At 56.0% G+C, this 115,343-nt stretch carries 100 protein-coding genes and 1 pseudogene (2 of these 101 cut by a window edge); 32 read left to right on the top strand and 69 right to left on the bottom strand.

Features of this window, described 5'->3' with window-relative positions:
- Together KJI95_RS06555 and KJI95_RS06550 are read right to left on the bottom strand one after the other, a co-directional pair.
- Positions 1 to 607, bottom strand: the 5' end (the start) of a protein-coding gene (locus KJI95_RS06555) for a response regulator (RefSeq protein ID WP_214506386.1). It extends 3,113 nt beyond the left edge of the window; the window shows 607 of its 3,720 coding nt (coding positions 1-607); its start codon is at positions 605 to 607; its stop codon lies off the left edge, out of view.
- A 214-nt stretch (positions 608 to 821) separates the two neighbouring features.
- A complete protein-coding gene (locus KJI95_RS06550) occupies positions 822 to 2,210 on the bottom strand; it encodes a PhoH family protein (RefSeq protein WP_214506385.1) in 1,389 nt (462 codons plus the stop codon).
- Positions 2,211 to 2,521: 311 nt separating this feature from the next.
- Between KJI95_RS06550 and rapA the strand changes: the two genes are divergently transcribed.
- Both rapA and KJI95_RS06540 read left to right on the top strand, forming a co-directional pair.
- The gene (gene rapA / locus KJI95_RS06545) at positions 2,522 to 5,425 is read left to right on the top strand and encodes an RNA polymerase-associated protein RapA (protein ID WP_214506384.1); all 2,904 of its coding nucleotides are present in this window, start codon (positions 2,522 to 2,524) and stop codon (positions 5,423 to 5,425) included.
- A 317-nt stretch (positions 5,426 to 5,742) separates the two neighbouring features.
- On the top strand, positions 5,743 to 6,990 hold the full coding sequence (locus tag KJI95_RS06540; RefSeq protein WP_214506383.1) for a DUF3530 family protein: 1,248 nt from the start codon (positions 5,743 to 5,745) through the stop codon (positions 6,988 to 6,990).
- Between the two features lie 21 nt (positions 6,991 to 7,011).
- On the opposite strand, the gene KJI95_RS06535 is transcribed toward KJI95_RS06540, so the two are convergent.
- Positions 7,012 to 7,863: a crotonase/enoyl-CoA hydratase family protein gene (locus KJI95_RS06535; protein WP_214506382.1), complete on the bottom strand. Its 852-nt coding sequence runs from the start codon at positions 7,861 to 7,863 to the stop codon at positions 7,012 to 7,014.
- Between the two features lie 202 nt (positions 7,864 to 8,065).
- Positions 8,066 to 8,230, bottom strand: coding sequence for a hypothetical protein (locus KJI95_RS06530; protein WP_214506381.1), 165 nt, complete (start codon positions 8,228 to 8,230; stop codon positions 8,066 to 8,068).
- Between KJI95_RS06530 and KJI95_RS06525 the strand changes: the two genes are divergently transcribed.
- Together KJI95_RS06525 and KJI95_RS06520 are read left to right on the top strand one after the other, a co-directional pair.
- Complete coding sequence (locus KJI95_RS06525) at positions 8,229 to 9,233, top strand: response regulator (protein WP_214506380.1); 1,005 nt, start codon at positions 8,229 to 8,231, stop codon at positions 9,231 to 9,233. The two genes, KJI95_RS06530 and KJI95_RS06525, sit on opposite strands and share 2 nt — an antisense overlap.
- Positions 9,234 to 9,246: 13 nt before the next feature.
- Positions 9,247 to 10,209: a GGDEF domain-containing protein gene (locus KJI95_RS06520; protein ID WP_214506379.1), complete on the top strand. Its 963-nt coding sequence runs from the start codon at positions 9,247 to 9,249 to the stop codon at positions 10,207 to 10,209.
- Positions 10,210 to 10,334: 125 nt separating this feature from the next.
- Here KJI95_RS06520 and rraB read toward each other — a convergent pair whose 3' ends face one another.
- The 6 genes from rraB to KJI95_RS19480 form a co-directional block, all read right to left on the bottom strand.
- Positions 10,335 to 10,763 (bottom strand): ribonuclease E inhibitor RraB, encoded by a 429-nt coding sequence (rraB, locus tag KJI95_RS06515; protein WP_214506378.1) that lies wholly within the window; start codon positions 10,761 to 10,763, stop codon positions 10,335 to 10,337.
- A gap of 83 nt (positions 10,764 to 10,846) precedes the next feature.
- Positions 10,847 to 11,584, bottom strand: a complete 738-nt coding sequence (locus KJI95_RS06510) for a 1-acylglycerol-3-phosphate O-acyltransferase (RefSeq protein ID WP_214506377.1) — start codon at positions 11,582 to 11,584, stop codon at positions 10,847 to 10,849.
- Between the two features lie 162 nt (positions 11,585 to 11,746).
- A complete protein-coding gene (locus KJI95_RS06505) occupies positions 11,747 to 12,520 on the bottom strand; it encodes a metal ABC transporter permease (protein WP_214506376.1) in 774 nt (257 codons plus the stop codon).
- A gap of 3 nt (positions 12,521 to 12,523) precedes the next feature.
- Entirely contained in the window at positions 12,524 to 13,429 is a 906-nt protein-coding gene (locus KJI95_RS06500) for a metal ABC transporter solute-binding protein, Zn/Mn family (protein ID WP_214506375.1), read from the bottom strand.
- Positions 13,413 to 14,609 carry a hypothetical protein gene (locus KJI95_RS06495; protein ID WP_214506374.1) on the bottom strand — a complete coding sequence of 399 codons (1,197 nt, stop codon included), beginning with the start codon at positions 14,607 to 14,609 and terminating at the stop codon, positions 13,413 to 13,415. The genes KJI95_RS06500 and KJI95_RS06495 overlap by 17 nt, the downstream gene beginning before the upstream one ends.
- 72 nt (positions 14,610 to 14,681) lie before the next feature.
- A complete protein-coding gene (locus KJI95_RS19480; RefSeq protein ID WP_250885687.1) occupies positions 14,682 to 14,963 on the bottom strand; it encodes an ABC-type zinc uptake system zinc chaperone in 282 nt (93 codons plus the stop codon).
- Positions 14,964 to 15,318: 355 nt separating this feature from the next.
- Here KJI95_RS19480 and KJI95_RS19575 point away from each other — a divergent pair, with 355 nt between their 5' ends.
- Positions 15,319 to 15,441, top strand: coding sequence for a hypothetical protein (locus tag KJI95_RS19575; protein WP_284730686.1), 123 nt, complete (start codon positions 15,319 to 15,321; stop codon positions 15,439 to 15,441).
- A 57-nt stretch (positions 15,442 to 15,498) separates the two neighbouring features.
- Here the strand turns inward: KJI95_RS19575 and KJI95_RS06485 are convergent, their stop codons facing one another.
- Entirely contained in the window at positions 15,499 to 15,828 is a 330-nt protein-coding gene (locus KJI95_RS06485) for a hypothetical protein (protein WP_214506373.1), read from the bottom strand.
- Positions 15,829 to 15,978: 150 nt separating this feature from the next.
- Here KJI95_RS06485 and KJI95_RS06480 point away from each other — a divergent pair, with 150 nt between their 5' ends.
- Positions 15,979 to 17,583, top strand: coding sequence for a mechanosensitive ion channel family protein (locus KJI95_RS06480; RefSeq protein ID WP_214506372.1), 1,605 nt, complete (start codon positions 15,979 to 15,981; stop codon positions 17,581 to 17,583).
- Between the two features lie 94 nt (positions 17,584 to 17,677).
- On the opposite strand, the gene KJI95_RS06475 is transcribed toward KJI95_RS06480, so the two are convergent.
- Positions 17,678 to 19,408 (bottom strand): formate--tetrahydrofolate ligase, encoded by a 1,731-nt coding sequence (locus KJI95_RS06475; RefSeq protein WP_214506371.1) that lies wholly within the window; start codon positions 19,406 to 19,408, stop codon positions 17,678 to 17,680.
- A 169-nt stretch (positions 19,409 to 19,577) separates the two neighbouring features.
- Between KJI95_RS06475 and KJI95_RS06470 the strand changes: the two genes are divergently transcribed.
- On the top strand, positions 19,578 to 20,465 hold the full coding sequence (locus KJI95_RS06470; RefSeq protein WP_214506370.1) for an aldo/keto reductase: 888 nt from the start codon (positions 19,578 to 19,580) through the stop codon (positions 20,463 to 20,465).
- A gap of 92 nt (positions 20,466 to 20,557) precedes the next feature.
- Here KJI95_RS06470 and KJI95_RS06465 read toward each other — a convergent pair whose 3' ends face one another.
- Positions 20,558 to 21,394 carry a MaoC family dehydratase gene (locus KJI95_RS06465; protein WP_214506808.1) on the bottom strand — a complete coding sequence of 279 codons (837 nt, stop codon included), beginning with the start codon at positions 21,392 to 21,394 and terminating at the stop codon, positions 20,558 to 20,560.
- Positions 21,395 to 21,756: 362 nt separating this feature from the next.
- Between KJI95_RS06465 and KJI95_RS06460 the strand changes: the two genes are divergently transcribed.
- A complete protein-coding gene (locus tag KJI95_RS06460) occupies positions 21,757 to 22,524 on the top strand; it encodes a methyltransferase domain-containing protein (RefSeq protein ID WP_214506369.1) in 768 nt (255 codons plus the stop codon).
- On the opposite strand, the gene KJI95_RS06455 is transcribed toward KJI95_RS06460, so the two are convergent.
- The gene (locus tag KJI95_RS06455) at positions 22,521 to 23,159 is read right to left on the bottom strand and encodes a chemoreceptor glutamine deamidase CheD (protein WP_214506368.1); all 639 of its coding nucleotides are present in this window, start codon (positions 23,157 to 23,159) and stop codon (positions 22,521 to 22,523) included. The genes KJI95_RS06460 and KJI95_RS06455 overlap by 4 nt on opposite strands.
- Positions 23,160 to 23,261: 102 nt before the next feature.
- Complete coding sequence (locus KJI95_RS06450; RefSeq protein ID WP_214506367.1) at positions 23,262 to 24,164, bottom strand: TraB/GumN family protein; 903 nt, start codon at positions 24,162 to 24,164, stop codon at positions 23,262 to 23,264.
- A gap of 44 nt (positions 24,165 to 24,208) precedes the next feature.
- Here KJI95_RS06450 and KJI95_RS06445 point away from each other — a divergent pair, with 44 nt between their 5' ends.
- Complete coding sequence (locus KJI95_RS06445) at positions 24,209 to 24,517, top strand: prephenate dehydrogenase (RefSeq protein ID WP_214506366.1); 309 nt, start codon at positions 24,209 to 24,211, stop codon at positions 24,515 to 24,517.
- A gap of 444 nt (positions 24,518 to 24,961) precedes the next feature.
- Here KJI95_RS06445 and KJI95_RS06440 read toward each other — a convergent pair whose 3' ends face one another.
- Positions 24,962 to 25,486: a DUF3016 domain-containing protein gene (locus KJI95_RS06440; protein WP_214506365.1), complete on the bottom strand. Its 525-nt coding sequence runs from the start codon at positions 25,484 to 25,486 to the stop codon at positions 24,962 to 24,964.
- Positions 25,487 to 25,711: 225 nt separating this feature from the next.
- Positions 25,712 to 26,221, bottom strand: coding sequence for a DUF4240 domain-containing protein (locus KJI95_RS06435; RefSeq protein ID WP_214506364.1), 510 nt, complete (start codon positions 26,219 to 26,221; stop codon positions 25,712 to 25,714).
- A gap of 95 nt (positions 26,222 to 26,316) precedes the next feature.
- On the opposite strand from KJI95_RS06435, the gene KJI95_RS06430 reads away from it, so the two are divergent.
- From KJI95_RS06430 to KJI95_RS06415, 4 genes are all read left to right on the top strand, one after another.
- A complete protein-coding gene (locus KJI95_RS06430; RefSeq protein WP_214506363.1) occupies positions 26,317 to 26,706 on the top strand; it encodes a hypothetical protein in 390 nt (129 codons plus the stop codon).
- A 39-nt stretch (positions 26,707 to 26,745) separates the two neighbouring features.
- Complete coding sequence (locus KJI95_RS06425) at positions 26,746 to 27,546, top strand: response regulator (RefSeq protein WP_214506362.1); 801 nt, start codon at positions 26,746 to 26,748, stop codon at positions 27,544 to 27,546.
- Positions 27,547 to 27,677: 131 nt separating this feature from the next.
- On the top strand, positions 27,678 to 27,950 hold the full coding sequence (locus KJI95_RS06420; RefSeq protein WP_214506361.1) for an HU family DNA-binding protein: 273 nt from the start codon (positions 27,678 to 27,680) through the stop codon (positions 27,948 to 27,950).
- A 227-nt stretch (positions 27,951 to 28,177) separates the two neighbouring features.
- The gene (locus KJI95_RS06415; protein WP_432653784.1) at positions 28,178 to 28,861 is read left to right on the top strand and encodes a TorF family putative porin; all 684 of its coding nucleotides are present in this window, start codon (positions 28,178 to 28,180) and stop codon (positions 28,859 to 28,861) included.
- 199 nt (positions 28,862 to 29,060) lie between these two features.
- On the opposite strand, the gene rimK is transcribed toward KJI95_RS06415, so the two are convergent.
- From rimK to KJI95_RS06395, 4 genes are all read right to left on the bottom strand, one after another.
- Positions 29,061 to 29,966 (bottom strand): 30S ribosomal protein S6--L-glutamate ligase, encoded by a 906-nt coding sequence (gene rimK, locus KJI95_RS06410; protein WP_214506359.1) that lies wholly within the window; start codon positions 29,964 to 29,966, stop codon positions 29,061 to 29,063.
- 77 nt (positions 29,967 to 30,043) lie between these two features.
- A complete protein-coding gene (locus KJI95_RS06405; protein ID WP_214506358.1) occupies positions 30,044 to 31,774 on the bottom strand; it encodes a putative bifunctional diguanylate cyclase/phosphodiesterase in 1,731 nt (576 codons plus the stop codon).
- Positions 31,775 to 31,783: 9 nt separating this feature from the next.
- Positions 31,784 to 32,212 (bottom strand): response regulator, encoded by a 429-nt coding sequence (locus KJI95_RS06400; RefSeq protein WP_214506357.1) that lies wholly within the window; start codon positions 32,210 to 32,212, stop codon positions 31,784 to 31,786.
- Positions 32,209 to 34,320, bottom strand: coding sequence for a CHASE domain-containing protein (locus tag KJI95_RS06395; protein WP_250885686.1), 2,112 nt, complete (start codon positions 34,318 to 34,320; stop codon positions 32,209 to 32,211). Before KJI95_RS06395 ends, KJI95_RS06400 begins: the two co-directional genes overlap by 4 nt.
- A 274-nt stretch (positions 34,321 to 34,594) precedes the next feature.
- On the opposite strand from KJI95_RS06395, the gene KJI95_RS06390 reads away from it, so the two are divergent.
- Positions 34,595 to 34,777, top strand: a complete 183-nt coding sequence (locus KJI95_RS06390) for a PA3496 family putative envelope integrity protein (protein ID WP_214506356.1) — start codon at positions 34,595 to 34,597, stop codon at positions 34,775 to 34,777.
- A gap of 126 nt (positions 34,778 to 34,903) precedes the next feature.
- On the top strand, positions 34,904 to 36,259 hold the full coding sequence (locus KJI95_RS06385; RefSeq protein WP_214506355.1) for a flavohemoglobin expression-modulating QEGLA motif protein: 1,356 nt from the start codon (positions 34,904 to 34,906) through the stop codon (positions 36,257 to 36,259).
- 84 nt (positions 36,260 to 36,343) lie between these two features.
- Here KJI95_RS06385 and rcsF read toward each other — a convergent pair whose 3' ends face one another.
- The 7 genes from rcsF to metB all read right to left on the bottom strand — a co-directional run bounded on the left by rcsF (position 36,344) and on the right by metB (position 42,648).
- Positions 36,344 to 36,715, bottom strand: a complete 372-nt coding sequence (rcsF, locus tag KJI95_RS06380; RefSeq protein ID WP_214506354.1) for an Rcs stress response system protein RcsF — start codon at positions 36,713 to 36,715, stop codon at positions 36,344 to 36,346.
- Between the two features lie 132 nt (positions 36,716 to 36,847).
- The gene (locus KJI95_RS06375; RefSeq protein ID WP_214506353.1) at positions 36,848 to 37,381 is read right to left on the bottom strand and encodes an SRPBCC family protein; all 534 of its coding nucleotides are present in this window, start codon (positions 37,379 to 37,381) and stop codon (positions 36,848 to 36,850) included.
- A 36-nt stretch (positions 37,382 to 37,417) separates the two neighbouring features.
- Positions 37,418 to 37,618 carry a cysteine-rich CWC family protein gene (locus KJI95_RS19670; protein WP_214506352.1) on the bottom strand — a complete coding sequence of 67 codons (201 nt, stop codon included), beginning with the start codon at positions 37,616 to 37,618 and terminating at the stop codon, positions 37,418 to 37,420.
- The gene (locus KJI95_RS06365; protein WP_214506351.1) at positions 37,619 to 37,927 is read right to left on the bottom strand and encodes a hypothetical protein; all 309 of its coding nucleotides are present in this window, start codon (positions 37,925 to 37,927) and stop codon (positions 37,619 to 37,621) included. It lies immediately after the preceding gene.
- Between the two features lie 94 nt (positions 37,928 to 38,021).
- Positions 38,022 to 38,906, bottom strand: a complete 885-nt coding sequence (gene metF / locus KJI95_RS06360) for a methylenetetrahydrofolate reductase (protein WP_214506350.1) — start codon at positions 38,904 to 38,906, stop codon at positions 38,022 to 38,024.
- 174 nt (positions 38,907 to 39,080) lie between these two features.
- Positions 39,081 to 41,474 (bottom strand): bifunctional aspartate kinase/homoserine dehydrogenase II, encoded by a 2,394-nt coding sequence (locus KJI95_RS06355; protein ID WP_214506349.1) that lies wholly within the window; start codon positions 41,472 to 41,474, stop codon positions 39,081 to 39,083.
- A 13-nt stretch (positions 41,475 to 41,487) separates the two neighbouring features.
- Entirely contained in the window at positions 41,488 to 42,648 is a 1,161-nt protein-coding gene (gene metB / locus KJI95_RS06350) for a cystathionine gamma-synthase (protein ID WP_214506348.1), read from the bottom strand.
- A 216-nt stretch (positions 42,649 to 42,864) separates the two neighbouring features.
- On the opposite strand from metB, the gene metJ reads away from it, so the two are divergent.
- Positions 42,865 to 43,179 carry a met regulon transcriptional regulator MetJ gene (metJ, locus tag KJI95_RS06345; protein WP_214506347.1) on the top strand — a complete coding sequence of 105 codons (315 nt, stop codon included), beginning with the start codon at positions 42,865 to 42,867 and terminating at the stop codon, positions 43,177 to 43,179.
- Positions 43,180 to 43,420: 241 nt separating this feature from the next.
- On the top strand, positions 43,421 to 44,185 hold the full coding sequence (locus KJI95_RS06340) for a sulfite exporter TauE/SafE family protein (protein WP_432653783.1): 765 nt from the start codon (positions 43,421 to 43,423) through the stop codon (positions 44,183 to 44,185).
- 145 nt (positions 44,186 to 44,330) lie between these two features.
- On the opposite strand, the gene KJI95_RS06335 is transcribed toward KJI95_RS06340, so the two are convergent.
- Entirely contained in the window at positions 44,331 to 45,524 is a 1,194-nt protein-coding gene (locus tag KJI95_RS06335; RefSeq protein WP_214506346.1) for a conjugal transfer protein TraF, read from the bottom strand.
- Between the two features lie 381 nt (positions 45,525 to 45,905).
- Positions 45,906 to 46,751, bottom strand: a complete 846-nt coding sequence (locus tag KJI95_RS06330) for a LysR family transcriptional regulator (RefSeq protein ID WP_214506345.1) — start codon at positions 46,749 to 46,751, stop codon at positions 45,906 to 45,908.
- 161 nt (positions 46,752 to 46,912) lie between these two features.
- Between KJI95_RS06330 and KJI95_RS06325 the strand changes: the two genes are divergently transcribed.
- The 4 genes from KJI95_RS06325 (at position 46,913) to KJI95_RS06310 (ending at position 51,655) form a co-directional block, all read left to right on the top strand.
- A complete protein-coding gene (locus KJI95_RS06325) occupies positions 46,913 to 47,653 on the top strand; it encodes an SDR family oxidoreductase (protein WP_214506344.1) in 741 nt (246 codons plus the stop codon).
- Between the two features lie 331 nt (positions 47,654 to 47,984).
- Positions 47,985 to 48,314, top strand: a complete 330-nt coding sequence (locus KJI95_RS06320) for a c-type cytochrome (protein ID WP_214506343.1) — start codon at positions 47,985 to 47,987, stop codon at positions 48,312 to 48,314.
- 145 nt (positions 48,315 to 48,459) lie between these two features.
- The gene (locus KJI95_RS06315) at positions 48,460 to 50,199 is read left to right on the top strand and encodes a DUF3373 domain-containing protein (RefSeq protein ID WP_214506342.1); all 1,740 of its coding nucleotides are present in this window, start codon (positions 48,460 to 48,462) and stop codon (positions 50,197 to 50,199) included.
- An 88-nt stretch (positions 50,200 to 50,287) separates the two neighbouring features.
- Positions 50,288 to 51,655, top strand: coding sequence for a tetrathionate reductase family octaheme c-type cytochrome (locus tag KJI95_RS06310; protein WP_214506805.1), 1,368 nt, complete (start codon positions 50,288 to 50,290; stop codon positions 51,653 to 51,655).
- Positions 51,656 to 51,839: 184 nt separating this feature from the next.
- Here the strand turns inward: KJI95_RS06310 and KJI95_RS06305 are convergent, their stop codons facing one another.
- Positions 51,840 to 53,345 (bottom strand): EAL domain-containing protein, encoded by a 1,506-nt coding sequence (locus tag KJI95_RS06305; RefSeq protein ID WP_214506341.1) that lies wholly within the window; start codon positions 53,343 to 53,345, stop codon positions 51,840 to 51,842.
- Positions 53,346 to 53,605: 260 nt separating this feature from the next.
- Between KJI95_RS06305 and KJI95_RS06300 the strand changes: the two genes are divergently transcribed.
- Both KJI95_RS06300 and KJI95_RS06295 read left to right on the top strand, forming a co-directional pair.
- Positions 53,606 to 54,715, top strand: a complete 1,110-nt coding sequence (locus KJI95_RS06300; RefSeq protein WP_214506340.1) for a putative sulfate/molybdate transporter — start codon at positions 53,606 to 53,608, stop codon at positions 54,713 to 54,715.
- 595 nt (positions 54,716 to 55,310) lie between these two features.
- Positions 55,311 to 55,817 carry a cupin domain-containing protein gene (locus tag KJI95_RS06295; protein WP_214506339.1) on the top strand — a complete coding sequence of 169 codons (507 nt, stop codon included), beginning with the start codon at positions 55,311 to 55,313 and terminating at the stop codon, positions 55,815 to 55,817.
- 132 nt (positions 55,818 to 55,949) lie between these two features.
- Here the strand turns inward: KJI95_RS06295 and KJI95_RS06290 are convergent, their stop codons facing one another.
- Together KJI95_RS06290 and KJI95_RS06285 are read right to left on the bottom strand one after the other, a co-directional pair.
- Positions 55,950 to 56,720, bottom strand: coding sequence for an isocitrate lyase/PEP mutase family protein (locus KJI95_RS06290; RefSeq protein WP_214506338.1), 771 nt, complete (start codon positions 56,718 to 56,720; stop codon positions 55,950 to 55,952).
- A 239-nt stretch (positions 56,721 to 56,959) separates the two neighbouring features.
- A complete protein-coding gene (locus KJI95_RS06285) occupies positions 56,960 to 58,042 on the bottom strand; it encodes a methyl-accepting chemotaxis protein (protein ID WP_214506337.1) in 1,083 nt (360 codons plus the stop codon).
- Between the two features lie 335 nt (positions 58,043 to 58,377).
- Here KJI95_RS06285 and KJI95_RS06280 point away from each other — a divergent pair, with 335 nt between their 5' ends.
- Positions 58,378 to 60,399 (top strand): TonB-dependent receptor plug domain-containing protein, encoded by a 2,022-nt coding sequence (locus KJI95_RS06280; RefSeq protein ID WP_214506336.1) that lies wholly within the window; start codon positions 58,378 to 58,380, stop codon positions 60,397 to 60,399.
- 268 nt (positions 60,400 to 60,667) lie between these two features.
- Here KJI95_RS06280 and KJI95_RS06275 read toward each other — a convergent pair whose 3' ends face one another.
- The gene (locus tag KJI95_RS06275) at positions 60,668 to 61,228 is read right to left on the bottom strand and encodes a response regulator transcription factor (RefSeq protein ID WP_250885711.1); all 561 of its coding nucleotides are present in this window, start codon (positions 61,226 to 61,228) and stop codon (positions 60,668 to 60,670) included.
- Between the two features lie 71 nt (positions 61,229 to 61,299).
- Positions 61,300 to 62,694 (bottom strand): sensor histidine kinase, encoded by a 1,395-nt coding sequence (locus KJI95_RS06270; RefSeq protein WP_214506334.1) that lies wholly within the window; start codon positions 62,692 to 62,694, stop codon positions 61,300 to 61,302.
- Positions 62,695 to 63,111: 417 nt separating this feature from the next.
- Between KJI95_RS06270 and KJI95_RS06265 the strand changes: the two genes are divergently transcribed.
- Entirely contained in the window at positions 63,112 to 63,858 is a 747-nt protein-coding gene (locus KJI95_RS06265; protein ID WP_349356711.1) for a polysaccharide deacetylase family protein, read from the top strand.
- A 201-nt stretch (positions 63,859 to 64,059) separates the two neighbouring features.
- On the opposite strand, the gene KJI95_RS06260 is transcribed toward KJI95_RS06265, so the two are convergent.
- The 3 genes from KJI95_RS06260 to KJI95_RS06250 all read right to left on the bottom strand — a co-directional run bounded on the left by KJI95_RS06260 (position 64,060) and on the right by KJI95_RS06250 (position 65,390).
- Positions 64,060 to 64,347, bottom strand: a complete 288-nt coding sequence (locus tag KJI95_RS06260) for a hypothetical protein (RefSeq protein WP_214506332.1) — start codon at positions 64,345 to 64,347, stop codon at positions 64,060 to 64,062.
- Between the two features lie 468 nt (positions 64,348 to 64,815).
- A complete protein-coding gene (locus KJI95_RS06255) occupies positions 64,816 to 65,073 on the bottom strand; it encodes a hypothetical protein (protein ID WP_214506331.1) in 258 nt (85 codons plus the stop codon).
- 116 nt (positions 65,074 to 65,189) lie between these two features.
- On the bottom strand, positions 65,190 to 65,390 hold the full coding sequence (locus KJI95_RS06250; protein WP_214506330.1) for a hypothetical protein: 201 nt from the start codon (positions 65,388 to 65,390) through the stop codon (positions 65,190 to 65,192).
- Between the two features lie 256 nt (positions 65,391 to 65,646).
- On the opposite strand from KJI95_RS06250, the gene KJI95_RS06245 reads away from it, so the two are divergent.
- Together KJI95_RS06245 and KJI95_RS06240 are read left to right on the top strand one after the other, a co-directional pair.
- Positions 65,647 to 66,306 (top strand): exopolysaccharide biosynthesis protein, encoded by a 660-nt coding sequence (locus tag KJI95_RS06245; protein WP_214506329.1) that lies wholly within the window; start codon positions 65,647 to 65,649, stop codon positions 66,304 to 66,306.
- Positions 66,307 to 66,564: 258 nt separating this feature from the next.
- Positions 66,565 to 68,658 (top strand): TonB-dependent siderophore receptor, encoded by a 2,094-nt coding sequence (locus KJI95_RS06240; RefSeq protein ID WP_214506328.1) that lies wholly within the window; start codon positions 66,565 to 66,567, stop codon positions 68,656 to 68,658.
- 1,131 nt (positions 68,659 to 69,789) lie between these two features.
- Here the strand turns inward: KJI95_RS06240 and tldD are convergent.
- The 29 genes and pseudogenes from tldD to KJI95_RS19570 all read right to left on the bottom strand — a co-directional run bounded on the left by tldD (position 69,790) and on the right by KJI95_RS19570 (position 104,302).
- Positions 69,790 to 71,238 carry a metalloprotease TldD gene (gene tldD / locus KJI95_RS06235; protein ID WP_214506327.1) on the bottom strand — a complete coding sequence of 483 codons (1,449 nt, stop codon included), beginning with the start codon at positions 71,236 to 71,238 and terminating at the stop codon, positions 69,790 to 69,792.
- A 23-nt stretch (positions 71,239 to 71,261) separates the two neighbouring features.
- Positions 71,262 to 72,104: a carbon-nitrogen hydrolase family protein gene (locus KJI95_RS06230; RefSeq protein WP_214506326.1), complete on the bottom strand. Its 843-nt coding sequence runs from the start codon at positions 72,102 to 72,104 to the stop codon at positions 71,262 to 71,264.
- Positions 72,028 to 76,869: a YhdP family phospholipid transporter gene (locus tag KJI95_RS19475; RefSeq protein ID WP_349356710.1), complete on the bottom strand. Its 4,842-nt coding sequence runs from the start codon at positions 76,867 to 76,869 to the stop codon at positions 72,028 to 72,030. Before KJI95_RS19475 ends, KJI95_RS06230 begins: the two co-directional genes overlap by 77 nt.
- Position 76,870: 1 nt before the next feature.
- The gene (gene rng, locus KJI95_RS06220; protein ID WP_214506803.1) at positions 76,871 to 78,367 is read right to left on the bottom strand and encodes a ribonuclease G; all 1,497 of its coding nucleotides are present in this window, start codon (positions 78,365 to 78,367) and stop codon (positions 76,871 to 76,873) included.
- Between the two features lie 49 nt (positions 78,368 to 78,416).
- On the bottom strand, positions 78,417 to 79,001 hold the full coding sequence (locus KJI95_RS06215; RefSeq protein WP_214506325.1) for a Maf family protein: 585 nt from the start codon (positions 78,999 to 79,001) through the stop codon (positions 78,417 to 78,419).
- 19 nt (positions 79,002 to 79,020) lie between these two features.
- On the bottom strand, positions 79,021 to 79,509 hold the full coding sequence (gene mreD / locus KJI95_RS06210) for a rod shape-determining protein MreD (protein ID WP_214506324.1): 489 nt from the start codon (positions 79,507 to 79,509) through the stop codon (positions 79,021 to 79,023).
- Positions 79,506 to 80,678, bottom strand: a complete 1,173-nt coding sequence (mreC, locus tag KJI95_RS06205; protein ID WP_214506323.1) for a rod shape-determining protein MreC — start codon at positions 80,676 to 80,678, stop codon at positions 79,506 to 79,508. Before mreC ends, mreD begins: the two co-directional genes overlap by 4 nt.
- A 44-nt stretch (positions 80,679 to 80,722) precedes the next feature.
- Positions 80,723 to 81,772: a rod shape-determining protein gene (locus tag KJI95_RS06200; protein ID WP_214506322.1), complete on the bottom strand. Its 1,050-nt coding sequence runs from the start codon at positions 81,770 to 81,772 to the stop codon at positions 80,723 to 80,725.
- Between the two features lie 210 nt (positions 81,773 to 81,982).
- Entirely contained in the window at positions 81,983 to 84,583 is a 2,601-nt protein-coding gene (locus tag KJI95_RS06195; protein ID WP_214506321.1) for a DUF8470 domain-containing protein, read from the bottom strand.
- A 79-nt stretch (positions 84,584 to 84,662) separates the two neighbouring features.
- On the bottom strand, positions 84,663 to 85,121 hold the full coding sequence (locus tag KJI95_RS06190; protein ID WP_250885684.1) for an MSHA biogenesis protein MshP: 459 nt from the start codon (positions 85,119 to 85,121) through the stop codon (positions 84,663 to 84,665).
- Positions 85,111 to 85,953: a PilW family protein gene (locus KJI95_RS06185; protein ID WP_214506320.1), complete on the bottom strand. Its 843-nt coding sequence runs from the start codon at positions 85,951 to 85,953 to the stop codon at positions 85,111 to 85,113. Before KJI95_RS06185 ends, KJI95_RS06190 begins: the two co-directional genes overlap by 11 nt.
- Positions 85,954 to 85,975: 22 nt before the next feature.
- The gene (locus KJI95_RS06180; RefSeq protein ID WP_214506319.1) at positions 85,976 to 86,536 is read right to left on the bottom strand and encodes a type II secretion system protein; all 561 of its coding nucleotides are present in this window, start codon (positions 86,534 to 86,536) and stop codon (positions 85,976 to 85,978) included.
- On the bottom strand, positions 86,526 to 87,029 hold the full coding sequence (locus KJI95_RS06175) for a type II secretion system protein (RefSeq protein WP_214506318.1): 504 nt from the start codon (positions 87,027 to 87,029) through the stop codon (positions 86,526 to 86,528). Before KJI95_RS06175 ends, KJI95_RS06180 begins: the two co-directional genes overlap by 11 nt.
- Positions 87,030 to 87,160: 131 nt before the next feature.
- Positions 87,161 to 87,679 (bottom strand): prepilin-type N-terminal cleavage/methylation domain-containing protein, encoded by a 519-nt coding sequence (locus KJI95_RS06170; protein WP_214506317.1) that lies wholly within the window; start codon positions 87,677 to 87,679, stop codon positions 87,161 to 87,163.
- 37 nt (positions 87,680 to 87,716) lie between these two features.
- Positions 87,717 to 88,322 (bottom strand): pilin, encoded by a 606-nt coding sequence (locus tag KJI95_RS06165; protein WP_214506316.1) that lies wholly within the window; start codon positions 88,320 to 88,322, stop codon positions 87,717 to 87,719.
- A gap of 70 nt (positions 88,323 to 88,392) precedes the next feature.
- A complete protein-coding gene (locus KJI95_RS06160) occupies positions 88,393 to 88,878 on the bottom strand; it encodes an MSHA biogenesis protein MshF (protein WP_214506315.1) in 486 nt (161 codons plus the stop codon).
- A gap of 5 nt (positions 88,879 to 88,883) precedes the next feature.
- Entirely contained in the window at positions 88,884 to 90,104 is a 1,221-nt protein-coding gene (locus tag KJI95_RS06155; protein WP_214506314.1) for a type II secretion system F family protein, read from the bottom strand.
- Positions 90,105 to 90,106: 2 nt separating this feature from the next.
- Complete coding sequence (locus tag KJI95_RS06150) at positions 90,107 to 91,870, bottom strand: GspE/PulE family protein (RefSeq protein ID WP_214506313.1); 1,764 nt, start codon at positions 91,868 to 91,870, stop codon at positions 90,107 to 90,109.
- Complete coding sequence (locus KJI95_RS06145) at positions 91,867 to 93,147, bottom strand: tetratricopeptide repeat protein (protein WP_214506312.1); 1,281 nt, start codon at positions 93,145 to 93,147, stop codon at positions 91,867 to 91,869. Before KJI95_RS06145 ends, KJI95_RS06150 begins: the two co-directional genes overlap by 4 nt.
- Positions 93,144 to 94,061, bottom strand: a complete 918-nt coding sequence (locus tag KJI95_RS06140; RefSeq protein ID WP_214506311.1) for an ExeA family protein — start codon at positions 94,059 to 94,061, stop codon at positions 93,144 to 93,146. Before KJI95_RS06140 ends, KJI95_RS06145 begins: the two co-directional genes overlap by 4 nt.
- Positions 94,062 to 94,063: 2 nt before the next feature.
- Complete coding sequence (gene mshL, locus KJI95_RS06135; protein ID WP_214506801.1) at positions 94,064 to 95,731, bottom strand: pilus (MSHA type) biogenesis protein MshL; 1,668 nt, start codon at positions 95,729 to 95,731, stop codon at positions 94,064 to 94,066.
- A gap of 11 nt (positions 95,732 to 95,742) precedes the next feature.
- Complete coding sequence (locus tag KJI95_RS06130) at positions 95,743 to 96,045, bottom strand: MSHA biogenesis protein MshK (RefSeq protein ID WP_214506310.1); 303 nt, start codon at positions 96,043 to 96,045, stop codon at positions 95,743 to 95,745.
- Positions 96,029 to 96,676, bottom strand: a complete 648-nt coding sequence (locus tag KJI95_RS06125) for an MSHA biogenesis protein MshJ (protein ID WP_214506309.1) — start codon at positions 96,674 to 96,676, stop codon at positions 96,029 to 96,031. Before KJI95_RS06125 ends, KJI95_RS06130 begins: the two co-directional genes overlap by 17 nt.
- Positions 96,673 to 97,275 carry a PilN domain-containing protein gene (locus KJI95_RS06120; protein WP_214506308.1) on the bottom strand — a complete coding sequence of 201 codons (603 nt, stop codon included), beginning with the start codon at positions 97,273 to 97,275 and terminating at the stop codon, positions 96,673 to 96,675. Before KJI95_RS06120 ends, KJI95_RS06125 begins: the two co-directional genes overlap by 4 nt.
- Positions 97,272 to 98,129, bottom strand: coding sequence for a type IV pilus biogenesis protein PilM (locus KJI95_RS06115; RefSeq protein WP_250885682.1), 858 nt, complete (start codon positions 98,127 to 98,129; stop codon positions 97,272 to 97,274). The genes KJI95_RS06120 and KJI95_RS06115 overlap by 4 nt, the downstream gene beginning before the upstream one ends.
- Positions 98,130 to 98,314: 185 nt before the next feature.
- Entirely contained in the window at positions 98,315 to 100,222 is a 1,908-nt protein-coding gene (csrD, locus tag KJI95_RS06110; protein WP_214506306.1) for an RNase E specificity factor CsrD, read from the bottom strand.
- A 153-nt stretch (positions 100,223 to 100,375) separates the two neighbouring features.
- Positions 100,376 to 101,635, bottom strand: a pseudogene (locus KJI95_RS06105) (malic enzyme-like NAD(P)-binding protein); the annotation flags it as partial.
- Positions 101,636 to 102,453: 818 nt separating this feature from the next.
- Positions 102,454 to 102,666 carry a 50S ribosomal protein L31 gene (gene rpmE, locus KJI95_RS06100; RefSeq protein WP_214506304.1) on the bottom strand — a complete coding sequence of 71 codons (213 nt, stop codon included), beginning with the start codon at positions 102,664 to 102,666 and terminating at the stop codon, positions 102,454 to 102,456.
- A 148-nt stretch (positions 102,667 to 102,814) separates the two neighbouring features.
- A complete protein-coding gene (locus KJI95_RS19570) occupies positions 102,815 to 104,302 on the bottom strand; it encodes a FimV/HubP family polar landmark protein (protein ID WP_214506303.1) in 1,488 nt (495 codons plus the stop codon).
- Between the two features lie 94 nt (positions 104,303 to 104,396).
- On the opposite strand from KJI95_RS19570, the gene priA reads away from it, so the two are divergent.
- Together priA and KJI95_RS06085 are read left to right on the top strand one after the other, a co-directional pair.
- Positions 104,397 to 106,592 (top strand): primosomal protein N', encoded by a 2,196-nt coding sequence (gene priA, locus KJI95_RS06090; protein ID WP_214506800.1) that lies wholly within the window; start codon positions 104,397 to 104,399, stop codon positions 106,590 to 106,592.
- A gap of 140 nt (positions 106,593 to 106,732) precedes the next feature.
- Positions 106,733 to 108,583, top strand: a complete 1,851-nt coding sequence (locus tag KJI95_RS06085; protein ID WP_214506302.1) for a hypothetical protein — start codon at positions 106,733 to 106,735, stop codon at positions 108,581 to 108,583.
- A 117-nt stretch (positions 108,584 to 108,700) separates the two neighbouring features.
- Here the strand turns inward: KJI95_RS06085 and KJI95_RS06080 are convergent, their stop codons facing one another.
- Positions 108,701 to 110,041 carry a DUF1501 domain-containing protein gene (locus KJI95_RS06080; RefSeq protein ID WP_214506301.1) on the bottom strand — a complete coding sequence of 447 codons (1,341 nt, stop codon included), beginning with the start codon at positions 110,039 to 110,041 and terminating at the stop codon, positions 108,701 to 108,703.
- A 9-nt stretch (positions 110,042 to 110,050) separates the two neighbouring features.
- Positions 110,051 to 111,949, bottom strand: coding sequence for a DUF1800 domain-containing protein (locus KJI95_RS06075; protein ID WP_214506300.1), 1,899 nt, complete (start codon positions 111,947 to 111,949; stop codon positions 110,051 to 110,053).
- 546 nt (positions 111,950 to 112,495) lie between these two features.
- On the opposite strand from KJI95_RS06075, the gene argS reads away from it, so the two are divergent.
- The 3 genes from argS to hslV form a co-directional block, all read left to right on the top strand.
- Positions 112,496 to 114,241, top strand: coding sequence for an arginine--tRNA ligase (gene argS, locus KJI95_RS06070; protein ID WP_214506299.1), 1,746 nt, complete (start codon positions 112,496 to 112,498; stop codon positions 114,239 to 114,241).
- A gap of 3 nt (positions 114,242 to 114,244) precedes the next feature.
- A complete protein-coding gene (locus KJI95_RS06065; protein WP_214506298.1) occupies positions 114,245 to 114,805 on the top strand; it encodes an SPOR domain-containing protein in 561 nt (186 codons plus the stop codon).
- 340 nt (positions 114,806 to 115,145) lie between these two features.
- Positions 115,146 to 115,343, top strand: the start of a protein-coding gene (gene hslV, locus KJI95_RS06060) for an ATP-dependent protease subunit HslV (protein ID WP_214506297.1). It continues 327 nt past the right edge of the window; only the first 198 of its 525 coding nucleotides appear in the window; it begins with the start codon at positions 115,146 to 115,148; its stop codon lies off the right edge, out of view.

Below are 115,343 nucleotides of genomic sequence, written 5' to 3'. Positions count from 1 at the left end.
TGGCCAGCAGGAATTGTTTCTTGTTCAGCAGCTCGTCGCGAAAGCGCTGCTCATCCACAGGCCAGGGATAGTAAGACATCATCCGCCGCTTGGAGATGTAGTAGATGGCCGACGCCTTGGGCGCCGCCTCTTTGGCCACCGGGAACGACAGCGACAGCTCGAACAGCATTTCGAGCTCCTGATAAAAACGATCGGGCCTGTCTTTGAGGCTGCCCACGCCTGTGATGCGGCCCATGTTGGTAAAGGGCTTGCTGCTCTCGGCGTAGTGGGGTTCGAGGGTAAAGTACTGGCCGTCCTGATTGAATTTTTCGTACTGGGGCAGGCGCTCTTTACGCACCAGCTCGCCAAGGCGCAGGTGGTCCACGGCCACATCGCGCAAACTTTTCACCGCGCGGATGCTGGACTCAAGCAAGAGGTCTATCTGCAATACGTGCCGGTCGATTTGCTCTTCGCGCTGCGTCAGCAACTGCGACTTTTCCCGGTCGAAGAAAAACCAGGCGGTGAGACAGGCCATCACTATTACACCTATGTAGGTGTAAAACACGGCCCGGTTGTAGTCGCGCTGGATGGGCGATTTGAGCTGCAAATCCCGCTCAGTCGATTTCATCAAAAACCCTTTGGCATCCCCAATCGCGGGGCCAACTCCCCGCAAAACCTGACTGGCTATAGTAACAGGAAGCCTGAGTCAGTCACATAAATTAGCGGCCATAACGCCAAAATAATTGTGGACGATTTTGTTTCAAATCATTGGCTTTTTTAGTGTTTGAGCTAAAAAAACGGACCCTTGCGGGTCCGATTGTCTGTGATGCGGCGCAAAGGCGTTACAAGTGCTCCTCGGCAAACTCCGCCAGACGGGAGCGCACCACACCGTTAAGGTACACGTTGGCGCTGCCTTCAAAGTCTTTGAAACGCTCGACTATGTAGGTCAGACCCGAGGTCACGGCGGTGAGGTAGTTCGAGTCAATCTGCGCCAGGTTGCCTGAGCAAATCAGCTTGGTGCCCTCGCCCATGCGGGTGATCATGGTTTTGATTTGCGATGCGGTCAGGTTTTGACATTCATCCAGCAGCACTATGGCGTTCTGGATGGAGCGGCCACGCATAAAGTTAATGGATTTGAACTGGATATTCGCCTTATCCATGATGTAGCTCATCGAGCCGTGGGGATTTACATCGTTCTTGTGCAGCACTTCGAGGGTGTCGGTGATGGCGGCAAGCCAGGGCGCCATCTTCTCTTCTTCGGTGCCGGGCAAAAAGCCGATGGACTCGGCAATCTCGGGGGTATTGCGGGTCACTATCACCTTGTCGTACTGATTGCGCTCCACCACCAGCTCCAGCGCTGCCGCCATCGCCAGCAGGGTTTTACCGCAGCCGGCAGGACCGGTGAGGATAACCATGTCGATATCGGGGTCGAGGAGCGCCTGCAGCGCCATGCCCTGATACACGTTTTTGGGCTTAATGCCCCAGGCCTGCAGATTCAGCAGGCGGCTGCGGCCAAGGTCAAGGATATGCAGATGGGTGTCGTCTTTGCTGAGCACCCGGCCGCAAAAATCGGATTCTTCGTCAATCAGATATTGGTTGATGTACAGGTGGTCGTCTTCGAGATCCTTAAGCGGCACCTCGTGGATGGTCTGGCGGCCATGACGGGTGGTGGACACCTTCTCAAGGTGCTCCCAGAAGTTACCGTCAAACTGATGAAAGCCTTTGGTTAAAAAGCGGATATCGTCAATCAGCTGGTCGGTGCGGTAGTCTTCGACCAACTTGATGCCGGCGCCCTTGGCCTTCAGGCGCATATTGATATCTTTGGTGACCAGCACCACGGGGCGCGGGTCGTGCATCTTCTGCAGGTGCAGCGCGGTGTTGATGATGCGGTTGTCGTTATGGTCGCCCGGCAGGCCGGAGCTCATTTCGAGTTGATGGTCGGGGAAGATGGCCAGGGTGCCTGATGCGTCGTGGCCTTCACGGGCTGGCAGAGGTACACCGGCAAGAATTTGTTCGGGGGTGGTTTCGCCGCCGAGGGTATCCTCCAGCGCGCGAATGGCGACACGGGCATCGCGGCTGACATCCCGCTTGCGGTCCTTGATGGAATCGAGCTCTTCCAGCACTGTCATGGGGACGACCACATCGTGCTCTTTGAAAGAATAAATCGCTAAAGGTTCGTGCAATAAAACATTGGTATCCAGTACAAACAACTTTCTGTCGTCTTGTTCCATGGCGCCTCCGGTTTTAGTGACAATGGGCGATAATGTTTCAACATCAGGCTGTGTAACTGCGGCGGCTTCCTCCCTGTTAGGCTGACGAAGGGACAATTTCCTGCTCCGTCATTAACTTAATACTGGCACCCTTCCCTCAAAAGCTCAACCACCCAAAACGCTGAGTTTCATTCAACTGCAGCTCTGTTACAACGGCATGACAAATAGCGGGGTTGCCAGTGTGATTTTGCGGTTCTAGGCTGATTCAAATATTCGGGCCGTTGGTATAACATACGCGCCCTTTGAGTTTCCCCTAGAGTTGAGAGTGTAAGATGTCGTTCGCGATCGGGCAGCGCTGGATAAGTGATACAGAGTCGGAGTTAGGTTTGGGCACAGTGGTGCAGGTTGAAGGGCGCATGGTGACTGTGCTGTTTCCTGCCACGGGTGAAAACCGCATGTTTGCCATGGCCGAAGCGCCGCTGACCCGCGTTATCTACAACCCCGGCGACACCATTGATGCCGCCGAAGGCTGGAGCATGACGGTCGACAAGCTCGAAGAAATGAACGGCCTGGTGTTTTACTTTGGTAAGCGCACCGACACAGGCGAAGAAACCATGCTGCGCGAGACCCTGCTCGAGCACAATATTCGCTTCAACAAGCCGCAGGATCGCCTGTACGCCGGTCAAATCGATCGCATCGAGCGCTTTGGCGTGCGCTATAAATCGCAGCTTCTGCGCCACAAGCAGGCAAGCTCACCGCTGCTGGGTCTGCAGGGGCCACGGGTTGGCCTTATTCCGCACCAGCTGTGGATTGCCCATGAAGTGGGCCGCCGTCACGCCCCCCGCGTACTGCTCGCCGACGAAGTGGGTCTGGGCAAGACCATCGAAGCGGGTCTGATTATTCATCAGCAGCTCATTACCGGCCGCGCCGAACGGGTACTGGTGATAGTGCCCGACACCCTGCGCCACCAGTGGCTGGTTGAGATGCTGCGCCGCTTCAACCTGCGCTTTTCGGTATTCGATGAAGACCGCTGCGTCGAGGCCTTTGCCGATCACGACAACCCCTTCTACACCGAGCAGCTGGTGATATGTTCGCTGGAACTGCTGCGTAAAAAACGCCGTCTGGATCAGGCGCTGGAAGCCGACTGGGATCTGATGGTGGTGGACGAAGCCCATCACCTCGAGTGGAGCGAAGACGAGCCAAGCCGCGCCTATCAGGTAGTGGAAGCCCTGGCCGCCGTGGTACCGGGCGTGCTGCTGCTGACCGCAACCCCGGATCAGCTCGGCCACCAGAGCCACTTTGCCCGTTTGCGCCTGTTGGATCCGGATCGCTTTTACGACTATCAGGCCTTCCTTGAAGAAGAGAAAGGCTATCAGGCCGTGGCCGAAGCCGCCGAAGCATTGTCGAGCGGTGTGAAACTCAGTGACGAAGCCATCAACGGCCTGACCGAGCTTTTGTCTGAAAAAGACATAGCCCCGGCCATCCGCCAAATTCAGGCCGAGCACCTCGATGACGAGCTGCGCCAGGCCGCCCGCGAAGAGCTGCTGCAGGAGCTGCTCGATCGCCACGGCACCGGCCGCGTGCTGTTCCGTAACAGCCGCGCCTCGGTCAAGGGTTTCCCCAAGCGCGAATTCCACGGCCACGGCTTTGAGATGCCGGAGCAATACGTTACCGCCATGCGGGTAAACGCCATGATGGGCGGCGCCCGCACACTCGAAGGCAAGGTAGCCCAGGCGTTGAACCCTGAGCGCATCTATCAGGAATTCGACGACAACAACGCCAGTTGGTGGAAGTTCGACCCCCGGGTCGACTGGCTTATCGACTTCTTGAAAGCCCACCGCTCCAAAAAGGTGCTGGTGATCGCAAGCCGCGCCGAAACCGCGCTGGCACTGGAAGAAGCGCTGCGCACCCGCGAAGGTATTCAGGCCACCGTATTCCACGAAGGCATGTCGATTATCGATCGCGACAAGGCCGGTGCTTACTTTGCCCAGGAAGAAGGCGGCGCTCAGGCGCTGATTTGCTCCGAAATCGGCTCTGAAGGCCGTAACTTCCAGTTTGCAAGCCATCTGGTGCTGTTCGATTTGCCGCTGAATCCGGATCTGCTGGAGCAGCGCATCGGCCGTCTGGACCGTATCGGCCAGCGTCACGACGTGCAAATCCACCTGCCCTTTATCAAGGACACAGCACAGGAAACCCTGATGCAGTGGTATCACAGCGGCCTGTGCGCCTTTGAAACCACCTGCCCTGCGGGCCATGTGCTGTTCAGCGAGTTTAAAGAGCGCCTGCTGCCGGTGCTGACCGGCGAGAGCGACGAGCTTGAGGATTTGATGCACGACACCCAGAGCCGCTACCGCGAGCTTAAGTCTGCCATGGAGCAGGGCCGCGACCGTTTGCTGGAGCTGTCAAGCCACGGCGGCAACCGCGCCGAGGCGCTGGCCGCCAAACTCGCCGATGCCGACGAAGATACAGACCTGATTGCCTCTGTAATCCGCCTGTGGGACGTGATTGGCATAGATCAGGACGATCGCGGCGAAAACAGCATAGTGCTGCGCACCACAGATCATATGATGTTCCCGACCTACCCCGGCATCACCGAGGATGGTCTGACGGTGACCTTCGACAGAAACACCGCGCTGTCGCGGGACGATATTGCCCTTATCACTCTCGAGCATCCGCTTATTCAGACCGGTCTTGACCTCATCACAGGCTCAGACACGGGCACCACCTGTGTGGCGCTGCTGAAAAACAAGGCACTGCCGGCGGGCACTATTTTCCTCGAGCTGATTTATCTGGCCGAGACTACGGCGCCTAAATCGAGCCAACTGTACCGTTACCTGCCGCCAACACCGGTGCGGGTGCTGCTGGATAAAAACGGCAACAACCTGTCGGACAAGGTGGATTACGATAACTTCGACAAGCAGCTGTCTGGCGTTAACCGCCATATCGCCAGCAAGTTAGTTAACGCCTCCCAGACCATGCTGCATCCGCTGTTTGCCAAGGGCGATGAGTTTGCTGCCGAGTCGCTCGCCAAACTCACCGATGAAGCCAAGAGCCGGATGGAAAGCCAGCTTGGCGCCGAGCTGTCACGGCTTGAGTCACTTAAAGCGGTGAACCCGAACATTCGTGACGAAGAGCTGGATCACCTGAAAAACCTGATGACCGAGCTCTCGGGTTACCTTGGCAACACCCAGCTTAAGCTCGACGCTATCCGTCTGGTGCTGGTCAGCCACGCCTAAAGCAGGGCCGAAGCAACTGCCGACCACTCAAAAGACCCGCTCCGGCGGGTCTTTTTGTTTTCGCCTGCCCGATTCGCGACGCCGAATCACAGAGCCAGTCCAGAGACAGTCGAGAGACAGTCCAGAAGCTGCGCCGATCCAGTACAGCGACAGCGTCGTTCCAGTCCAAAGGCGCCGCCGAGCCAACACAGCACCATTACTGAGCCCAAGCCGCGCGAGGCAAGATGAACAGCAACAGGCCACGACAATCCGCTGCCACGATGAGGAAGGATGGGTTATCATTTTGATGGTATTGGGATTTGATTGAAGGAATGTCCATGGGAGCCACAAAGGCGCTGCTCACCTCCCTGCTACTCGCCGTGCTGGCCGCATCGGCGGGCACCAAGGCCTATGGCGCCGACGATCCGGTCTTCGATTACCTTAAAAGCCGTCAGCAGCGCTCAATCAGCATTGAAGGCAAGACCCTGCCGGTGCTGGTTCGCCCCTGGGAGGGCAAGCAGCAATACGGTGCCGTGATTATTTTTGCCGACACAGGTTTTGGCCCGGATGCACCGGGTTTGGTGGCGTACCTTCGCGACGGCTTAAGCCCGATTGGCTGGGCCAGTATCAGCATGACGCCGCCGCAAAACCCGCCCCATCCGAGTTTTACCACAGCGCCGGAGCAGGTCACCCAGGCCGGAGACAAGCAGCTTGCCAGCCATCAGGGCGAAGCCATGGCAACCCACAGCAAGGAAGAGTGGCAAAAGCATGTGGACACTCAGCTTAAGTTTGTCGAACAAAGCCTTGGCGAGCTGGCCCAGATAGGCGCCGCCTACCCCGGCAAACGCATTTTGGTGGCGATGGATCGCAGCGCCGGCCTGGTGATTAAACTTCTGGCCGATGGCCGTATTGCTCAGCCGGATCTGCTGGTCACCATCAATCCCTACAGTGAGTCCCCCGAATTCGATGCACTGCTGCCCGGGCTTATCGCCACGCTGGAAGTGCCTGTGCTCGACATTCAGGCACCCGACGCCAACCGCGCCAGCCTTGCCAGCGCTGCGCTGCGCCTGGCAAGCTCATCGATGAAAGATGCCCTCAGTTATCGCCAGCTTTTGCTTGCACTCAATATCAGCGAGCCAGACGCCTGGGCCGACTCCCTCAGCGCCATCCGCGGCTTTGCGGCCACCATCAAGCGCGCCGGAGCAAACCCAGCGATGCAGCGTGGCAATGACGACGCCTCCGGCGGCAATGGGAATAGCGAAGGCGGAAATGCAAATACTAACGCTGCAGATGCAGGCCAAGGCGCCGAGGCTGACTCAGAGCCAGCCTCTTTCATGCCGCCGGGGATGACGGCGCCGGATCTTGAGGCTGCTCAGGCTCAGGACAATCAAACTCAGGACAGTCAGGCTCAGGAAAGTCCGACTTCGCAAGGCGACAGTGGCCAAGCTCAGGAGGCGCAAAATCCAGAGCAACCAGCAACGGATCCACAGCAAAGCGATCCGCAGTCAAAATCAGATCCGCAGCCAGCAAACCCGGCGCAGACTGAGCCTACCCCGGCCGATCCAAACAGTAAGAAGACGCCTTAAACCGCACCGGGCCAGCATCTGTTACCAAAACCGCTGCCGGGGCCGGTAAGCCTTGTCGGTTTTACCACGCTCGCGGCTTGCGGCAATCCGGAAATTGCTGCCAAAGAGCAGGCGGATTTGATACCAGGACTCCCGCGCAAGCAAGGCGCGCAGACTCGCACTCCAGCTCTTGTGGGTTGAATGCTTGATAGCGGCAAGGGCATCCGGTGAGCGGTTTTTAAGCTCATTGGCAAGCAGGCAGGCTTCTTCAAATGGCGCGTCTGCAAGGCGGGTCACCAGCCCAAGGTTCAGCGCCTCTGCGCCATCCAGCACCCGCGCTGTCATCGTCAGCTCCAGCGCCTTATCCTTGGGCATAATCGCGCGCAGGCTTGCAAGCCCCGCCATATCCGGCACCAAACCCCACTTGGCTTCCATCACCGACAGCTTGGCGTTGGCACTGGCAATGCGCACATCGGCGCCAAGGGCTATCTGCATACCGCCGCCATAGCAATAACCTTCAATCACGGCGATAACCGGCAGCGGCAACCGGGTCCAGCCGATGGAAACCCGCTGCGCCAGATTGGCGTTGCCGGGCAACCACTTGGCAAGCAGACCAAGTACCTGGCTGGGCTTGGCAGTGACACTGGCGATATCAAGCCCGGCGCTGAAATTACCGCCCGCGCCCTGCAAAATCACCACCCGCAAGCTACGGTCGGCGGCAATGGTGCGCTGCACGGCGCACAATTGCCTGAACATAGCGTAATTGAGGGCGTTGAATTTGTCCGGCCGGTTAAGGGTGACAAGCGCAATGCCGTCGCGCCGCTCAAGGGTAACCAGGGCTCTGGTGGCATCGCTTTTCTGTGATGGTAAATCGGCGCTTTGCTGCGTTGTCATGATGCTCCTGATACGGCATTGGTTATTTTTGGGACGGCAGGATAGCGGCCTGCGCGACCTTTTTCACTGGTCAGTCCAGATTGAATGGTAACATATTTGGCATAAATGGCCATTGCACGTAACATGTGCCGCTAAAGGTCAGATATTTGACATTCATCGGTTTTTTGACATTAAGCAGGCCTGCCCGGTTGCGACTCGCCACTTAAGCGCTATCATCGCCAACGCGGGTGATCCACACCCGGCCAGCGCAGAACTGACCGGCAACAAGAATCACCAAAGCATCGGAAGCTGACGCAGCAAACAGGCTGGCTGGGTCATTTGGTGTTATCTTGAATAAGAAGAACAAACGAGGATCCTCCCCCAACATGGCACTTCCAGTACTGATTTGTGACGACTCCGCCATGGCCCGCAAGCAGATGGCGCGCACCCTGCCCAAAGACTGGGATGTCGAGATCACCTATGCCACCAACGGCGCCGAAGGGCTTGAGGCCATTCGGGCCGGTAAAGGTGAAGTGGTGTTTCTTGACCTCAATATGCCGGTGATGGACGGCTATGAGGTGCTGCAAACCATCCAGCAGCAGGATCTGCCGGCGCTGGTGATTGTGGTTTCCGGCGACATTCAGATTAAGGCCCACGAGCGGGTTAAGGCGCTGGGCGCACTCGATTTTATTCAAAAACCTGTCAGCGCCGAGGCCATTGTCGGCATTTTGCAGGAATACGGCATCTGGGTGACCGCCGAGCCGGAGGGCGAGGACGAGCAGGATAATCCGCTTATCAAGGTTGACCTGCGCGACGCCTGTCAGGAGATCGCCAACGTGGCCATGGGCCGCGCGGCCGATCTGCTGGCGAAGCTTCTGGATGTGTTTGTGGTGCTGCCGATCCCCAACGTTAACGTGCTGGAAGTGAGCGAGCTGACCATGGCGCTCAAGGCCACCGAGGCCTCCACCAAGGTTACCGCCCTGTGTCAGGGCTTTATCAGCGCAGGTGTTGCCGGTGAAGCCTTGTTGCTGTTCCATGACTCGAGTTTTCAGGACATGGCAAAGCTGATGAAGCTTAACAGCGACGATGACACCACCGAAGTTGAAGTGCTTATCGACACAGGCAATATCCTGATTGGTGCCTTTTTGAATGGCATCGCCGAGCAGCTCGATATGCATTTCAGCCAGTCGCACCCTGTGGTGCTGGGGCGCCACTGCACTGTGAATGACCTTATCCATGAAAACGCCGAAAAGTGGCACCGCACTCTGGCGATGGAAATCAATTACCGCATCGAAGATCACAATATCGAATGTGACCTTTTACTGCTTTTTACCGAAGACTCGCTGCCGACCCTGACCTACAAGCTCGGCTACATGTTGGATACCGATTAAGGCGCTATAGCAGATGTCCAATGATGCAGACTTAATGAATGAACTCCACTGGCTTATCGACATGGTGCAAACCATCGAGGTGGGTCTGGTGGTGCTCGACCGCAACTTCAACATCGCGCTGTGGAATGGCTTTATGGAAAACCACAGCGGCGTATCGCCCAATTCCATCAAGGGCAAAAACCTGTTTGACGAGTTTCCTGAGCTGCCGGCGACCTGGCTGAAAAAGAAGATGGAGTCGGTGTATCTTCTTAAAAACCGCGCTTTCATCAGCTGGGAGCAGCGGCCTTATGTGTTCAAATTCAAGAACTACCGCCCTATTACCGGCCGCGCTGAGTTCATGTATCAGAACGTGACCCTGCTGCCACTGGCCTCCCTCACCGGCCAAATCACCCATATCAGCATTATCGTGTACGACGTCACCGATGTGGCGGTAAACAAGCTGCAGCTTAAGGGCGTGAACGAGCGGCTTGAGCACTTAAGCCAAACCGATGGCCTGACCCAGCTGCATAACCGTCGCCACTGGCAGATGTGTATGAACCGCGAATTTGAGCGCTACAATCGCTATCGCGATCCGGTCAGTCTGGTGATGTTTGATATCGACCGCTTCAAGCAGGTGAACGACGAGCACGGCCATGTGGCAGGCGACAAGGTCATTCAGCATATCGCCCACTTGCTGACCCAGTCACTGCGGGAAACCGACTGCGCTGGCCGCTACGGCGGCGAAGAATTTGCCGTGGTACTTTCGGGTACCAGCGCCAACGAGGCCCTTAACTTCACCGAGCGGCTGCGGGAAAAAGTGGCAAACTCCGCCATTCAGTTTGGCGGCAAAACCATCAAGGTCACCATCAGCCTCGGCATTTGCGACATGGCCGACTTTATCGACAACGCCTCCCAGTGGGTCTCGAATGCCGACAATGCCCTGTATCAGGCCAAGCAAAATGGCCGTAACTGCTCGGTGATTTACCGCGAAGAATAACGCCTGAGTGAGATAAGGCCTCTTCGCAAACGCGCTGCCAGCCAGCACAGTAAGGCGGTAAGAAAGCGCAGCAACAAAAAAGCCCGTCAAATGACGGGCTTTTTCAATCAGAACCGCAGCGGCTGTCAGTGACGCTCGATGGGGAAACCATCGTCATCGAAATCTTCGTCATCGTCTTCTTCGTCGTCGAAGTCGTCTTCGTCACCCATAAAATAGGTGCCCCAGCCGTCGTAATCGACCTTCTGCTTGCCGGCGAGGTGAATGAGCTGCTCACAGGCCTTGTCAATCAGGTCAACATCCAGCTTGTGGTTGGCAATGGCGTCAAAGCAGAAGATCAGGCTGCCATCGTCCAGCTCCAGCTCTTCGGCGTCGGTCACTTCAAAGCCCAGTTTGAAGGCATCTACCGCAGCTTTTTCGAGACGGTCGAAATTGGTGCTTGAGAAGTGATGTTCAATCACGTACTCGGCATGGGGATCGGAACCGTCATCCAGCAGTGACTGAACGATATCGCGGGTCTCTTCCTGTTGCGCTTTCAGCAGGCGCTCGATAGACATGGGCTGACTCCAGTAAACAAGATGCGCCGACCCACCACGGGCGGCGCAATTTCGGCGCATTATAACAGATGCCGCAGGAAGCGTCAGTTGGCCAGACGGGTATTCGCCATCAGCGCGGCCGCTTCGCGGTTAAGCTGCTCAAGCTTGGCCGACATAACCTGATGAACACGCTCCGACAGCTCTTTAACATTGCTCTTATCAAGCCCTTTGGTTTCAACGGGTTCCATCATTTCGATGATCACCACGCCGTTGTTCCAGCGGTTGAGTTTGATATGAGACTGATTGGAGGCCAGCACAGGCACCAGCGGTGCTCCGGCTGCAATCGCGGTATGAAAAGCACCGGCTTTGAACGGCAGCAGACCACGACCTCGGGAGCGGGTACCCTCGGGGAAAATCCACACCGACAGGCATTTCTCTTTTATCTTACGCACCGTCTCGGCCATGGTTTCAAAGGCGCGGTTACGGTTTTTGCGATCGATAAGAATGTTGCCCGACAGCCAGTAGATCTGACCGAACAGCGGCATCCAGGCGATGCTCTTTTTGCCAAGACTGACAGTCCCCTTTGGCACAGCGGCCGTGTGGGTGAACATATCAAAATTGTTCTGATGGTTGGCCAGGTAAATACAGGGCTCGTGGCTCGCCGACTCGGGACGGCGCACTATCACCTTGATCCCAAGCACTGGCGCCACGGCAGCAAACCACCTGGCGAACATATGTACATTATCCCGATGGCGCGGACGGACCAGACAGGCCAGCGATCCCACCACAAAGGCGAGCAGTAACATCACTGCAAGCAACAAGGATCTGACGATTAACAGCACGACATACTCCCGATAAAAACTCCCGCGCAGTATAGCGACAGAGAGGTTGAGGGACAATCCTTTGTTTACACGTGTTCGCTCATTTAAAACTAACACTTAAAATTCATAAAGTTAAAGCCCACCATGCGGTGGGCTTTTGGGGTAAAACTATCGATTTACGGCTTAAGCTGCCACATTTGCACGGGCTGCACGCGACACCAGCCTGAAGATAAGCGCCGATGCTGCGAGCGTTGCCACTATCACAGCGCCGCTTGGCAAATCAAACAGGGCAGATAGCAGGAGGCCGCTTAAGTATCCGGCAAGTCCCACCAGATACGCCCAGCCAAGTGCCGACTTAGCGGCAAACTTGTTGACCGCAAGCGCAGGCAAAATCAGGGTACTGAACACCAGATACACCCCGACAAGCTCCACCGACAGCGTGATGACCAGCGCGAAAATCAGGTAAAACCCTGCGCCGTCGAGCACAGTCGGGCGCAGCCCAATCAGCAGCAGCACCGCCACCGACACCAGTGCCGGCAGCCAGAGCTGCTCGAAACTGACCCAGAGGATCTGTCCTGACATCAACTGCTTAAGCAGCTCCGCGCCGTGGGGGTCGTTGGCGAGCAGCAGCATAGCCGCCACCGCCGCGAGCACATACAGACAGCCAATCATGGCCTCAAGCTCATCCCCCATCCGCTTCGACAGCCAGGCAATCAGGCCGGCACCTGCGAGCGCAAACAGCGCCGGCATCCACACACCTGAAAACGGCGCATGCTCAAGCGTTGGATGCATGTGGGCAGCAATGGCGCCAAGCGCCGCCACCTGCGCAATGGCAAGGTCAATAAAGATAATGCCACGGCGCAGCACCTGGCGACCAAGCAGCACATGGGTGGACAACACCAGCACCCCGGCGGCCAGCGCCGGTAAGAGTATGTCCAGCAGGTCCCAGTCAAACATAGGTCAGTTCACCTTTTTGAGGCGCGCAATCACGCTGTCGTACAGACCGAAAAGATCGACACTGGCATCATCGCCGCCCACCGACATCGGCAGCACCAGCACAGGCAAGCCTGACTTTTCTGACAGCCACTCGGCGCCGCGGGTGTCCTGATAAGAAGCCACCACTATCGCTTTTACGTCACCCTGACGGGCGCGCTCAAGCAGGCTTGCCAGGTGTCCGCTTGAGGGCGGCAGGCCGGGCTTGGGCTCAAGGTCGGCCACCTGCTCCATACCGAGCCAGTCAAACAGATAGCGAAAGCTGGTGTGGTAGGCAATGACCTTGGTGCCCTTAAGCGCAGCGGCTTCGGCTTCCCAGCGGGGAATGGCAGCCTGCCAGCGGCGCTCAAAGTCAGCCAGACGCTGGTCGTAACCCTGGGCCTGCGCCGGGTCAATCTGCTTCAGCCTTGCCGTTATCGCCGAGGCCAGTGTAAGCACCCGGGTTGGCGAAAAGTGCAGGTGCGGATTGCCCTGGGCATGTACATCACCCATGGTGCGGTCGACCTTGTCGAGCTTATCCAGGGTGTCGATATGCTCGGCGGCATAAAACATGCCGTCGGCGCCATCGCGCACCGCCGCATTGGCCGACTTCATCTGCAGCATCGGCAGCCAGCCCACTTCAAGCTCTGCACCGGCGCACAGCGCCAGATCCGCCTGACGCATTTTGGCTATCAGACTCGGGCGCGCCTGCACCTGATGCGGGTCCTGCAGCGCCGTGGTGGCCGAATAGATGCTGGCGTCAGGCGCCAGCTCCTTGGCGAGCGCCGCATACTCAGGCTCACAGGCAAACACATTGACCGCGGCCAGCGCCGGAGCGCTGTGACCGAGCATCAGGGCCGCGGAAACCGCCAGCAGTTTAGAATTGATGCGCACCGTGAGCCCCCAGAGTCATGACATATTGCAAGGTAATGAGGTTATCATCATTCAGGCCGTCAAAGTTGGTTCCCTGTTGACGGGTATACTGCAAACGCACAGTCGAGAAGTGACTGTGGTGATAGTTCAGGCTCAGTTCGGTTTCTTTCAGATCCTGGGCATGGAAATGATCGCCGTGGGCCTCTTCGGTTTCCAGCTCGCCATAGCGAAGGCCGGCAGACCAGTTGGGGTTGAACTGATAAACACCGCTGACATACCAGCCCTGATGATGATCTTTGGCGGTGTCGTGCTCATGATCGTGCTCTTCTTCACCGTGATCTTCTTCATGCAGCATGGCCGCCTTGAAGTCTTCGACGCGGAAAAACTCACCGCTCAGGGTCAGGTGCTGATACTTGTAGTTACCATCCGGCGCCCACTTGTACACCACATCGGCCACATAGGTTTTTTCACCTGTGTACGCCGCGCTGTGGCTGTGGCCGTGAGCATCATCGCCGTGGTCGTGGCCTTCTTCACCTTCTTCGTAAGGCGTCAGGCGGCCATTACGGTTATCCATCAGCGCCAGGCCCAGCTGCCATGAGCTGTTGTCACCTATATCACCGCCGATTTTGGTAAAGGCGTTGTACACGCCAACGGTATCAAACTCACGCTCGCCATGCTCATCGGCGGCGCGCAGTTTTTCGCCCTTGAGCGCTTCTACGCCGAAGGTCCAGTACAGATCGGTCGGGGCAACCCAGCTTAAGCGCACGCCGTCATCAAAGTAGTGACCGCCGAGGAAGGCGCGGTAAGCCGCTGGGCGATCGGCAAAGGCATCGGTGTGCAGGTGCTGGTTATTGAGGTAACCGATGTCCGACAGGAATCGGCCGGCGCGCACCGAAAAACCGGCTGGCAGGGCCAGGGTCTGAATAAAGGCTTCTTCGAGTTCCAGCTCGGTGTCACCGTCGTGCACTTCAATCACTGTGGTGACCTTGCCGTAAAACATGTCGTCGATATTGGCGCTGATGGCAAGCTCACTCTCACCCAGACCAAAACCTTCTTCGCGGCCACCGAGCACCCGGTCGCCATTCTGGTAAAAACCATCGAGCACGGCGCTGATGGCAGGATTGGTCAGGGTTGGCGTCTGGGCCATGGCGGCGGCAGAGATCAGGGAAGAGGCCAGTACAGACAGACGAAAAGCGTTCATAATTTCTCCAAAAATACAGCAAGCACCCGAAAGCAATCCGCCATCGGGAAAAATAGTCAAAAAATCAGATTATTAGTGCAGTACTGGAGAAACAGGAGGGCCGCGTGAACGCGCGGTTGGCCGCTCGGCGGAACGCCATTGCGGCAGGCTGACATCAGGGGCTTCATGCACCAGCAACGAAGGCAGCAGCGGCGCTGCAGTGCCGGGCAGTAATTTATTGAGCTGATGCTTATGAATACACAGAGTACAGTGACTGTTGGCACCGTCATCGAGGTGGGTGACGCTGTGGGCCGATGCGGCAAAAGACAAAAACGCCAGTACGGCAATCAGCCATACAGCGAGATGTCGATGCATTTTGCGCGCACGAAACAGCAAAGCGTATCCCTATCAAGTAGCAGAATCGGTCCGGCACAGGCCAGCGACTAGTCAGAATTCAGCGTCAAAGTTTGAAGCGGCTCAAGTTTACGGCACAGGCGCCGTGGCTTGCAACCTACTGGGACGCCCAATAGTTACAGATTGTGTTGCCATCGGGCCGCCGGGGAGCCAATTTCACTGGGGCCGACACCAGCACAGGCACTAACACAGGCGCAGATACGGGCGCTGGCAAAGCGTCCGCGCATAAGGGGTTAATCTTGCATTAAGCCGGCAGCATTACTATGCCTGTAGTATCAGCGGCAAATCCGCAGACCAGACTCAGGAGCCCAAGTATATGAGCCAGTTTTTCAAAGAAAATTTCGGCATGATCCTCGTCGCCATCGTGGTGATTGGCGCCATTCTCGGCGGGATCTGGTGGGTTGAAGCCTCACTGGCCGCGCAGGAAACCGTACTCTAATCGCTTACCGCTTATCTGCTTACCGCTTATCTGCTTAACGAAAGCAGAAAGCTCGCTTCAGCGGTATTTCTGCCGCTCAGCGCTGGTGTCGACTGGCTCAGGGGCTTCAATCACCTTGAGCTGGTCCATCAGGTTCGACAGGATCAGCAGCGCAAAGCACAGACCTGCTCCCAGCAGCGCCAAACCGCGCACAGGTGCATGCCACCAGGCCAGAAACAGCGCTGCCGCTCCCAGATAAAACCCCAATAACTTAAGCCGCGTCATAACCTTGCTGCGACCAAGCCAGGCATCGCAATGGGGGCATTGAATTTGCGCGTCCAGCCCTTTGCCACGCTGCGCCTTGATGGCGGTGATCTTGATGGGGGTATGGCAGTGGCTGCAAAGCATAATCTTTTCTCGGCGATTCGTCGGCTAAGTGGGCGGCGGGATTTTAACAGAATCCGGCGTTGATGGGATCACACTTGGCGCTGCTGCAATTGTATCCCGGTAGCCAAAACCTATATGATGCCAGCATCTTTTCACTACAGGATGTTGAAGATGCATCGATTACTCGCCACTTTGCTGCTTGGCATAGGCTTGTTGACCAGCAGCGCCACCTTCGCGGTCAGCGACGAATTTCGCGCCAAAGTAACCCAACTTGAGCAAAGCGTTGTCCAGGATCTGGAGCTGCTTGAGCAGGCCAAAGGTGAAATGGTCACCATCACTGAGTACCGCCTCGGACACAAAACCGAGGAATTGCGTAACCTGATAGCGCCGGAACTCGACAAACCGGACGCCGACAAAGCTTACCTGCTGACCCTGATTGAGCATCAGCTTGGCTACGTGCTGAAAACCCAGCAGTACCTCGCAAGCGACATCAAACGTTTGCAAAAAGCCCTTGGCACAGACAAAGACGCGCCGACGCTGCTTGCTCTGTCAAGCCGCGAGCGCGAACGCGACATGAGCTATAAAACCGAGCTGTTGCTGCTGGATTGGTCAGCCAAGCTTGGGGTGGACGTGAGCGCCCGCCGCGCCGAGCTGCAAGCCCTGCTTATCGATCGCGCCGATCGTTTGGCAAGCCTGGTGGATTACACCCAGACCCAACTGCAACTGGCGGTGGATGAAAGCCGCGATGCCGGCAAAGACGTGACCGCCGAGCAAACCGCCCGGGTGACTGAGCTTAAGAGCCGCCTCGACCAGAACAGCGCCAGCCTCTCGACTGCCATTGGCCTGCTCGACCAGCTCGGCGGTGATACAACTGCATTTAAAGAGACCCTGTTCACCGTCTCCGGCGACATCACCCAGGATGTGCTGGATATCGACGTGGTCACCAGTTTGCTGCGCCAGTGGCTCGGCGCCGCCGAAGCGCAGGCGGTGGAAAACGGCCCCAAGGTCGCGTTCAAGCTGTTTATTTTCTGCTTGATCCTGTTCCTTGCCGGTCTCGTGTCCAAGGTGGTTAAGCGCCTGGTAAAAACCGCCGTCAGCAACTCAAAGCTCAAATTCAGCAAACTGCTGCAGGACTTCTTCGTTTCGCTCTCTGCCAAAGGTGTGTACACCCTCGGGGTGCTGATTGCCCTGTCGCAGCTTGGATTTGAACTCGGCCCCCTGCTCGCCGGTTTCGGTATTGCGGGTGTTATCATAGGTTTTGCGCTGCAGGACTCGCTGTCGAATTTCGCGTCCGGCATGATGATCCTGGTGTACCGCCCCTACGATGTGGGTGACCTTATCAGCGCCGCCGGTGTTACCGGCCGAGTCAGCCATATGAGCCTGGTGTCCACCACCATTAAAACCCTGGATAACCAGCGTCTTATCATCCCCAACAACAAGATTTGGGGCGACACCATCAACAACATCACCGCCGAGCGTCACCGCCGGGTGGATATGACCTTTGGCATCAGCTACAGCGACAACGTCGACAAGGCCGAAGACATCCTCACAGAGATAGTTAAAGCTCACCCCAAGGTGCTGAAAGACCCGGACTTTACCGTGAAACTGCACCTGCTTGGCGAGTCGTCTGTAGACTTTATCGTGCGCCCCTGGGTAAGACCCGACGACTACTGGGAAGTGTACTGGGACATCACCAAGTCGGTGAAACTGCGCTTCGATGAAGAAGGCATTACCATCCCCTTCCCGCAGCGCGACGTGCATTTCTACCGCGGCTAAGCCCAGTCAAATCTGGCGTTTTAACACCGCTAAAAAAGGCACCTCAAGGTGCCTTTTTCGTGTCTGCTTGATGCCACTTTGGCATCAAATCGCTTTAGCCAAGGCCGACTATCTCGCCTTTGTCATTGATATCGATGCCAAGATAGCCCGGATTAAGCCCAAGCCCCGGCATGGTCATCACCTTACCTGTCAGCACTGTGATAAAGCCAGCGCCGGCATGGAGCCTAAGCCCAACCACCGGCAGCTCAAAACCGCCCGGCGCGCCTTTAAGGGCCGGGTCGTGACTGATAGACATGGGAGTTTTGGCGATACACAAAGGCAAACCATCAAGCCCGAGGGATTCTATCAGCGCCAAATCCTTGCGTGCCTGTCCGGATAAGTTTACCCCCGAGGCGCCGTAGCGCTCGGCAAGGGTGGTGAGTTTGGCGCCAAAGCTCATCTCATCGCTGTACAAAGGCTTGAACGAGGCCTTGCTGTTGGCGTTGCCGTTGGTGTTGGCGTTGGCGTTGGCGTTAGAGTTAGTGTCGCAGGCGCGCGCCACCGCCAAGGCCAGCGCTTTTGCGCCCTCAGCGCCCCGGGCAAAGGCTTCGCTGATTTCACAGCCAAAGGCGCCCTCGGCCAGACAGCGCACCTTAAGCCAGTCAAGCTCCTCCTCGGTATCATCGGGAAAGCGGTTAATGGCCACCACCAACGGCAAGCCGTAACCCAGCACGTTTTGCATGTGCCAGCGCAGATTGGCAAAGCCGGACTCGAGTTTGGCCAGATTGTCATCGCCTGCCGTGGCATTGGCTTTAACCGCCCTCAGGGTGACCACCAACACAGCCGCAGCTGGGGCAATACCCGAGGCGCGGGTCTTGATATTACAGAACTTTTCAAACCCCATGTCGGAGCCAAAGCCGCCTTCGGTGACCACAAAGTCATGGTGCGCCAGCGCGATGCGATCGGCGATGATGGACGAATTGCCATGGGCTATGTTGGCAAAGGGACCGGCATGCACCAGACAGGGTGCGCCGCTCAGGGTCTGCATCAGAGTCGGCTCAATGGCATCGCGAAGGATGGCTGTCATGGCGCCGGCCACGCCCAAATCCTCGGCGGTGATGGCCTTGCCATCGAGGCTCATCGCCAGGATCACCCGGCCGATGCGCGAACGCATGTCGTTAAGATCGTCACACAGGGCCAGAATCGCCATCAGCTCAGATGCGGCGGTAATGTCAAAGCCGCTGCCGTGGCTTGGGCCATTGTTATCGCCAAGCCCGACCTGGATCTGCCGAAGCGCTCTGTCGTTATGATCGACAGAGCGCCGCCACAGAATTTGCTCAGGGTCTATGTTAAGCGCCTTAAGCCCGGATTTGGCCTCAAAGGCCGCTTTGCCAAGGCGGGTTTCGTGAAAAAGCCGCGCATCTATCGCTGCCGCCGCCAGATTATGGGCGCTCGCCACCGCATGAATGTCGCCTGTCATGTGCAGGTTCATGGCTTCCATCGGCACCACCTGCGCATAACCGCCGCCGGCCGCGCCGCCTTTAACGCCAAACACAGGCCCAAGGCTTGGCTGGCGTATACAGGCGCAGGCACGATGACCAAGCAAATGCAGGCCCTGGGTCAGGCCTATGGTGGTCACGGTTTTACCTTCGCCAAAGAGCGTGGGCGTTACGGCTGTGACTATCACCAGCTTGCCGCGCCGCGGTGCTTTGGCGGCCTCGAGGCTGATTTTGGCCATCGAGTGGCCCGCCTCGCGCCACAGGTGTTTACCAAGGCCAAAATCATCGGCAATCCAACCAATTGGACGCAGTTTGGCCTGCTGGGAAATGTCCATATCTGTCAACATAGAAGGGATCTCGCTGTAGAGTATGCTTGTGTTTCTTGTTATAAGACCTCAGGAGGCCTGAGTTACCCCAAAGCCTAAGCCAAATCGCCCGGGCTTGTCAGCGCCGCAGATGGCTAATCCATCTTTCCTGAATCCAAATCAATTTGAGCGCAGTTTTTTGAGGACGAGCATGTCAGCTTCTTTTTCGATGTCGGAATTTGTCGCCGGTTTCTGGCGTCTGACCCAATGGCAGTTAAGCCTTTCCCAGCGCCGCGAGTTAGTGGAGCACTATCTATCCCTGGGCGTCAGCACCATGGATCACGCCGATATTTATGGCCGCTATGAGTGCGAGCGGCTTTTTGGCGAAGTGCTGTCGCAGGTGCCATCACTGAGAAGCCAGATGCAGCTGGTAAGCAAATGCGGCATCAAACCGGCCCTTGCGGGCGATGCGCGCCGCTATGTGAACCATTACGACACCTCAGCCTCGCACATTATCCAGAGCGCTGAGCAGTCGCTGACAAACCTTGCCACCGACTATCTCGACCTGCTGCTTATTCACAGGCCCGATCCGCTGATGAATGCAGACGACATAGCCAGTGCCTTCACCGCCCTCAAAGCCGCCGGCAAGGTGCGCCACTTCGGGGTCTCGAATTTCAGCAACAGCCAGTTTGAACTGCTGCAATCGCGGCTTGATTTTCCGCTGCAAACCAACCAGATAGAACTATCACCTGTGGCCATGGCGCCCCTGCACGATGGCACGCTGGATTTATGTCAGCAGCGCAATATCCGCCCCATGGCCTGGTCCTGCCTTGGCGGCGGCGCCCTGCTTACTGCGGAAGATGAACGTGCCATTCGGCTCAGAGCCGTACTTGAAACCATTCGTGAGCAAATCGGCGCCGATGACATCAGTCAGGTGGTGTACGCCTGGGTTCGCATGCACCCAAGCAGGCCGCACCCCATCATCGGCAGCGGTAATCCTGCGCGCATATCCTCGGCGGTGGCATCGCTTAAACTGACTCTGGATCGCCAGCAATGGTTCAGTATCTGGCAGGCTTCCACCGGCCACAGTGTTCCATAAGCCACGGCGCTCCATAAGCAATTGTAACTAAATGAAAAAAGGCCGCTATTGCGGCCTTTTGCTGATGGATGACGCTCGGTCACTTGGCGGGATCAGTCGTGAAAAATCACTTCACCGCTTAAATGTGGGCGGCGACCTTTCTGATCGCGAAGCTCAAACCTCAGCCCTTCTGGCTGCGGCTCGGCGGCAAAACTCACTTCAGATGGCATAAACAGCGGCAGCTTGAAGGCAACATCCAGCGTACAGTGGCGGCTACCAATTTTGTCCATCAACTCGGCCACGCAGCGGGCTTTGGACCACATACCGTGCGCCAGCACCCGGTCAAAACCGAAACGCTTCGACAGGCTCGGATGCAGGTGGATAAGGTTGTAATCACCCGAAGCGCGGGCATAACGCCAGCCAAGCTTGTCATCCAGTGTCCAGCTTTTGGGGTTTTCCCACACCATATCACTGCCCTTGGGCGGACGGGCGCGGCGACCGGCGGTTTCGATGCGATACAGGTAAATCGAGTGCGCTTCCCACACCAGCTCATCGCCAGCCCACACCTTGGACACCAAGTCGAACTCAAGTCCGGCATCGGTTTCGTCACTGCCGGTGAGCGCACACTCAAGCCGCAGCACTTCATCCACTGTCACGGGGCGATACTGGGTAATGCGGTTTTTAAGGTGGATCATCCCGAGAAGCGGAAAGGTAATCGCCTCGTGGGTAAAAATCACCGCATGCAGGCGAAACGCCAGGGTATAGAGGAAGGTTGGCGGCAGGGTGCGGCCGTCATACTCAAAGCCACACACCTTGGCATAGGGCGGCACGGTCGCAGCATCAAGGCTGACCTTGGGCACGCTGACACGGATTTCGGGCAGCGGCTTTTGATCCCAGCCGGGCTTGCGTGCGAAAAAAATCTTGCGATACAGCGAAAACAACGATGGCATCGCATTCAGTGCCACTTGATGGCCCATGGACAGCTTCCCCCAATAAAAAAGAGCGGGAATTATACTCTCATTCAAGCCAATGTGTAGCCTTGGCGACGCGCCGGTTAGCCGCCACTATCCTTTAAACGCCTCGCGCCGCGAGCTTCAGCGAACAGCTGTTGGCCTGATGCCGCCAGCAGGCGCATGAGTCTGTATGGCGCAAATATATGGCATGGACGGCTCAACCTGCTTTAAGTAACAAGCCTTGGTTAACAGGTGCCAAAATGGGGCGGCTATGCCACACTAGCGCACTTTTTTGTTGCTTGATGCACACTAGGGCGGCCCCACAGCCGCAAAGTCACGTTGTTCCCGGAGCCAGTCAGATGCAGGACAAAAACTTCGATAAACTCGCCGGCAAATTTGCCAAAAACATTTACGGCACCCTCAAGGGCGATATTCGCGCCGCCGTGCTGTGGCGGGATTTGCAGGAAGTGTTGCCCACCGATGGCCGCAGCTTAAGGGTGCTGGATGCCGGCGGCGGCTTTGGCTTTTTCAGCCAGAAACTCGCCGCCCTCGGTCACAGCGTGGTGCTGTGCGATCTGTCGGCTGAAATGCTCGCTGAGGCGCAGCGCCAGATTGATGCCAATCCAATGAAGCTCGATATCCAGTGCGTGCACAGCGCCATTCAGGATTTGTCGCGCGACGACCTGGGGGAATTTGACCTGATTCTGTGTCATGCGGTGGTGGAGTGGCTTGCCGACGCCCATGGCACCATGACAGGTCTGCTTAAGCTCCTCAAACGTGACGGCTTGTTTTCGCTGATGTTTTACAACCAGGATGCCATGTGTTTCCACTCTTTGGTGGCGGGCAATTTTGGGTACGTTAATTCAGGCTTCAAGGCCAAGCGGGTGAAACTGAGCCCCAATTTCCCGCTGACAGTCCCCGAGGTTGAAGCCTGGTGCGATGGCTGGCAGATGGACATTTTGTGCCGCTCGGGCGTTCGGGTTATCCACGATTATCTGAAAAAAGGCAGCCTGTCGACCGAATACAGCGACGAAGGCCTGATAGAGATGGAGCTGAAATACTCCCGCGAGGATGCCTTTTTGCGCCTTGGCCGTTACGTGCACTTTATTGCCAGGCGCAAAGACTAATCGAACAGCTCCACTGAGCCTGCATCGCCCTTGTCGGCGCTGCGGGTAACATCTTTAAGATAAGCAGATTCTTCCTGCTCGATTTGGGCAAGGCCGGTCATCTCGAGCCGTTTAAGCTTTACCCGGCCGCTCTGGGGATGAAACATCACCTTGCGCGGCCAGGGCCCGCCCAAATCCTCCGATACAATCGGGATCCCCTCAATTCGCAGATATTCGCGGACAAAATCGATATTGGATTGGCCGACATTCAGCACAGATGTGCGCCCAAGACTGGCACCACCAAATATTTTTGCCTGCAGGCGGCTTTTCAGCCCACCGACAGACAAAATGCCGTTAATCAACTGTTCCATTGCCCAGTTGCCATAGCGGCACGAATAACTGGTGAGTTGATGCCAGTCTTCATGAAGGGTTTTTTCGGGCAGCAAAAAATGGTTCAGCCCGCCTATGCCCATCAAAGGATCCCAGATACAGGCTGCTACGCAGGAGCCGAGGCGGGTGTAGACGTATTCGTCCTGACAGGTGAGGTAAAATTCGCCCGGATCGACACGGGCGACCATGGATTTCTGCTCGTTGTCAAAGTAGCGGGGGATTTTTTCAAATCCGGGATAGATCAATTGTGGGGAATTCAGCGCCATGAGCCCTCCGTTGCCTTCCCCAAGTATAGCCAATCCCCAGCCTGCCACCCTGATTTAACCGCATAACGTTTCGGAATGTGACTGACGCCGCAGTGGCAGTATTTACCTGCACACCGCGTCGGCGCAGTGACCGAGCGGACTTGTGACCTTTATCCCCCGCTCACTCAGGTACGATACCAGGCTCTCTTCACCCACCAGATGGCCGGCGCCGACCACCACCATCAGCTCTGATGGCGCGTCCTTTTGGGCGAGCAGGTTTAACAGGGTATCGGCCATGCGCTTGTTGCGATCGCGCATCATCACATTAAGCAGTGTGTTATCCCCTTCTTCAGCCATCGACTCGCGCACCATACGGTCAAGCTCAGCCACATTGCCGCTGCGCCAATGGGTAACAAGCTCGGTAATGTCCGCATCCGATGCGTCAATGGCCTCGCGCACCATGGCCCATTGGTGGGTATCGTCAAGTGACGACATCAGCGCAAACTGAAACTCCATGCCCTCAAGCTCAACGATGGTTTTATTGCCTCGGGCGCGCTCAAGCAGCTGCATATCCACACCAAGCTCGGCGCTGTAGCCCAATGCGGTAAAGCGCATCACGGTGATTTGCGATGCCTGCAGCCAGGGCGAATAGGCGGCAATGGCGCTGCAAACCTGCTGCTGGGCGCTGCAATAACCACCGAGCAAAGCCGCTGTTTTCGCATCGGGTTTGGATGGCTTGACGGCGTATTGGGTCAGTAACTTTTGTGCCTCGGCGGGCGAGGCGCCGATATCCGCCTCCACCACCAGGGCCGCGGATGAGGCAAAGGCAGTTTCAATCACCGCCGGCAGGGGGTAAAAATCCGCTTTTCCCAGATGGATGGAGCCAAGCAGCGACACTTTTTTGCCACCATGTTCAAACTGATAAAAAGGCGGGCGATCGTTTTCAGTAGCGCCGGCAATGCCTGACAGCCCCCACAAAACCAGCCCGGCCAGCCAAACGCCGCCGGAAGTTAAACTTGTTGCCATCTTCCTTGCCTCATATAATCCCGAAAAATTCACAGGAGGCTGTTATGCCATATTCCAAGGTTCTTGAGCAACTTGCAGAAAATCTGCAACTGGCTTACCGGCAAGCCATTGATGCCGATGCCCGTCTGGATGAACTCCACAAGGCAGGGCTTGGCAAGTTCAGCTACATCTTTACCGCCGATGAAGGTTTTACCACCCGCAGCAATCGCTTTGGCCCGTACGTGCAGGAATTGGGTGAAGAATTTGCCGCCCTGAAGCAAGCCACTGTTACCCCGGCGGCGCTTGAGCTTGTGGTGCGTAAACTCGGCGTGCTTTTGCAAACCCTGCACGCGCTAAAAACCCAGAGCAAATAAGCGCGTTTTTTGCCCCAGCCAGGCTAACTTTTTCAGCCGTGCCATACGGCGGCCGACTCTTCGCACCTGACTCTTCGCACCTGACTCTTCGCATGTGAGTTTCGCACCTGAGTTTCGCACCTGATTCGAGATGATGGCAGCCCAGGTTCTTTAGGTGGAACCGGCTAAACAGTTGAAAAAAGAATATTGAGGCTCGGTACCAACCAATATTCAATTTGACGGCGGGTAAGGTGCGTGGCGCTGAGGCGCTGCCTTGCGGGCAAAAAAAACAGGCAAAGCTTACGGAGAGTCGGCTTTGCCTGCTGGAATACCGGCCGCTGCTGCGACAGGCTTAACCTTTTTGTTGGCGACCAATGACACTGGTCTTGCTTTCAGCGAAGCAGCGTGCCAGTCACTCTGCCAGCCACTCTGTCAGCCTCTCTGTCAGGGAGTGAACACCTGATGTCAGAGCTTGGGCGCAACCTGCTTATCGAACCACTGGGTCAACAGGCGCGACTCGTGCATAAAGGGTTTATCGTTTACCGGACGAATGTCATTCATAAAGTTAAGATTACTTAGCTTCTCATCGCCAGCGATAACCACTTGATCGCCGTCCAAAACCTGATAACTGAAGGTCATACGTGGCGGATAGATCTCTTTCACGATCCGCAGATCGTTAGCGGTAGCACCAAAGGTCGGGCGCACATCACCGGCCAAATCCACGTCGGTCACCACCAGCTCAAGCTTCTGATTGGCTTTGAGCGACTTGGACGCCTGCTTATTCAGTTCTTTGGTGAGGGTTTCAAACATGCGGTTTTCGTAGCGCGACTGCACTTCACCGGATGATTTTACATCGCGAAACTTTTTCGGCTCCTGCCAGGTAATTTTAACCGAACCGTCCTCGGTCACCGGATTAGTGCTGGCATCGTCTGCGGCCATGGTGGAGCCGGCAACAAACAGACCGGCAACCAGAATCATCGAATATTTCATACTGCGCCTCCTTGGGCCTGTGTCAATTTCACTCGTATTCAATTTAGCTAATCAAAGCTGAACCAATACTTAATATGAACTGCTTGAATCCATCCGTAAACTATCAATAAGTTTATGTTTATTCGAATGATTAGACATTCTCCCAGCAATTGGTTCCGGTATCAATTTGTATCAGGCAGCCGCTGAATAGCTGCCGCCAAAGCCTGTAACCGCGGCCGCAGCAGCTTAAAAAGGAAACAGCCGCGCCAGTTCAGGATAGGCGGCTTTAAGATCTTTTGGCCGTGAGCTGAATTTTTTTCCGGCCGGATTCACACTGCCGGAAGGCACGAACGGCAGTTCTTCGCCGGTTCTGTCTTCATAAAGCTGCCCGGCAATCAGATCCAAATCTTCAACAAATGGATAGGCATAGCCATCCACTGTCGGCCAACCCGGCAATTTAGCCAGTTCATCGGGATTGGCTATCACCCGCTCGAACCATTCCTGACCGAGGGAGATCACAAAGCTGCGGAATTCGGCAAAACCGTAATCTGTGTCGCATCCGGTGATGACATACGCCGCGCCCCACAGTTGCCAGGTGTAGGCTTTACGCATTTGCTGACCAAAAAACTTGTCAAACGCCTTGAGCGCCTCATTGTCCATCGGGGTCAGGCTGGCCTTTAATCGTTCAGCCAGGTTCTCCTGGGTTTCGTCCGGGCTGTTACGGCTCACCAATGCCCAAAATTCTTGTTCAGTCATGTACTTTCCTCCGCAATTGGCCGCCATTTTACACCGAACTGGACTGTCTCATCGGCTTTTTCTAAACTTGGCCGACTTATTTGCCGGGGAACACCATGAAACTGCCGCCAATGCCTTTGTTATTACTGCTTGTTCTGTATGTGCTGCTGACTGCGCTTGCCATTGGCCGGCTGATTGTCACCGGCGCGCCGGACATGTTCACCCTTGGCGTTATCCCTGTGCTTATCGGGATTTTGCTGCGAAGCTTTTGGGCCTTATGGGCCCTTAGAATTTACATTGCGGTGCAAACCCTGGGCTTTGCCGCACTGGGGGTAACCGCCATTCTTGCCACCCGAATCAGCCCCGAGGATGCCAGGCTGTTTATCGGCAAGACCGAGTTACCTATACCTGTGGTGGCCCTTTGCGCAGCGCTGCTGCTTGGGTTTCAGTGGTGGGTGGCGTTTCACCGCTCTACCCGCAACTATCTTGAGCAAGCTAAAGCCTAGTTTTAATAATTATAAATTTACTTAAATTTCAGAGGCGCAATGCATCATCTGTCCCCCCAGGAATTATCGATTCTGCTGGTTGAACCCTCCGACACCCAGCGCAAAATCATCATGGCGCGCCTCAGGGCCGAAGGCATAGAGAACATCGAAACCGCTTCCTCAATCGCCAACGCCGAGCTTATCCTGCAGCGCCATAAACCCGATCTGGTGGCGTCAGCCATGCACTTTAGCGATGGCGACGCACTGAATTTACTCAGTTTTATCCGAAACCAGCGCGGCTGCGAAGACGTGCAGTTTATGCTGGTCTCCAGCGAGTGTCGCCGTGAGCAGTTGGAGATTTACCGCCAGTCAGGGGTGGTGGCGATATTGCCAAAGCCCTTCAGCAAGGAGCATTTGGGTAAGGCGCTTAACGCCACTATCGACCTGCTGTCACACGATGAGCTGGATTTGGCGCACTTTGATGTGCAGGACTTACGCGTATTGGTGGTAGACGACAGCCGCATGGCGCGGGGCATCATCCGCCGCACCCTGACTCAGCTTGGCATTCGGCAACTGACCGAAGCCTGCGACGGCAGCGAGGCCATCGCACTGATGAGCGGACAAATGTTCGATTTGGTGGTCACCGACTACAACATGCCCAGCGTCGATGGGCTGGCGCTGACCCAATTTATCCGCGGCGAAAGCCAGCAGTCACACATTCCTATTTTGATGGTGTCGTCTGAAGCCAACGATGCCCATCTGGCAAACGTGAGCCAGGCCGGGGTTAACGCCCTGTGTGACAAGCCATTTGAGCCGCAAATGGTGAAGCGGATTCTGTATCAGCTGCTCGACGAAAACTAAGAAAACCAATAAGCCACAGAAAATTGATCCCAAGCGGTATTTGCGCAGGAAAACCGCTTCCAAAACGTTTGGGGCTGTGGCATGTTAGGCGAGTTTTATAACAATAATCACGGAAAGACGAGTATTTAGCTATGAACAGAACTGAACTTATCGCCAAGATTGCCGAGAGCGCCGACCTGACCAAAGCCGAGGCTGGCCGTGCTCTGAAATCCTTCGAAGAAGCCGTTGCCGGTGCCATGAAAGACGGTGACAAAATCTCCATCGTAGGTTTTGGCTCTTTTGAAACCAGCACCCGCGCCGAGCGCACTGGTCGCAACCCACAAACCGGCAAGGAAATCAAAATCCCAGCCGCGACCATTCCAAAATTCAAGGCCGGTAAGGCCCTGCGTGACAGCGTAAACTAAGCGGTAAGTTCGCGTCGCCGTTAAAGCCTCCCTGTGGAGGCTTTTTTATTGCCTGCGCACCAAGCTTGTGCAAATTGTGCGCAGCGCTTGGGCAAACCTGGGTTCCTCTCTGCACCAATAAATATCAAATCGATATAATTCAATAAGTTAAATATTGGCATAACTCTCGCTAAAGCATCCCCGACCAAACAAGAACAGTAAACATCGCGACAATAAGGGGAAATATGATGAAAACGCCAGTCTGCTTGCTGATAACCGCCCTGCTGCTCAGCCCACAGGCCTTTGCTGCGCTCGATGGCAATATTGGCCTGAGCTCCAATTACCTGTGGCGCGGTATAAGCCAAACCCAGAATGCGACCGCCGTCGATGGCGGAATAGATTACAGCCACGACAGCGGCTTTTATGCCGGATTGTGGAGCAGCAATGTCGACTTTGGTGACGACATCAGCTTTGAGCTTGACCTCTACGGCGGCTACAGCGCCGAGCTGACTGAGGACATTAGCCTTGATCTGGGCTACATCTACTACGGTTACCCTGATGCAGACAGCGACGTGGACTTTGGCGAGCTTTATGGCTCATTAAGCTGGCAGTGGCTGACCTTAGGTTACGCCTATGTGCTGCATGGCGGCGATGACATCGCGGATGACAGCCTGTCTGATTCAGACATGGATTATCTGTACGCCGATGTCAGCATCCCCGTAACAGATTCTTTGACCTTTGGACTGCATTACGGCTACAGCAGCGGTGATATGGTCAGCAGCTGGTATGGCGAATCAAGCTACAGCGATTACTCGGCAACACTCACCAAAACCACCAGCCTTGGCGATGTCAGCTTTATGCTTTCCGACACCAACCTTGAGATGGACGACACCAAACTGGTGCTGCGCTGGAGTTATGGTTTTGCAATCTAACGGTTTTTCACTGGGCTGACTGGCTTTGGCACAGGATGCGCTTGGCAACCTGATGCGCTTTGGCACAGGGCCCGCTTTGGCGAAAGCCGCTCAGCAATGTATGAAGTGCGGCGATAGCCTATGAAAAGCTCAGTAAACGCAGCCGCGTTTCGAGCCACACCTTTGCCAGGCCGGGCACAATAACAAGAATAACGGCAGATTACGCAATCACTTGGTGGTTGGCCTTACGGGCCGCCACCATTTTTTCTATGTACTCGACTATGGGTTCGGCTACCTGAATACCGGTCGCCTGCTCTATGCCTTCAATGCCGGGGGCGGAATTCACTTCAAGCACCAGCGGGCCGCGGTTTGAGCGCAGAATATCAACCCCTGCGACACTGAGCCCCATCGCCTTCACTGCAGCCACTGCAGTTTTACGCTCCTGCGGGGTGATCCGTACCTTCTCGCCATGGCCGCCAAGATGCAGATTAGAGCGAAAATCGCCGTCAGGGCCCTGACGCTTCATCGCCGCCACCACTTTATCACCGACCACAAAACAGCGAATGTCACTGCCGTTGGCCTCTTTGATAAATTCCTGCACCATGATGTTGGCCTTAAGCCCCAGAAACGCCTCAATCACACTCTCCGCCGCCTTACGGGTTTCGGCCAGCACCACGCCAATCCCCTGGGTGCCTTCGAGCAGCTTAATCACCAGCGGCGGGCCGCCGACCATGTTAATTAAATCAGGAATATCATGGGGTTTGTTGGCAAACCCCGTAATGGGCATACCTATGCCTTTGCGCGACAGCAATTGCAGTGCCCGCAATTTATCGCGGGAGCGGGCAATGGAGATCGAATCATTGGCGGCAAATACCCCCAGCATTTCAAACTGGCGTACCACGGCACAGCCGTAAAAGGTCACACTGGTATGAATGCGTGGGATCACCGCGTCCAGCTGCGGCACTTCAGCGCCGGCCAAATGAATGCTGGGTTTCACCGAGTTGATGTTCATGTAGCAGTTGATGGGGTTAATCACCAGCGCTTCATGGCCGCGGGACTCACAGGCTTCAACAAGACGGCGGGTAGAATAAAGCTCGGGGAATTGGGACAGTACGCCAATTTTCATGACAGCAAACCGGGGCGGATTAACCGCCGATAATCGAAGATGAAAAAATTCTGGAGGATTATCCGCAGCCTGGCAAGTCAGCCATCCAGATATTTACCAAGGGCAGGCAGTAGTACATCTTTCTCAAAGGTCGCCGCATCTACCGGGCGCCCAAGCAGATAGCCCTGCAGCAAGTCGCAGCCATGTTCGGCGCAAAACGCTGCCTGCGCCTCGGTTTCTATGCCTTCGGCCACCGACACCATGCCAAAGCCCTGACTGAAATTCAAAAGCGCTGTCAGCAGGCGGCAGCCCTTTTCATCCTCAGGTACCGTGGCCACCAAGCTCTTGTCTATCTTGATGACCTGAATAGGAAAATGCATCAGATGATCCAGCGATGAATAGCCGGTACCAAAGTCATCGAGCGCCAGCGTCACGCCCATGGCGCGTACCACTTTAAGCGCTGCGGCAATTTGCTCGGGCCGCTTTATCAGCGCATTTTCGGTGATTTCCAATTCCAGATTTTCCGGCGCAAGGCCTGAGCGGGTCAGCGCATCCCGTATCACCTTGGGCAACTTGTCAGCGGCAATTTGCGATGCCGAAAAGTTTACGGCCACCGACAAATGGGGAATGCGATAGCCAACCATATCCAGCCACTCCCGCGCCTGATGACAGGCGGTTTCAAGCACCCACTCACCTATGGGCTCCATCAGACCAGTCTCTTCAGCAATCGCCATAAACCGGTCCGGCGCCAGCAGGCCATCTTCAGGGTGCTGCCAGCGCAGCAGCGCCTCCATTCCTACCAAACGGCCGGATGAGGCTTCGAATTTCCCCTGGTAAAAGAGTTTGAGCTCATTACGGGCAATAGCGCCTCTGAGGCCCTGCTCGATGCGGGTGCGATACCGAACCTGATGCTCAAGCTCCTCTGAGTAACACTGGATCTGGTTTCGGCCCTCGTTTTTAGCCCGGTACATGGCAATATCGGCGCACTTCAGCAGCTCATCGGCGGTATCGGCGCACTCACCGTAAAGGGCGATGCCGAGGCTCGCCCCAATCATGACCGAGGATTCCCCCAGATTGAACGGGGCTTCAAAGGTTTTCAGCAGCCGTTTGGCAAGGTTAAATGGCAGGTAGGCCGGGTCAGGGTCGCAGATAAGTGCGACAAATTCATCGCCGCCGATACGGGCAATCAAATCGGTTTCCCTAAGCGCCGACGATAAACGGCTTGCAACTTCCACCAGCAGTATGTCGCCGACCTGATGCCCAAGCGTGTCATTTACGCCTTTAAAATCATCAAGATCAAGCAGAATCACACTGAGCATGCCATGGCAGCGCTTGGTCTGGCTCAACGTCCGGTTCAGGCATAATTCAAAGCCGTAGCGATTGACCAGACGGGTAAGTGAATCGTGCTCTGCCAACTCTTTGAGTTTTTCATGACTCTGGCGCAGCGCGCGCGCCATCGAGAATCTCTGTCTTGCGTTGATGATAGCGCGGCACAGTCGGCCCGGTGTCACTTCATCCTTAAGAAGAAAGTCCTGCGCGCCCAGCTCAATACAGCGCTCAGCCAGCTTTTCGTCTTCGTAGCGGCTGATCATCACCACAGCCGAATCTTCCTTGCCGATGTCATTCAGCCAGGTGAGCACTTCAAGGCCATTCGCGTCCGGCAGCATATAGTCGAGCAGAATGCCGTCAAACTGCTGCGTGCCGACCATTTCCATCGCATCTTTGGCGTAACAGGACTGAGCGACCACAAACTCACGATCAGACTGGGACAGCGCCCGCATGATCATCTCGCGATCGACTTCATCGTCATCCACCAGCAAAAGGTTCATATCCCTTCCTTAAATCTGCGGTAGTTCCACTACGCGCCAGTACCCATCCAACATATTAATAATGTTGGAAAACTCTTCTCTGATGTTATTTTTCACCAAGTAACCGGCCACATTAAAACGATAGGCTGCAACCTTGTCTTCGTCAGATCGGGACGTGGTCAGCACAAACACCACCGACGATGACAACTGCGGATCCGAGCGCAGCACATCCAGAAACTCAAGCCCGTTCATCCGTGGCATGTTCAAATCCAGCAAGATAACAAAGGCACCCTTCACTTCACCACTTTTGAGCATTTCCAGTGCCGACTGGCCGTCCCTCGCGCGGATCAATGGATTGATCAGCCGCATCTGTGCCATAGCACGCTTAACGGCCATGTAATCCACCTCGTCGTCGTCAATCAGAAACAGCACGACTTCAGGGTAACTTTCTTCATTCATTTGCTTGCTTCCATATGTTCAGGCCAGGAAAACCAAAACTGACAGCCTCGGCCTTCAGATACCAGCCACACTTTGCCACCGTATCTTTCAACGGTTTTTTTAACCAGTGACAGCCCCAAACCGCACCCTTCGACCTCATCCCGGGTTTTGAGGGTCTGGAAGATATTGAACACCTTTTCCTGATACTCCTTTGGAATACCCGGCCCATCATCGGCGACACAAATTTCCACCATGCCATCAATGACATTCCAGCTCACAGATATCTCGCCGGCGCCGCGGTCGTGGTGCTTTATGGCGTTGGAGAAGAGGTTTCGCAGCACCAGTTCGAGCGGCTCTCTTGCGGTGATTAACGGTAGCGGCGCGGCGTCCAACTTAAGTTCAAATCCCGATGGCGGCGCCACCAGTGCAAAGGTGTCCCGCACCAGTTCACACAGCTCTATGGGTTTGAGCGCATCTTCAATCCGGCCAATGCGCGAGTAAAACAAGAGTCCATCGAGCAGTTGCGTCATTCGCGCGATACGACTGCGGATAAGCGCAAGGTGCCGCGCCGAGGTTTCATCAAGCTTGCCGGCCAGATCTTCTTCGAGCCACATGCTCAGCTGATCTATGCCACGCAGGGGGGACTTAAGGTCGTGGGACGCGATATGAGTAAAGTTGTCGAGCTCTTTGTTAATCCGCTCAAGCTCTCGGGTATGGGCCAGACGCTGGGCCTCAATGTTACGGCGAACCGAAATATCGTTGATGGTCGCGAGTACCGAGATGCCGGTGGAAAAATGAATTGGGGTTAAGCCAACCTCTATGGGTACCAGCCGACCCTGCTTGGTACGGCCGTAAAGCTCATCCCGGACGGACATTTTTTTCGCGATGGGATTGGCCAGATAAGAGGCCATATGCGAATGGTGAGCCGACCTTGACGCTGCAGGTAGCAGCATGTTCACGCTCTGACCCAGCAATTCGTCCCGGCTGTAGCCAAACAGCTGCTCGGTGTGAATGTTTACCAGCGTGATTATGCCCTTGCTGTCAGCGATGATAAGCGCACTGGGCGAGGCCTCCACCACCAGCCTGAACCTACGCTCATTGGCGACCACTTCATCGGCAAGCAACACTTCTTTTTGGCGGGTGCGGGCAATGCTGAGTAAAAAGTAAAAAGTCAGCAGCTCAAAAACCACCGCCATAAACAGCATCAGTCGGCTTTGGAGCTTCTCGGTATCGGTAATAAATTCATCGATGCTGCCCATGTTAAGCAGCCAGCTGTGACCACCGAGTTCCAGCACTTGCTGGGATTGATAGCGCCAACCGCCTTCGGTACTAGAGCGGAACATCAGCGCATCGACACTTATCTTGCCGCCGTCATACACTTCGAGGATGAGCTTCGGAAATTTGGTGCCAATAATGCCGCGCATCAAATCCTCCATCCTAAACGCCGCATACACCAGACCTTCAACAGAGACCGGCTCCCGGGCTGCGCCCTTATACAGCGGCAGATACATCAAAAAACCAGCCTGTATATCCTCGTGCGTTTCCTGCACCAGGGTGATTTTTGCCGAAATGGCGGCATTGCCGGTGGTGATTGCCCAGTCCATCGCTTTACGCCGCCTGGGCTCGGTATACATGTCATAACCAAAAGCGCGTTGATTGCGCCAATCAAAAGGCTCAAGAAAAACAATCGCATGGTAATAATCACGCGTCCCAACAGGGGTGACTTTAAAATTTGGAAACCCCTGATCTCTGACAGACTGCTCAAACTCAGTAAGCTTGCTTGCGGGTACAACCTTTGAAAAGCCCAAGCCCTGAATACCAGGGTAATACTGTTGCAACTTCACGTTATCGGCAAAGCGGCGCCACTCCTCACGGGTGACAGACTCAGACGCCTTAAAAAGGCCCACGCCACTGCGCAGTACCTGCTCATACACCAGCATCCGCGCAGCTATGGTCTCGCGCATATCCTTGGCCGCATCGTCGAAGCGCTCAACTCCACGCCCTTGAATATATTGATCAAATAGAAACCAGCCAGTAAAAGAAAACACCATGGACACAAACAGCACTCCCCAGACGAACCCTGGCGCTTTGAAGCCGAGAATTTGAAAGATGGGAGCAGGGGTTGCCAAAGTGTTCATCCTTTTACAGTAACGGTCATCCCAGAAAATGCCTTTTTCCGCTCATTTGAGTCTGGTTCAAATAACGCATTGCGCAAGGCGAAATATCCGACTTTATTAGTAAGGATTAAATAAGCCCTTGCTACAGGCCGCTATCTGGCTCAGTCCATGGATTGACACGAGCGTACAAGCGAGATTTTTTTGACCAGACAACAAATTTTTTTTGCTTTTCTGCAAGGCGCAAACTGGTTAGAAAGACGGTAAGGCAATTAAGGAGGAATTCGTTATGGCTCGTATCGTTGAAGTCCTGCCCCAAGACAGCGAAATTGAGGAGTTAACCTCGCCCAAGAACGCCCAGGCCGCCAGTGCACTCAAACACAGGCGCGAGGTGAAGCGGCGATTGGATGACTATCTCGAACGCGCTGAGCTTCGAAAAGCACTGGGTGTCGATGAGGATGATTTCCTCTAAGCCCAACGGCCAGGGTTGCATTCCCTGGCCGATTTGTTTTCATCGCGCCAATTCAGTTGCTTAGGTGGTTCCAACCTGCTAATGGCGCTATCATTATCCGAAGAACACTCCCCAGAGTCAGAGCCAATGACCGACGCAAAAGCCCAGTATTGTGCGCACCTGCGACACTTTTCCGATCGCCTGATAAGCCTGCAGGCACCGATTAAAATCCTTGATGCCATCAAGTGGCCCCGCGAACTGGAACAGCGTTTCTTCGACAGTGGCGCCAAAGCCTTACCCGCTGTCGATAAAGCCTTTTACGACAATCTCACCCTGCCCTTTGATACCCACGCCACCCAGCGCGAGCTGAAAAGCCTCAAGCAGGAAATCCAGCGTACACTGGGCAAAAGTGACCAGCTTGGACAACTGTTGGTCGCCAACCTCGACCAATACCGGCTGGTTATCGATATGCTCAGTCACCGCGGCACGCCTCAGTTTGGCAAACTAAGCCAAATGCTCTATGGCTCCGCCAGTAACAAGCTCCATGGCGACCGCCACACGCTCAGACAACTGGGCGACCGACTCAGCTATATCTTCTCGCTGCCCGCCGCCGCGCACATGAACAAACAACATCCCAAAGAGATTGATGCCGCCAGCGCCGTGGCACACCTGGGGTCGCGTCTGAGCGGTTATTTCCACAGCGATGATATGCGGGTCAAACTCAGTGACGGTATCGTTTCCGATGCTGCCGTGGGTGGCGATACGGTCAAAATCAACTCCAAAGCCATGTTCAGCCGCGCCGATTTGAACGTGTACGAAGTGCATGAAGGCTGGGTCCACGTTGGCACTACCCTCAATGGCCGTGCGCAGCCCCATGCCACCTGGCTCAGTGTGGGTTCACCGCGGGTTGCTGCTGCCCAGGAAGGCCTGGCAGTACTGATGGAAATGCTGACCTTAAGCTCAACGCCGGGGCGCGCCAGACGCATCAGCGATCGGGTAACCGCCGTGGACATGGCCGAGAAAGGCGCTGATTTTATTGAAGTGTACCGCTATTTTCGCGATCAGAACCTCAGCCGCAAAGACAGCTATCGCGTCACCCAGCGGGTATTTCGCGGCGGCATGGTGGAAGGTGGCAGCTGCTTTACCAAGGATATCTCCTATGTGCGCGGCTATGTGGAAAACGTCAACTTTATCCGCAGCGCCATCGCCTCCGGCATCCCCGAGCTCATTCCCATGCTGTTTTTGGGCAAGCTCGCCATCGAAGACATTCCGGTGCTCTACCTTGCCTACCGCGAAGGCATACTCACGGCGCCAAGATACCTGCCGCCGATGTTTGACGATTACAGCGGCCTCTATGCCTGGTTCGGCTTTGCCACCGGCCTTGGCAACATCAACCTCAAAGGGGTGCAGCGCCACTTCCAGCGCCAGTTTAAAATTCTGCCCAATGTCGAACCCATGTTCCCAACCATCGAGGACACCGAATTCGACGCGCCGGCCGACTGAACCCAAATTGGCACGCCGCAAAAACAGCAAAGGATGCCGAGGCATCCTTTTTTACAGCGGTCGCATTAACGCAGAAACGGAGCGTTACTCTTCAATCGCATAGGCATATCCAACACATTCCCGATAGGATATGCAGCCTGCATAGTTGCTGTCACGGCACTGATGCAGCACCAGCGCATTGCCGCCCTTCTTTTGAGTTTGCAATTTTAAGTCTTTGGTCAGCGACTCAAAACTCGGCATCACAAAGTTGGGATGATGTGATGTTTGGCAGGCAACGGCATCAACCTCACCAAGCCCTTGATACTGGTGACGAAATATCTCATCCTGGGTATACAGCTCAACAGTATTGGCATACAGCGTGCGTTGGGTATTTTCCAATACATTGGTTTTGAATGATAAATTTGAGCAACCAGCCACAACCAGCAGCATCAGACTCATCCCTAAGTACTTGCGCATAACATTCCTCATTCACTTGCCAAAGATGCACCGAGACCAGCGCTCAAGCATCAAACTAACCACCATCGGCCACACCGCCATGATTACAACATTTAATTAACACCAAGAACAGCTTAACCAGAAAATTGCCTGTTACCGCTCAAGCCGCTGCTTTAAGTTGGCAAGGCCGGTTTCCAAATCCTTTTGCACCATGGCTTCGATGTCCATCAAGGGAATGAGCAGGTTCATCGGGTAATCGAGATGACCAACAAAGCCCCAGCTCACCTTGGTTTGGCCATCGCCGAGCGCTTCGGTGGTCAGGTAGGCTTTATCATTTGACGCGAAAGGTTCGATAAACCGCAGTGCATAGTCGATGCGTCTTTCGCTCTCAAGGGCAATAATTTCCTGCTCGCCTTTGCCCGCGTCAGGATTATCGCTATCCCAGGCGCTGACAAAACCCACCTCACCATCCACACCGCGATAACTTTTGCGCATGTTCGGATCTATCTGCGCCCAAACGCTGAATTCGTCCTGATGTTTTAAAAAACGCAGATAATCAAAAACCTCGCCGAGGGGCTTATTGATGGTTTGGGTCGCAACCACCTGATAGTCGGATTTGATAAACAGCGCCGCCACAAAAGGCGCAGCTGTGATGACAAGCAATACCAGCAGGAATTTTTTTAGCATGTTGCCACCAAACAGTTTGCGCTGCGGCGCAGGCGCTTATGTCACTTGTTTTAGCTGCAATTTCTCCAGTTTGGCAAGTCGGGCAGCACATTCAGGGCAAAGGCAAGCGCTTAGGTCGGCAGGCAGCGCCTTGGGAAATTCGGCCCGGCTGCACCAACAGTGCTCAATGGGTTGACCGAGTTCCATGGCGCAGCGGTTAGCCTGCTGACAAAGGGGGCAATATGATTTATCTGACATTCAGCCTCGCTGACGGGTGTAGCGCAGTAGCATGACCAGACGATACCCCAGAGTGCAGAAGGACAAGACACAGTACACCAGGGTGCTCAGCCAGATGACCATTACCACCGCCGAAACCGGCTCGGGCTTTAACAAATACAACGCCAGCAGCAGCGACAACGACAAGATGAACTTGGCCGCATCCATGGGCAGCTTTGCTTCGTGCTGGGCTAGCTTAGTTTCGTGCTGGGCTGGCTGTGTTTCGCGCTCGATTCGCTTTTCTGCGCGCTCGGTTAGCTTTTCTTTGTGATGGCTTAGCTTATCCATCATGGCGGGCATCCTTTACCGTCAGTAATCAAAGCTAAACCATAATATTTTCAGCAGCTAAAAGAAAGGCTCCCGAGGGAGCCTTAGCCTGAGCGCGTTATTTTGGCCTTACGCCCAGCGTGTGGCAGATGGCGTAGGTCAGCTCGGCGCGGTTCAGGGTATAGAAGTGGAAATCCTTCACCCCTTCGCGGGCCAGCACTTTTACCATGTCGATAGCCACGTTGGCGCCCACCAGCTGACGGGTACCGGCATCGTTTTCCAGCCCTTCAAACTGGCGATGCAGCCAGCCCGGCAAGCTGACGTTGGTCATGGCAGCAAAACGCTTCAGCTGAGTAAAGTTGGTCACCGGCAGAATACCGGGCACGATTTCGGCATCAATACCGGCCGCTACGCAGCGGTCACGGAAGCGCAAATAAGATTCCACATCGAAGAAAAACTGAGTAATAGCGCGGTTGGCACCGGCATCAATTTTGCGCTTGAGGTTAATCAGGTCTGACTGGGCGTTGGCCGCCTCAGGGTGTACTTCCGGGTAAGCCGCCACCGAAATATCAAAGTCAGCCACGCTTTTAAGCAAACGAACCAAATCAGCAGCAAAGCGGGTTGGCTTGGGACTGCCGGCCGGCAGGTCGCCACGCAGGGCAACAATATTGCGAATACCCTGATTCCAGTAAGATTTCGCCAATGCCAGCAGCTCTTCGTCGCTGGCATCGACCAGTGTCAGGTGCGGCGCGGCCACCAGTTGGGTTTCTTTCTGGATGCGCTCAATCACGCCGTGGGTGCGGTCGCGTACGCCGGAGTTGGCGCCGTAGGTTACAGACACAAACTTGGGGTTAAGCGGCTCAAGACGGCGAATAGAGTTCCACAGGATCTGCTCCATTTCAGGAGTTGATGGCGGGAAAAATTCAAAAGACACATTGATATCGCCAACCTCAGCCAGATTCTGGTTCAGCGAATTTGCATGTTGTGCGTGGTGAAAAGCCATTTCTCTATCCCTCAACTCATTCAACGGACGTTTGGACGTCTATATGGCCATATACTAGAGATTCTGCTGCTCAAGTCAAGTTAAAAAATGAGCTTGATTCAGCCTTTTCGCCACAAAAAGGCAGAAAAAACACAGGGACTCAAAAGAGTCCCTGTTATTCAGTTAGTTATGAAATCAATCCTGCAAGAGATCGCGGCAGATCTGCACCAGATCCGACTGAACGGCTGCGGCAGTCACCTCACGGCCAGCACCCGGGCCACGAATAATCAGTGGGTTACCCTGATAGAAGGCACTGCGCACCACAAACACGTTATCGCCCGGCGTCAGATTGGCATAGGGATGAGCCTTATCCACCCACTGCAAACCCACTTCGGCCTTCACCTTGCCACCGGCGCGATCAAGCGCAGCTATGTAGCGAAGCACCTTGCCTTCGGCCGCGGCGGCTTCGAGCGCCTGCAACATGGGCGCATCCAGCTCCGCAATGCGGGCAAGGAAGGCATCCAGCGGCAACTCCGCCAGTGCCTGTGGCACAGGTGATTTCACTTCTATGTCTTCAAGCTCCAGCTCCAGACCAATTTCACGGGCGAGGATAAGCAGCTTACGTTGCATATCGCGGCCAGAAAGGTCGTCGCGTGGATCCGGCTCAGTGATGCCAAGGCCCTTGGCCTCAAGCACCAATTCAGAAAACGGCCGGCTGCCATCATAATGCTCAAACAGCCAGCACAGGGTGCCGGAGAAAATACCGCCCACAGCCTCAACGGTATCGCCGCTGTTGTGCAGATCGTTCAGCGCATGCTGCACCGGCAATCCGGCGCCGCAGCTTGCGTTGTAACGCCAGTACAGGCGGCGGTTACCCAGTTGCAGCTTAAGGTCACGATAGAACGGCAGCGGGCCGGAACCGGCGAGCTTGTTGGCGCTGACCACGTGAATGCCGCGAGCGAAAAACTCAGGGTATTGCAGGGTCAGACTGGCGCTGGCACTGATATCGAGCGCGACCAGCTCGTCGCAATTCAGCGCCGAGAGCGCATCGAACAACTGCTCGTACTGCCAATCGGTGGCGAACTCGTCAAATTCATGCTGCCAGTTATCCAGATGCACACCGCTGTCGCTGATGTAAGCGCGGGACGAACTGACGAGCCCCACCAGCTCAACACGGGCCTCAAGTTCGCGGCACAGGCTGCCATGGGCACGGCGAAACAGGTTTACCCAGGCCTCACCGATATTGCCCACACCCAAAAGCACCACACCGATGCGTTTACGTGGCCCGGCGCAGCGGCGATGTACCTTTTGAGTGAGCAGGTTAACCTGCGATTTAGGCACCAGTGTCACCAGACTCAGGCCATCGTGATAAAGCGGCTTGGCTTCACGGCTCAACAGGCGGGCAAAGCTTTTGCGATACAGCACAGAGTCGGCGCTCACCAATGCCACCAGACCATGGTCGGTGCTGACAAGCACTTCACCCACGGCAAAGCTGTCGCTGTGGTGTTTAAGGAAGGCACTGACCTGCTTTTGGTTTTCGGCGGTGTAGGCCAGCTCAAGCTTGCCACGGGTGCTTTGCCAGTGGGCAAGCGGCGTAATGCCGGCATCGCTCAGCGCTGCCAAGAGCTCCTGCGCATCACCTTCGATGGCGATGGTAAAGAGCGCCACTTCATTCAGATTGGTCACCACAGGCGCACTGGCCTGAGAGCTGGTTGGCGCCACCAGGGTAAAATCGGTGTGCGGCGCATAGCTTGAGCGCACCGCCATGCTCACCTGAGTATTAAACAGCGGCTGCAGAGTGCGGCTGTGCAGCACAGGGGAGCCAAGGCGCGCCAGGCGATCGGCTTCTGCCAGCGACATGCTTTTCAGTAGCTTGGCATCGTTAATCTTGTTTGGATCGGCGTTGAACACCCCTTCCACGTCGGTCCAGATGGTCACGCGGTCGATGTCGGCAAGGCTTGCAATCAGGGTAGCCGAAAAGTCAGAGCCGTTACGGCCCAAAAGCAGAGTTTCACCGGCCGGATTAGCGCAAATAAAACCTGTAATAACAATGCGCTCGTTTTCATGGTCGCTGAGCATCGCCTGCACTTTGGCGCGGGATTCCTGCTCGCGGATAATGGGCACGGCGCCTTCGTCGGCCACCAGAATGCTGCAGGCATCCACATGGCTTGCCGCCACGCCGGACTCGCGCAGCAGCGCCGCCATCAGCCGTGCAGACCAGCGCTCACCAAAGCTGACCACCTGATTGATTTGATAGTCATTGAGGCTCTGAAGCGAGAGCAAACTCACCAGATGCGCCTTGTCGGTAGACAAGCGTTCGCGCAGATGACGCGCCTGCTCGGCACTGAGCAGCTGCTCGATTAATCCCTGCTGATAGCTTATCAGCACCTGCAATTCTTCCTGCCACAGCTCACCGGCGTCGCGGAGCGACAGCAGTTTAAACAGGAAATTGGTGGTCTTGCCGGCGGCGGAAACCACCACCAGATCGTCGCTGTGACCCTGGGTCAACAGGATATGCGCTACGCGGCGATAACAATCCGCATCGGCCAGACTGGAGCCACCAAACTTATGCAAATGACAACGCGCCATGACTGACTCCTATTCAACAGGCTGCAACAGCAGCCAGACCGGCCTTGATGTCGGCCACTAAATCTTCAGCATCTTCAATCCCCACTGACAAGCGCAGCAGGGTGTCTTTAATTCCGGCCTCGGCGCGGGCCTCAGGCACCATGGCTCTGTGGGTCATGGTGGCAGGCACGGCAACCAGCGACTCAACGCCGCCAAGGCTTTCGGCCACGCTGAAATGCTCAAGCGCGTCCAAGAAAGCGACCACTTCTTTCTCACCGCCAATCAGCTCAAAACTCAGCATAGCGCCAAAGCCTTTCTGCTGTCTTGCGGCAATCTCGTGGCCGGGATGGTCGGCAAGGCCGGGGTAATAAATCTTGCTCACCTGCGGGCTGTTTTTCAGCACCTCAACAATACGCTGGGCGTTGGCCTGATGCTCGCGCACCCGCACACCAAGGGTTCGGATGCCGCGCAGGGTAAGGTAACTGTCAAAGGCGCCGCCGGTCAGACCGAGGGCGTTTGACCACCAGTGCAGGGTTTCACCCAGCTCTGGGTCTTTGGCAATCACCGCGCCGCCGACCACATCGCTGTGGCCGTTGATGTACTTGGTGGTGGAGTGAATAACAATGTCGGCGCCAAGCAGCAGCGGCTGCTGCAAAATCGGCGACAGGAAGGTGTTGTCTACCACCACCAGAGCATCGACCTTGTGGCTGGCGGCGGCAATGGCCTCAATATCAACAACGCGCAGCAGCGGGTTGGACGGGGTTTCGAGCCACACCATGCGCGGCTTCTGCGCGATGGCATCGGCAAGGGCGGCTGCGTTGGTTTGATCCACCACCAACAGCTTAAAGGCGCCCTTTTTGGCCAGATTGGTAAACAGGCGGTAGCTGCCGCCGTAGCAATCGTGGGGAACAATCAGTAAATCGTCAGGTCCGAGCAGGCTGGTCACCAGAGTCACGGCAGCCATGCCGGTGCAGGTCACAATGCCGGTGGCGCCTTGCTCAAGCTCTGCCAACGCCTCGCCGAGAATACAGCGGGTCGGGTTGCCCGAGCGGCTATAATCGAATTTACGCGGATTTTTGTGGCCGTCGAACGAGTAGTTGGTCGACAGATAAATAGGCGGAACAATGGCACCGTGTTGGGTGTCGCTTTCGATCCCCTGACGCACCGCGATGGTGGCTGCTTTGCGCTGTGTCATTCTCTGCTCCTGTAAAAACTCGACCGTGGAAATAAAGATGTCTGGACGGCTAAATTTACCTAACACCCCGGTTTTCGTCAATAGGCATCAAGACGTTTAGACGTCCAAACATCAGGAAATCTGTTGATGTTTGGGGCGATTTCGCAGCAATAATTTGACTGTAGTTTGTAAGGGTTTAAAATCTCCTGCGAATTTTTGAATAAACTAGGTGAGTCGATGACTGAATGGAATGGCGATTACATCAGCCCCTACGCTGAGCACGGCAAAAAGAATGAGCAGGTGAAAAAAATCACCGTATCCATTCCTTTGAAAGTGTTGAAGATCCTGACCGACGAGCGCACTCGCCGCCAGGTCAACAACCTGCGCCATGCCACCAACAGTGAGTTGCTGTGTGAAGCATTTTTGCATGCCTACACCGGCCAGCCACTGCCTGACGATGAAGACCTGTCCAAAGACAGACCCGACTCAATCCCGGCCGATGCCAAGCGCCTGATGGATGAAATGGGCATCGAGTGGGAAGACATGGAATAAGCCCCCGGCTTTAGTCACAAGGACCCTGACGGGTCCTTGTTTCATTTAGCCTTCCCTGAGCGCTTTGTTTAACCCGTTGTTTAACCCGTTGTTTAACCCTTTGTTTACGCGTTTATTTAATTATCAGTCATCAGCATCGCTGTGAGATTCGCCAAGCGATTTGTGCAGCGGCTTTATCGGTTATGTCGTATCGCCAGTGCCGTTATATTGAATCAACAGTGTCGTTGTAAGGACACCCGCAGTGCCACCCGAATTTGCCATCTCCAGCCTTCTGCCTGAAACAATCAATGGCCTCACCCTCGGCCTTGCGCTGCTGATTATTTTTACCGGCGCGCTTATCCAAAGTCTGATTGGCTTTGGCCTTGCGGTCGTGGCAAGCCCGCTGCTTTATCTGGTTGAGCCGGATTTAGTGCCGGTGCCGGTGATCCTGATGGGCTTTTCCATCGCCCTGCTGACCCTTCTGCGTGAGCGCAGCGCGCTGGAGTTTGGCGGCCTGCAATATGCCCTGCTCGGTCGCATCCCGGGCGGAATTCTTGGCGCTACGCTGCTGCTTTACGCCCCCAAACCCGTGCTTGGTCTTGCCATTGCAGCCATCGTATTTGTGGCGGTGGCCTTAAGCCTTTGCCGCATCAGCGCGCCGGTCAATCGGCTGACCCTGTTTATCGCAGGCACAGTGTCAGGGGTGTTCGGCACCATAGCCGCCATCGGTGGCCCGCCGATGGCGATTTTGCTCGCGGGTAAAGACCCCAACAAATTCCGCGCAGCGCTGTCGGCGTTTTTTATCTTCAGCTCCATGATAGCCCTTGGCATACTCGCGGTTTCAGGCCTGGTGACATCCCGCCACCTGCTTTGGGCAGTGCTGCTGCTTCCTGCCGTAGTTGCAGGCTATTTGGCGGCGGGCCTGCTGCTTGGGCGGGTAGATAAACAAAAAACCAGAGTCGCCACCCTGGTTTTATGTAGTCTCAGCGCTTTGTTGCTGACGCTGCGCTCACTCGCGACCCTGTAAGACTCGGGTCGCTTTAACAGCGCCCTCTCTCAGTACTTGCTTCCCTATCCATTGCTTCTCTAGCACTTGCTTCGCTAACAATTGTTTCTTTAACTATTGCAGAGCGACAAGCATTGCCCCGGCAACAAAGGCATAGCTGAGGCAATCAGAAGTGATAAGAGCTTTGCAGCACAGCGCCTAAGGCATCGTCCTCGCCCCACATGCCGGTTAAATCCAGCTTGAAACCCGAACCTATGCTAAAGCCGGTGCCAAACGAGTAGATATCAGAGGTCAAATCATTGATATCGTGCCGATAACCGGCTCTAAGTGCCAGCCAGTCAAACGCTTGCCACTCGCCACCAACGCGCCAGTATTTGGTGCCATCGAGACCGACGAATTTCTCGTTGTCGGTTAAATCCAAATCTGTGCTGAGCTGCAACGCCCCCATCCGGTAAGACACCCCGGCCGTGACCATGGGGCCAACACGATAGGTTGCCATTACCCCTTCAGATTCAACCGTATCCAGTTCCCGCTCAATCAGGTTACGGCCAATAAGCCCAAAGGTAAGGTTTTCGAGCGGACGTATGGCAATACCCGCATCCAGGTTGAAGCCCGATTCGTTGTTGCGGTAATCGTCACTGTCAAAATCACCGGCATCAAAATTATTGGCGCTGACGGCATAGTTAAAGCTGTCGATACGCTGCAGTTTTGGGGTTAACCCAACCGTTACCGGCATATTGACGATAGAAAGCGGAACACTGACCGCCAGCGCAAGCTCCGATTGGGCTCCGGCTATCACCCGCCCCTGCGAGGTTAAGTCCTCAAGGGCTGGCGGATTTTCCGGGTCGAGAGTTTCGAGCAGCAAAAGATCAGCATCGCTGACATCGGCAAGGGCAATGCCATCAAGGTAACTCTTGTAATAGAGCCCCCAACTGATGCCAGAGGATGGCAGGGTAAAACTGACACCTATACCCGCCGAGGCGTAACCGCTGTTGCCATCCAGCCCCTTGAGGTCGGCAAGCAGCAAGCTGCGGTAACGGTCGATGGCGTCCACATCACCGCTGTCGATGGCCGCATCCAGGCCATCGTAATTGTCTTCAAGGCTGTCGAACTTGTCGGCGAGGTTGTCTTTGTCGGCGACCTCGGCGCCAAGCACAGGAATAAGCAAGGCCGCATCGCCCGTTTGATACTCTGGCAGCGACATAAGCGCCGGATTGAGCCATGCCGCCGACGCCAAACTTGCCGAGGCAACCCCAGTGCCGCCCATCGCATCACTTCTGGCATCCATCACATCCTGAGCGCACCATCCATATTGGCTAAAGAGCACCGCAGCCGCAGCGGCAGCTATTTTCGTTTTCATCCTGTTCTCCCCTTCACTGCGCTGGCCTCCCCACAACTGCGCTTGTCTCCCCGCAACTGCTCTGGCAGCACTCTTTCCCAAAATGAACGCTTGCCCAAACAGAGTTCAGTGCCGCGAGACACTGACACCAGCCCTAAGTTAAAGCGTAGCCCAGCCAATTTACGGCGCCGCAAAAAGGGATAAAAAAAAGGACCCGCTGTTGCGATACCCCTGTTGCGGCACGAGTTATCGGCAAAGATTATCGACAAACCAGGCCACAGCTCGAAGCCGCGGGATATTGTGGAAATCCACATAGCGAAGGGGTTTGTGATGCAGGCAACACTAAAATGTGCGGCCTGCACGGAGAAAGGAACGGGTGAAGCAGAAAAGGCCGGACTTGGCTCAGTCTTGACCGAAGAGGTTGAGCAAATCGGCCAGCACAGGGCTGATGCTCTGGTGTGCCGGATAGCAAAGGCCGATGCGCCGCTGCATTCTCGGCCCCTTAAAGGGCACAGTCGCCAGGCTTGGCGCATCGGCTATCAGACCATCGGGCAAAAAGCTCACCCCAAGGCCTGCCACCACCAGCGCCAGCACCTGTGACTTGGTTTCGGCTCTGGCCACCAGATTCAGACTCATGCCGTTGCAGGCAAGCAGGCCGAGGGTCTGCTGATGGGCCTCGCAGGGCGGGCATTCGATAAAATCATAACCACTCAGCATCTCCGGCGTGGCGGCGCCGCTCACGTTGGCGGCCAGCACCAACGGATGATCTTTGGGGGCGCAGAGCACATAGTCCTCGTCCCACAGCGGCACAAAAATCTCATCTTCGTGGCGCAGCGCATCCAAGGTCAGGCGACAATCGGCGCTGCTGTGGTAATCCACCAGCTCCAGATCCAGCCGGTCAATGTGCTGATGCAGCTTGCCAAGAAACTGCCCCAGCGGGCCGCGACCAAGGTCCGGCATCAACGCAATTTTCAGTTTGCGGCGGCTGGCCTTGGCTTTAAACAGCGCCGGCAGGGATTTGGCTTCTTCCACCAACCTAAGCGCCAGCGGATACAGGTAGTGAGCGCTCTCAAGCGGCTCCACCCCTTTTTTACTGCGCACAAACAGCGGTCCATCCAGGCTTTCTTCCAGCTGCTTAAGCCCCGCCGACAGACTCGGCTGACTCACATGGCAGCGCTCTGCGGCGGCGGTAATGTTCTTCTCTTCGAAGATGGCGATAAAAAATCGCAGCAATCTGAGTTCAATCATCCGTTACCCAATCTGTTAACCATCTTTTTATCCATAGCTCACACCTATTATATCCAACCAAAATAAGTATTTTTCAGCCTTTTGCAGGCTAAATATACTGTCAACCAACCAATATACTGGCCTGAAACCCAGACTAAAGCATGTATCAATAGGATAAAACAATGACTAATTCTACCTCACAGACCAAACCACTGACAGTGATCACCGGCGCCTCTTCAGGCATTGGTGCCGCCCTCGCCCGCACCTTTTCGGCGGCCGGTTTTCCGCTGCTGTTGCTGGCCCGTCGCCTCGAGCCCATGCAGGCACTGGAACTGCCAAACACCCTGTGCAAAGCCGTTGATGTTACTGACATAGACGCCATCAAGGCCGCAGTTAAGGATGCCGAAGCCGAGTTTGGCGCTGTGGGCTGCTTTATCAACAATGCCGGGGTCATGCTGCTTGGCGAAGTGCATCGCCAGGACCCAAGCGAGTGGCAACGTATGCTGGACATCAACGTGATGGGCGTGCTCAACGGCATCCATGCGGTGCTGCCAGAGATGAAGCGCCGCAAAACCGGCACCATCATCAACATCAGCTCCATCGCCGGTCGCAAAACCTTCCCTAACCACGCCGCCTACTGCGGTACCAAGTTTGCGGTGCATGCCCTGACCGAAAACATCCGCGAAGAAGTGGCCATGGATGACGTACGCCTTATCACCATAGCCCCCGGCGCGGTGGAAACTGAGCTGTTAAGCCACACCAGCGATGAGAACATCAAGGCAGGCTATGAGGAGTGGAAAACCCACATGGGCGGCGTGCTTGCGGCCCAAACCGTGGCCGACGCAGCCTTGTTCGCCATGAATCAGCCGCAGTCAGTTTGTATCCGCGAAATTGTGCTGGCAGCCACCCGTCAGCAGCCCTGATCCGCGTTTATTTGACTAACGCCCTCCCCTAAAGAGGTAGTTAAGGGGAGGATGATGTTCAAAAATGTCACAGCGATCACACACCTTTAACCATTGTTTCCAGCAAAAGCTTGGCAAAATACCACATAAGAAATCACTACTTTTCTTGCACTTACACACCATTCATTAGATTTTTTTCAATGAAATTTTTATCAATTAGATAAAATTCATAGATCTGATCCAGTTCAAATTTCCTTATCGCGACCTTTGTTAAATTTTAGGCAACAGGAAAACGAGGGAGCCAGGCTCCCCGCTCAGGGAAGAAAACCAGCCAACCCGCGAAAGGAAGATGATGATGAAAACCACCTACTCAATTAGCCTTGGACTGCTCCTTGGCCTGATCCTCGGCAGCAGCGCCCTGGCAGCCGATGGCGGCAACCCCAAGAAAGGCAAACACCTTTACAAAAAAGAATGCAAAACCTGCCACAGCAAGGGCGATGCCGCCGGTGAACTCACCCCCATGACCAAGACCATGGCCCAGTGGGACAGATTCTTTGAAAAGGATCTGCACAAGGCCAAACCCGAGGTGTTCCAAAAGCTGTCTGAACAGGAACTCAAAGATATTCAGCAGTTTCTCTATGACCACGCGGCCGATTCCGACCAGCCACAAACCTGCGGCTAAGCGGCATCAGTCCAGGCGGCTAAGCCTAGCCCGACCTTAACGGGCAGACACCAGCAAAATATTCCCGGGTTGCGGGACAGATGGGGATACCCCAGGGCCTCGTACAACCCAAATTCGACCGGAACAACCGGTCAGGAGTGTGAGTATGCGTACCCTTATCTCTCTGGCAGTGGCAAGTGCACTGGGATTCACTCCCCTGCTGTTTACCTCTCAGGCGTTGGCGGCTGACGCCACAGCAGCCAAGGACCAGGCCAACATTGAACGGCTGCAACAAAAAATCGATGAGCTGTCCGAAGAGCTGGCAGACCTCGACAGCCGGGTAAACAAAGCCGAGCGCCACACGGCATTGGACCGTATCAGTTTCAGCGGCGATTTCCGTACCAGAGTGCACTCACTGCACTACCGGGACGTGACCTGGAACCCCGGCATCAAGATGAATTTCGACGACTTCGGTCGCCGTGCCATGGCCGGTGAATATGGCGATCCCATGGATCCGACCTCCCCTCTGGGCAAGATGATGGCCGCCAACCCCGACATGGCCGCCGCCTTTATGGGTGGGCAACTCTCAGGCGTTATGCCGTGGGCCCTTGGCAGCAAAAACACCTACGATATCGACAACGACCTCTTTTACACCACCCGGCTGCGGCTCGATATCAAGGCCAACGTATGGGACAACGTCAACTTTGCCGGTCGGCTGTCGATGTACAAAAACTGGGGCGACTCCACTGGGGTGCAGGTGTTTGATTCCTGGCGTTCTTTCTCCATGGATGGCACCAACTCAGGTAACACCAGCGGCGACTGGCTGCGGGTAGAGCGGGCCTATTTCGACTGGAAAAACATCGGTGGCAGCGAGTTCTATCTGTCTATCGGCCGCCGCCCTTCCACCTATGGCCCGCCGTCCCATATCCGCGAAAACGAGCAGCGCGGCGGCACCCCATCGGGCCATCTGGTGCACTTTAATTTCGATGGCGCCACCCTGGGTTATAACCTGGGTGAAATCACCGGCATAGAGGGTCAGGTAGCCCGCTTCTGCTACGGCCAGGGCTTTGAATCCCAGTGGGGTAATGGCGAGCTGTTTGGCAATCTGGTCACGGAAGACACTCACCTCGGCGGTTTCAATATCGATGTAATCAACGACGGCAATCACTTTGTGCAGCTGACCCTGTTTGGCGCCAAGGACATCAACGATGGCTTTAAGGGCACCTTGGCCTTCCCCAATGAACTGGCGGCCATTTTCGCCCCCACCATGTATCAGGACATGCAAAAGTTCGACAGTTTCAACTTCGTCACCCGGGTACAACCCAGCGGCGTAATTGGCGACATGTACCTGGGTGGTCTCGGTTACGTGTATGAATCCGATGAAGATTTTAAAGCCTTTGCCTCCCTTGGCTGGACCCGCGCCGAGTCCAACGGCAACGCAGGCATGTTTGGCGGTCTGCTCACCGACGCCACCTTTACCGGCAAGCTCAGCGCCGACGGCAGCGAGCTGCTGATGGTGCCCATGGCCGCCGAGAGCGATGCCGCCCACGACGGCTACGGCGTTTATATCGGCATGCAGATGGCCGCCCCATTTGGCAAGTTTGGCCTCGAGTATAACTACGGCTCCGAATACTGGAGCCCCTTCACACAGGCCCAGGACGACCCCATCGGCAGCAAGCTGGCGACCCGCGGCCATGTGGTTGAGGCCTACTACCTGTTCGACGTGAACCCACGGATGTTTATCAAGCTCGCAGGCCTTTACTACGACTACGAGTACACAGGCTCGGGTACCCCAGTGGGCGCCCCGGTGAAGGTGGATGAGGTGCTGGCGGGCAGTGCCTATTCACTGCTGCCGGTGGTGGATACCGCCATGGATGTCAACGCCTCACTCACAGTGAAGTTCTAACCTCATCAGGCCCCGGCACTGCCGGGGCAGGAGTTTGACCATGAGAACTGTTTTCGCCCAATGGGCCCTCGCCCCTCTGTCTGGCCTGATGCTGCTGGGCAGTGGCATGGCAGCGGCCGACAATCCCCATAAAGAGGCCATCGAAGGCCCCTTCGCCTCGGGCACAGAAGTCACCCAGCAGTGTCTGGCGTGCCACGAAGATGAAGCCCACGACTTTATGAAAACCTCCCACTGGAGCTGGAGCCTGACCCAGGAGCTGCCCGGCCGCACCGTGGAGCGGGGTAAAAAGAATGCCATCAATAACTTCTGTACTTCGATTGCCGGTAACGAGCCCCGCTGCACCAGTTGCCACGCGGGATACGGCTGGAAAGACAGCAACTTTGATTTCGCCGATGCCACCAAGGTGGACTGTCTGGTGTGCCACGACACCACCGGCACCTATATTAAGGACCCGGCTGGCGCAGGCGAGCCACTGGCCAAGGTGGATTTGGAAAAGGTGGCCAAAAACGTTGGCAAGCCGGTGCGCGACAACTGCGGCAGCTGCCACTTTTACGGTGGTGGCGGTGATGCGGTGAAGCATGGCGATCTGGACTCTTCCATGGCCTACCCGGACAAGACCACCGATGTGCACATGGACTCAGACGGCAACGACTTCCAGTGTCAGGCATGCCACCAAACCGAGTCCCATGCCATAAGCGGCAACGCCATGGGCGTGTCACCCGGCGGCATCGACCACATTGGCTGTGAAAACTGCCACGATGGCGCGCCGCACAAAAACGGCAAAATCAATGAGCACACCGCCACTGTGGCCTGCCAAACCTGCCACATCCCCTTCTTCGCCCGTAACGAAGCGACCAAGATGAGCTGGGACTGGTCCACCGCGGGTCAGGACAGGGAGGAAACCCTGGACGAGTTTGGCCGCAAAACCTTCCAGAAGAAGAAAGGCAGCTTTACCTGGGGCAAGATGGTTAAGCCATCCTATGCCTGGTACAACGGCAAGGCTGGTGCCTACATGGCGGGAGACCCCATCAAGGCCGATGAAGTGACCCGCCTCTCTTACCCTCTGGGCGATATTCAGGACGCCAGCGCTAAAATTTATCCATTCAAGGTGCACACGGGTAAGCAAATCTATGACAAGAAACACAATATTCTTGTCACCGCCAAAACCTACGGCAAAGGTGGCTACTGGTCTGATTTTGATTGGGACAAGGCGGCAAAACTCGGCATGGAAGCCAACCCCACGCTCAAGGCCAAGGGCATAGCCTACAGTGGTGAATATGGCTTTGCGCCAACTGAAATGTGGTGGCGTATCAACCACATGGTGTCGCCAAAGGAAGAAGCGCTCAAGTGTAATGCCTGCCACAACGGCGGTGACCGACTCGACTGGAAGGCACTGGGCTATGACGGCGACCCGATGAAAAACAAGCAAGGCCCAAGACACAACTCAGGCAATTGATACCAGAAGGATACCAACACACTATCATCGCCCGCACGGCGGGCATCTCCACCAGCGCGGACGGCTCAATTTTGGCCTTCCACGCTGGACTCCACGACTTGATATTTCCAGCATACTCCAGGCACTCGCTCCCGCCTGAGCCGGCAGCCAAAGCGTTTCAGGCTGCCGGTCCTTTTAACTTCTGTTAACACTTCCAGTTAAAAAAGGTTTTTGCATCCAAAGGCTTGGAATACACATATCCCTGAATTAAGCTCACGCCCTGCGAGCGCAGATACGCAAGCTGCGCTTCATTCTCTACCCCTTCGGCAATCATCTTGAGCTCAGATTCTTTGGCGAATGAGATAATCGCATCCAGGGTCTTGCCGTTGAAATTGTGCTCCTGACCTATGGTATCGATAAACATCTTGTCGATTTTAAGGGTGCTCACCCCGAGGTTTTGCACATAGGTAAAGCAGCCGTAGCCAGTGCCTGCATCGTCCAGTTTAAGGTCGACCCCAAGGCCGTAAATACGCTCAAGCACAGATTGAGCAGTATCTATGTCGGTGAGCGGCAACCGCTCGGTGATCTCAAGCGATAACCTGTGCGCGCCGAGCTTGCCGGAGGCGATAATCGCCTCAAGATCGGCCAGCAATGAGTCATCATAGAGGTGCGCCGGCACTATGTTCACACTGAAAAACAGCGGCGGCTTGCCGCTGCCGAGCGCTGCGATATCGGCCACCACTTTGTCGAGCATCACCCGCGTCATGGGCAGCACCAGCCCCGACGCCTCGGCAAAGGGGATGAAATGGTTCGGCGGCACCAAGGTGCCATCGTTTCGTAGCCAGCGCATCAATACCTCGGCGCCCACTAAGGTGCCGGTTTCGCTGTCGACAATCGGCTGATAATAAGGCACAAACTCGCCGCTTTTCAGCGCTTGCCGGATTTGATACTCAAGGGAATTACGGGTCTTGTGCCAGGCCCAGTAACCAAACACCGCCAGCGTACCGAAACCCAGTCCGACCAAAAGGCCTATCAAAGTGCCAAGCTGATAATACTGCTCAAGAAAGTCTTTATTGCCCGACAATTCGAACGAGGCTTTGTAGTAAGGCGTATTCTTATGCTCTTTGTGGCGCACCACTGCATCGCCTTTAAAGGCCTTAAAGCCGAAATCCAGCAGCGGCTCCGATTCAAATTCGATCCGGTATGCGAGGCAGTTTTCGCAGCTGAGCGGAATAAAGTGGTTTGGATACAAGGGAGTAAAACTGGCCACATACTGGTAGCCATTCATGTGACGCACCAGTCCAATCTCGTAGCCGGTATCGCCGCCGCGCTTGAGCTCGGCAATCGCCAGGCTGTAATCCCTGCTGACGCGGTGCTGGCGGTAACTGAGCACATCCCTGTCGATTGCGCCGTTCTGGCACAGGAATACGCCGTCCTTGTACACCCCGATCCAGCGCAAAAAGGACGCATCGAACACAGTTTGGCGCAGTTGCTTTTGCCGGGTGGCATCGCAGGGCGCGGTTAAGTCCCACTCGGGCAGGCTGTTCATCAGCCGCTCCGACTCGGCAAAATAGAGCCTGAATTTACTGTCGAGCAGCGCCGCATCCCGGGCGATGGCCTGCTTGGCGAAGTAATAATCCAGACCTCGGGTCAGCAGTGTGCCCAGGGTAAACATCACAAAAAACAATAAAACAGCGCGTTTCCAATCCATTGCAATTCCGTAGCTGTCTGATCTCACAGTGTGAGGATTATCTGCCAGTGCGCGAGCTTGCACAATCTGAGCGCTTGAATTTCGCCCATAGGTCACAGCGCAGCGGGCAAAAATGACTGCCACATAAAGGCGGCGGGATAAAATGTCCCGCCTGTTTGTCAGTCCTTGGGGTAATCGTGGAGTTTCAGGCCGTCATCAAGGGCAAAATGTGGCACCTTACTTGCTCTGCAAAGTCATCTTTCCATCACCAGGCAACCCCAATGCCCACCCCGGCCAGCCGCAGGCTTGGCGATATTTCCGGCGCCTTTGCCGACCTTGGCACCTTTCTGCCACTGGTGCTTGGGCTTTTTGCCCTGAATGGCTTTTCCGCCGAGCGGATCCTGCTGGGCTTTGGCCTGTTTGCCCTGGCAAGCGCCGCCTATTACCGCCGCCCCGTGCCCATTCAGCCGATGAAAATCATCGCCGCCATGACCATAGGCCTTGGGCTTTCCCCGGCGGTGATGGAAGCCGGCGCCATGCTGATGGGCATCATGTTGCTGGTTCTTGCCCTCAGCGGCGCCATTACCGCGCTGGCACGGCAGCTGTCGCAGGCCGTGAGCGTGGGGTTGCAGCTCGCCATCGGCCTGCAACTGATGCACATGGGGCTTTCGCAAATGAGTCAGGCCTGGGTTATCGCCATCATTGCGCTGGCGCTGTTGCTGTTTTGCCGGGGCAATAAAGCCAGCGTGGCCATGGTGATGATTATTGCAGGCGGCGTTCTCTGGCAGTGCTTGGATGCAGCCCCCGTCAGCCTGCCCCGTGAACCATGGCAGATGACCATGCCAAGCGCCGCCGACTGGCAATTTGCCGCCCTGTCGCTGGCACTGCCGCAGCTGGCGCTGACCCTCACCAACGCCGTAATAGCCACCTCGGCCATGGCCTGTGAAAAATTCCCCGACGATAAAGCCCGTTTAAGCCCCGCGCATTTTGGCATCAGCTCCGGCCTTGCCAATTTGCTGCTCGCGCCCCTTGGCAGCATTGCCATGTGCCACGGCGCAGGCGGGCTTGCGGCCCAGTACAGCTTCGGTGCCCGCACCGGGCTTGCCACAGCCATATTCGGCGCCGCCTGTTTGATTCTGGCCCTCGGCTGGCAATATGGACTGGGTGATGTGCTGCTGTTGCTGCCGCTGCCACTCCTTGGTGCCATGCTGACTTTCGCCGGCGGCCAGCTCGCCTGGTCTCGCCGCCTGATAGACGGTAAGCCCTATTGTTTATTTGTGATTGTCGCCACCGCCCTCTGCGCACTGCTCGTGAATATGGCCGCCGGATTGGCCCTTGGACTGCTGCTCGAACGGGGCATACGGCAATATCAGAGCGCCCGCAGCCTTTAATTGGTCTTTTCGTCAGTTGTCAACATCAAAACCAGCATCAGAAAACGGCGTCAGGTTGACTGCAGCAGGCGCTGAGCAAGTCAGCCAAGGCGGCTGCTATCGGCGGAAATCCAAGCTTAATAGATAAGCTCAAGAGATAGGCGTAAGAGACAGGCTTAAGAGACAGGCTTACGAAATGGCATTAAGCTGGATAAATCAAGGGTGGGTCACTGCCAGCCTCAGTCAAGGCTGGCAGCGCGTCCCGTCAACCTCTGGAGTTGAACAGGGAGAGCAGGAGCATAAAACCTGTCACTTTGGCGGCACCGGCCGGAGCGGGTTTGGCTGAATGTTGACGGGCTTTTTGCTGGCTATGCTTTTGCATGATACACCTGTGGGGTTTAACGCTAGGCCCGGTTGGGCGGTGCAAATTACAGCAGTTCCCGTTCAGAAAAACAAGAGCGCAAAACAGTATTTGTGCAATATAATCAACGTGTTAAATATTGTTTTATGAATTGTAAACTATAAGATCGCTGCAAGTTTCAGCCTTTGATCTGCCAATTGCCAAATTTATCCGCCGTGTAACAATACTTGCTCTTCCACCTGTAAAGGAGCGCCGATGAAACCCCTTATCAACCTCAATGAACTTTGCCGCCAGCCAGAGCTTGGCGAGCGCAGTGAGCTTGGTCAATACGGCGAAACCAGCTTTGCCGTCAGCAGCCAGGTAGGCGCGAAACGCCTCGGCTACAGCGTTTCGATAGTGCCGCCCGGCAAACGGGTCTGCCCGTTTCACAGCCACAGGGTCAATGAAGAGATGTTTCTTATTCTGGACGGTACCGGCAGCTTACGATTTGGCAGCGAAAGCTATCCGGTCAAGCCGATGGACATCATCGCCTGCCCGCCCGGCGGCCCCGAGGTCGCCCACCAGCTTATCAACACCGGCGATACTGACCTTAGGTACCTGTGCCTGTCGACTCTGGATGAGGTGGATGTGTGTGAATACCCGGATTCCAACAAAATTCTCGCCATGACAGGCCCACAGGGCGCGCGCACCCTGCGCCACATGAGCCGCAAAAAGGATGCGGTGGATTATTGGGAGGGTGAACTTGGCAGCGATGAGCCGTGATGCGCTACCGCTCACCCATTGAGTGCTGGAAAGCAAATTAACTTAGTATCAATACCTTAAGGCTGGCGGCACAGAAGATCTGCTCTCAATCAAAAGCGTTCAATATTAGCGCCAGGCAAAGCACGTTAGCACCTAACCAGGGCGGCTGTACAAGGCAGCGAACGAGTCCTGCGCCTTTACTCCAGCCAGTACATCGCCGAGGGTCTGCTGCTGGTATTGATAGGCCGCATTACCCATGCTGATACGCTTAACCCCAAGCTGCGCCAGCCGGGCAAAATCCGGCAGTTCCGGCATACACATCAGATTCAGCGGCAGCACAGTTCCGGCCACTATTGCCGAAATATCCGCAGGCTCGGTCAGGCAAGGCACGAACAGACCATCCGCTCCGGCCGATTGATACAGCGCCGCCCGGCTCAGAGTGTCGGTTTTGGCATCCTTGCACTGCAGCAGATAAGTGTCGGTGCGCACATTGATAAACAGCGATTTTCTATGGTCACCAAGGGCAGTACACAGCGCACTCAGCCCGGCGGCAAACTGCGCCGCGCTCAGCAGTTGCCGCTCCCCAGCCATCACCCGGCTGTCTTCGATATTGATGCCACTGACACCAAGCTCCAGCAACTGCACAATGTTATTTGCAATCTCTGCCGGACTGTTGCCATAACCCGCTTCGATGTCCACCGTCAGTGGCAAGCTGCTACTGGCACGGATCCTTTTGACCAAAAACAGCAGTTCATCAAAACTCATCCCTTCACCGTCCTCATAGCCAAGGCTTGCTGCCATCGCCGCACTGGAGGTGCCAATGGCGCGATAACCCAGCTTCTGGGCCAGTTGCGCGCTGGCCGCATCCCACACATTACCGAGCAGCAATGGCTGCCTGGCTGCAGATAAGTCGAAAAAGTTCATCTTTGGCTCCTTGATTGCCCCTGTTGAATACAGGCCATCATTCATCAAAGGCCAAGGCCGCACTGGCGGAAAACGGAAGCGAACCGAAAAGAGATGCACACTGAAGAAAGAGCTGAGCGCGAAAGCTGAAGCCAGGGAAGCTTAAGCCGGGAAAACTGAAACCGAGGAAACTGAAACCAGAGAAGCCAGCGGAAAGGCGCGGGCGAACCCGCCCTTTCCTCAAGGTTTACGAAACTCGGTTAGCGGCGCTGGCTCATCAGGCGGTCGAGGCAATGCACTACCTGCATGCTGGCACTCTCCATTTCGTCCAAATACCGCGCCATGGCATTCAGATCGCCCTTCTTGCAGGCATTGAGCGCTGCTTGTCCTTGTTCATGTACCTTGCGATGCGGCGCATCCAGTTCACGATAGCCGCTGTAGCCAGAATAGAGCTCAGCGCCCTGCCCCTGGCTGTACCACTTACCCAGCCTGCACTGGGTATGGTCGGTCACGCTCTGAATGGTGCCGGGTTGCTCCAGCATCCGATACACGCCCGATTTCCACACCGCATGGTCAAGTTTGGTGGTGTTGAGGAAGGCCGTCAGCGCGCCATGCTCAATCACCTGCTGCATCTGCTGGCTCTTACTCAGAACATTGCTCACCACCGACGAGATCTGACCGGAAGAGGTAGCCACATCCACGGCACTGCTTTGGTTGGCGTCGATAATGCCCTTGATATCACCGGCCTGGGCCACGATTTGCCTCACCAGCATCTCAATTTGGTTGCTGGCTGTGTGGGCCTTGCTGGCAAGCTGACGCACTTCATCCGCCACCACGGCAAAACCGCGCCCAGCCTCACCGGCGCGGGCGGCTTCAATGGCGGCGTTAAGCGCCAGCAGGTTGGTTTGCTCTGAAATGGCCTGAATGGCCGACACAAACTGGCTGATGGCCGAGGTGGTGCTGTCGAGCTGCTCGACCGCGGCGCGGCTGCGCCCGGCCTCCTCGTTAATGGCCTCAGCCCGGGCGCCCAAGCTTTCCACCGCCTGACGGGTTTGGGTAAAGAGCGCATCCACTTCCACCAGCGCGTCTTTCTCCCTGAGCATCTCTTCGGCGTTGGCGGCCATGGCGTCACGCACCGCATGGAGCATCTCGCCGCCCTGATTCTGACAGGTCATCACCTGTGCAAAACTGTCGAGCTGCTGCACGCAGGCCTCTGCACCGGCTTTTTGTTCGGCCAGCTGTTGCTTAAGCACGGCAATGTCCTGTGCATGCTGCTCATTTGCCTCAGCCAATTGCTGCTTAAGCGCCGCGTTGTCCTGTTTCAGTCGCTGCCAAAACCACATAGTTTCTCCAAAATGTCGCTGTTGCTCAGCCTATTAGGCACACATTAAGTATTGGAGGACAAGCCCAGCTTTCAAGACGCCATGCCATATATCTTTGGTAGTAGTTCAGCAATTGTGCTCAATATCACCCAAAAGCCCGTAAGTGCCGGTGCCGGGGCTGGCAAGGTATCAGATACAAGAGTTCAGGGGCTGTGGTTTACGCAGGGGTGCGACACAGTGTCGCAGTTTGCCGCTTTGGGTTTGTGCATCCATGCCGGGTTCACAAAAATAGGCCATCTTTTCCAATACACAACAAGAAGATGCAAGCCAAACTCTCTCCTGTTTTCCTGGCCCTTATGCCTTTTGTCTCACCGCTGGCGCTGTTTCCTGCACTGCTGACCTCCTCTGCCGCCAGCGCCAATCAAACCATGGACGAAGTGATTGAAGTGCGCTCAGTGCGTGAAACCTCGGTGGTGCAGGCCAGCAGCCACAGTGCCCCCCACGCCGACATCAGCGAAGTGCTGCGAAGCCTGCCCGGCGCTGATATCAACCGCAACGGCCCCCTGACAGGCATTGCCCAGTACCGCGGCCTGTACGGCGACCGGGTGCATGTATCCATTGATGGCCAAACTCCGGCAGGAGCGGGCCCCAACGCCATGGACACGCCGCTGTCTTACGCGGGCGGCATCCTTACCCAAAGTCTTGAAGTCGACCGCGGCATCGCCCCTGTAAACCGGGGCACAGACACCCTGGGCGGCAGCGTACGCACCAGTGAAAGCCAGGCAATGGCAGGCGAAGTTTCGGGCCGTATCTCGGGCCAGTATCAGGCAAACGGCGAGCAATATCGCCTCGGCGCCAAAACCAACCTTGGTGGCGACAATCATGCGCTGCTGCTGTACGGCGAAACCCTGCAGGGCAAAGATGCCCCCGAAACCGGCGCGGGCCGGGAGATCCTGCCCGGCGTCTACGATAAAACCCTGGCCGGCGCCAAGTACCGCTACTACCTTGGCGACAGCTTTATCGGCCTTGGCGTGTCGCATCTGGAAACGCTCAACTCCGCCACCCCGGCACTGCCGATGGACATCGACTATATCCGCACCGACAGATTCAAGCTCGAAGGCCGCTCCATGCTTGCCGCCGACTGGCAGCTTGACTGGGAACTTGGCTATAACGATGCCCGCCACGGCATGGATAACTACAGCCTGCGGATGAAAATGCTCTCGATGGCGCCGCGCTACAACAGCGCCGATGCCCAGAGCTGGCAGGGCAAGTTGACCCTTGGCAGCGGGGATTGGCTGTTTGGTGCCGACTTCAGCCAGGCGACCCACGACTCTGTGATCACCGAGCCCGGCAAGCCCATGTTCCGGGTAGACAATTTTGCCGGAGTTGAGGATGCCAGCTACAGCCTGTTTGCCGAGCGGCAACTCATGCTCGCCGACTGGCAATGGCAGTTGGGCGCCCGGGTCAAACACTACCGTTTCGATGCCGATGAAGTGAGCCACTCCATGGCCGCCATGAAGCCCGCCATTGCCGAGTTGATGCGCCGTTACAACAGCGCCGATCGCAGCCAAAGCGACACGGGGTTTGACTTGGTTGCCAATGGCCGCAAACCCATCAATGACGAACTGAGTCTGATTGTTGGCCTGGCGCACAAGCAGGCCAGCGCCAGTTATCAGCAGCGCTATTTGTGGGTGCCGATGCAGTCCACCGGCGGCCTTGCCGATGGCCGCACCTATGTGGGCGATATGGATTTGGAACTGGAAACCGCCTGGCAGCTGGAACTGGGGCTGGAACTGATTGAGCACAACCTGAGTTTAAGTCCGAGGCTGTTTATCAATCGCATCGATAACTACATTCAGGGCCTGCCGACCGATGATGCCGCCATTATCGCCGCCGGTGATGCCAATACCCTGGTATTCAGCAACACCAACGCCCTGCTGTACGGCATGGACGTGACCGCCGACTGGCAACTCACCGAGGTGCTGAGCCTCGATGTAAACGCCCTTTACGTGCGTGGCGAGCGCCGCGATATGAAAGACGACCTGTATCGCATTGCGCCACCTTCAATCGCCATGGGACTTGAGTATCGCCGTGGCGACTGGTTTGCCAGATTGCAGGGCCGCGCGGTTGCCGCACAGGACAAGGTGTCAGAGGTGCAGCAGGAGCTGCGTTCCAGCGGTTATGCCACTGTGGATGTGGCCGCTGGCTGGGAGTCAGGCGCCTTCGCCATCAAGGCCGGGGTCGACAACCTGTTTGATATTGAATATGCCGACCACCTTGCCGGTTACAACAGGGTGGCAGGTGGCGATATCGCCATGGGCGAGCGTATGCCCCAACCCGGTTTGAATGCCTGGGTGATGGCGGATTATCGTTTTTAACAGCGGATTTAAATGTCGCGTCCGGACACGCATAAGCGCTTGCGCTTCTAAGCATTAGAGCTTCTAAGCATCAGATCTTCTAAGCGCCCGGCGGCAAAGCGCCGCCTGGCATTGGGTTCACATCAGAATGGCAAATGCACGACTGCAACGCTTAAATGACTGCACCGCTGCAAAGACTGCCACTCTGAAAAGACTTCCACTCGCTTGAACCAACCCCCGCCGCTGCGGGGGATTTTTTTATCCAAGATTTAACGGTAGTGACCAGGCGTCAGGGTTTTTTGGCCAATTTGCGCTGCAGGGTACGCCTGTGCATACCGAGCTGGCGCGCCGTGGCCGACACATTGCCCTCGTTGGCGGCGAGCACCTGCTGAATATGTTCCCACTCAAGCCGCCTTGGACTCATGGGCGCATCGAGGCTCTCATCCACGTCCGCTGTTTGTTCATGCTGGGCTAACGGCGAATTTTCCTCTTCTGCTCCGCCGCGGCGTTTCGCCTCGGGCAACAGGGTGGCGAGTAAGGTCTGGCTGTCCACCGGCTTGGCAAGGTAGTTGTCGGCGCCAAGTTTTACCGCCTCCACCGCAGTGGCGATACTGGCAAAGCCGGTCAGCAGCACTATATTGGCCGCGGGCAAACTGGCCCGAAGCGGCGTTATCAGCTTAAGGCCGCTGGACTGTTCAAGCTTCATATCCAATAGCACATGGCTTGGCTGCCAGCTGCGGGCACACAAAAGCGCCTCTGTGGGTTCACTCACGTGGCAGCACTCAAAACCGTGGCGACTTAAGCGCCTGCACAGGGCCGCACCATAGGCGAGGTCATCCTCCACCACCATGAGTCTGTGTGGAGACTTCAGTGTGGATTTCGATGTGGATTGCGTGAGTTGGAAAGATTGAGTGCTCTGGCTCATAACCCGGCCTCCTCGGCACAGAGCAGCGGCAGATACACGCTGGCGATACAGCCGCTGGCTGCACCCGTTGCGGTGCCCCTGGAAGAAATATCGCCTGATGCAACAGGTGCAATATTTGAAAGCACAAGCTCGCCGCCGAGGCGCTCGAGGCTTGCGTGGGTCAGCATCAGCGCCATGCCAAGCCCCTGCTCGCTCGCCACTGGCCGTGCACCCAGCGCTTGCAGCTGCGCCGCATCAATGCCCTTGCCCTCATCGCGAATGGTCAGGCGCAAGCGATTGTTGTCCACGGCGGTCGCCGACAGCCACACCCTCGCCTCTCCGGTTTGCTGGCGGGAGGCGCGGGCGCCGTTGTCCACCAGTGCCAGCAACGAAGGCAGCAGGCTCATGTCGCTGCAAAGCCGCCGGGGCTGCACAGTTTTATCGAGCTCAATCTCTATGCTGACATCGGGCATCAGCAGCAGCACCCTGTCTGCCAGGCTGGTACAGAGCGCCTCTACCGACACCACCGCCTGATGCCGCTCGCGAATAGCCTCGGTGGCGGCGCGAAGCTCGCTTAAGGTGGACTCACAGCGCCTGAGCGCGAGATCCATCTCGGCAGGCAGCTCCGCCGCGCCTGCTGCCGCGCCATTCCCAGCGCCATTCCTAACGTCAGCAGCAGCCTCCTCCATGGCCTCATCAATCAATAGCCGCAAGGTGGCAAGCGGTGTCGCCAGCTGATGACTCATCTGCGCCGACGCTGTGCCCAGTGCCAGCAGCTGCTCCTGGCGAAGCTGAGATTCCCGAAGCGCTGCAAGCCTGGCATCGGCTGCCCGCAGGCGCCGTGAAATCAGCGCCACACTGGTGGTCAGCACCAGGGCGCTCAACACAAAGTTAAGCCACATGCCAATAAAGTGTGAGTTCATGCCGCCGGTATCGGCCATCTCATGTCCCATGTGGGCATGGGTGCTGTGCATGCTGCCCGCCATGTCGCTGCTGTCCGGCGCGGCAAACAGCATCAGGCTGTAAGCGGCCGTGGTCAGCGCCGCCATGGTCCAGGGTGCCCAGGAAGGCAAGGTGACGGCAGCAATGGCAATCGGCAACAGCAGCAGCGAGATAAAGGCGTTGGTGGCGCCGCCGCTGAAATACAGCCAGGAGATCCACAGCAAGGTATCGATAAGCAGGCTGATAAAAAGCCCGCCGCTGTGGCGCACTATGCCGTGCCTGAGCCACAGGGTAACGCCAAGATACGCAAGCTCGATGGCAAACACGTACTGCAGCGGCTCGGTGGTGAGTGACAATCCGAAGGCATCGGCGCCAAAGACGCTGAGCAGTAACTGCAGCAGCAACCCCAGCGCCCGCAGGGTAATAAGCTGATTGGCCGCGAGCGGCGAATGGGAAAAACTCTGAGGCATGGGGCAGAAAAGAATGGCCAGAATAAGGCCGCCATTGTAGCGCGTTTACATCGCGAGCGACCTGACCTAACACAAAAGCGCGGCAAAAAGCCGCAGGCAAAACTGCCCCCTCCATTACCGATGCGCAGCCGCTGTAAATCCGCGCCGGTTTGCAATCACATCCTTAAACTGTAATAGTCGCAAATTATGGAAAATGATTAAAATTCAAACGGACATCAGATGAACTTACGCTTCCCCACACGCTACTGGCGCGCCCAATCACTCACTAAAACTTGCACTGGGTCTGTGAAAACAGCCGCCGCAGCGCTGGTGCTTGCGATATCCATACCCGCGAGCATACCCGCAAACGCAGCCGAAACATCAGCTCAGGGCCAAGCGGCGCCTCAATCTATCTACCCAAATCAAGCCCGCAACGCAGTGTCGTTAAGCTTTGATGATGCCAGGGTCAGCCAGGCAGATGTGGGGCTGGCGCTACTCTCCCGCTATCAGGTCAAGGCCACCTTTTATCTGTTGCCGGTATTTGCCAAAGAGCGGCTGCCCCAGTGGCGCGAAGCGCTGAAAAACGGCCATGAGATTGGCAACCACACCCTAAGCCACCTCTGCACCGGCAATTTTCAATGGCTCAGGGAACATGATGCCGGGCTTGAGCAAGCAGACCTCGCCTTTATCGCCAAGGATCTGGATGAATCCCAGACGTTTTTCAAACAGGAATTTGGCATCACCCCCAAACACTTCGCCTACCCCTGCGGCCAAACCTTTGTTGGCCGTGGAAAAGAGGTCAAAAGCTATGTGCCGCTGATTGCCGAGCGTTTCAGCACCGGCCGCACCTGGAATGATGAAACCGCCAACCTGCCGGGTTACACCGACTTTGCCCAGCTGCGCACCCTGCCTATCGACAACAAAAGCTTTACCGAGATAAAAGCCATGCTGGAAGCGCAGCGGGAAACCAACAAGTGGCTGATCCTGGCCGGTCACGACATCGGCAGCGAAGGCACCTTCACCACCCGCACGACTGCGCTGGAGCAGCTCATCCAATACCTGCAAGACCCCGCCAACGGCTACTGGCTGGCGCCAGTGGGCCAGGTGGCAGAGCATCTGCAGGCAACAATGCCAAGTAACGCCACTGCAGCAGCGTCAGCCACTGTCAGTCAAACCAGCCGATAACGCTGGGGATATGCAGTGGCGCTGGCAACATGCTGTAGCCCTGGCTATAAGCGGGGGGCGGGCGATAAACAGGTGGTTGGGCGATGACCGGATAGCTATCCGAGAGCTAAAGACACCCTGCGTTCAGCTGTGCGTCAAAATACCCCTACATCTTTAAAAAGGATACCGATTGAGGTGTCCTTTGTTTTTTAAAAAGACTAATTACAAATCAAACTTATCAAATATGTAACGCAGAAAAATAAACCCTAAATAATATAGAAAAGGGATTAACATAAATATCTGCAGCCCTATAAAAAACATCCAAGAAAATCCATTAATTTCTCTAACCGGCGTATCAAAGTCCAACTCAAAATATATTGCAAGCTTAAAGAAAATGTATGAACCAATAAATGTAATAACCATTAAAACTGCAAGGACTATTGCTTTTTTTATAGCCGTTTTTACTGGACTACTTCCAACTACAGAGAAAATTTTTCTTTTATTCTGCATCGTCTAACTCTTCTCTTGCTCTTTTATAAATTCTTCACCTGCTGCAAAGCCTAAACTAAAACCGGCACCATACGCAGCCCAAAAACCGTTCAAGGACATGCTAAACATTTGTTAGACATAAAAGCAAGATACTAACTTCCCTCAGGACACTGGAAACACATTTAATTTTCAGCTTGCAACGTTTGGACACCGAGGAAAAAACGGATTTGAATGAAAATGTGCTAGCTACAGGAATGCCGACTGCAGCCTTTTTGAATCAAATACATGCTTTAAAAGTGTTATGCCTGTCCTATCTTTTTCGTTAATAATGAAATCGTTGGCAACCCAATCCAAGATCCAATTGCGGGCGGATTTGGCTTGAGCAATAAATTTCATTGCCCAAACGTGTCGACGAAGCCCGCAGCCAAAGTCCAATAAAGACAACATCTTGGATGGAATACTTCATCATCTCAATGCTTAAGATCCAGTCTATTTGCCTGTCCCCGCTATTTTCTTGTTTTTTAAGCTACTAAAGTATTCATCTAATGCCAACCTCAATTTATTAGCATCTACGAGATCACCAAAGTTAACCTTTACTACTTCTTGACCGTTTAAAGTTTCATCTCTCATAGATATCGATATGTTGTGAAATCCGCGCATATAATCATCCAAGTCATTTGCATCAAAAGTATGATTAACATACATAAATACCTCATCACCTTCAAAAAATAATTCATTAATTTTCATCAATTTCCCCTCTTTTCAAAGTCCTTAATAATTTCTTTTTCTTCGGGTGTAGGATCGCGTTTATCCCTTTCATTACCTTGAGGCTTATCTTGAATTTTAGGTTGTTTATCTCCTGGTTATTTATACACTGTATGTTCGTCTTCTTTAACCCTGCGTTCAGTCATATCCTTTACGGTACCGTCAGCATTTCTGACCTTAACTCTCGCTTGACCAGTTTTATCTCCATGCCTATTTTCTTTTTCTGTATCAGGGCCTTTTTTCATATGAGGAGGCCCCTGAATTGTTTTCACGTATTCATTTAGGGAGATAAAGGACATCCTAAACACTTATCTCCCCGACTGACAAGACACACACTAGTGCCCGACGTTAAAAGACTTACGTTTTTAAGCAGTGCGCAGCACCGCCATCTATTAAGCGAACGATGCTCAGGTGGGGCTGACCAACTGCCAACTGTAAGTCTCTGTCCGTCGTTACCGCGCACGCAGCAGAAAAACATTAATGCGCAATTAACCTGGGCAAAGTAGGCTTACGCACGCGGTCTGTTACCGCAGCAACACCACCACGGGAAAACACATGGTTGCCGCGCAGCTGAAAGATCCTCAAAACACCCTGTCCGAAACCCTCAGAGGTACGGCAAACGCCCTTCAAAACAGCCACATCAGTCTTAAAGAATTGCTTAACCTCGTTGGCGAGCAAGGCATGCTGCTGTTTTGTATTTTACTGACCGTCCCTTTTCTGTTGCCTGTCTCAATCCCCGGGGTCAGTACGCCATTTGGCTTACTTATCTTACTGATTGGCATAGGCATCTGCCTTAATCGGGTTCCTTGGCTGCCCGCGAGCCTGATGGAGCGAAAATTCGCATCTGAGCAGCTCAAACCCGCATTGCACAAAGGGGCTGACTTACTAGCGAGACTGGACAAGTACATTCGCCCCCGCCTGCTGATGCTCAGCAGCAGTCATGCCATTAACCGCTGCAATGGCCTGATCATTACATTTGCGGCCTTGTTGCTGATGCTGCCACTGGGTGCAATTCCCTTCACCAATGCTTTGCCCGCCTGGGCCATCCTTACCATGAGCATAGGCCTGTTGCAGCGGGATGGGCTCTTTATCACCTGTGGCTATTTATTGCTGGCCGGTACTCTGGTGTGGTTCGCCGTACTGGGTTTTGGCTTGCTAAAAGCAGGACAGAGTATCACCCCCATGCTTGGCGCAGCCGCATCGCCCATGCTGTAAAAAGGCTTCCCGTCCAGTACCAAGGCAGGTCATTGGGCTTAATGCCAAGTCAGCACCAACACAGCAGACGAGTAGCTCCCCCTCCAATCCGCTCATTGCTAACTACCCTCAAACCAACCTTGGTTGCATGCGATGTCGGGAGCACTTGCAAACTCCCGAATGTAAATTTTGATGAGAATAGTTATCAATACGTTGATGATTACAACCGCCCTCCACTAGAATGCCGCACACAAAAAAGCATCAATGTGGGGGATCCCGATGGAAAAATCACTGTTAGCGACACTCGTATCCACTCTTTTGTTAACAACCAACGCCTACGCGGCTGAGTCTCAGTCCAATACAGACATCGAAGTCATCAGTATTAAGGGAAGTCGCCTGGATAAAGCGGCGACTGCCACAGGTCTGCCTTTGACACTGCGGGAAACGCCGCAATCCGTCACCATTATCGATCAAGAGTTTATTCAAAGCTTTTCGCTAAACAGCGTCGCTGACTTAATGTTTTTAACCCCCGGGATTTACGCTCAAAAAGCAGAAACCAACCGCTATTTCTTTAGCTCACGGGGTAATCCAATTACCAACTTCCAGTTTGATGGCGTACCCATTAACTATTCCAGCTTCTTTAATGATGCCTCCACCGACACCATATTATTCGATCGTGTCGAAGTGGTTCGCGGAGCAACCGGGCTGCTAACGGGCGCAGGTGAACCATCAGCCGCGATTAACCTTATCCGTAAACGTCCAAAGGCGACACCCGGTGGTTATCTCAGCACCAAGGTGGGCTCATGGGATAGCTATCGCGTTGAAGGTGACGCCTCGCTGGATGTCACACAGAGTGGTGACGTGCAGGCCAGATTTGCCGCCGCTTACGAAAAATCAGATAGTTACATTGAGCTTTCCGAAGAAGAAAACCTGCAGGTTTATGGTGTGGTCACGGCACGCCTGACCGACAATACGCTATTTACCCTTGGCGCCGATTACAGTGACCGGGACCCCAAGGGCTCAACCTGGGGTGGTCTTCCCCTCTTTTATGCGGATGGCACGTTCGCAAATGATTTACCCACCTCGACCACAACCGCTGCCTCCTGGTCAACCTGGAAACGCAATGGTGCAAACGTGTTTGCCACGCTTGAACATGGGTTTGAAAATAGTTGGGATCTCAAGTTTGACGTTGAGCACCGCAAAGATGAAATGGATGGCCACTTACTTTATCTCTACGGCGCTCCGGATAAAACCACAGGTTTAGGAATGGACGCCCTGTCTATGATCTACCAGGCGACCCGTGAACAGGACGCTGCGCGGCTATTTGCGTCAGGGCCGTTCGAACTTTTTGGCAAAGAGCATAAACTCACCGCAGGTTTACTCTATTCCAAGCAAAACACGGCGTCAGACTCCTATTGGCCCTTGGACAGCATGGCCGTAGGTAATTTCTTCGAATGGGATGGCTCAATTGCCAAACCTGATTATCAGGCCACTCCCGACTATCAGGAAAGTGAAGAAACCCAGAATGGCGCCTATCTCGCCACACAATTTAACTTGCATACTCAATGGATGCTGCTGCTCGGTGGCCGCATTAGCCAATACAAGTTTGAATCAAACGAAGACGACGACTACAACAATAGCGATGTTTTCACACCTTATGCGGGCCTGATATACAACCTCAGCGAGAGCATTTCGGTTTACACCAGCTACACCGAAATATTCCAGCCACAGGATGCAAAAGACGCAAACAATAAGCGCTTGGACCCCATGACGGGTAACAACATAGAACTGGGTGCTAAAGGTGATTTCTTCGATGAAAAACTGACAGCCAGTATCGCCGTTTTCAAAGTGCAAAAAGAAAATGTCGCTGAGCGCGACCCGAATTATCCCAAGCCCTTACCCGACGGCAGCTACCCAATGCGCGGGGTTGATGGCACAAGCAACCAAGGTTATGAGGTTGAATTAAACGGCAAACCAACAGAAAACTGGGATCTGTTTTTCAGCTATACCCACAGTAAATCAGAAGATAACAAAGGCAACGCCTTCAGGACTCACCTGCCAACGGATCTGGTGCACTTATCCTCGCTTTATCACTTCAATGGCGCGCTGGAAGATTTGGCCGTTGGCGGAAACCTCAGCTGGCAGAGCGAAGTTTATAAAGATAACGCTGGCCCCAATGGCGAGCGTTCCAAACAAAACAGCTATTACCTTATGAACCTGATGGCAAGTTATCAACTGACGGATGATGCGAAAGTTCAGCTTAATATCAACAACTTATTTGATGAAAAATACTATTCCAGTATTGATTTCTACGATCAGGGTTTCTTTGGCGACCCCAGAAATATCGAGCTAAGCCTGAATTACAATTTTTAATCACAGGCGATCGCTTTTTCAAAGGTTACTCAGGAAAAGCCTCCCCAGACTGAGATAAAAACAACGCCCAAATAAAAGACGACCCTCGGGTCGTCTTTTTACATTTATTGATAACCGCGTAATGCCAGCTTAGGCCGTGCCGCCCACTGTTAGGCGGTCCAGCCTTAAGGTGGGCTGGCCAACGCCAACCGGTACGCTCTACAACTGACGGCGGGCTGTGGTGATGACAAGCCTCAACGGGTTCAAAACAGGTACTTCAAGTCGATGGTATGCAAAACATCAAAAGATGTGATTATCCTGTTTTTTGTGATTATTTGTAGATGGCATTAACATCTTGGGTTTTAAACGCTTGCAGTCTATACGATCAGTTCAGGCGCTAACAGTGTACAAAATAACAGCTTAAATTGTGTGACCTTAGTGCTTGGTGGTTCTGAAGGTTAGCCTTCACTAACGTGGGATATTTTCCAAAAGATATCCACAAGATCTTAAGGAACTTCCTTGTTGCGACTTATTTTTTAGTGTCAGATAATCTAGTCTATCGATAGAAAAGAAAAAGCCACAGTATCAACTGTGGCTCTTCCCGGAGAAGCATCTTTTTGTCGAGCATAACCCGAGCAGAAAAGGTTTACTTCAGCCTAGACACCTTAAGTATACCGAGTCAGCCCAACTAGACAAACAGAAAATTTCGGAAATGCAATTTTCATGTCTTGCCTTATGGCTGATGTCTGCTCTGGGGTTTCATTTAACCAGTTAGGATCATAGGATAAAATCATGATTCAAGAGCAGCAAGGGGCGCGGCCCCCAAACCAAGCAGTTTGTATAGTCAATGTCTATCACATCAGCTCGAAGGAACCGCTTTGGAAAAGGTTGCTTGAGCGGGCACTGTTGGTTACATGCCCTTTGATACTCTCTGATGTGTGGGGGGCGATAGGAAGCCTCATCGGTTGATACTTTTTGACAGCCCGCGTAAGCGGGCTTTTTATTGCCTTACTTCTACATAGAGAAAGAAAAGGTAAAGGACATCCTAAACACTTATCGCCCGGACTGACAAGACTCAAACCCTGCCGCCCAAAGTAAAAAGACGACCCTTGGGTCGTCTTTTGCATTTATTGATAACCGCGTAATGCCAGCTTAGGCCGTACCGCCCACGGTTAAGCTATCCAGCCTCAAGGTGGGCTGACCTACGCCAACCGGCACGCTCTGGCCGTCTTTACCGCACACGCCTACGCCCTTGTCGAGTTCGAGGTCATTGCCCACCATGGAAATCTGGCTCATGGCCTCGGGGCCGTTGCCAATCAGGGTGGCGCCCTTGATGGCACGGGTGATCTCGCCCTTTTCGATGAGGTAGGCTTCGGAGGCGGAGAACACGAACTTGCCGGAGGTGATATCCACCTGACCGCCGCCGAAGTTGGGGGCGTAGATGCCCTTTTCCACCGACTTGATGATATCGGCTGGGTTGTCCTTACCCGCAGTCATGTAGGTGTTGGTCATGCGCGGCATCGGCAGGTGGGCGTAGGATTCGCGCCGGCCGTTACCTGTGGGGGCCACACCCATCAGGCGGGCGTTGAGCTTATCCTGCATGTAGCCTTTCAAAATACCGTTTTCAATCAGCACAGTACGCTGACTAGGCACGCCTTCATCGTCGATACTGAGTGAGCCACGGCGATTGGCGAGCGTGCCATCGTCCACCACGGTCACCAGCTTGGATGCCACCTGCTGACCCACCTTGCCGCTGAAGGCGCTGGAGCCCTTGCGGTTAAAGTCGCCCTCGAGGCCATGGCCCACGGCCTCGTGCAGCAGCACGCCCGGCCAGCCCGGGCCAAGCACCACAGGCATTTCACCGGCGGGGGCATCCACGGCGCTGAGGTTAACCTGCGCCTGACGCACGGCTTCGCGGGCAAAGCCAAAGCAGACCGGCAGACCGGTGTCGTCGTTGGCAAACAGCGGCGCAAAGTCATGGCGACCACCGCCACCGGCACCGCCGCGTTCGCGCTTGCCGTTTTCTTCCATGATCACCGAGCAGTTAAAACGCACCAGCGGCCGGATATCGGCGGCGAGAGTACCGTCACTGGCGGCCACCAGAATTTCTTCATGTACGGCTGAGAGACTTACCACCACCTGAATGATGCGCGCATCGAGGCTGCGGATATAGGCATCGGCCTGACGCAGCATGGCGATTTTGCTCGCTTCTTCCATCGCGGCGATGGGGTCGGCGCTGTCGTACAGGGTATGGGCGGATTTACGCTCAAAGGCGCGCACCTGAAAGTCGTTGCCGACCTGCGCTATGCCACGGGCAGCCAGCGCCGCCGATTCGAGCGCCGCCGGAGTGATTTCATCGGCATAGGCAAAACCGGTTTTTTCGCCGCTGATGGCGCGCACGCCCACACCGCGCTCGATATGGAACGAGCCTTCCTTGATGATGCCGTCTTCCAGCACCCAGGTCTCGTGGCGGCTGCCCTGAAAATACAGATCGGAGAAATCCACCTTATGGGCATGGATAAGCTTGAGGTAGTCGGCGAGACTGTCAAGACTCAGTTGCTGACCGAGCAGGCTGTGTTCCACTTGGGTTAAAAACGGCATCGCTTCTCTCTGTGTAATCAAGATTATTCGGATGTACCGGCGCCAAGCAGCACCGGCTTTGCAAATCGGTTATGGGCACCCACCGGCATGGCAGCGCGCACCCTGGCAAGCTCGCTCATATCCAGCCTTGCCCGCACCCAGCCTGTGCCCGCAGGCAGCTCGGCCAGGGTACGACCCCAGGGGTCGATTATCATGCTTTGGCCCCAGGTCTCGCGGCTGCCTACATTGTGGCTGCCCCACTGAGCGGCGCCCAGCATAAAGCATTGGGTCTCGATGGCGCGGGCCTTTAACAGGATTTCCCAGTGCGCCTCCCCCGTGACCCTGGTAAAGGCTGCCGGCAGCAGCAAAATCTCGGCGCCGGCGAGGCGCAGCGCGCGGAACAGGTCCGGGAAGCGCACATCGTAACAGATGGCGAGTCCGAGCTTGCCAAAGGGGGTATCGACCACGACCACCTTATCGCCGGGGCAGAAGGTATCGCTCTCGCGGTAACGCTTGGTGCCGTCGGCCACGTCCACATCGAACAGGTGGATTTTTTCATAGTGACCGAGTACATCACCTTTGTCATCAAATACATAACAGCGGCTGTAAACCCGACCATCGCCACTGCGCGCCGGAATGGTACCGGCGACCAGGTACACCCCAAAACGTGCCGCCAGCGCTGAAAGCGCCTGTTTCAGCGGCTCATCTTCACCGGACCAGGCAAGCTGCTCGCTCTCGTGGCCACCAAACAGCAGACAACACTCGGGCAATACCACCAATTGTGGCTCAGCCTCCTGCCTTGGCAAGGATTCAAGCTGCGATTCGATAAAGCGAAGATTGGCCGCCACATCGCGGCTGCTCTGGCATTGCAGCAGACTTATCTGCATGAAATTCTCCGGCGCTTGGGGTATCAATCCATTGTAACGGCTGCACTACCGCCCGCAAGACGGCCTGAGGCGGAGTGGGTTCTGCTTTGGGTTCAGGCTCTGCTTTGGGTTCAGGTTCTGCTTTGGGCGCTGGCTCGGCATTTGAAGCAGGCTCTTGTGGCACCTGCAGCGGTGCGGTGCTGCCATCGGCCGGCGGCACTTTTGGCAGCACAGATTCAGGAATTTCGATTTCCTTGCTCTTACGCTCAAGCTCCTCAACCACAGGCTCGCTCATGGTGCCGGTGAGACGGAAACGAATTTCCGAAATCACTTCAATCACAGGCTCCAGCACCTTGGTCAGCGCGAAAGCGCCAAGGCCCATGGTCCAGGCGCTGGTGCTGAGCAGCACCACAGTCGGCACGCTCGAGGCCAGCTGCGGCACAAAGCGGATATCGTAGTTCAGGCTTTTGGTGGTCAGGTCGGTAAAGCCGCGCACCTTCATATTTCCCGCGATGGCATCGATTTCAGTGTCGCGGGTTTTCACCACGCCGTTATCAAGCTCCAGCGTTCCGCCAAAGCTGTGGTAATACATGCCCTTACCAAACACATCACTGAAATCCAGCGACAGCTTGCGCACCAGCGAGTCGAGGCTAAAGAGCGAAAACAGCCGCGCCCCTTTATCGCTTACTTCCGACAGGCTGCCCTTACCGAAATTGAATTTCACATCGCCGCTTAAGCTTGCCAGGGCAAAGTCCTGCGGCGCGCCGCGCCAGTGCAGCTCGGCGCTGAGTTCAAGCGGCGAATCCTTAATGCCGGGCTCAAGCCCAAGCTGCTCGGTGAGCGCATCAAAACGCTCGGCACCCAGGGTAAAATTAAGTCGAGTTTGCTGACCGTCGCCCAATGGCCGCCACTCGCCCTGCCCATTAAGCGATGCCGCATCCGATCCGATAGACAGGGTATCAAACCGGTAAGCCTCTGCCTGTGGCTGGCCCTGCAGCACCAAATGCCCAAGCCGTTTGCCGTAAAGCCTGAAATCATCCACATCGATTGCCAGCGGCGGCAAGCTGCTGGGGTCGGTTGTGGCTGTTTTCTCAGGGGCGCTCTCCGTTGCTTTCGCTGTGGTTTGAGCTTCAGCGATAGCCTGGGCTTCAGCGATACCTTGGTCTTCAGCGTCACCGCTGGCAGAGGCATCCCCGGCTTGTTCGGCCTCAGCACGGCCAAGATACAAACGACTGGCACGGATCTTCATCCCGCCCTGCTGCCAATCGGGGAAGATATCAATATCGCCTTCAAATTCATCCGCTTCGGCGCTGATGCGCCACAAACTGTCCTGCGGGCGGGCGTGGATACGCGGCTTGGTCAGCTCCTGACCGAAAATCTTAAGCTCGCCAAGCTTCACCTCAATTCCGGTCAGCGGCGGGAAGAATCCCTGTCTGGCAGAATCGCCATTCGGCGAGGCTGGGTTTAAAGCAGAATCAGCAGCGGGTTTTGAAGCCGTATTTGGGGCTAAGTTGGTGGCGCTGGCGTTATGGTCGATAAAGCTATTTATCACCTTAAGCCACTCATCAAAATCGGCACTGGCAAGGGCAACCTGCATGCTGCCACCTTTTGCTGCCGCTTTTACGGAATCGCCGGCAACATCGGCTGCGGCGGTGTTTGCCTGAGCATTGCCGTTAGTCTCGCCGCTACCGCTATTAAGACCTGGCGGCACCTCAATGCCCACCGCCGCCAGACCATCGGCGAGCACCTGCCCCACCGGCTGCTCGAGCGCCGCCACCGCGCCCTTGACCGATTCGATGGCATTGGCCGCCGCCGTTGCCGCGCTGTCGGCTGCACTCGCGGCCACGTTAACCGCTGCATCGGCAACTTTGGCAGCCGGATTTGTGTCCGCTGCGGTATCAGAGGCATCAGCTGCAGTGCTTGCGGCCAGTGGCGCTTTTTGCGAGCCATCGGCCAGGGTCAGTTTAAAATCATCCATCACGCCGCTAAGCGGGTTGATATTGGCGCGAAAATCCCCCTGCTCACCAAGCTTGATGCCAAGCGCGAGATTTTGCTGATTGCCACTTAAGCTAAGCTCCAGCGGCCGCTGCTCGCCCATGGGTTTGTTGTAGGGCGCAGGCAAATTGAGCGCGAGGTTTCGAAGACTGGACCGAGCCGATGCATCGAGCGAATAGTCGCCGCCGCCCGCCAAATCCAGGGTCAGCTTACCCTGCCAGGCCAGCACGCCCTGATAGAAGGGGCTTAAAGGGTTGGCAAAGCTCTCGGGCATCCGGTCAAGATCCCAACCGCCCTTCAAAGACGAGGTCACACGATAGCCGCTATCACGCCGCATACCGCCCACATCAAAGGTAATGGGCTGACCAAATACCCGCGCGCTCAGGCCTTTGGCACGAATATCATCGTTTGCGAAACTGAGCTCACCGCGAACCCGGGTCAGCTGCAGTCCGGGCGACTCGAGGTACACGGGCGAATCATCAAACAGGACCAGACCACGAATGTCCGGCTCGCCGCCATGGTACAGCGGAATGGTCAAATCCAGATCGCCACGCACATTGCCCTGTACCTGCACCACATCCAGCACGGCGCCCACCGACTCTTTAAGCGGCGAGTCCTTGAGCACGGCCGTCGCCGCAGGGCCTGTGGTGGCCAGCGCAGCCTCAACTTTTAGTACGGTTTCGTGGCTCATTCTGGGAATAGAAACGTAGGCGCCGGCGGCATCGACCCGTTTGAGCTTGCCTTCATCGACCCAGATATCCATGCGGGCATTTTCAAACAAAGCCCGTAATTTTAAGTCGGTGACCGCAGGCCAGTCGGGCTGAAACGCATAGTGGCCGTCGGCGAGCACAAATCCGGCCTGAAACACGCCCGAGCCGTCATCATAGGGGAAGTCCGCAAGTGCGCCTTTCCACACCACTGCCGCCTGCTCGGTTCGACCGGCAATGATGGCGCCCTCGAGGTAATCGGCAAGCTCCTCGCCCATGGCGCCCCGTGGAAAGTAATAACCGGCGCGGGAGGCATCGTGCACTGTAACATCGGCCGCAAGCGATAGCTCCGCCCGTGGCGCAAAACTGAATTTCACCGCCGCATCCAGCGCCAAGTCCCCGTTGGACAGCTGTACCGACGGCGACATCAGGCTTTGGTCGGCAAAGTTGTAGCCAAGCTCAATTCCCGGGCTGTCAAAACTGAGCGGCGCCTTGAACTGCTCGGCAAAATCCACGCTAAGTTGCTGCGCCCCAAGGGAAGCCCGCACCCCGTCGTTGTTGGCATAAAGGCGGGCGCTGAGCGGACTTAAACCGGGCACCGCGCCCTCGGCCTGCCAGCCAAGACCGGCAAGGCGGGCACTCATCTGCCACTCGCCGGGCAGCCCGGCGGCTTTGGTTGATGGCGCCGAGTCTGAGCCGCTTTTTGCTGTCACGTTAGAAGCCACGTTTTCGGCTGCAGCCTGCGCTGCAGGCGCGTCCTTTGCAAGAGCATCCTTTGAAGAAACTTCCGAAGCCGCGCTTTGCCAGTTAAACCTGATGTCATCCAACCGGCCGGTGGGCGCCATGGAGAGCACAGTCTCAAGCCCTTGTTTGCCAAGGCCGGGAATAAGCGGGGTAAGCGGCAGCAGCGCAGCAATGTCGAGCGCCCGTAACTCGGCGCTGAGCTGCTCGCCGTCGAATTTGGCCGAAAATTCCGGCATAGGCCAGTCGATACCGTTACTGGCAAGCTCCAGTGCGTCGCTGCCAAGCAGCCAACCCTGACCGTGCTGCTTCCACAGCACAGCGCCGCCGGCCACTTCGAGGCGCTGCACGCTGCCGTTGCCGTTGCCGTTGCCGTTGCCGTTGCCGTTGCCGTTGCCGTTGCCGTCCAAGGATTGCTGCGCGCCGTTTAGCACTGTGGAATTAACACCTGCCGGAGTCGGCCACTCAAGATAGCTGGGATCAAACTGCACCAGAATCGAGCTAATCGAGCGATTCGCGACCTGAGCCCAGGCCTGCAGGTTGACGACCCCAGCCAGCGGCATAGGCTGTGTCTGCTCAAAGGGATTGGGGCGGCGGGCGGCCCACTCGCCTACATCGAGGGAGTTGGCCAACAGATACGCTTGACCGTGAATACTGTCGGGGTCGTTGCCGTTGCCCTGCAAGTCGATTTGCAGCTGCAGGCGCTCGGCCAGCGGCGCGTCGGCATCCAGATACACATAGCCTTCGGCGCGGTGGCGGTTGCCAAGGTTGCGCCAGCGCAAGTCGCCAAAGTAAATCGGCCTGAAATCATGATGGCGGCTTTTAAGCTCCAGCATGGCTTCGCGCATGCCAAAATGCTGTAGCTGCTCCAAAAGCAGTTTGTAAAGCCAGTCTCCCGCACCCGCCTGAGCCGGCTTGGCCGTGCTGCTGTCGCCACTTTTACCGGATTTGCCCATGGCATCGAGGTCAAGGCTCACCTTCACCCCGTCAAACACCACGTTCTCCACCGAGGGCGAGCGCTCAAGCAGGGTCTGCCAGAAATCCAGCTTCACTTCGGTGCGCTGGATACTGAGGCTAAGCGGCAATCCGTCCTGGGTCGGCAGCACCAGCCCCTTGACCGTCAGCGCCGGGCCAAAGGCCTGCCACTCGGCCGACAGCTCGACGATTTCGACCTTGACCCGATAGTTGTCCCACAGATAGTCGGTAACCTTGTCACGGGCCTGATGGAGCTGCGGCAGCAAACTGCGGATGAGACTGACCACCAGCGCAAACAGCACCAGCAAGGTCGCCAATATCAATCCCGTTATCCGGCCAATTTTGGCCGGACGCCACAGTCCAGCCACGCTACACCATCACTACATCAAACTTGTTCTGGGCATACAGGGGCTCTTGCTGCACCCGGATGCGCTTACCAATATACACTTCGAGTTCAGCGACATGATGATGCTCATCGCCAAGCAGGCTGGCGTGCACCGCAGGGGCGCAGTACACCAGAAATTCATCGGCCTTGTAGGCTTTATTCAGACGGATAATCTCGCGGAAAATCTCGTAGCTCACGGTCTCAACCGTCTTCATCGAGCCGCTGCCTTTACAGGCCGGGCATTCGCCGCACAGCACATGCTCCAGGCTTTCGCGGGTGCGCTTGCGGGTCATCTCAACCAGGCCAAGCCCTGAAAAGCCGCTGATATTGGTCTTTACCCGGTCGTGGGCCAGCGCCGATGAGAGGCTTGAGAGCACCCGCTCGCGGTGATCGTCGCTCTGCATGTCGATGAAATCGATGATGATAATGCCACCAAGGTTTCGAAGCCTCAGCTGCCTTGCAATGGCCTGAGTCGCTTCGAGGTTGGTGTTGAAAATGGTTTCTTCGAGGTTGCGATGACCAACAAAGGCGCCGGTATTGATGTCCACCGTGGTCATGGCCTCGGTCTGGTCGATAATCAGATATCCGCCGGACTTAAGCTCCACCTTACGCCCCAGCGCCCGCTGGATTTCGTTTTCAACATCATACAAATCAAAAATCGGCACACTGCCGCTGTAGAGTTCGATTTTCTCTTCAAACTCCGGCATAAATTCCTGGGCAAAGTGCTTGAGCTCTTCAAAGGTGCTGCGGGAATCCACCTGAATACGGTCAAGCTCGGTACCGACAAAGTCGCGCACTATGCGTACCGGCAGCGCCAGATCCTGATAAAGAAGCGTGCTGCCCTTGCGCTTGCGACGCTCAGTGACCTTGGCCCACACCCGGCGCAGAAACGCGGCGTCCTGACGCAGCTCTTCTTCACCGGCTCCTTCGGCGGCGGTGCGGATAATAAAGCCGCCATCTTCATCGACAAATGGCAGGGTGGCATTTTTAAGGCGGGTGCGCTCTTCTTCCGATTCGATGCGCTGCGACACGCCAACGTGGCTTGAGCCCGGCATAAACACCAGATAGCGCGATGGCAGGGTGATGTCTGTGGTCAGGCGCGCACCCTTGGTGCCGAGCGGGTCTTTTACCACCTGCACCATGATGTCCTGCCCCTGACGCACCAGCTCAGCGATGTCGCGCACCACAAAGTTGCCCTTTTCCACATCGGCCACACATTCGGTGTGCGGCACTATGTCAGAGGCATGTAAAAAGGCCGCCTTGTCGAGCCCTATGTCGACAAACGCGGCCTGCATACCGGGCAGCACCCGGCTTATCTTGCCCTTGTAAATATTGCCCACCAGCCCACGCTTCATGCGCCGCTCTATGTGCACTTCCTGCAGCACGCCGTGCTCAACCAGCGCCACCCGGGCCTCGTTGGGCGTAACGTTTATCAGCAGCTCGGAGCCAATTTTGCGGGGATTCTTCTGACTGGAATTCATAGGGCTGTCCACGGGTTTCCCCTCAGGGAAAGGCAGTTAATCGAAAGGCTCACACCAGACCAAATTGCGCCAGCAAACGGCGGGTCTCAACCAGCGGCAAGCCAACCACGGCGCTGTAACTGCCATCAATGGCTTCAACAAACACGCCGCCAAGGCCCTGAATGCCGTAGGCACCGGCCTTGTCCATGGGTTCACCACTGTCGACATAGGCCAGAATATCGCCTTCGCTGAGCGCGGCAAATTGCACCTTGGTGGTGACAGTATCACACAGGGCGCGGCTGCCGTCTGTGAGTGCGACCGCGGTCAGCACCTCGTGGCGACGGCCGGACAGCGCGCGCAGCATGGCGGCGGCTTCGGCCTTGTCGGCAGGCTTACCAAGCAGCGCTCCATCGAGAACTACTATGGTGTCGGAGCCGAGCACCACGGGTGATTCAAATTCGCTGCACAGCGCCAATCCGGCGCGAGCCTTTTCCAGCGCCAGGCGGCCGACGTAGGCCGATGGCGTTTCGCCTTCAAGCGCGCTTTCATCGATATCGGGATTAACCCGTTCAAAGCGGAAATTAGCCACGCCAAGGCCGGCCTGAGCCAGTAATTCTTTACGACGGGGGGACTGAGACGCCAGGATCAGGGTCATTTGAGTTTTCTCGCTTTACCTATCTTACTTTGTAGCCACGGCGCAGACGGCGCAGACTCCAGAACACCCAGGGCCAAATCGCCAGGCTCGACACCATGGGCCAGAAGATATCATGGCTGTAGGTGGCCTTGGTGAGCACATATTGCAGCCAGAACACCACCAGGTGATACACGCCCACCAGACAGGCCACCAGCAGTGATTGCTGCCAGATGGTAAAGTTGCGCATCCGCTGGAAGTGCAGCGCTACCACATAAATCACCAGCGAGAATCCAAGTGCCCTGACCCCAAGGGTGGAGCCAAGCAGCACATCCAGCGCCACCCCCAAAATCCAGGCGGTGAGGATGTTGTATCTGTGCGGCAATGCCATGGTCCAGTAAATCAGTACCAGCAGCAGCCAGTCCGGGCGCCACGCCTCGACTATCTCGGGCAGCGGAATAATCTGCATCAGCAGACCAACAAACAGCGTCAGCCAGACAATCAGCCGGCCATTGGGTGCCTGCAGACTCATCGTCTTTCCTCCGCAGCGGTGTTGTTACCCTCGGCGGGGACTGGATTTGGCTGTGCCGTGTTTGAAGCACTAGCCGCTGTACTATTTTGCGCAGCTGAATTTGCCTGAGTCTGCGGCTGCGTTTGCGATTGCTGCTGCGATTGTGCCTGCGTATTAGGCTGAGCTTGCTGCTGCGTTTGCGGCGCAGCTTGCGCTCCGGTCTCAGTAGCAGATTGCGCGCCTGTTTGTGGCGCCGCTGTGCCCACAGGCTGATCAGCAGCGGGCGTTTGCGCGCCATCGGCTGGCGTTTGAGCTGACGTCTGATCTGGAGTCTGGGCCGGCACCTGGCCAGGAGCCAAGGCGTCGGCCGGGGTAACATCCAGACTTGGCCAAATCAGCAGCAGATAACGGATACGGTCAAGCGCCGCCAGCGGCTGCGCCATCACCCGCGCATAGGCCTGGGCTTCATCGCGCTCGACTTCGGTCACGCGAGCAACCGGATAACCTTCCGGAAAGCGCCGACCGAGGCCCGAGGTCACCAGCAGGTCACCCACTTTAACGTCGATACTCTTGGCTACGTGGCGCAGCTCCACTTCGTCCAGCTCGCCGGTGCCATTGACTATCATGCGCACATCGTTACGGGTAATACGCACCGGAATGGCATGGCTGGTGTCAGACATCAGCAGCACCCTGGCGGTAATGGCACTCACATCCACCACCTGCCCGACCACGCCCTGGGCATCAAGCACAGGCTGACCCACATACACACCGTTTTTCAGGCCGCGGTTAATCACCACCTGCTGATGAAAAGGGTCGCTCGCCACTTCCATCACCTCGGCCACCATCTTGCGTGCATCCATGTGCACCGGTGAGCCAAGCAGCAACCGCAGGCGCTCGTTTTCCTGACGCAAATGCTCAAAACGCTGCAGGCGCTCGCTCATCATCAATTGCTGACGCAGCATTTCGGCATTCTGGCGCTGCAGCATATTGCGGGTGGCAATGGCTTCAGCAAAATTATCCAGCATATCCCCGGGGACACTGGCGAGATATTGTAAAGGGCTAAGGAGAGTCGCCATTGACTGGCGCACAGGAGTCAGCCGATCGTTGGCAACGATCAGCATCACCGACATGATGACGGCAAGGGTCAACCTGAATTGGTTGGAGACGCCACGAACAAAGATTGGCTTCATAAAACAAGTGAGGCGGTAGTGTTACCGCCTCTTAATCCCCGAAATCAGTTTTCCTCGGAGAAGAGATCGCCACCGTGCATGTCGATCATCTCCAGTGCCTTGCCACCGCCGCGCGCTACGCAGGTCAGCGGATCTTCTGCAACCATCACTGGAATGCCGGTTTCCTGCATCAGCAGACGGTCAAGGTCACGCAGCAGCGCACCACCGCCGGTCAGCACCATGCCGCGCTCGGAGATGTCAGAGGCGAGCTCCGGTGGCGACTGCTCGAGGGCCACCATCACAGCACTGACGATACCGGACAACGGCTCTTGCAGCGCTTCCAGAATTTCGTTGCTGTTAAGGGTAAAGCTTCTTGGTACACCTTCGGCAAGGTTGCGGCCGCGCACTTCGATTTCCAGCACTTCGTCGCCGGGGTAGGCAGTACCGATAGTGTGCTTGATACGCTCGGCTGTGGCTTCACCGATGAGGCTGCCGTAGTTGCGGCGTACATAGTTGATGATGGCTTCGTCAAACTTGTCACCACCGATACGCACAGAAGAAGAATAAACCACGCCGTTCAGAGAGATGATGGCCACTTCAGTGGTACCACCACCGATATCCACCACCATAGAGCCGGTGGCTTCTGACACAGGCAGGCCAGCACCGATAGCGGCGGCCATTGGCTCTTCAATCAGATACACTTCGCGGGCACCTGCGCCCATGGCAGATTCGCGGATAGCGCGGCGCTCAACCTGGGTGGCTCCCACAGGCACACACACCAGTACCCGAGGGCTTGGACGGAAGAAACTGTTGTTGTGAACCTGCTTGATGAAGTGCTGCAACATCTTCTCGGTCACATAGAAGTCGGCAATTACGCCGTCTTTCATCGGACGGATGGCCTGAATATTGCCGGGAGTACGGCCGAGCATCAGCTTGGCCTCGGTTCCTACTGCCGCGACAGACTTTTGTCCAGAGCTGGTGCGTTCATTCCGGATCGCCACCACCGAAGGTTCGTTAAGCACAATACCTTGATCGCGCACATAAATAAGGGTGTTGGCGGTACCCAGGTCGATCGAGAGATCATTGGAAAAAATGCCACGCAGCTTTTTGAACATGTAACCAGCCTGTTTGATGAGGAGCCAGGGAAAATGAAAAATCAGCTAACTTTATCAATGACACCCTGATTCCACAAGACCGGCGAGGTTAACAATCGCTAATCAAGTGATTTTTTTTAAGCCGTTTATAAAGTGGTGAAAAATACCGCAGTTTTTTAGCTGGCGCCCACCTGGCAGCATAATTCACTGCCCGATGCGGGTTGATGAAGTTCAGTTAACCTCACGCCAGAATATTATCCGGTCATCGCCACGGTAGCGGCCGAAATAGGCACTGGCTCGCGGGTCAGACAGGCTGTTTGGACTGCTGCCATCCCAATTCCAATACCACTTGAGCCAGTCGTCCACCGCAAGCGGCGCCGTTACCTGACCGCGATACAAAGGGCTGCCCTGTGACTGCCAGTACAAATCCAGCATTCCGGCACTGAACTGGGCTGGGGCAGCGCTGCGAAGTATGCTTTGGCCACCCAATAAGGCGGGGGCGAAGCGGTAGCCCAGCAACGGGTCGTCAACCTGGGTTGCCAGAGCGGGGTTAACCAGGGTGCAGCTGTCAGCTGCCAATGCCCCCCAGGCGCTGCCCTGCCAGTACTGCGCCTGGGCGCGCATTCTCAGCACCGCCCCTTCCGGGCCATAGGTGTTATCAAGTTGCACCCGGCCGTGGTAGAGCTTAAGCGGCGAAGTGTTCAATCTGCGCGCGGTACAGGTGTTACTTGGCAGGGTACAATCGCCAGAGCTGTCAGGCTTCATGTCCATACCCGTAAGCTTGCTCATGCCGCCATCGCCATCATCGAGCTGCAAACCAATATCCAGCGCCTCAAAGGGCCCATCGGCGAGTGGCGCCGTGGTGCGGCCAAAGGTGAATCTGTGGTTAACATCAAATGCCATAATGCCCTTGCTCCAGCTGCCAGCAAGCGGGCTTAAGCGGGCGTAGAGATCCACGCCATTGTCACTGTTTTCGCCATGAAGACTCGCCACGCCTTTGGCAAACACCCCCTGATAGTTTTCAGTCAGGGCGCCATTTAAGTTTTTGGCTTCTATGGTCATGGCGAGCGGCGTTGGCTGATCCATGTAACTGAATCCGCTGCAGGCCGGCGTCAGTGAGACGCCCGTTAGGTCAAAACTCGCCGGCACAAAGCGCCCCGTATCCACCGACTTGGCCGCAGGCACGGTAAAGGCGTTGCTGCCAAGATAGGCGCTGAACGGCGCCGTACCAAACCTGAACACCCCGACCTCGCTGATACTTTGAGCCACAGTATTCGCCGCCGAGGGATTGGCGCTCGACGCGGCCTGATGCGCGTAAGTGGCAGTACCAAGTGCGCCGCTGCTGCCAAGCGTAGGCGCAACAAGCTCATGATTAAGCATTATATTTTGTCTGGCAAAGTTGGGCGTGGTGGGATTGTCGCAAAAGTTCGTGTCGTTATCAGTGACCCAGGCATGGGCGCTCAGCTTAAGCCCAAAGCTATCACCAGCCTTTTTATAGGCCGCACAGGTCTCATCGCCGCTCGCACAATAGGCATTGGCATCAACGGGTTGAACACACATGCCTGCGGGGAAACTGACAAAGCTGTCGCTGCCCTCAAGCTGCAGGTTTCCTTCACTGGCGGAGCCGATGTAGCGCGCATTAAGGGCAAGCTTGCCGGCATCGGGGTAATTTACATTCAGCGTAGCCGTGCCGCTGGCATTAAAGGCGAGCGGCAACGAGGTTGGGCTCGATGCTGACGTCGCGACATTGGTGTTATTCACCGACACTCTGGGGCTGCCAAATATAGTTGCCGGGTCCTGATATTCACTCCAAAACTGAATGTTTTTACTCACATTCTGGAACGTAGGCACACAGCGCTGACTCTGATTATCCTTTCGCACCGCACTCAGGGTAACGGTCGCGGATTTGGCCGCAAGCTTGTCCGGCACATCCAAAATAAGGCCACTGTCGGCAAAGGCGATGGTGCAGGCCGCCACCGACGGGGTGTTGTTACCGCGCTGGCACAGGGTGGGATTGATTGCTGCGACACTGGCACTGCCAACCCCTATGGTGACCAGCGGCGCTGTGACCGTATGCCACAGGTTTTTACTGCCAACGCCATTAGTGAGGGTCAGCTGACTGCCGCCTTCCCAGCCGGTAACGGCATTGGCCGCAGTGAGGCTTGCTGTAATGGCCGATGTTTCATAGCTGCTGCAACTGGCATCCTTACAGGCATATACGCTGACGGGCTCAGCCTTACAGGTCAGTGGACTGGCGCTGTAACGCATCAAAAAGTGGTCGATGGCCGAATTGGAGCCATCGTCACACATGCCGCCAAAGTCGGCATTATCCACCTGCGACAGGTCGATATTGATATTACTGCTGCCGCCGCCGACCAAAGGCCCGCCAGACGCAATCGCGCCATTCAGCGTGGCATTGCCGGTAATGTGCACCGCACCTGCGACATACACTATGGCATTGAGGGTGTTTTGGCCGGCAATCGAAAAGCTGCCGCGCACATAAATGATGAGATCGCTCGCCTTGCCACCAACGTTGATGTGGGCCTGGCTCATAGATAAGGAATTAAAGTAGAGCCGGGTGCTGGCGCCATTGGTACTGATAAAATTACCGTTTTTAAAGTCACCGGCGGAAAAATTGTAATCGCCGGGCGTGTAATTCTGCCGCTGGTTACAGCCGTGCTTATCGCATTCAAAAACGCCACGGCTTGGTTCCAGATTAGCGGGCGGCAAGAGGCCGGGGAAATGATTACCGGTCGGCGGTTTGGTAAAAATATCGCTGCAAAGGGGCACTGCCATGGCGGGCAGCCACAGCATCAGCAACACTGCTAACACAACGCCGCGCCACACCACTTTTGTCGACGTAGCATTTGTCCACGCTGCATTTATCCACGCTGCATTTGTCCACATCAGATTAGTCCACACCACGGGCACTGACCTCCACGCTGCGACTGACCCTGAGCGCGCCACTTTCACACACGGCGCGGCTGACCAAACGGTACTGATGCTCACCATCGCTGACATAATCTGTACACGACAGGTTGACGCTACAGCCATGAAAACCTACCACAGCCGGCACATTCCAGCTTGCGGGCACATTGGCACAGCTCGATGTGCCGCCATTCAGCGGATAAAGCTTACCCATGGCAACATCGGCACCGCTGTTGGCAGCGGCCAGCGCGCGGGTACTCCACACCTCAAGCGTTAAGGCCTCATCGCCGTCGTTGCTCATACGAATAAGCGCCGCCGCCAGCAAAAACATCACAGTTATCACAAAAATACCTATGATAAGCGCGCTGCCCCGCTGGCGGGTTTTACCAAGCCTTTTAGGGAAATTGGCAGGCCGCAAGTTGCGTTTAGCGTTAGGGGACATTGATCACCTGCACCTGATGCTGATAGCCAAAGCTTTGGCCGTTAACACTGAAAGCCGCATCCAACTGAATAACCGCATTATTCATCAGGGTCGATGGCAGGAGCGACAGTGGGGCCGCGCTAACCACGCCCTGCGCCATCAAGGCCGCCTGGCCGCCCGCACGCATGGCAGGCACATCGGGCTGCGTAGGCGAGAATCCATAACCGGCAAAGTGCCATAGCTTGATATCGCCACCTGAGACGTCACCAATAAAACAGTAGCTTATCGGCGTGCCCGTTAAAAAAATCCGCCGGCTCGGCGAGGCTTCGCTAAAACGCACTGCGGTGGCAAATTCAAGCTCTATGGTGTCGGCAGCGCTTGCCTCAGTCACCTTTTGCACCACAAAACGCTTACCCAAATTGCCCGCTGGATTGGCATACACATCGCTCTCGGCCAACGGATAAACAAAGGCAAACTGGCCCACGGCGATACCAGTCTGCGGCGCATCGCGAAACAGGGTTGCAGTTTTGGACGCAGGGCCACTGGCAAGGCCAATGCTGAGGTAACTGCTGCTCGCAGCTATCGGCACCAATTCAAGACACTGCCAACTCTCGCTGCCACTATTGCCGCTAGCAAGGCGCGCACTGCCGGGCAATGCTGCGCGGATATCGCGGGTCATGCGCTCGATGGCGTAGCGGCTCTCGCCTGTGACCTGCTCCACCGCCGATGACTCCACAAAAATGCGGGTGCCGAAAATAATAAAACTGCTGACGCCGACCGCGAGCACCCCGAGCACCAAAATCACTGTGACCATTTCCACCAGAGTAAAGCCGCGGCTCCTTAACATGCGCATCAGCGGCTCCTTAAAATGCGCATCAGTAGTTACTCCTCTGAGCATGATAAGTGATGGTTTCGCCGGCGGGGGTGGTCACATGCACTGCAATCAATTTGCTGTCGGCACTGTTGTCAGCGGCTGCGCTGCTTTGGCGGCTTACTTCGACCGTCAGGCGATAATTTGGATAGCGGTCGCTGTAGCGCTCGGTCGAGTTGAGCATCAAGGCATCCTGAGTGAGGCCGTGGTAGTCATCCACATCATCAAAGTCATTACGCCCCTCGCCCGCTTCCGGCCCCATCACTGAACTGCAAGGCAAGCCCGCAGGCGAGCCACAGGCCGGCACGCCGCCATTGATATTGGTATTTTCATCAAACCGCTTACCCCAGATTTCATTGATAATCGAATGGGCCAGTTCAGCGCTGCGAACCCGCTGCAGACTCATGGCGGCGCGGTCGGCCTGGGGAAATAACATGGTCGAGAGCATTACCAGCGCGATTGAGAGCACCACCATACCAACGACCAGCTCCACCAGCGTAAAGCCAGCCTGACTGCAACCGCCATCGATGCGTGGGCAAGTGGCGGAGAAGGGCTTAACGCGCATGGATGTAGCCCTCAGATTCAATGGCAATCACCAGCGTCTCGTCGGCAATCACCTCAATGCAATCGCCGCTGCAAAGCGGCAGGCGGCCAAGAGGGTCAAAGTCCAGCGAAAAACTGGTGCCCGACGCAATTAACTTAAGGCTGCTGCCACCCTGAAAGGGCTGCCAATCGGGCAGATTGCTGTTATCAAGCGCGCCGGAACACTGGTTAGTGCTGCGGCTGCTGTAGCGCTCCATCCTATATCCGTCAGCAGCACTCACCGCCACACGCACACAAATATCACCATTACTTAGCGCGAACAGCTGCGCCTTACGCAGCTCAGCCATAAATTCACTGCGAAGCGCATAGGCACTGTAGGATGAGGAGGATAACAAACGCGGAATAGCCACCACCGCCAGCACCCCAATCAGGATGATGGTGGTCACCAGCTCAACCAGGGTAAATCCCCCTGCCCGGCGGCGCGGCAAATGAAAGGTGCGAGAGTGGCTGTGCATTCGGAGCCCAACGGCCTGATGTCAGTCTTCCAAGTTTCCAACAACTTGGCTCACAAGGCAAATTTGGCGACGCCAAGCACTTGCCCATAAAGCAAAAAGGCCCGCGAAGCGGGCCATTTCGTTAGGACTAATTAACAGTCGTCGGCTGTTGGCATAACGCTATATACCGGAGGTGTATTGGCATCTGCCGCCTGGGTATAGGTGAAGCTACAGGCTGCAGGAGAACCTGTCTGCCAAATGGTAGCTACGCCATTGACAGTCCAAATAGTCCACTCTGCGTTATTGTCAGTAGTGATAGTCGGATCTGTTGGGCTTGTACCAACGTTAAAATCCATATCAACGGCGTTTTCCAGTTCAGCAAGAGTCGCCTGAATATACCCAAATTGGGTCACCGCTGGGGTACCTGTACCAATATCCACTGACGGTGCAGGTGTGCCATTGCTTGCAGTACGCTCAACACCGGCGAGCGCCGCTTTAGAGTAAACCAAAGAGTTCGCACCCTGGATAGCGGATTTAGCGCCATTCAAAGCGCTCAATCTTGCATCCGACTGCAGGTTGATAAACTTAGGTGCCGCGGTTACAGCCAGAATACCGAGGATGATGATAACCACCACCAACTCAATCAGAGTAAAACCTTGTTGTTTCTTCATGACAATTTACCTTCTAATCAAACTGGAATAACTGAAATTATGGGTTGGTGAAACTGAGAACTTTGCCGGTGCCCGGGTTGTAGGTAATGCCCAGGGCGCCGGGGGTAGATAAATCCGGTGCAGGTGTGGCGATGCCGGAATTGGGATCCAGCGTCAGTGAAGCCACCTGATGATAAACACACAAATCCAAGCCGCTTACTGACAGGCCATTCAGATCGTTGGTGCTGCCGCCCGCGCCGCCGATGGCCCGCACGGTATAACGCTGTTTGCGCGCATCCTGAGTGTAAAGCACATTGCGTGGCGTGCTTTGCAGGATCAGATTAAATACTTGCTGGCAGCTCGCGTCTGTCATGTCGGTGGCCGAAAAATTGCCATCACCGGTGGGATAGCCAAAACGCTTATCGAGGCCTATCTGAGTGCCATCGAGCAGCACGTAATTATTGTTGCGGCCGTCAATTTCCCATTGGGCACGCACGAAGCTGACCGCCGACACCAGCCCGCCGCTGACGGCATCCACGCTGGCCGCCTCGGCCTCATCGGTAATGTTGAGAAATCTTGGGATAGCCGTCACCGCCAATAGCCCCAAAATCACTATGACTATCACCAATTCAATCAGTGAAAAACCCTGCTGTTTAGCCTTCATAGGCGCCCCCAATCATCCATTTTTTCATTGTAGCAGCAATTTCAGCCTTGAAAAGTCCCATATTTAACAGCTAATTAGTTCGAGTGACTAAGGTCACTTTTCCGCTGTTCAACTGGTAAGAAATTGTATCGCCACCCCGGGCGCTGTAACGGCAGCTGTGCTGCGGCTCATCCAGGCTCACATCGCCATCCCAGTGATATCCCATCAGTTGCTGCCACAGCGCCCCGCAGCCCGCATCAGACAACTCCGCTGGCTGCGGCCAGCCATTTTGGCTGATACGCACCACCACAGGCGCCGGCGGTGCTTGCTCGTGCATCCGCGCCCAATCCAGCTTGATTTGCTCGCCCTGCCCCTCACCGAGCCACTGCGAGCGCGCCATCAACACTATATTGACAAGGCGCGTTTGCTCCAGCGCCAGACTGTGGGATGACAGGCTGTCGAGCGAGCCAAAGTAGCGATAGGCCAGCGCCGCCAGCAGCAACATCAGCACAACCACAGCCAGCAAGCGGCGGTAAACGCTTAACAAATCTGAGTCAGCATCCCGTTGGCTCAGCATCCGGCTCAGCCTCCCTTGACCACGTTGAGCATGTCCCACATCGGCAGGTAAATACCCAGCGCCAGCACCAACACAATGGCTGCGACTATACCGATGAGAATGGGTTCAAGCTTGGCGGTCAGGTTTTTAAGGTCGTAATCAACTTCGCCTTCGTAAAAGTCGGCGGCGTCATTCAGCAATTGCTCAAGTTGCCCCGTTTCTTCACCTACTGCAACCATTTGCAGTACTAAAGGCGTAAATAGTTTGCTGCTGTTGGACACCCTGAGCATGGACTCGCCCGATTCAATCCCGCGGCGCATGGCGACGATTTTGTCGTGCATAAAGGCATTATCCACCGCATCGGCAACGAGACTCAGCGCCTGGGTCATGGGCACGCCTGCGCCCATCATCATGGCAAAGCTGCGGCAATAGCGCGACAGGGTTGAGCGTTCGATAATCGAGCCCACCGCCGGCAGGTGCAGCTTCCATTTATCCCACTGTTTTTCCCCCTTGGGGGTTTTATGCCAGTAGCTGACGCCGCCGAACACACCAACAAGCACCATACCGATAAGCCACCAGTAATTGACGAAAAAGTTGGAGGTCGTAATCAGCAGCTTGGTCGCCCAGGGCAGCTCGGCGCCAAAGCGCGAAAACATGTCGGCAAATTTAGGGATAACCATAATGTTCAGAATCACCATGGCGATACCGATGGCGATAAGCACAAACATGGGGTAACGCATGGCGGATTTGATCCGCCGGCGGGTTTCCTGCTCGCGCTCAAGGTAGCCGGAAAGCTGCAAAAACACATCTTCGAGTTTGCCGGTGTTTTCGCCCACATGCGCCATAGAAACAAACAGCGCATCAAATACTTCGGGGTGATGGTTCATGGCCGACGACAATGGCCGGCCGGCGGTGAGCTGAGCAGAGATATCATCCAGCGCATCTTTCATCAGCTGCGAATGGGTGGTTTCGCTAAGGCCGGCTATCGCGCGCAAAATCGGAATGCCCGAGCGGCTTAAGGAATACATCTGGCGGGTAAAAATCTGTAGCTCTTCAAGCTTCACCCGCCCTTTGAACAGGGACTTGAAGTTGAATCCTTCCCCGGCCTGTTTGGTTTCTTTCAGCTCAAGCGGAATAACCGCCCGAGCCAGCAGCTGATCGGCGGCGGCATTCTCCGACTGTGCATCCAGCACCCCGGTAACCTGTTGCCCCTGGGCGTTTCGCCCCCGATAGCTGTATACCGGCATGCTCAGACGCTCCCTTGTTCAAACTGCGCCACGTCCTGCGACAATGGCATAGGGGTGTCGCTCATGTCTTCAACAAGCCGCGCCACCTCTTCGATGGTAGTCATGCCCTGGGCCAGATACATCATGGCGGAGACGGTCAGCGGGGTGAAATTAGGGCTGGCGTGGGCAGCGCGGGCAAAGTCCTGCGGATTGCCGGTACGCATGGCGTCCACCATGGCCTCATCCAGCTCAAGCAGTTCAAAAATACCAATACGGCCGCGATAACCTGTGCCGTTACAACTCTGACAACCTGTACCAACACGAAAACGCGCCGAGCTGAAATCCTGCTTTTTACCGACACTGGCAAGCCAGGCCATTTCCTGCGCCGACGGATGATAGTCCACCGCGCAGTTATGGCACACCCGCCGCACCAGACGCTGGGCGATAATGACCCGCAGCGCACTCGCCACCAGGTAGCTCGCCGCGCCCATATCCAACAGACGCAGCGCCGAGGTCACCGCATCGTTGGTGTGAAGCGTCGAAAGCACAAAGTGACCGGTAAGCGCGCCGCGAAGGCCGATTTCCACGGTTTCGTGGTCGCGCATCTCACCGACCATGATGATATCCGGGTCCTGACGCAGGGTGGTGCGCAGCACGTTGGAAAAGTTAAGGCCAATCTTGTGGTTAACCTGCACCTGATTAATCCGCGGCAACTGGTATTCCACCGGGTCTTCCACCGTGATGATTTTTCTGTCGGCGGTGTTGAGCTCACTCAAAATGCCATAAAGCGTGGTGGTTTTACCGCTACCCGTGGGGCCAGTGACCAACAGCATACCGTGAGGGCGTTTGATTTGTTTGCGCACCCGCTCAAGGATGTGCTGCGGCATACCGGTTTCGTTGAGGGTGAGCAGCCCCGCCGACTGGTCAAGCAAACGCATCACCACCGACTCGCCATGGTAAATCGGCATGGTGGAGATACGCACATCGATTTTATGGCCCTTGATTTCCATGTGAAAACGGCCGTCCTGCGGCAAACGTTTTTCTGAAATATCAAGGCCTGCCATCAACTTAAGCCTGAGCACCAGCGCGGCGGCAATATTCACTTCATTGAGCACGGTTTCCTGCAAATGGCCGTCGACCCGCTGACGAATGCGCAGCGATTTTTCGCCGGGCTCGATGTGAATATCCGAGGCGCGCATCTGCACCGCATCTTCAAAAATCGACTGCAGCAGCTTAACCACTGTGGTTTCACTGTCGCTGTCACCGGCGGTCAGCGCCGCCAGGTCGAAGGCTTCGTCGGCGGCGTATTCTTCTTCAAGCTTGCCCGCCATCTGCGCAATCTGTTCCGTGCGCCGGTACAGGTTATCAAAGGCCTGCATCAGCTGCGCCTCGGGCGCCACCGCAATCTCAAGCCGCTTGGGCGCAAGCAGCACTTCGAGGTTATCCAGCGCCTGCAGGTCGGCCGGGTCGCTCATGGCCACCACCACCGCATCGCCTTTATCTTCAATCACCAGCGCACGGTAACGGCGTGCCTGCACTTCCGGCAGTAAATTCACCACCGGCGGCGGCACGGGGCGACGGCTGACGTCGATAAAGGGAATGTTAAGCTGCTGCGACAAAAACTTAAGCAACTGATCTTCAGTGATAAAACCCAAATCAATCAGGGTGCGGCCAAGTTTTCGGCCGGTATTTTTCTGCTCGCCAAGGGCCGCGGTCAGTTGGTCTTCACCAATGATTTGCTCAGAGACCAAAAGGTCGCCAAGGCGCATTTTCAATTTGGGTTTCATTGGTTGCCTCCAAGCTGCAACAATCTGTCTGACGCAAAGCGGCGGGCCTCAGCAGATAACTCCCGCCCCGCCAGCGCACGGCGGTAACTGTCGGCCGCATCGGTAAATTTGCCCTGCGCGTCCTGAGCGTAAGCAAGCCCAAGCCACCAGGATGATCTATCTTCGCCGCCAGCGAGCAGCCGGGTGTAGCTTTGCTCGGCAAGCGGATGGTCCTGTGTGCTGCGGGCGATATCGGCCAGCAGCAGCCATTTGTCGCGTCGGTACTCCGAACCTTCGCTGATGCGCTCAAGGTTGGCCTGCGCCTTATTCAGCTCGCCGCGCTCGATAAAGAGCTTGGCAAGCAGCAGCGAAAACGAAGCTTCATCCGGATAGGCAAGCTGCCCGGCTTCCAGCAGGCGCATGGCTTCGTCCGTCTTGCCCTGACCGTATCGAAGCGCCGCCAGACGACGCCTTGCATCGTGGCGATCGTTTTGGGCAAACAGTGCATCCGCATAATACTTGGCCGCTTCATCGAGCCTGCCTGACGCTTCGGCGTCCTGCGCCCTGGTCATGGCCCGCTCGGCCCGAGCCGCCGGTGACAGGCGCACCTCGGTCACCGCCATCCGGCTTTGCTCAGTCGGGACGCTGGCGGACTTTTCGTCAGAAAAAGTTGGGGTTTCGGCAGCGGCCAGATTGGCAGCAGTGAGTTTGGCAGCTGATTGATTGGCAACAGCAGCGCGTTTGGCTGCATCCGCAGCCGCGCTCGCAGGTACAGCTTCAGTCCGAGGTTGAGATTCAGATTCAGCTTGAGCTTGAGTTTGAGCGTGAGTTTGAGCCTGGGTTTCGGTTTGAAGCTGAGGCTGAGCTTGCGGCGCCGCCAAGGCTGCGGTTTTGGCTGCTGCTTTAACTTCTGTATTGGTCTCTGTTTTGGTCTCTGTATTGCCTTCTGCTTCAGGCTCAGCGGCGCGCTGCGCGCTGTGCTCAGCCGGCGGCGATGCTGCTGGCAATTCACTCACAGTGGGCTGCAATTGTTTGGCAGCGCTGTTTTCTGCGGCGGAAACCTCAGGCTGTGCGGCCGCCTGCGTCGCCAACGGCGTATCGCTGAGAGAGCCTTGCTGACGCCAAAGCCAGCCGGCCGTCACCAGCAACGACAATACCAGCAGCAAGAGTGCCAGCATGAGCAGCGGCAGTGTTTTGGCGGATTTCGGCGCCGCAACCACAGCTTTGGGCACGGCCCGCACCTCAAGAACCTGCTCGCGCTTGTCCAAATCTTTAAGCATCTGATTGATTACGCTCATGCCAGACCTCCAGCAAAGCGCAGGGTCACCAGCACCCCAAAAACAGCGGCAGTGCCCATCAAACCGACAAACATCAGCCAGCGCGGCCACTGTGACCGCGCGGCATCTTCAGTATCGCGAATGGCGAGCTGCGCCTGCTTGCGGCCGATGCGCATCGCCCCCTGACCAAAGCCAAGCATCAGGGATTTATGGGCCAGCACATTGATTAACCGTGGAATACCACGGGATGCCCGGGCAATGGCTGCCACCGCGCTGCGCTCAAACAGCGCTGGGGCATCAACATCAAGACCCGCGACCCGCAGCCTGTGCTCAAGGTAAGCACCGGTTTCGGCCTCTGTGAGCGGCCGCAGCCGATAGCTGAAGGTGATCCGCTGCCTTAACTGGCGCAGCTCGTGGCGCGCCAGGCGCTCATCCAGCTCAGGCTGACCGAACAGGACCACCTGCAGCAACTTGCGGCTTTCGGTTTCAAGGTTGGTAAAAAGCCTTAAGGTTTCGAGGCTTTCATCCGGCAACGCCTGGGCCTCATCCAGCACCAGCACCACGCTGTGGCCGTGGGCGGCGAGCGCCAGCAGTTGCTGCTGAATAAGGCAGGTCAGTTGCTGCTGGTCGATATTGGCCGAATACTTAAGCCCAAGTTCGAGTGCCAGCGCCCAGCGCAGCTCGGCCGGCGACAAACAGGGATTGGGCAGATAGGCACAGCGGAATGGCGGCGGCAACTCGTTGAGCAATTTACGCAAAATCAGGGTTTTGCCAGTACCCACTTCGCCGGTGACCTTGATAAAACCTTCACCGGTTTGCAGCGCTACCTGCAGCACCTGCAGCGCCTCGACATGGGGCGCGAGCGCAAAGAAAAACCCCGTGTTGGGCGTCAGCGCAAACGGAGCTTCACTCAGGCCAAAGTGCTGCAGATACACTGTTACTGCCCCTCGGGATACCAGCGGTCGAGCAGCAGCTTCGAGCGCTCAAGCTCCTTCTGCCAGGTACCGTTAACCACCACGGTAGGCTTAAGCAGGATCACCAGCTCTGTTTTGCGGGTAGCATTGTTACGGTTGGTAAAGGCTTCACCAATCAGCGGAATATCCCCAAGCAGCGGCACCTTTGACACCAGCTCAATGTTCTCGCTCTTCATCAGGCCGCCAATCACCACCACGTCGCCTGAGGCGGCTTTGATTACTGTGTCTGACTCGCGGATTTCACTTTGCGCCAGTGGCAGCTCCAGGTTGCTGTCGCTGATTTTGATTTGCTTGGTCTGCTCTTTCACATCGATCACCGACGGATGCACATGCAAAAGCACATTGCCTTCACCGTCGATTTGCGGAGTAACATCGAGTGCGATGCCGGAGAAAAATGGCGTCAGCTCTACTTCGGGGCTGGTCACAGGTGTTGTGCCCGCCACAGTAGTGGACGACACATCAGTCACGAAATACTCATCGGTGCCGACCTTAATCACCGCCTTTTGGTTATTGGAGGCGGTTACCCGCGGGCTTGAGAGCACATCCACATCGCCCTGGGTGTCGAGCAGATTGATCATGGCACTGAAATCAGAGCCGGTGAGCGACAAAGAGGTTACGCCGCCAAGCACCCCGGTGATCTGATTGCCAAGCACCCCGGGACTGGTGGAGAAATTGATTTTGGTATTGCCATCGGCGGCCGCGCTGCCGGCAATCTGGCTCCATTGAATGCCCTGCTGATAACCATCGGACAGAGTTACTTCCAGCACCTTGGCTTCGAGTATGACCTGGCGCTGCAGATGGCTTTCAGCCTTGGACAAAAACTCCCGCACCTGGCGCAGCTCATTGGGCTGAGCACGCACAGTCACCAAGCCGGCCTGCGGTGTTACCACCACATTGCGGCCATTGCCATCGGCGCCAATCAGGGATTCAAGGGTTTCTTTCAGCTCGCCCCAGAAATCGGTTTTGGTGCGGGACTGAATAAAGGTGCCGTTGGTGTTATTGCTGCCGTTGTTGCTATTACCGTTATTGCCGCCGTTTGAAAAATTGCCGTTGTTGTTGCCGTTATTATTGTTGTTATTGTTGCTGCCGTTATTGTTGTTATTGTCGGAGATCCGGCCGGACGTAACCGATGTCAGCGACACGCCCTGGCGCTCCATGTAGAGGTAATTAACCGGAAAGGTCTCGGTGCGCATGCCGGCAGGAAACACCCTCAGCACCCGGCCTTCGTGGCTGACTTCGTAGCCATATAAATCTTCAACCACCTGCAGGGCTTCACTTAAGGTCACGCCTTTGAGTGACAGGGAAATTTTGCCCTGCACATCGGGATGCACCGCCATCGAAAACGGTGTGCCTTTCACCAGACTTGGGAAAAACACCCGCGCGTCCACATCGTTTGCAGCCACATCAAAGCGGCGCTCCGGTGGCAGCGTGGGCGCAAAGGCTGCCGACGAGCCGCTGGCAAGCTCCCGCGAAACCGCATCGGGCATTACGGCCACTGGCACGGGTGCCGGGGTAGCGGCGGTGGCTTCTTTCAGCACTTCTTTGGAGGCATCGGGATTTGGTCTGTCAGTGCTCTGGCAGGCCATCAGGCCAAGCGACAACAGCGCAGGGAGGTATTTGATACCGGAAATTGCCATGTCTTTTATCTCTCTGTTATAGCCTGAAACAGCCTGAGGGTTTTGCCGTCAGACAGCGCAACGTAATCACTGCGAATGGCGGTGATACGCGCACTGCCCACTGTGTCGCCCACCGACAACACCCGATTGCCAATCACGGCAAAATTGCCGTCGGCGGAGGTGATGATGCTGGTCAGCTTACTGCTGCCGCTGCCGGCTTTTTGGCTGCGATGTTCACGAAAATCCCCCGGCATGGTCGGGTCTTTAAGGGTGTTGGCCGTGGCCTGCAGCGCAAACAGGCACAGCAATACACTAATGATTCGCCACACGGATAAAGTCCTCGTTAATGCTCAGGGTATGAAGAATGAGCTGCACTTCGGCCTTGGGATAGGCCTGCACCTGATAATCCAGCCGCTTCCAGTACAGCTTGTGCTCCATGTTTTCAATCAGTTGCACAAATTTAACCAGGGCAAAGTAATCACCTTCGAGGGTGAGCGCTATGCCATGGGAATAAAGATTAAGCTTTTTCTCCTCGCCCACTTCGAGCAGCGCCACAGGCGCGATTGACTCGAAACTCACCAGCTTAAGCCCCGCCGCACCATCAAGCATGCGGGCAAGCACGGCCGGCATCCGCCGCGCCGGCACCATGTCCAAAAGCTCGGTTTCAAGGGTCTTGTCGAGCTTGGCATGCTCCTGCTGCAAAAGCTGCCTGCGCTGCAAGTGGTCACGATTGGGGTCCTGCGCCAAACGCTCTTCGTAAAGGGCAATTTGCTGCAGCGAAATCTGATTGTTGCGGTTAAGCTCAACGAGCTGCGCCCGGTTTTCCTGAGCTTGTTTCCATAGGCTTTCGAGCGGCATGGAGCCAAGCAGCAAAAGCCCAAGCAGGCTCGCCCAAAAGATAATGCCGCGCTCGCGGGCGGTAAGCTGGTTAAAGCGTTCGCTTAAGCTTAGGTTGCTCATGGCGTTTCCTTAGCGAGGGCGCTGCTGGTGAGCACAAAGCCAAGTGGCTTGCCATCCTCACGGGCCATGGTCATGGTGGCAAACTGCTTACCCTGCAGGGTTTTGGTTTCTTTTAACCGCTCAACCCATAAAGGCACACTCTTGGGGTCCCGCGCAGAGCCTTCAAATCTGAGCTCGCCCTCGGCCACCACAATCCGCTCAAGCCACAAACTGCCATCGGCAGCTGAAGCAAGGTCGGTGAGCAAATCGCCATAGCCTTTGCTGGTAAAGCGCTGCTGCTTGCCAATTTCGCCAAGTAGCAGGCGTTTAAGCTCAAGCGATTCCTGCAGTTCGTTCACCTCAGCCACCAGTGCGACATCCGGTTGATGTGATTGCAGCCGCTGCTCAAGCGCCAGCTTTTGTGCCGTCAACTCCTGCTGCTGGGTTTGGGCCGCTGCCACATCGGCTTTAAGGGAACTCAGCTGCCAGTAAAGGCCGCCAAGGCCAAGCAGCAGTAACAGCAGCACAGAGATAAGCGCAAGCTTGAGGGTATCGAAACTGAGTCGCTGGCGCGCCGGCAGCAGCGAGTCATCGTAGAGGTTAATATGGGATTTGCTCATGCCTGCTCCCCCATAAACTCTTCACAGGCGAGCATGGCGAAGGTGTGCCCCACCGGCCTTGGTGGCAAAGCTGCAACCTTTTGATTGAAGTTACTCGCCACCAACTTTGCCAGTGCGGCAGAGGCGCCTTCGGTGGCAAGTTCAATCGCCGCCACCGGTGCCTGTCGCAGCTGGCTTTCGAAATAATCCATTGAGCGCTGCAGCTCCAGGCTTAAGTTATCGGCGGCGCCATAACTTAAATCCTGCTCGCTGATGCTGTTAAGGTCGGCAAAGCCGCGCACCCGGCGCTGCATCCACAGCCGCCCGTCTTTCACCACGGTAAACAGCAGCTCGCTGCCGGGCACATGGCTGACAACCAGGCGCGCCTGAGCTTCGCTGCCAAAGAGCCGCGCGGTCACCAGCTCTTCGATGCCGATGCCACTGACGCTTGAACCTACCTCGTCGGCGGCTTTGACCAGCGCTTCCAGCGCGCTGCGCTCAACGGCGACCACGGTGATTTTGTTGCTCGATTGATTGGGAGACTCGAAGTAATCGAGCTTGAGGGAGCTTACCGGCTCAGAGACCATGTCTTTTATCGCCCATTTGATGGCGTCCAGCATCTCGTTGTCGGCGACAGCGGGCTTATCGGCGAGCAGCAATTGATAGCGACCAAATCCCAGCACTATGGCAAGTGCAGCCGGGCCAAAGTGCGAACTGATGCTTGCCATCAGCGCAGGCCAATTGTCGCCGTCCAGCGGCAGCTCCAGCCCACTGTCCGGCGAATCCTTGGCGACCACCCAGCAGCTTTTGGGGCCCAGATATAACCCCAGCTCCCGGCGGCCGGTATTTTTCTTCCAAAATGCGAATCGGCCCATTGCACTCATGTCCCGTTGATTATGCGCCCAGGCGTTTGTGCCATCACCTATGGATTAAGAACGACAGAAGGAGGGTGTGGCACGAATAAACTAATTATTTTTCAATGAGTATTATGCAGGGAATACTCACCATAAGATAGGCTGCGACCCAGTGAATAACAAGGGCATAATGGCGAATTCGCCGACTATGTCTCCTGTGGTTCGCCAAAATAGCTGCCCTGGGCCGCACTCACCCCGAGGATCTGCAGCGTTTGCCACTCCTCGAACGAGCCCACACCCTCAGCAAATACGCGCACCTCAGTGCGAAACAGGCTGCCAATCAGACTTCGGACAAACAGCTGGTTTTCCGGCCGCAAATCTATCTGGCGCACGACCGAGCGATGCAATTTGATAAAATTAAAGCCAAGTTCTTTGATGTATTGGGTACTCACTACCTGCTGCCCGACATGGTCAACGCAAATGCGGGCGCCCATCTTTCGCAGCATATTGAGCTTGGGCTCAAGCGCCGCACGGTGCTTTATCACGACATCTTCGGTCACTTCAAACACCAGCCGCGACGCCAGATGGCGATACTCGAGCAGGGTGGTTTGCAGCCAGCGCACAAAGGCGCGGCTGCTGAGGGAATCAAAGCTTAAGTTGATGCTGTAGTCTTTGTGCTGATTTGCCCCGTCGGACATCAGCTCAAACAGCGTCCGTTCAATCACCTGCCGCTCAATCTGCGGCATCAGGCCGCACTTGACCGCCATCGGGATAAAGAGGGTCGCCCGCACCAGACTGCCCATGGGGTCACGCACCCGGGTGAAGATTTCATGGTGATGGCGCGTGCCGTCGCCTTCACAGACCGGCTGAGCAAAGGTGACAAACTGGCGATTGACCAGCGCGTTTTCAAGAAACGAGCGCCAGCGGACAGAGCCTTTGGCAAACTCCTGATCCACGGCGCCTTTATCGTACATAAACCAGCCGCTCGCGCCCTGAAGCTGCGCCGCCCGCAGCGCCATATCAGCTTCTTCAAGCAGCTGCTCAGACACGTCGCCTTCTTTAAAATAGGCACCTCCGAGGTGGAAAAAGTTATCGGCTTCTTCAATTTTGGGCAGAGGCTGGGCGAGGCAGATTTTAAGGATTTTATCCGCCAGCGCGTCGGCTTCGGCCAGGGAGATTTGCGGCACCACTATCGCCAGCTGATTGTGGGAGCGACGGGCAAAAATGCTGTTGGCCTGGGTTTGCAGCACCAGATTGATGGCATTGATGGTGCTGTGGAGCAGCTCCAGCACCAGCTCATCGCCGGCTTCCTGCTGCAGTATGTCCAAATCCTCCATCTCCAGCAGATACAGCACGCCCGGGGTCATCATGCCGTTTTCGTTGGATAAGGCATTGACCCGGTTTTGTAAAAACAGCCGGTTACCTATGCGGGTTTGCGGATCAAGAAAGGTGTTGGAGCGGATAAATTTATCAAAGCGCGCCCGCTCTTTATGGGCGTCGGCAAGCTCGGCCAGCAAGCGACTCAGCGCTCGGTTGATTAAACGGGGTTTGCCATTGCCGGGGGTATTGGCGGCATCTTCGAGCCGACCGTCGAGAATAAGCTTACTGCGCTGGGCAAGGGCTTCAACCCCTTCAAGCTCGGCCGAAAACCACAAATAGCCAAAGCGCACAAAGCCGCCGACCGCGGCTATGCCCACCAACAGGATCATCAGCTCCCGCCAGCCAAGTTCATGCAGGGCAAAGGGGCGCGGCAATTCGAGGCGCATCCTGAGACCATCGTCACCCTTAAGGGCGGTGTCGTACACTACTCGGTGCTCGTGGCCTGTGTTGCCCTGATATTCGAAAATCAGCTCCTCGCCCTGCGACAGACGAAAATAGCCGGCATCGTAGGCAAGCAGCATGGGCGGCAGCCAGGAATCGAGATCCCAGGCGCTGTTGCCCTGATAGTGATTGACCAGCATCACCTCAAGCTCGGTGACTTTTTGCTGCTGAAACTTGTACGTGAGCTGCACAAAGCTCATTACCGCGCTCAGCAAAAACACGAACGCGACCGCGGCCAGCGACATCATCCAGAAACTGATGAGTTTTTTGGTAAGCACCCGGGTGAGCTGCATGGAGGAAGGCGGTCCTGTTGTAGTTATTATTTCCGGCAATGCCCGCTGGGCTTGCTGTGTGTAAAAATTATCAGGGACTGAAATACAAAAGGCAACCACATGGGTTGCCTTTTGCTCTTTGGTCAATCGCTTGTCTTATACGAGGTATGTTCCTCAGACAAGGTAATCTTCCGGCAGTGTGGTGATAGCAGCCACACCTGAATCAATCGCGGCCTGTGCCACGGCGCGGGCAATGCGCGGCAGCAGACGTGGATCCATCGGCTTTGGCAACACATAATCAGGGCCAAAGCTCAGGCTGGTCACGTTTGGATAGGCAGCCAATACCGAGTCAGGCACGCTTTCCTTGGCAAGCTCAGCAATGGCGTGCACCGCAGCAATCTTCATTTCATCGTTGATGCGCGAGGCACGTACGTCCAGCGCACCGCGGAAGATGAATGGGAAACACAGCACGTTGTTGACCTGGTTTGGATAATCGCTGCGGCCGGTACCCATGATGAGATCTTTACGGGCATCGTGGGCCACTTCGGGCTTGATTTCCGGATCCGGGTTGGAGCAGGCGAAAATAACCGGATTGTCGGCCATCAGCAGCACGTCTTCGGCGGTCAGTACGTCCGGGCCAGACAGACCAAGGAACACGTCAGCGCCTTTAATCACGTCCTGGAGGGTACGCTTGTCGGTGTTGTTGGCAAACAGCTCTTTGTATTCGTTCAGATCGTCGCGGCGGGTGTGGATAACCCCTTTGCGATCGAGCATGTACACGTTTTCACGGGATGCGCCGCACTTCACCAGCATGGTCATACAGGCAATCGCGGCAGCGCCGGCGCCCATACACACGAACACGGCCTTCTCGATGGACTTGCCCTGAATTTCCAGCGCGTTGATCATGCCGGCGGCGGTTACAATCGCGGTGCCGTGCTGATCGTCGTGGAACACAGGAATAGAGCAGCGCTCAATCAGCTCACGTTCAATCTCAAAACACTCTGGCGCCTTGATGTCTTCAAGATTAATACCGCCGAAGGTGTCGGCAATGGCTTCCACCGTGTTAATGAATTCTTCCGTGGTGCGGTGCTTTACCTGAATGTCGGTGGCATCGATATTGGCGAAGTGCTTGAACAGCAGCGCCTTACCTTCCATCACCGGCTTGGAGGCCAGCGGCCCCAGATTGCCAAGCCCGAGAATGGCAGTACCGTTGGAAATCACTGCAACCGTGTTGCCCTTGGCGGTATAGCGGTAGGCATCGGCAGGATTGGACGCAATCTCACGCACAGGCTCAGCCACCCCTGGGCTGTAAGCAAGCGCCAGATCCATACTGGTCTGGGCTGGCTTGGTAAGGCACACCGCCATTTTGCCGGGCGTTGGGAATTCGTGATAATCGAGTGCTTGTTGACGAAGGTCTGCCATTTTCTGATCCTGAACGACGTTTTAGTTTAAATCTCGGACGCAAAGGGCTCGGTCAGGATCATTCGGCCTGACAGAGTTCGGGCCCCCTCGCTGAAGTCATTAAGATTACGCGAATTAACCGGCCTTTGAAACCAAACACCAACAAATTTCACCGACTTGGGCGCATGGCAACGCTCTAAGGGTCATTTTTACAAGTTAACCCTGCAAAACAAACTCAAAACCAATAATTAACTTTGTTGTTTTAATACCTAAGTTGATGAGATAAACGCCGCGGCAGCGCGATTTAAACGCGCATTCTGTAGCAAAATTACCAAATTTTATTCCATTTGGCGCTTATTCCGCTCAGTTATAGGTTAATCAAACAAAAACAGGGCTTTCGACCCGAACTGCTCTGACCTCTACCCTTTTGATACATTTAGTGAAAAGTCCCCGCCCAAACGCCCGGCTATGCCCGCAGCTGCGGCAAGGTTATTGGCCTGCCGCAGCAGGAAGGCTTGTCGATACAACAAGGGCGGTAAGGGCGGCAGGAGCGCGCCGCGAGATCAAATGGCAAAACAGGCAACCGAGATTCAGCAGGTAAGAGATGGTGCTAAGAGATGGTGCCAGGAAATGGTGGCGATTGAGCGAGCCACAGATAGTCAACAAGCCTTCAGGCAGGCACGGCCTGTCGAAAGCAACTCAAGTCGCCCCCCACTCAAGTCGAAAGCAGCTCCAGTCAAAAATCATTCGGGTCGGAAACAGTACAGGTAGAACAAGCGCGGCTAAAAACACGCACAAAGCAAAGAGGGCACCCCGTGGGGTGCCCTCTTCTGAATTCATTGCTGTCGCAATTACTTCTTGCCAAGCATACCGAAACGCTTGTTGAACTTCTCGATACGACCGCCAGTATCAACAACTTTCTGGGTACCGGTGTAGAATGGGTGACAAGCACCACACACGTCCAGGTGCAGGTCTTTGCCTACAGTGGAGTTGATTTTGATAACGTTGCCACAAGTACAGGTGGCAGTGATCTGGGCGTATTCAGGGTGGATACCTGGTTTCATTTGGGATTACCTCAAAGTCAAGGCCATGTCGCTCTTCCAACCCGAAGTTGGACACCACATGCAGTTAATAACAAGTATGTTAGGGCGCAGAATGGTACAGGATCCAACCAATACTGACAAGCAGATTATCTGCGCCCATGGGCTCACTTTACTCGGTCTGACGCGCCTCAAACTGCTTGCGCGCCTCGCGGGCATCGGGGTAGCGCGACAGCACGGCCGGCGACGGACAATCGAACTTCGCGCCCTGCTTCATGCCACTGATTTTGCCTGAGCGGAACGCCCCGGGGTTGGCATCGTGCAGTGCCAGCATGGTGCCATAAACGTTGGTGTTCCAGGCTGGCGCGTAGCGACTGGCAATCCGCCACAGGGTTTCGCCCTGTTTATACTCAACCCGGCAACCCTCACCCGCCGCCGACGGCGCTTCTGTTTCTACGGCTTGAGTGGCTATGGCTTGAGTGGCTGCAACCTGAGTCTGTGTCGAAGCCTCTCTGGCGACTTGAGCGTCAGCATCTGCCTGAGCAGTGGCCTGTGTGGGCGCAGCGCCAGCGGCTTGCCTGCCAGGCTCAGTGCTAACAGGCTCGGTACTGGCAGTCTCGGTGCTGCCAAGCTCGGTGCTGACAGTCTCGGTGCTGACAGGCGCTGTCGTCGCTGCACCCATAGATGCTGTTTCAGCGTTAACGTCAGCTTCTTGGGCCGAATTCACGCTCGACGCGAACTGCGGTGCAGGCTCACCGGGCTTGGCACTGGCGGCTGTCAGCGGCTCTGCTCTTGAATCAGCCTTGCCTGACTCAGCTAACGCATCAGTCTTGCTTGAATCAGCTAACGCCGACTCGGCAGTGCTTGCTGTCCCAGCCGCTGCAGCGGCGCTAACGGCAGCGATAGCGATTGGCTCAGGTTTAACGTCTTGTTTAACTTCCTGTTTAACTGCTGCAGCCACTTCCAGCTTATCAGCGACTTCCGGTTTATCTGCGGCAGGCTTGATTGCTACTGACTTAACTGGCTCTGGTTTAACGGGCTCTGGTTTAACGGGCACTGGCTTCACGCGCTGTAGTTCAACGGGCTCTGGCATCACAGCAGCCGCGTTGATGGCCGCCAGGGTGGCAGGGTCTGGCTTGGCGGCGACAGGTTTCACCGCTGCCACTTTTACCGCCGAGGGCATAGCCTTGCTATCCGTCATTTGCCCTGAAGAAACAGCACTTGCCGCCTGAGCAGAAACCGGTACAGCGGTGCGCGCCGTTGAGGCCAAGGCTTTATCGGCTTTCACCGGCTTTTGCGCCGCACGGGCCAAACGCTCATTGCCGCCAAAAAGCGGGATCACCTTATAATCGTGCCACTCATTAATCACATATTCGCGCACCACCAGCTCGGCGGACGCATCGGTCACATCTTCCACCCCTGTCAGCAGCACCAGAAAATTATTTACCGGCTCAAGCATCAGTTTTTCTTCGCTTTTACCCTGGCGGATTAAAAACTCGATCCGCGAAAAATCGCCTTTGTCCGACACCACATTCACCCGCAATCGAGGGTGCTCTCCCAGGGTAAACTGACTCTTGTTAATGCTGACATGGGACACCCGCGCCGCAGCCGGCAAAGCCAGCCCAAGCAACAGCAGCACCACGAAAAAGGCTCTTATCATTATATTTTCCGCACCCTGGGATGACTCGTTAACTGTGGCTGAGTGGCAGCTTCGCCGTTACACTAGGGGCAACACCAGCCTGATGTACCTGATTATGCCACATTTTGTAGAAGTTGCCCTGCCTGTCCCCATGCGCAGAAGCTACAGCTATCGACTGCCACCTGGGCTTGCGGCGATGCCGCAGCCCGGCGTCAGAGTCAGGGTGCCTTTTGGCAGGCAACAACTTATCGGTCTGGTGACCGGTGTCAGCGACAGCTGCACCCTGGCCGAGAGTCAAATCCGCGATATTATTGAAATAATTGATGAAGAGCCGGCGCTGCCGACCTCGCTTTATAAGCTCACCCTGTGGGCGGCGCGTTACTACTTTTGCAGTCAGGGCCAGATGCTGACCCAGGCGCTACCGGTGGCGCTGCGTAAAGGCGCAGACGCCGCCCCCAAAACCCGCACTCTTCTTAAACTCACACAAAAGGCGATTGATGCCGGATTGGATGCGCTCAAGCGCGCACCGGCGCAGCAAAAGCTGGCCGCACAGCTGCTGCAGGGCCCGATGAGCCTTGATGAATTCAACACCCTCGAGCTCAGCAAGGCTGCCCTTAAAGGGCTCGAAGATAAAGGCTGGCTTGAGCGCGATGAAGTGGTTGTTGCCAGTAACCTTGAGTGGCGAGACACGCTTGAGCTTGGCGAAGCGCCGCACAAACTCAATAAAGAACAGGCCATTGCCGTTGCCGCCATCAATGGCGCAGCCGGGTTTGAGTGCACCCTGCTTGAGGGCATCACAGGCTCTGGCAAGACAGAAGTGTACCTCGCAGCCCTTGAGAAAGTGCTCGGTGAAGGCAAGCAGGCGCTGATTTTAGTGCCTGAGATTGGCCTTACGCCGCAAACCATCGACCGCTTCCGCCGCCGCTTTAAGGTTGAGGTAGCCGTCATTCACTCCAACCTCACCGACAACCAGCGGCTCGACGCCTGGCGCGCCGGGCGCAGCGGCGAAGCGGCCATCATCATCGGCACCCGCTCGGCGTTGTTCACCCCCATGGCGTACCCCGGCATCATCATCCTCGATGAAGAGCACGACAGCTCATTCAAACAGCAGGAAGGGGTTGGCTACCATGCGCGGGATCTGGCGGTGATGCGCGCAAGCCTTGAGGACATTCCGGTGATATTGGGCTCTGCCACACCTTCGCTCGAGTCGCTGCAAAATGCCCTAAGCGGCCGCTATCGCCACCTGCACCTTGGCGAGCGTGCGGGTAACGCCAAAAAGGTGCGCCAAGGGATAATTGATATCCGCAACCAGCCACTTAAGGCGGGCATGTCGGCGGCGCTCCTCAATGAGATGCGCCTGCATCTGGATGCGGGCAATCAGGTGCTGCTGTTTTTAAACCGCCGCGGCTTTGCCCCGGCGCTGCTGTGCCACGAGTGTGGCCACTTGCATGAATGTGACCGCTGCGATGCGTTTTTCACAGTGCATCAAAAGCTTGGCGAAATCCGCTGCCACCACTGCGGCAACCAGTATGCCATTCCGGCCCAGTGCCATAACTGTGGCTCCACCATGCTGATGGGCCACGGCATAGGCACAGAGCAGCTCGAGCAGGTACTTAAGGCCGAATTTCCCAAATATCCTGTGGTGCGGATCGATCGCGACACCACCCGCTTAAAGGGCTCGCTGGAACAGCACCTCGCCGCCATTCATCGCGGTGACTACCGCATTCTGGTGGGCACCCAAATGCTCGCCAAGGGGCATCACTTCCCCGATGTGACCTTAGTGGGCCTTTTGGATGTGGACGGCGCGCTTTTCAGTGCCGATTTTCGTGCCCCCGAGCGCTTTGGCCAGCTTTATACCCAGGTGGCGGGCCGCGCCGGACGCGCCGCCAAACCCGGCACTGTGCTGCTGCAAACCCACCAAAGCGATAACCCCATTCTCAGGGAGCTGATGCACAAGGGCTACGGCGAATTTGCCCGCAATCAGCTGAGTGAGCGCAAACAGGCGGCGCTGCCACCGGCCTGGCACATGGTGCTTGCCCGCGCGGAGGCCCACAACGCCGCCGATGCCGATGCGTTTCTTGCGGCCATCGCGGCCATGCTGCCCAAAGACCGTGGCTTTGAAGTGATAGGCCCGCTGCCCGCGCCCATGGACCGAAAGGCAGGTAAACACAGGCGCCAACTGATGTTTCAGGCTGACAACCGCCAGGGGCTGCAGCAGGCACTGGAAGCCATTTTACCCGCCATCGATGCCCTGCCCGAGGCCAAACGCTGCCGCTGGAGCCTGGATAGAGACCCGCAGGACCTGTTATAGCCTCATGGCAAGCTTTTGAATAATCAAACTTTCAAATTTTTTCAAAAAGAATCACAACCCCTGAGAGTCCTGATTTCCTAGACTTTTGTCGTTGCAAAGTCGCAGCACATAAAGATGGAATACACCAAAAGGACGTCATCATGTATTCAACCCGCTCGCCCCGTTCGGGGCTATTGTTTCCCCTCGCCCTGCTGCTTGGTGCCTGTGGCGGCAGTGATGGAGACTCAAGCCCAGCGCCAACACCAGTGGAGCCCACAAAACTCAGTATCGGCGGCAGTATCAGTGGTCTCAGTGGCAGTATTGGCCTTACCCTCAGCGCAGGCTCCAGCCAAACCCAAAGCTTCAGCGGCAGCAGTTTTCAGTTTTCCACTACGGTGAGTGAAGGCACCAGTTTCAGTATCAGCATCAGCAGCCAGCCCGATGGCCAGGTATGCAGCATCAGCAGCGCCAGCGGCACCCTGAGTTCAGCCAATGCCACCGCAGCTGCGGTCAGCTGCAGTAGCGTACAGTCCGGCTTGCTGCTCGACAGCCCGGTTGCCGGCATAGGTTATCGCACCGAAACCCAATCCGGCGTTACCGACGCCATGGGTTATTATCGTTATCTGCCGGGTGAATCCGTGGTGTTTTTCATCGGCGATCTGGCGTTTCCGGCGGTGACCGCTACCGGCCTGCTAACCCCCGAAGATATAGCGGCAGATGATGCCACCACCACCCTCAACATCGCCCGTATTTTGCAAACTCTGGATGACGACCAAAATCCAGAAAACGGCATCAGCCTGAGCGATGCCACCAAGGATGCCTTTAAAGGCTCAGCACTCGATATCAGCAGCAGCGCCTTTGCCACTGCTGTGGCAGGTATTTTAACGACGCTGGATAACCGCACTCTGGTCAGCGAAAGCGATGCGCTTTCGCACCTGCAGCAATCCAAGCGCCAGCAGCTCCTCGGCAGCTGGCTGTACAAGGAGGGCGAAGGCCAGCGCAACGTGCTGACCTTTATCGATTCGAGCCACTATATTCTGTTTCATGAACATACCGACGATGGCGACCAAACCGCCGGCAGCGCTGAGCTTGGAAATTACCAGTGGGATCCGGACAGCGGCGCACTGAGCCTGAGTCTCATTGCCGAGTCAGATAACAGCGGCGGCCTGTTCGACAATGGCCAGCATCAGGCCAAGACCATGACCCTTGGCGACACCCTGACCATCAACTTCACCGAGGGTAGCGTCGAGCTTAGCCGAATCGATAACGGCGCCCATGCCTTGTCGGGCACCTGGCGGGTGTGGGAAGACTCGGATGAAAACCTCACTCTGGTGGTGTTTTTATCTGACACCGATTACGCGCTGATTCACACCAACAATCTTGAGAGCTACCAAGGTCAACAGCCGCAGGCGCTGTCAGGAGAGTTTGGCAAATATCAGTTTGATGGCGACAAGCTCAGCGTGACGTCGGTCAGCGTCGACTCGGACGGCCCCGGCGGCCTGTACGACAGCGATGACAGCCATACCCCGGACACGGTCAAGTTGACCAATTTTGGTGAGCTATGGTTTTTCGACAGCGAGGGAGATGAGCGCTACAGCCTGCCTAAAGTCGAGCGTTTCAGCGCCGGATTGCAGGATTATGATGCGGCGCATCCCCTCGGGCAGGTCAATCTGCTGCGCGACCCAAGTCGCTTTGAGCACAGCGATATCAAAGAGCAGGCCTTTGAGCTTAAATTCAAGCTTGCATCGGGCGAGTTTGATACCTTCACCGTCTACTTCGGAGCCGAAGGCGATGGCTTTATTTCTCAGGGTGACGAGCCAAGCCTGACCATCAGCTGGGAAATCACCATGGCAGGCTCGGTGGAAATCCATTACAAGGATGCCGCCGCGGTGGATTTTGTGCTGACGCTGGCGCCGGTTCAGGGCAGCGACAATCCAGCGCTGATGTCACTCACGTCGTCTGAAGGCGAAGACTCGCTGTGGCTGACCACACTGGTGCCATCACCGATTTAAACGCTTGGCAACAGAAACAAAAAACGCGGCCTTGGCCGCGTTTTTTATTTCCAGTCAAAGACTAACCCATACAGATCCAGGCTAGTCTGCCTTACAAGCCTCAACGAAACATAAGCCTCAACGGAAGAGTGACAGCTCACCGGCGTTAAAGTTGGCAAGGTTCGGGAAGAGCTCAAGCTGCTGCGCTGCCGACAAGCCAAACCAGAGCGCCAACTGTGCGAAGTATTGCTCGTTGGCAAAGGCCGGAATAAGCCTGCCGCCGCCCACGTCATTGGCTACACCTCGGGATTGCAGCTCCACTTTACCGTGGATATCTCCGCCTCTCACCGCGCCGCCCATCAACATTTGTACCCCGGCCCAGCCGTGGTCGGTGCCATCGCCGTTGGAGGTCAGGGTGCGGCCAAAGTCCGACATGGTAAAGCTGGTCACTGAGTCACGAAGCCCAACCTGCCCAAGGGCGGTGTCGAATTCAGTCAGCGCGGTGGCCAGAGTTTGCAGCAACAGCGGATGGTTGATGGCCTGATCGTCATGGGTGTCAAAGCCGCCCATGGAGACAAAGTACACCTGGCGGCCAAGGCCAAACGCCGGCGCTCTGGTGAGCGACTTGGCCACCGCCTTCAGCTGTGCCGACAGGCTGTTATCGCTGAACACGCCATCAAACGCAGGCGCCTGCGCCATGGCGGCGTTCATCGCCTCGGTATTGCCAATGGCACTGCCAAGCCCCTGACTGTATGCGCCGCCAAAGTTGCCGCTGCCGCTCTGGGCCAGTTCATTGATAAGCGCCCTGAAACTTGGGGTGCGGTTACCGCTGCTTTGGAAGGCACGAATGCTGGTCACACCCGACTTGCTGAGGGTGAACGGATTGGATGCCTGACCGCGCTGCCACTGATTCACCCCATCCAGTGACACGTTGGCCGCAAAGTGGTTGTTGGCGCTCAGCAGCTCCAACATGCGGCCACCCCAGCCGTGGCTGAGACTGTCATGCTCACGGCCGCGCATCCAGGTGGCCTGCTGATCATTGTGGGAAAAGAGGTGCGCCGGAATGGCCGCCGACTTTTGCTTGTATTCGGTAAGGCTTAAGGGCGCCATCAAACTGCCAAGGGATGAGACAAAGGCCAGCTTGCCGTCATCAAACAGTGGCTTACAGCTCGCCATGGCGGGATTAAGGCCAATGCCGTCAGCCACGGGGGTCAGCGGATTAAGCGCCAGCGCACCGCTCACCGCCAGGGTCTGGCGGGTCGCCTGATACGCGGTCAACGACTCCCCTTCCAGCGGCACCAGCATGTTGAATGAATCGTTACCGCCATAGAGGAAGATACACACCAGTGCCTTGAAATCGCTGGCACTTTCGGCGGCAAAAGCACTCATGGCGCCCAGTTGCAGCTGCGACAGGGCAGCAAGGCTTACTCCGCCCTTGAGGCAGAGCGACAAAAATTCGCGTCGATTAAACTGACTCATGGAAACTCCTCAGGGCGCAGTGGCAAAAGAAGGCGCCTGACTCAGGGCAAACAGCATCTGCCCCATGGTCGTCAGCACCCCGGAGGGCAGATACAGTGTGTACACATCCTTGAGGATGCGCCGCTCGGTCGCTGTCATGGTGCCCGCACAAAACACCAGGTTCCACCGGTCAAGCAGAGCGTCAATGCCCTGCTTACTCAGCAAATCCGCATGCTCACTCAGATGGATGAGGATCCATTGATCGCCCGGTGAACTGATTTTCTCCGCAATGCGCGAATAGGTGGCCATATGGCTGAAATTCATATGTCCAATCAGGGAGGCATCGTTGGCAATCTGCAGCTCTGGCGCTACCAAACCATCGGCCTGCAGCGCCGCCGGGGCAAAGTTGGGGCGAAAGAAGTTAAACACCGAAGGCGACCCAAGCGGCGCCTGACCATGGGATTCTTCCATGTCCAGCGTCAGCACCCGGCCAGAAACGCTGTCAGCCTTGAATTCGCGCCACAGCTGCATGGTGCGAAGCAAGGGTTCTCTGACCTTACCGGCGCGGTTATCCGCCAAATTGGGGATGCGCGCTTCATCGTCGAGCAAAATGGCCTTTACCACAGCGGCCATATCACCCCTTACTCCAGAGCCATTGTCATTAAATACCGCACTCACCCGCGCCACATAGGCTGGCGACGGGTTTGAACGCACCAGACGCTGAATAAGCTGCTTGCCGATAAAAGGCCCGACGTTGGGGTGGTTAAACAGGTTATCGAGGGCATCACTCAAATCCTGCTCGGCGCTTTGACCGGCGGGCAACACAGTACCGCCAAGCAGCTGTTTTTGCTCGGGGGAGTGATAAGCCGCCCAGGCCGTCATAGGCACCAGGTAGTTTTTCTGCGGATTCACCCAGCGGGTCGCGCCGCCATAGGTCCAGCCGGTAAACACCCGGGCAAAGCCCTCAATCTCATCCTGACCGTAAGTGGCAATGGCGCGGCCATCGTTGCCGATGATTGGCGTGCCATCGGCATTCAGCATCTCAAGCCCTATTGTAAAGAGCTGCATCACCTCACGGGCGTAGTTTTCATCGGGGCGAATGTTACGCGCCTCGTCGGCCTTTTCATTGCCAAGGTGACTCAAATACACGCCCATCACAGGCGATAAGGTCACGTCTTCAAGCAGGTCGCGGAAGTTGCCAAATGCGTGCGCGGCGAGCATGTCGTAGTAATTGGCCATGCCCCTTGGCTCGCGGGTCAGCCCCGCGCCCTTGGTGGACACCACAAAGATTTCACTGAGGGCAAAGGCCACGCGCTGACGCAGCTGATCCGGCGCCGCCATCGAAGTGCGCCACCAGGTATCAACCCAATGATTGGTATTGTAATTAAGCTCAGTTTCGTTGCCGTAAAGGCGAATATTGGCAAGGAGCGAGCTTTGCGGCAGCGCCATTTGCTGCGCTATCCACTCTTCCTCACTGATGCCCGCACTGGCACTGATTTCACCGCTTACCGGCCCCATGGTGGCCTGGTGCAGCAGCCTGCTGGCCTCGAGTTCGGTCATGGCGCGCAAAGCTTCGATGCTGGTCTCGGCTTGGGCGGTGGCGCCCCCGTTGTCGGTCACTGTGAGGCGAAAGCGATAGGTTTGGCGCTGCGCTGAAGATGACGGCAGCACGACTGTCATGGCCGCCGCACTGCCAAGCGTTACCGCCGGGCCTTCGAGCTGTTGCCACTGATAGGAGGCAATGCTGCCATCGGCGTCACTGGCGCTGGCGGTTAAGGTCAGGCTCTGTCCCTGACGGACATCGCCCACGGGCGCAATACTGACACTGGGCGGTTGATTGACTGAAGCCGGGATTTCTCCCCCTTCAGCGCCTCCGCCGCCACAGCCTGCAAGCATCAGGGTAGCGATGCCGAGACTTCTGATTTTCATGGTGTTACTCCGTTATTATGTTTTTTTGCAACACCAAGGGTATACGATGAAAATCAGCCTCGCCACACGCGCTCTGATGGGATTAATTACGCCAAAACAGTGAATTAAACGGGCTTAAATAAAAAAATCGCGGCTAAAAAGCCGCGCAAGGTTGGGGATGTCAATGATAAATGCTCGCGAGGTACGCAAACAGGAGTGAGAAACCGGTGAAAAAAATAAGGCCTGCGACAAACACATAGAGCAAAGTTTTATCGTGTTCTGTGCGCTCGCCGAGGCCACAAGCGGCTGGTAGAAAGATTTGCGCTAACAAGATCAAGACTTCCAGCATCACAAACATCCTTGTCCGATGAACCATGCACTGACTATGCAACAGCAAGCATGAAACCAGCCTTTGCCGTGCATGAAGAGTTGTTCATCTGGCAAAAAGCGCCGTCAGAGTCGTGTTATTGCTCAAAAAGTTCCTTCAACCGATAGCCAGTGGGGGCCGCCAGCGGCTAGAATACGCGGTTATTCCCGTTAAACCTTGCAGTCAGTAGATACAGGCCGATGAAAGAACTCATTCAATCCTTGCTGGAACAAACCCTTGAATCCTTGAAAGCCCAGGGCATAGTGCCCGCCGACTTTGAAGCGCGCATTCAGGTCGACCGAACCAAGGACAAGAGCCATGGCGATCTGGCCACCAATCTGGCCATGATGCTGACCAAGGTGGCAGGCAAGCCGCCGCGCGAACTGGCGCAGCTTATCATCGACAACCTGCCTGCCTCGGCGCAGGTGGCCAAGGTCGACATAGCGGGCCCCGGCTTTATCAACTTCTTTATCGACGAAAACGCACTGGCCAATCAGCTCAAGGCCGCCATCGGCGATGCCATGCTGGGCGTAAAAGCCGCCGCGCCGCAAACCGTGGTGGTGGACTACTCTTCCCCGAACCTCGCCAAAGAGATGCACGTAGGTCACCTGCGCTCCACCATCATTGGTGACAGCGTGGTGCGCGCGCTGGAATTCCTCGGCAACAATGTCATCCGTCAAAACCACGTGGGCGACTGGGGCACCCAGTTCGGCATGCTGCTGGCCTATATGGAAGAGCTGCGCGCCCAGGGCGGCGACAAGGCCAATCTGGAGCTTTCTGACCTTGAGAGCTTCTACCGCGCCGCCAAGCTGCGTTTCGATGAATCCGATGCCTTCGCCACCCGCGCCCGCGCCCTGGTGGTTGAGCTGCAAAGCGGCGATGAGTATTGCAACAAGCTGTGGCGTGAGTTCAACGACATCTCCCTGAGCCACTGCCACGACGTTTACGCCCGCCTCGGTGTAAGCCTGACCCGCAAAGACGTACACGGCGAAAGCGCCTATAACGCCGACCTCGCTCAGGTCGTTACCGACCTCGATGCCAAGGGCCTGCTCGCCATCAGCGACGGCGCCAAGGTGGTATTCCAGGAAGAGTTCCGCAATAAAGACGGCGAGCCACTGCCGGTAATCATTCAAAAAGCCGATGGCGGCTTCCTGTATGCCACCACCGATTTGGCTGCCATGCGCTACCGCTCAGGCACCCTCAATGCCGATCGCGTGCTCTATTTTGTGGATCTGCGTCAGGCACTGCACTTCCAGCAAGTGTTCAGTCTCGCCCGCACCGCCGGTTTTGTGCGTGAAAACATGACCCTCGAGCACATGGGCTTTGGCACCATGAACGGCGAAGACGGCCGCCCCTTCAAGACCCGCTCCGGCGGCGTGGTGAAGCTGGTTGACCTGCTCGACGAAGCAGTTGAGCGCGCCGAGCAGCTGGTTCGCAGCAAAAACCCGGACATGGATGAAGCTGAAGTCAAAGAAATCGCCCGCGTGGTTGGCATTGCCTCGGTGAAATACGCCGATCTGTCCAAAAACCGCAGCAGCGACTACATCTTCAGCTTCGAGCAGATGCTAAGCTTTGAAGGCAACACGGCGCCCTACCTGTTGTACGCCTACACCCGTGTGGCCGGTATCTTCAAGAAGGCCGACAACATCGACCTCGCCAACGCCGAACTGGTGCTGGAACACGACAAAGAGAAAGAGCTTGGCAACAAGCTGGCACAGTTCGGCGAAATCCTTGCCCGCATGGTGGATAAGGGCCAGCCGCACATCCTCTGCGGTTACCTGTATGAACTGGCCGGTGCCTTCTCCAGCTTCTACGAGGCCTGCCCGGTGCTCAGCGCCGACAGCGATGTTGCCCGCAACAGCCGTCTGCTGCTGTCGCGCCTCACCGCCGACACCCTCAAGCAGGGTCTGTCACTGCTGGGGATCGAGACTCTGGAGCGCATGTAATCCATGAGCCGCGATTACGCCAATCGAACGTCGCGCCCTGCCAAAGGTCGCGGCGGCCGCAGGGGTGGCCCCGAGCCACGGCGAGTGCCCTGGATCCCGCTGACATTGATAGTCGCCTTGATTGCAGGCTTTGGTTATTTCCTGTGGAGCATCAAGGGCAGCGCCGATACCGCCAAGGCCGAGCAGGCCAAGGTCGAGGCCGCCAAGCCCAAGAAAGATCCCAACGCCCTGCCGCCCAAGCCGCAGGAAGAATGGACTTATCTGAAGGAGCTGGAAAACAAACAGGTTGAGGTGGACGTGCCCAAGCCTGAAGAAATCCGCTCCGCCGGCCCCTATCAGATGCAGTGCGGCTCGTTCCGCGATGCCTCTCAGGCCGAAAAGATGAAGGCCGTGATTGCCTTTCAGGGCATGACGGCACAGGTACGCAAGTCCGAAGGCAGCAACGGCGCCTGGTATAAAGTCATCCTCGGCCCCTATGAGAAAAAGCGTGACGCCGAGCGGGCACGCCACAAGCTGCAGGGCATAGGCATGAACACCTGCCAAATCTGGCTGTGGCAAAACTAAGCCCCGGCTCACAAATACCAAGGCCACCCACAGGTGGCCTTGTTTTTTCGCCCTTGAAAAGCCTTTCCCTGCCCCCATATAGCTAGGGAAGGTTCGAACAGGTCCTCGCACAGCTCTGGCTTTGATAGCGGCGACAGTTCAAGGCATTTAACTGAAAGCATGCTGGGGGCATGTTGAAGTTAAATAACGCCGAAATGGTGTTGCTATCAAAGCCCCATAGGGCGTGGCTTACAGCGGTATCTGCTGTAAGCTCACGCAGAGCAAGCACGGGACTTATTCGCACCTTCCCCAGAATCTCCCGCCGAAGGCCCACTCTTCGGACGCCATATGAGGATTTATCGTGACAACTATCGTCTCAGTCCGCCGCAACAATCAGGTGGTTATCGCCGGTGATGGCCAGGTTTCCCTCGGTAATACCGTGATGAAGGGCAATGCCCGCAAAGTGCGCCGCCTTTACCATGGCAAGGTTCTGGCCGGATTCGCCGGCGGCACCGCCGACGCCTTTACCCTGTTCGAGCGCTTTGAAACCAAACTCGAA

The sequence above is a fragment of the Shewanella jiangmenensis genome, assembly GCF_018596335.1.
Classification (GTDB): domain Bacteria; phylum Pseudomonadota; class Gammaproteobacteria; order Enterobacterales; family Shewanellaceae; genus Shewanella; species Shewanella jiangmenensis.
The sequence above is the reverse complement of the archived record's forward strand: the minus strand, read 5'-3'. Positions and strand labels throughout refer to the sequence as shown.

Bases quoted from the DNA above. Each gene is read 5' to 3' on its own strand.
- KJI95_RS06550 (WP_214506385.1), bottom strand. From the start codon at position 2,210: ATGGAACAAGACGACAGAAAGTTGTTTGTACTGGATACCAATGTTTTA.
- rapA (WP_214506384.1), top strand. From the start codon at position 2,522: ATGTCGTTCGCGATCGGGCAGCGCTGGATAAGTGATACAGAGTCGGAG.
- KJI95_RS06540 (WP_214506383.1), top strand. From the start codon at position 5,743: ATGGGAGCCACAAAGGCGCTGCTCACCTCCCTGCTACTCGCCGTGCTG.
- KJI95_RS06535 (WP_214506382.1), bottom strand. From the start codon at position 7,863: ATGACAACGCAGCAAAGCGCCGATTTACCATCACAGAAAAGCGATGCC.
- KJI95_RS06525 (WP_214506380.1), top strand. From the start codon at position 8,229: ATGGCACTTCCAGTACTGATTTGTGACGACTCCGCCATGGCCCGCAAG.
- KJI95_RS06530 (WP_214506381.1), bottom strand. From the start codon at position 8,230: ATGTTGGGGGAGGATCCTCGTTTGTTCTTCTTATTCAAGATAACACCA.
- KJI95_RS06520 (WP_214506379.1), top strand. From the start codon at position 9,247: ATGTCCAATGATGCAGACTTAATGAATGAACTCCACTGGCTTATCGAC.
- rraB (WP_214506378.1), bottom strand. From the start codon at position 10,763: ATGTCTATCGAGCGCCTGCTGAAAGCGCAACAGGAAGAGACCCGCGAT.
- KJI95_RS06505 (WP_214506376.1), bottom strand. From the start codon at position 12,520: ATGTTTGACTGGGACCTGCTGGACATACTCTTACCGGCGCTGGCCGCC.
- KJI95_RS06495 (WP_214506374.1), bottom strand. From the start codon at position 14,609: ATGAACGCTTTTCGTCTGTCTGTACTGGCCTCTTCCCTGATCTCTGCC.
- KJI95_RS19480 (WP_250885687.1), bottom strand. From the start codon at position 14,963: ATGCATCGACATCTCGCTGTATGGCTGATTGCCGTACTGGCGTTTTTG.
- KJI95_RS19575 (WP_284730686.1), top strand. From the start codon at position 15,319: ATGAGCCAGTTTTTCAAAGAAAATTTCGGCATGATCCTCGTCGCCATC.
- KJI95_RS06485 (WP_214506373.1), bottom strand. From the start codon at position 15,828: ATGCTTTGCAGCCACTGCCATACCCCCATCAAGATCACCGCCATCAAG.
- KJI95_RS06480 (WP_214506372.1), top strand. From the start codon at position 15,979: ATGCATCGATTACTCGCCACTTTGCTGCTTGGCATAGGCTTGTTGACC.
- KJI95_RS06475 (WP_214506371.1), bottom strand. From the start codon at position 19,408: ATGTTGACAGATATGGACATTTCCCAGCAGGCCAAACTGCGTCCAATT.
- KJI95_RS06470 (WP_214506370.1), top strand. From the start codon at position 19,578: ATGTCAGCTTCTTTTTCGATGTCGGAATTTGTCGCCGGTTTCTGGCGT.
- KJI95_RS06465 (WP_214506808.1), bottom strand. From the start codon at position 21,394: ATGCCATCGTTGTTTTCGCTGTATCGCAAGATTTTTTTCGCACGCAAG.
- KJI95_RS06460 (WP_214506369.1), top strand. From the start codon at position 21,757: ATGCAGGACAAAAACTTCGATAAACTCGCCGGCAAATTTGCCAAAAAC.
- KJI95_RS06455 (WP_214506368.1), bottom strand. From the start codon at position 23,159: ATGGCGCTGAATTCCCCACAATTGATCTATCCCGGATTTGAAAAAATC.
- KJI95_RS06450 (WP_214506367.1), bottom strand. From the start codon at position 24,164: ATGGCAACAAGTTTAACTTCCGGCGGCGTTTGGCTGGCCGGGCTGGTT.
- KJI95_RS06445 (WP_214506366.1), top strand. From the start codon at position 24,209: ATGCCATATTCCAAGGTTCTTGAGCAACTTGCAGAAAATCTGCAACTG.
- KJI95_RS06440 (WP_214506365.1), bottom strand. From the start codon at position 25,486: ATGAAATATTCGATGATTCTGGTTGCCGGTCTGTTTGTTGCCGGCTCC.
- KJI95_RS06435 (WP_214506364.1), bottom strand. From the start codon at position 26,221: ATGACTGAACAAGAATTTTGGGCATTGGTGAGCCGTAACAGCCCGGAC.
- KJI95_RS06430 (WP_214506363.1), top strand. From the start codon at position 26,317: ATGAAACTGCCGCCAATGCCTTTGTTATTACTGCTTGTTCTGTATGTG.
- KJI95_RS06425 (WP_214506362.1), top strand. From the start codon at position 26,746: ATGCATCATCTGTCCCCCCAGGAATTATCGATTCTGCTGGTTGAACCC.
- KJI95_RS06420 (WP_214506361.1), top strand. From the start codon at position 27,678: ATGAACAGAACTGAACTTATCGCCAAGATTGCCGAGAGCGCCGACCTG.
- KJI95_RS06415 (WP_432653784.1), top strand. From the start codon at position 28,178: ATGAAAACGCCAGTCTGCTTGCTGATAACCGCCCTGCTGCTCAGCCCA.
- rimK (WP_214506359.1), bottom strand. From the start codon at position 29,966: ATGAAAATTGGCGTACTGTCCCAATTCCCCGAGCTTTATTCTACCCGC.
- KJI95_RS06405 (WP_214506358.1), bottom strand. From the start codon at position 31,774: ATGAACCTTTTGCTGGTGGATGACGATGAAGTCGATCGCGAGATGATC.
- KJI95_RS06400 (WP_214506357.1), bottom strand. From the start codon at position 32,212: ATGAATGAAGAAAGTTACCCTGAAGTCGTGCTGTTTCTGATTGACGAC.
- KJI95_RS06390 (WP_214506356.1), top strand. From the start codon at position 34,595: ATGGCTCGTATCGTTGAAGTCCTGCCCCAAGACAGCGAAATTGAGGAG.
- KJI95_RS06385 (WP_214506355.1), top strand. From the start codon at position 34,904: ATGACCGACGCAAAAGCCCAGTATTGTGCGCACCTGCGACACTTTTCC.
- rcsF (WP_214506354.1), bottom strand. From the start codon at position 36,715: ATGCGCAAGTACTTAGGGATGAGTCTGATGCTGCTGGTTGTGGCTGGT.
- KJI95_RS06375 (WP_214506353.1), bottom strand. From the start codon at position 37,381: ATGCTAAAAAAATTCCTGCTGGTATTGCTTGTCATCACAGCTGCGCCT.
- KJI95_RS19670 (WP_214506352.1), bottom strand. From the start codon at position 37,618: ATGTCAGATAAATCATATTGCCCCCTTTGTCAGCAGGCTAACCGCTGC.
- KJI95_RS06365 (WP_214506351.1), bottom strand. From the start codon at position 37,927: ATGATGGATAAGCTAAGCCATCACAAAGAAAAGCTAACCGAGCGCGCA.
- metF (WP_214506350.1), bottom strand. From the start codon at position 38,906: ATGGCTTTTCACCACGCACAACATGCAAATTCGCTGAACCAGAATCTG.
- KJI95_RS06355 (WP_214506349.1), bottom strand. From the start codon at position 41,474: ATGGCGCGTTGTCATTTGCATAAGTTTGGTGGCTCCAGTCTGGCCGAT.
- metB (WP_214506348.1), bottom strand. From the start codon at position 42,648: ATGACACAGCGCAAAGCAGCCACCATCGCGGTGCGTCAGGGGATCGAA.
- metJ (WP_214506347.1), top strand. From the start codon at position 42,865: ATGACTGAATGGAATGGCGATTACATCAGCCCCTACGCTGAGCACGGC.
- KJI95_RS06335 (WP_214506346.1), bottom strand. From the start codon at position 45,524: ATGAAAACGAAAATAGCTGCCGCTGCGGCTGCGGTGCTCTTTAGCCAA.
- KJI95_RS06330 (WP_214506345.1), bottom strand. From the start codon at position 46,751: ATGATTGAACTCAGATTGCTGCGATTTTTTATCGCCATCTTCGAAGAG.
- KJI95_RS06325 (WP_214506344.1), top strand. From the start codon at position 46,913: ATGACTAATTCTACCTCACAGACCAAACCACTGACAGTGATCACCGGC.
- KJI95_RS06320 (WP_214506343.1), top strand. From the start codon at position 47,985: ATGATGAAAACCACCTACTCAATTAGCCTTGGACTGCTCCTTGGCCTG.
- KJI95_RS06315 (WP_214506342.1), top strand. From the start codon at position 48,460: ATGCGTACCCTTATCTCTCTGGCAGTGGCAAGTGCACTGGGATTCACT.
- KJI95_RS06310 (WP_214506805.1), top strand. From the start codon at position 50,288: ATGCTGCTGGGCAGTGGCATGGCAGCGGCCGACAATCCCCATAAAGAG.
- KJI95_RS06305 (WP_214506341.1), bottom strand. From the start codon at position 53,345: ATGGATTGGAAACGCGCTGTTTTATTGTTTTTTGTGATGTTTACCCTG.
- KJI95_RS06300 (WP_214506340.1), top strand. From the start codon at position 53,606: ATGCCCACCCCGGCCAGCCGCAGGCTTGGCGATATTTCCGGCGCCTTT.
- KJI95_RS06295 (WP_214506339.1), top strand. From the start codon at position 55,311: ATGAAACCCCTTATCAACCTCAATGAACTTTGCCGCCAGCCAGAGCTT.
- KJI95_RS06290 (WP_214506338.1), bottom strand. From the start codon at position 56,720: ATGAACTTTTTCGACTTATCTGCAGCCAGGCAGCCATTGCTGCTCGGT.
- KJI95_RS06285 (WP_214506337.1), bottom strand. From the start codon at position 58,042: ATGTGGTTTTGGCAGCGACTGAAACAGGACAACGCGGCGCTTAAGCAG.
- KJI95_RS06280 (WP_214506336.1), top strand. From the start codon at position 58,378: ATGCCTTTTGTCTCACCGCTGGCGCTGTTTCCTGCACTGCTGACCTCC.
- KJI95_RS06275 (WP_250885711.1), bottom strand. From the start codon at position 61,228: ATGGTGGTGGAGGATGACCTCGCCTATGGTGCGGCCCTGTGCAGGCGC.
- KJI95_RS06270 (WP_214506334.1), bottom strand. From the start codon at position 62,694: ATGCCTCAGAGTTTTTCCCATTCGCCGCTCGCGGCCAATCAGCTTATT.
- KJI95_RS06260 (WP_214506332.1), bottom strand. From the start codon at position 64,347: ATGCAGAATAAAAGAAAAATTTTCTCTGTAGTTGGAAGTAGTCCAGTA.
- KJI95_RS06255 (WP_214506331.1), bottom strand. From the start codon at position 65,073: ATGAAAATTAATGAATTATTTTTTGAAGGTGATGAGGTATTTATGTAT.
- KJI95_RS06250 (WP_214506330.1), bottom strand. From the start codon at position 65,390: ATGTCCTTTATCTCCCTAAATGAATACGTGAAAACAATTCAGGGGCCT.
- KJI95_RS06245 (WP_214506329.1), top strand. From the start codon at position 65,647: ATGGTTGCCGCGCAGCTGAAAGATCCTCAAAACACCCTGTCCGAAACC.
- KJI95_RS06240 (WP_214506328.1), top strand. From the start codon at position 66,565: ATGGAAAAATCACTGTTAGCGACACTCGTATCCACTCTTTTGTTAACA.
- tldD (WP_214506327.1), bottom strand. From the start codon at position 71,238: ATGCCGTTTTTAACCCAAGTGGAACACAGCCTGCTCGGTCAGCAACTG.
- KJI95_RS06230 (WP_214506326.1), bottom strand. From the start codon at position 72,104: ATGCAGATAAGTCTGCTGCAATGCCAGAGCAGCCGCGATGTGGCGGCC.
- rng (WP_214506803.1), bottom strand. From the start codon at position 78,367: ATGAATTCCAGTCAGAAGAATCCCCGCAAAATTGGCTCCGAGCTGCTG.
- KJI95_RS06215 (WP_214506325.1), bottom strand. From the start codon at position 79,001: ATGACCCTGATCCTGGCGTCTCAGTCCCCCCGTCGTAAAGAATTACTG.
- mreD (WP_214506324.1), bottom strand. From the start codon at position 79,509: ATGAGTCTGCAGGCACCCAATGGCCGGCTGATTGTCTGGCTGACGCTG.
- mreC (WP_214506323.1), bottom strand. From the start codon at position 80,678: ATGAAGCCAATCTTTGTTCGTGGCGTCTCCAACCAATTCAGGTTGACC.
- KJI95_RS06200 (WP_214506322.1), bottom strand. From the start codon at position 81,772: ATGTTCAAAAAGCTGCGTGGCATTTTTTCCAATGATCTCTCGATCGAC.
- KJI95_RS06190 (WP_250885684.1), bottom strand. From the start codon at position 85,121: ATGTCCCCTAACGCTAAACGCAACTTGCGGCCTGCCAATTTCCCTAAA.
- KJI95_RS06185 (WP_214506320.1), bottom strand. From the start codon at position 85,953: ATGCGCATGTTAAGGAGCCGCGGCTTTACTCTGGTGGAAATGGTCACA.
- KJI95_RS06180 (WP_214506319.1), bottom strand. From the start codon at position 86,536: ATGCGCGTTAAGCCCTTCTCCGCCACTTGCCCACGCATCGATGGCGGT.
- KJI95_RS06175 (WP_214506318.1), bottom strand. From the start codon at position 87,029: ATGCACAGCCACTCTCGCACCTTTCATTTGCCGCGCCGCCGGGCAGGG.
- KJI95_RS06170 (WP_214506317.1), bottom strand. From the start codon at position 87,679: ATGAAGAAACAACAAGGTTTTACTCTGATTGAGTTGGTGGTGGTTATC.
- KJI95_RS06165 (WP_214506316.1), bottom strand. From the start codon at position 88,322: ATGAAGGCTAAACAGCAGGGTTTTTCACTGATTGAATTGGTGATAGTC.
- KJI95_RS06160 (WP_214506315.1), bottom strand. From the start codon at position 88,878: ATGCTGAGCCAACGGGATGCTGACTCAGATTTGTTAAGCGTTTACCGC.
- KJI95_RS06155 (WP_214506314.1), bottom strand. From the start codon at position 90,104: ATGCCGGTATACAGCTATCGGGGGCGAAACGCCCAGGGGCAACAGGTT.
- KJI95_RS06150 (WP_214506313.1), bottom strand. From the start codon at position 91,870: ATGAAACCCAAATTGAAAATGCGCCTTGGCGACCTTTTGGTCTCTGAG.
- KJI95_RS06145 (WP_214506312.1), bottom strand. From the start codon at position 93,147: ATGAGCGTAATCAATCAGATGCTTAAAGATTTGGACAAGCGCGAGCAG.
- KJI95_RS06125 (WP_214506309.1), bottom strand. From the start codon at position 96,676: ATGAGCAACCTAAGCTTAAGCGAACGCTTTAACCAGCTTACCGCCCGC.
- KJI95_RS06120 (WP_214506308.1), bottom strand. From the start codon at position 97,275: ATGAGCAAATCCCATATTAACCTCTACGATGACTCGCTGCTGCCGGCG.
- KJI95_RS06115 (WP_250885682.1), bottom strand. From the start codon at position 98,129: ATGGGCCGATTCGCATTTTGGAAGAAAAATACCGGCCGCCGGGAGCTG.
- csrD (WP_214506306.1), bottom strand. From the start codon at position 100,222: ATGCAGCTCACCCGGGTGCTTACCAAAAAACTCATCAGTTTCTGGATG.
- rpmE (WP_214506304.1), bottom strand. From the start codon at position 102,666: ATGAAACCAGGTATCCACCCTGAATACGCCCAGATCACTGCCACCTGT.
- KJI95_RS19570 (WP_214506303.1), bottom strand. From the start codon at position 104,302: ATGATAAGAGCCTTTTTCGTGGTGCTGCTGTTGCTTGGGCTGGCTTTG.
- priA (WP_214506800.1), top strand. From the start codon at position 104,397: ATGCCACATTTTGTAGAAGTTGCCCTGCCTGTCCCCATGCGCAGAAGC.
- KJI95_RS06085 (WP_214506302.1), top strand. From the start codon at position 106,733: ATGTATTCAACCCGCTCGCCCCGTTCGGGGCTATTGTTTCCCCTCGCC.
- KJI95_RS06080 (WP_214506301.1), bottom strand. From the start codon at position 110,041: ATGAGTCAGTTTAATCGACGCGAATTTTTGTCGCTCTGCCTCAAGGGC.
- KJI95_RS06075 (WP_214506300.1), bottom strand. From the start codon at position 111,949: ATGAAAATCAGAAGTCTCGGCATCGCTACCCTGATGCTTGCAGGCTGT.
- argS (WP_214506299.1), top strand. From the start codon at position 112,496: ATGAAAGAACTCATTCAATCCTTGCTGGAACAAACCCTTGAATCCTTG.
- KJI95_RS06065 (WP_214506298.1), top strand. From the start codon at position 114,245: ATGAGCCGCGATTACGCCAATCGAACGTCGCGCCCTGCCAAAGGTCGC.